Consider the following 112,722-nt stretch of genomic DNA (forward strand, 5'->3'; position numbering starts at 1 on the left):
ATCCGGCCGCGTTCGAGGCCGCTGGCCGGCGAGGGCGGGCTCGCGGTGCTGCGCGGCAACCTCTGCCCGGACGGCGCGGTCATCAAGCACATCGCCGCCGAACCGCGCCTGCTCAGGCACACCGGGCCCGCGATGGTCTTCGACGACTACCGCACCCTTCAACGCACCATCAACGACCCGGCCTTGGCCCTCACCCCGGACCATGTCCTCGTGCTGCGCAACGCGGGCCCCAAGGGCGGCCCGGGGATGCCCGAGTACGGCATGCTGCCCATCCCCGACCACCTCCTCAAGCAGGGGGTACGCGACATGGTGCGGATCTCCGACGCCCGGATGAGCGGCACCTCGTACGGCGCGTGCGTGCTGCACATCGCACCGGAGTCGTACGTCGGCGGCCCCCTCGCGCTCGTCCGCACCGGAGACTCCATCACCCTCGACGTCGAGTCCCGCAGCCTTCAACTGAACGTGCCCGACGGCGAGTTGGAGCGAAGGCGCACCTCCTGGACGGCTCCGCCCGTACGGTACGAGCGTGGTTACGGCGCCCTGTACGGTGAGCAGATCACCCAGGCCGACACCGGGTGCGACTTCGCGTTCCTGACCGGGACGGGCAAGGTCGCGAACCCGTACGCGGGTTGAGCCGCCCCTCCGGACGCCCCTCGCGCAATCTTGTCCGAAACTCGCACCATTACAGAACGTCACAGAGGTGAGTTCCTCAGATCATCGGGGCATGAGGACTACCAGGGGCTTTACGATTCGGCTCCGCTTCGCGCCCCGCCGATGGGTCACGGAGAGTGAAATAATCCAGGTGTCGGCGCGGTATTCGGCACCTGGCACACAAGAGACGGGCAGGCGCGACGTGGGCGCTGACGAACTCGCCTTCTGGCTGCGGACTCGCACCGTGGGCGGCACCATCATCATCGAACTGCACGGCGAGCTGGACATGCTGGCCCATCATGAACTCGGCCCGCGCATCCATGCGTTGGTCTGCCGGGCCGACGCCGATGTGGTCCTGGATCTGCGTGCGGTGACGTTCCTGGACGCGGGCGGCATCCGGCTGCTCCTGGCGGTACGCGAACACGTGGCTCGCCGGGGCGGTGTACTGCGCCTGATACGCGGCACCCCTCGCATATCCCACATATTGCGGATCGTCCGCCTCGACGGCTCCTTCACCGTGCTCGACACACTTCCCCGCGCCCTGGCCGAGGGTGCCACCACCGACGAAGGCAGACGAGCCTCCATGTGATGCCGTGCGCCTACTTGTTCCGAATTGCGTTCACCAGCCCGGCGACCAGGTTCGCCCGCCCGGCCATGGCGTCGACCACCAGATACTCGTGGTCGGCGTGGGCACCGCCTCCGACCGCTCCGAGGCCGTCAAGGGTCGGCACCCCCATGGCGGCCGTGAAGTTGCCGTCGCTTCCGCCGCCGACCGCCTTGCCCACGATGCCGGGAACCAGCCGCTCGGCCACCGCGAAGAGCTCGGCCGACGCCGACTCGGGCATCGGGGGCCGGCCGACCCCGCCGTCGACCGTGATCGTCGCCTCGTCGAGATGCGGAGTGAGCGCGGCGAAGGCGGCTTCGATCCGCTCCTTCTCCTCGGCCGTCTCGACCCGTACGTCGACGACGACGGTCGCCTCGGCCGGTACGACGTTGTCGAGGGTGCCCGCCGCCGCGACGGTCGGGGTGACGGTCGTGCCGGTCTCGGGGCGCCCGAACGCCGCGATGTCCAGGACCTGATGGGCCGCCTCGATCAGGGCGTTCACCCCGGCCGCCGGTTCAAGGCCCGCGTGCGAGGCGCGGCCCGCGACGGAAACCTGGAACGTGCCGCAGCCCTTGCGGCCGGTCTTGAGGCCGCCCCCGTCGGCGGCACCCTCGAAGACGAGCACCGCCCCGCAGGCCAGGGCCCGCTCCTCGATGAGCGCGCGGGAGGAACGCGAGCCGACCTCTTCGTCGGCGGTCACCAGGATCTCGACACCGGAGCGGTCCTCAAGCGCCGCCAGACCGTGAATGGCCTGCACCAGACCGCCCAGCATGTCGAAGACCCCGGGGCCCGTCGCATGCCCGTCCTCGACCTTGAAGGGGCGGCGGGCCAGGGTGCCGAGCGGGAACACCGTGTCGTGGTGGCCGAGGATCAGCACCTTGGGTTCGCCGCCGCCCGACCAGTGCACATGCGGCCCGGCCTCGCTCTCCACGAGTACGGCGTGCCCGCCCAGGCGGCTCTCGATGACGGCGGCGACCGTCTTGGCCGATGCCGCCAGGGCGTCGAGGTCTCGCGACGGGGACTCGACCTCGACCAGCGTCCTGAGGTCCTCGATCATCGCGTCAACGCTCACCGTGTGCATCGTCATGCCGCCAGGGTAGTAGGTGCCTGAGCAGCCCCTACGCCGGAGCGCTCGCCGCTTTCACCACCGTCGGCTCCCCCGCCGGCGACGCCCCGGCCCAGTGACGGACGTACACCAAAGGGACATGCCGAGATCGCCGCTGTCTGGGTACCCGCTCCTACAGACCCCACAGCGACGACCGGCATGCAGAGGTGAGTGATGTGACCGCACCCGAAGACGGGTTCACACCCGAGAACTGGGCCGCGCGCGACAGCAGTACGCCACTGATCGGCGTCCGGCCCCGCGCCGACGTCGACCTGGCGCTCAAGTACCTGACGGTGCGGTCCGAGGCGCCCGCGCAGTTCGCCCTCGGCGCGGCCGCCGCCTACCGCTGGGCCATGGGCCGCGCAGCCCGCGCACCGGTCACGGGCACGGACGCCCGCCGCGTACCGGATCTGCGCCTGCTGACCGCCGAGATGGACGCGGCGGTCGTCCAGTTGGAGGACCCCACCACCGAGGCGGGCGTCCGGGACTTCACGCGCGGCGTGCACGACGCCCTGGCGTGGGTGTGCGGATACAGCGACGGCCGGATCTGAGTCTGCGTCAGCGACTCAGGACGCGTCGGTCCGGGAGAAGACGTGCTCGTCCAGGATCAGGCCGATGGCGACGGCGGCCGGGATCGCGACCAGGGCTCCGACGATGCCGAGCAGCGCGCCGCCGAGCAGCACGCCGACGACCGTCACCAGGGGATGGACATCGACGGCGAACCTCATCACGCGCGGCACGATCAGATAGTCCTCGGCGACCCGGAACGCGACGTAGAAACCCGCTGTCGCGAGCGCCACGGGCAGCGACACCGACAGCGCCACCAGGCTGACGACGAGGCCGCCGATCGTGGTGCCGACGATGGGGATGAGGTCCATCAGCGCGATGAAGACGCCGAGCGCGGCGGGGTAGGGCACGTCGGTGACCACGCACCAGACGAACGTGGCGAGCCCCGCGATCACCGAGGTGACCACGTTGCCGAGCATGTAGCGGCCCACCCGGTTCAGGATCTCGTCGGTGACGGCCTGGGCGTGCGGGCGTTTGCGGGCCGCGACGAAGCGCAGGCAGAACGCCTTCAAGGACGGCAGGAACGCCATCACGTACACCGTCACGACGATGACGACGACGGCCGAGGTCACCGCCCCGACCACCACGCGGCCGGCGCCGAGCAGGCCGCCCGCCAGGCCCGCCGCCCCGCCGTTGGAGAACTGCTCCTTGACCTTGGCGATGACGTGGTAGCGGTCCTCGAACCTGCCGAGCGCCGAGTCGTGGTCCTTGATTTGCTTCAGCCAGTCGGGCACCGCCTTGACCAGCGCGTTGACCTCGTCGGTGACCGGGGGCACGACCAGCGCGAGGAACCCGGCGAAGAACGCGAGCAGCACGATCAGGACCAGCAGGACGGCCCAGCCGCGGCGCACCCGGTGGCGGGTGAGCCAGGCGACGACGGGCTCCAGGGCGAGCGCGAGGAACATGGACAGGAGCAACAGAGTCAGGAGACTGCCGACTTCGAGGACGGTCTGTACGGTCAGCCACGCCAGCGTCGCGCCCAGGCCGACGGCGAAGCCGATGGCGAACCAGGACCTGCCGCCGACCACGATCCTCGTCCGCCGCGCTCTCCCGGTCCGCGACGCGGGCCCTACGGAGGACGTCTCGGCCGGGTCGTGGCCCCCGCCCGCATCAGACCCGGCGGACGTCATCGCGGCCCCCCTGTCCGCCCGCTGCGGGTGAGGCGCAGGCCGGCGATGACTGCATCTGCCAGTACCTCTCTCCGAGGCCGGGGCGGGGTGCGGGTACGCCGCCACACGGAGCGGCCGCCCCACGCGACACGACAGCGGCAGCTGCCGGAGCGGCCTCTCCCAGCTCCGACCCTAGCCAGGTATCCCGTCGGTGGCCCTGCATGCCGGTCCCGGCACCGCCATCCGGCTGACGGCGGGGAGCGGCGGGGGTCGCGATCGCCTTGTGCCGGCCGGGTGATTGACCGAGGAAGCGCCGGGTACTGGTTGGCCGCGCAAGCACCGGTTCTCAAGGGCGCTCCCCCAAAGCGCCGGCACAGCGCGCCGTCGGTGGCACGCCTGCCGACGGTGCTTTCATGAGCAAGCCCAAGAAATCGGGCCAAAAAGGTGACTCCGGGATTTCGGCGAACCCCCGCACCGGCACGCGGGTTCCTTCCCGGCGCTCGTCCTGCTCTTCCAGGCGGGCATGTGCGGATTCGCGCTCACCGGCGAGCTCTTCAACGCCTTCGTCTTCTTCGAGCTGATGAGCGTCGTGGCGTACGCCCTGACCGGCTACCGCGCCGAGGAGGCGAAGGCCGTCCAGGGCGCGCTCGCCTTCGGGGTGATCAACTCCCTCGGCGCGTACGCCACTTTGACGCCGGGGCGCTGACCTTCGGCCTGGCCCCGGGTCTGGCCGGCACGGTGGGCACGGCCCTGCTCGGCAGCCTCGCACTGCCGGGCGTTGTGACTGGGTGAGCAGCAGTCAACTCTCTTAGACAGAGACGTAGTTGGGCGCACGGCGGCTCCTCGTGGTAGCCGAGGGGCCGCCGCGAAGCTCGGATCACATGGGGTCGATGCCGCTACTGTCGCCCGACGCCTTGCTCTGCTCCTGAAGACGGCGGGCCTTCTCCTTCAGCCGCTCGCGCTCCGCCGGGTCGGACGCGCGCTCGGCGGCCTGCTCCAGTTGCTCCGCCTTCTGGCGCATCTGCTGGGCGCGGGCACCGAACTCGTCTGCAACGCTCATGATCACTCCTGCTATTCGGGGGGGCAGATGTCTCCAGACAAACAGCGCCCTGAGCCCCGCGCATCCCGAACAGTCACACACAGTCACCGCGTGGGGTACTGAACCCAAGCGGGCCACGCCGTCCGGGACTCCGTGCCTTGTCGGCTTCGCTCACCCGCCCGCTTTCTGCGAGTGGGCCGCCCGGGCGGAGAGGTCGTCGAGCCTGAGCGCATTGGCCGGTGGGTCCGGCAGGACGATCCGCCGCCGCGTGCTGCCGTCGGGCGTGACGTGGAGCAGCTCGCCCGGTTCCATCAGCCGCCACTCGGGATGCTCGTCCATGCGCTCGCTGGCGACGACGACCGCCGGGGTGTCGGCGAGATCCCCGGAATGGACCCGCATCCGGCCCGCGCTGCCGCTGTGGTCCAGGTGCCGGGCCCCGTGCGGGCCGCCCGCCTCGCGCTCCAGTACGTACAGCTCGTGCGTGGCCGGGTAGCGCAGGGCCCACAGTTCGTCCGGGGTGGTCAGGATGAAGTTCAGGGAGTAGAGGGGGAGTTGGGCCGCCATCCAGCGCGTGGCGTGTTCGATGCCGGTGCCGATGTCGCCCCGAGCGGCGCGGATCTCGCGGGTGATCAGCGCGAAGATCCGCTCGGAGTCCGTGTCTCCGGCGACCAGGGACAGATCCGGGCCAAGGCGGGCCTCCAGGGCTTGCAGGTCTTCGACGACACCGTTGTGCGCGAACAGCCGCCCGTCCTGCTGGAACGGGTGGGTGTTGGGGGCGGTGAGGCCGCCGGTCGAGGCGAGCCGGATGTGGGCGAGGAAGGTGGCCGAGCAGATCTGCCTGGCCTCCCGGGCGAAGTCGCGGTCCTCGTACGCGGCGTCCGGGGCCTTGCGGACCTGAGGCGTGCCGTCGGGGTCGAAGTACCCGAGGCCCGTACCGTCCGGGTCACGGTGGCTCTGCGCCGTGAGGCTGTCGGGGGCGTCGAGCAGCCAGAAGGTGGCCCGGCTGCGGCGCGGGGCACTACTCAGTCCGAACAGACGGCACATCGACGCCACCTCCACGCTCGGCACCGGACCCGGCCCCGGCCCGGGCATGCTGCCCCCGCTTGAGGGTGAACGCAACGCGGGGAACGGACCTATTTCGTGCCGTTCAGGGTGAAGGTGGCGCCGTCGGGGTCTTTGAGGCGGACCCAGGTGCCGGTGGCGGAGATGCCGTCGGCGAGGAGGGTGGCGCCGTTGGCGCGGGCCTTCTCCGCGTGGCCGTGGGGGTCCTCGACGGCGAAGTGGGTGTGCCAGTGCGGGCGCAGGCTGGGATCGGGGGCGGCTTCGACGGCGCCGGAGGTGAGGCGGGCGACGATGTGTCCGGCGTGCCGCAGGACGACTTCCTCGTGTTCGTACTGGACGTCGCAGCAGCCGGGCCGGTCACACGCCCAGTCGAGGACCTCCCCGTAGAAGATCGCGGCGTCGAACGCGTTGCGGGTGTGCAGCCGCGTCCAGGCGGGCGCGGTGTCGCGCCACGCCTCCCAGTTCGACACGAGCGGGCCCTGCCAGATCCCGAACACGGCCCCGTCCCGGTCGGCGGCCAGCGCGCCCCGCCCGGTGTGCAGAGCCACCGGGCCGACCGCGACCGTGGCGCCCCGCTCGCGGATGCGGGCCGCGGTGACATCGGCGTCCTCGACCGCGAAGTACGGCGTCCAGGCGACCGCGACCTGGAGGGACGGCGCCAGCGCCCCGATCCCGGCCACCGGAACCCCGTCCGCCAGCGCCACCCGGAACTCCTCGCCCAGCTCGGCCGGCACGAACGTCCAGCCCATCGTCGCGCCGTAGAAATCCGTGGCGGCACTCAAGTCACGGGCCATCAGGCTCACCCAGCACGGCGCCCCGAACACCGGTGCGCCGGAGCCGAGTTGGGCCGTGGAGTCTGTTGATGGGGGCGTCACGAAAACCCTCGCTTCCAGTAGTCCCCCACACCAGCCGGTCGGCCATGGTCGCTTCCACTATCCCGCCGCCGCGCGGCCGGTGCCCGCCGACGGGCCGGCGGCGGGCACCGATGCCCCCTGCCACAGATCGCGGCGCTTCGTGTTGCGGATGCGGCCGTACGGGTCATGCTGGAGAAATCCGCGCTGTGCTCAATCGGCTACTTCTGGTAGGCCTCGCGTGGCTGCGGACGCGGGAGTGGCCGGCGAGCCGCTCCTGCCGACAAGGGAGCCGCAGTGGTCACCATCGACAGTCCCCGGAAGTACACCCTGAGCCTCGCCGCGACGCCTGACCGCATTCCCCAGGTCCGCCGCATCGTCGCCGCCCACCTGCGCCACTGGCGCCTGGAAAGCGTCATCCAGCCCGTGAGCCTGGGCGTGTGCGAACTGCTCACCAACGTCCACCGCCATGCCCGGGGCGACCACGACTGCGTCCTGGAACTGCGCTGGGCCCGCGGTCGGCTCACCGCCTCCGTCGCCGACACCGACCCCCGCCTGCCGCGCCTCCGCGGACCGCGGCCCTTCGCCGAACGCGGCCGCGGGCTCGCCCTGGTCGCCCACTTCAGCGACAGCTGGGGCACGCACACCACCCCCGGCGGCAAGGTCGTCTGGTTCACCCTCACCGCCCAGCCGCAGGCGCTGCGGCCACTGCGTCCGCTGCCGCCGCTGCCCACTCTGAGCGCGGCGGCGACCCTCCCCGCTCTGCAGTGCTTCGACATCGAGCCCTACGAGCCGGCCCGGTGGGACGACACGTCGTGCCTCAGCGAGGCATGAGGTCCGGGGGCTCGCGAGCCGCACTCCGAGGTCGTCGCCTACCGCCGGCGCCAGGCCCTGACCGACGGCGGGGTTCCCGGCCCTGACCGACCTCATCACGACCGAGGCCACCACCCCTTGACGCCGACTCGGGGCCTGACACGGCGGCGCCGGCGGCTGATGGTCCCAACCCGTCCAGCGCCTTCGTTCCTTCGTACGCAAGGAACGCACTAGCGGACTACCACGGGGCGCGGAGAGGAAACCTCGCACCGGCACATGCGAAAGGCACCCTGGGTGCCAGAGTGCCTTCCGGAGCGGTCGGTGCGCGAGCGGGTCGAGAAGTGCCGCGCAGAAAGCTTTCAGGTCATCCGGCTTGCGGTGTTCATTCGCCGCGCTCCATCTGGGCGAAGATGCTGGTGTCGAGCTGGGACAGCAGTTGTGCGGTGTCCGCGTACACGGCCAGCGCGCCGGCCTCTTCGAGGTCCGCTCGGGCGATTCCTCCGCAGAGCAGCGCCACGGTGCGCACGCCCGCGGCGCGTCCCGCCTTCATGTCCCAGACGGTGTCGCCCACGAACACCGCCTGCGCGGGATCCGCCTCGGCCAGCTCCAGCGCCCGCCGAACCGGGTCGGGGGCCGGCTTGCCCTCGCTCACGTCGTCCGCGCTCGCGACGCCCGCGATGACGTCGTCGGCGTCGATGGCGCGGCGCAGCGCCTTCAGTTCCGGTCCCCCCGCGGACGTCGCCAGCACGATGCGCCAGCCCCGGGCGGCCAGCTCCCGCAGCAGGTTCCCGGCTCCGTCCAGCGGGGGCAGCCGCTCGAAGTAGGTGCCGTACAGGGCGGTGTGCGCAGCGGTGAGCTTCCCGTCCTCGTCCTGGTCGCGGTCCTCGCCGAGCAGGTGCGCGACGAGGTCGTCCGAGCCGAGCCCGATGGCGCGGTGGATGTCGTGCATCGCCGCGTCGTGTCCGGCCTGGCGCAGCGCCTCCCACCACGTGACCACGTGCAGGTGGTTGGTGTCGACGAGGGTCCCGTCGACATCGAAGAGAGCCGCACGTGCCATGTGCCCACGCCTTTCGTTCCGCCCTGCCCGGGGGCCGCCGCCCACTGCCGATCATGCCGCCATTCGCGGACCGCAACATCTCGTGGGCCCCCGGGGCCCCGGGCCGACGGGTCACGCGGCGTGTCGGCACCCCCGCCCAGCATGAACTCCTCGTACCTGGCGAGGGCGAGAACCGCGACGGGTTGCCCCGGCTCCGCACCCGAAACCTGTCGCGCGCCGGGTGAACGGCGAGGTTTCGGCCGGAGGGGTTCGGCAATGGGTGAACTCTGAGCGAACGAGACACCGAGGAGGCCACAGTGGCCATCGCAACGTACTGCCCCGTGGCCCTGGACTGCCCCTTCTGTCTCTGCCGGGACTGACGCCACGCCCCTTTCGACCTGGCCCTTCAAGCGAGCGAGAAGCACGGAGAACAGCGTGAACGACTCACCTTCCTCGGCCTCCCCGGGCGCCGGATCCGACTCCCCCGACCTGGTGCAGGTCATGCTCGGCGAGTGCTCCGTGGCCGACGCGGACGCGGTCTTCGAGGTGCTCGGCGCCCACTTCGCCTCCGACCGGGCGGGCACCGTGCCCGGCCGCCGCGAGGGGCCGCGCCCGGCCGCGTGGGCCGGAAGCTTCGTCGTCGACCACGCGCCGGCCGAGGTCGCCGGGGTGCTGCTCGCCGGGCCCGTCACGGCCGATCTGCAGGGCGGACCCGTCGCCGTGGACCGGCTGCGCCGGACGCTCGCAGCGGCCTTCGCCGTGGAGACGGCGGGCAGTGCGGCGGGCGACCAGGAGGTGGATCTGCAGGTGCGGTTGACCAACGGGTAGCGCCAGGCGCTCCGCGAGGAAGGCCGCTGGTTCGACTGCGGGGCCGTCGGGGGCAGGATCATGGTGCTCGGCTCGCCCACAATGCTCAGCACCGATTTACTCTGGATAGCAGGAGCTGGAACTCTTCCGCGAGATCGGAGGGCACCATGGTCGTCCTCGGAGTCATCCTCCTGGTCGTCGGTTTCGTGACCGGCATCTCCATCCTGTGGACCATCGGAATCATCCTGCTCGTCATCGGCGCCATCCTGTGGCTTCTGGGATCGGTCGGCCACGCGGTCGGCGGACGGAGGCACTACTGGTAGGCACGCGGCCTGACGCTCCATCAGCCCGGGATCGGCACGACGCGCGGTCCCGGGCGGAGCCACGCCTCACAGGCCAACGACGACCTCACAAGCCGATGACGATCAAGGCCGTGTCGTCGGTGGCGCCGCCGGACGGCATCAGGTCGGCCAGGATCGCGTCCGCGAGGGGTTCCGGGCCGGCGCCGTGGTGGCGGGTGAGGGATGCGGCGAGTCGGCGCAGGCCCTTGTCGATGTCCTCGTGGCGACGCTCGACCAGTCCGTCGGTATAGAGGACGAGGCTCGCCCCGGCGGCGAAGGCCGCGGTCGCCTGCGGGCGGGCCACGGGCTCGGGGCGGGCGCCGAGCGGAGGGTCGGTCGCGCCGTCCAGGAATTCCACTGTGCCGTCCTGGTGGAGCAGGGCCGCGGGGGGATGGCCCGCGCTGCTGTAGGCCAGGGTGTGATCGCTCCAGTCGATGACGGCGAGGAAGGCCGTCGTGGACTCGGCGCCCTCGACCGAGCGGGCGTACAGACCGAGCACGTCGAGGGCCCGGGCGGGGCCGTCGGCCACGCGGGAGGCCGCGCTCAGCGCGCTGCGCAGCTGACCCATGACCCCGGCGGCGGCCAGTCCGTGGCCGACCACGTCGCCGACGGCGACCGCGAGCCGGTCCCCGGGCAGCTCGGCCAGGTCGTACCAGTCGCCGCACACGTTGAGCGCGCCGACGGCGGGCCGGTAGCGCACCGCCGCGCTGCGCTCACCGAGCGGCCCCGGCGCGGGCAGCATCGCGGCCTGCAAGGACAGGGCGACCTCGTGTTCGCGGGCGTGGGCCCGGCGCAGCCGCTCGTTGAGCTCCTGGAGTTCCCGGGCCCGGGTGTACAGCTCGGCCTCAAGCACTCTGGCCCGGTCCCCGTCCGCCCCGCCGGCCCGGTCGCGGGCGCGCATGAGCTCGGTGACCTCCTCCACCCGGTGCAGGATCAGGACCACCTTGCCGTCCTCATCGAATACGGGGGTGTTGACCGGGCTCCAGTACCGCTCCTCCCACACACCGGGACGTGAGGGATCCACCACGTCGTAGCGCTGCAGCGCCATGGTGTCGCGCTCGCCGGTCTCCGCGACCCGGCGTAGCGAGGCGAACAGGTTGCGCATGCCGCTCGCGTCCGGGTCGCCGGGGTTGTCGGGGAAGACGTCGAAAATGTAGCGGCCGACGACCTGCCTCCGGGTGCGGCCCGTCATGGCGAGGAAGGAGTCGTTGACCTCGGCGTACACGAGGTCCGTGGTCAGCAGGGCCACCGGGCCGGGCAGCGCCCGGAACACCACCTCGTAGTCGATGCCGGACCCGTTCACGATGCACCTGCCCGCGCGACGCCTCTTCGATCTTGTGCTCTTCACGATAGGCGGCAACGCGGGAACGGGCCCGCCGGGCGGGCCCGGAAACGCCCGGAGGGCAACCGGATGCCGTCGCATCCGGTTGCCCTCCAGGTCAGCGGGTCCGCGCGGTCAGAGCACCGGCATCGGATAGGTCGGGTACTCGACCCCGGAGACGTGCTGGACGACCCGGATGACCTGGCACGAGTAGCCGAACTCGTTGTCGTACCAGAGGTAGAGGATCGCGTTGTCGCCGTCGACCTTGGTCGCGCCGGCGTCGACGATCGAGGAGTGGCGCGAGCCGACGAAGTCCATGGAAACGGCGTCGGGAGCGGTCGTGAAGTCGATCTGGCGCTTCAGCGGCGAGTGCAGCGACACGTCGCGGAGGTAGTCGAGGACCTCCTCGCGGGTGGTCTCGCGGCCCAGGCGCAGGCTCAGGATGGCGATCGAGACGTCCGGGACCGGCACGCGGATCGAGCTGCCGGTGATCGGCGCCTTGAGGTCGGGCAGCGCCTTGGCCACGGCCGAGGCCGCACCGGTCTCGGTGATGACCATGTTCAGCGGCGCGGAGCGGCCGCGGCGGTCGGCCTTGTGGTAGTTGTCCAGGAGGTTCTGGTCGTTGGTGAACGAGTGGACGGTCTCCACGTGGCCGCGCAGCACGCCGTACTCGTCGGCCATCGCCTTCAGCGGCGGGACGATCGCGTTGGTAGTGCAGGAGGCACAGGACAGGATCTGCTCGTCCGGCTTGATGGTGTCGTGGTTGACGCCGTGGACGATGTTGGGGACGTCGCCCTTGCCCGGGGCCGTCAGGACGACCTTGTCGATACCGGGGCGCAGGTGCTGCGAAAGACCCTCGCGGTCACGCCACTTGCCCGTGTTGTCAATGAGGATGGCGTCCTTGATGCCGTGCGCCGTGTAGTCGATCTCGGACGGATCGTTGGCGTAGATCACCTTGATGGTGTTGCCGTTGGCGATGATCGTGCTCGTCGCCTCGTCCACCGTGATGGTGCCCTGGAACTGGCCGTGGATGGAGTCGCGGCGCAGCAGCGAGGCGCGCTTGACCAGGTCCGCCTCGCCGCCGCCGCGGACGACGATGGCGCGCAGCCGCAGGCCGTTGCCCGAGCCGGCCTTCTCGATGAGCAGGCGGGCGACGAGGCGGCCGATGCGGCCGAAGCCGTACAGGACGACGTCGCGGCCCTCGCGGCACTCGATCTTGTTCTCGCCGATGGCGCCGACGACGGCCTGAGCGGTGAACTCCTCGACCGAAAGGCCGCGGTCGTCCGCCTTGTACGTCGCGGCGAGCATGCCGATGTCGATCTGGGAGGGGCCGAGATCGAGGGTGGTCAGAGCCTGCAGGAAGGGCAGCGTCTCGGTGACCGAGAGCTCCTCGCCGGCTATCTGGCGGGCGAATCGGTGGGTCTTCAGAAGGCTGACCACCGACTTGTTCACCAAGGAGCGGCTGTGCAGCAGGACCGTGACGTCCCGCTCGCGGTGCAGCTTCCCGATGATGGGGATCATCGACTCCGCGATCTCCTCGCGGTTCTTCCAGTTGGTGAACGAGTCGTCATTGACAGTCACAGGTTCATCTTTCGAGCTAGGCGGCGCTCATATGCTAACCCCCCGCTGATTTTGATCGTTCAAGTGGTGCCCTTCCGGTGGGCGCCCGGCGCCGCTGTGTCCAGCGGGCGGCCCGGTCGTCGATCCCCTCCTGCGGCGACGACCGGGCCGCGCGCACTCAGCCGATCGACCAGTGCTGGAGCGCCGAGCCGGTGTCCGGCTGCTGGGTGACCAGTGCTCCGTCGGTCGTGGCGGCCGTGGTGAGCAGCAGTCCGCTGGACTTGGATTTCACCGTGTATCCGCCACCGGCCAGGGCGGTGACGGCCCAGTGCTGGTTGGCGCCGCCCGTGCAGGCCCACTGGATCACCTTCGCCCCGGCCGCACTGGAGCTGTCGCTGACATCGACGCACAGCTTCGACTCGCCGCCCGCGATCTGGTAGCTCCCGTCGGACTGCCGGATGAAGACCCAGTTCTGGTTGGCCCCCGCGTTGGGGCTCCAGGTGATGAGCTGGGTGCCCTGGGTCGTCGAGTGGCCCGGGTCGTCGAGCGCCTTGCCCGAGGCCACCAGGGTGTGGGTGCCGTCCAGGGACCCGCCGGTCGCGGAGCCGGTGGGGGTGAGAGTGAGGGTCTGCTCGGCCGCGCTGCGGGCGCCGCCGACCGCGCTGCCCGTGGTGTCGGTCCAGCTGCGGGTCGGTGTGGTCTCGGCGAGCCGGCCGGCCTGCGCGGACAGGCCGAGTACGAGACCGCTGTACCGGTTGACCAGGCGATAGGACCCGGTGGAGGCCACGGGGACGATGAACCACTGCTGTCCCACCGTGGGGCCGCCCGACCCTGCGGCGGCGACGGTCGGCTTGGCTCCCCAGGCACGTCCGGCCTTGGTGGTGGCGGGGACGCCCAGGAGCTGGCCGGTGGAGGAGTTGGCGATGCGGTACGAGCCGTCGCCGTCTGCCGTGAACACCCAGGACTCCAGGGCGGATCCGGTGGCCGACGCGCCCGAGGTCGTCGACGAGCCGCCCAGGACCTGGGCCAGGACCCGGCCGTCTCCGCTGCCGATCCGGTACGACTTCGTGACGTCGACCGGAGGCGCGGCGGGCGCCGAGGAGCCCACCGTGACGTCCACGTACTCGCCGCCGGCACCGCCCTGGCAGTCGATGGAGCAGTACGACCTGAAGGTCTTGCCGACGATGGTGGAGTTGGTGCGGTTCGCGCCGTCGAGAAACCACCGGTACCAGGAGTTGTTGGTGTAGCTGCCGGTGTCGCCGATCAGGTGCCACTTCTGGCTCGCGAGGTCGTCGGTCGCGTAGAAGCGCTGCGGCGCCGTCCCGTTCACCGCCTCGGGCTCGCCGATGTACAGGCCCAGGTAGGCGTTGTAGGTGATGTTCATGACGAACAGCGGTGATTTCGTGGGGAGTTGACCCGCCGCGATCTGCTGGCTCACCGTGCCCGCGTTGGCGGGGTCGTAGTCACCGGAGACCGGCGTGTACCCGGTGGAACTGGCACCGTCGACCGGCACCATGTTGCTCTCCAGACCGCCCACACCCGGCTGCGACCAGTGGCCGTCGTACCACTTCTGCCAGGAGCCCCGGGCCATCTTCGAGGAGATCGGCGCCCGGGCGACATGCGCGAGGCTGTCCTCCCAGTTGCCGCCCTTCGCGACGATCCGCGAGCCGTAATAGACGTAGAAGTAGCCCGACGCGGTGTCGACGAACAACCGCTGGTCACCGTCGCCGTAGGAGTACGTCTCGTGCGGGAACTGCGTGGTGTCGCCGCGCTTGGTGCTGTACGGCGAGGTGATCGCGTGGTCCTTGATGGTCCAGGTGCGGCCCTGGTCCTTCGACACCGCGTAGTCGATCGCGTCGAAGTGGATGCCGTCGTTGAACGGCGCCGGGGTGAACTCGTTGTGCACAAGCCCGTACCAGTCGCCGGTGTCCGGGTCGACCCACATCCCCGACAGGTCGCAGTAGTTCTTCTGCGAATAGCCCGCGTTGCCGACCGCGTACGTCGCCTCCAGGCCGGTCGGGCTGTTGTTGCAGCGATAGGTGGTGTCGTTGTTCTTGTCGTTGGCGTTGGCCGGGTTCACCGCGTCGCTGATCGCGCTCGACCGCGAGGCACTGTCCATGTCGGTGCCCGTGAAGAAGTCCCAGTACCGGGGGTCCTTCGCGCCGTACAGGGTGGCGGACTGCTGGAAGTAGAACGTGCCGTCCTTGTCGACATAGGTCGAGGCGGGGGTGTCCGTCGGGTGCGCGTACGGCACGGGGGATCCGACGGTGATCGTGTACGTGGCGTCCGGGGACGCGGCCGCCGCGGGCGGCGCCACCGCGGCGGCCAGCGCCAGAACCGCGGCGCCGACGGCGGCGACTGCTCTGAAGGTGGGGGAGGACACGGGCACTCCTTCTGATGTGGGAGCGGTGAACGGTGCTCGCCGGCGGCGTGGCCGACCGCGTGGTGGGCAGTCTGTGCACCATGCGGCACACCGTCCACGGACATCCGTCGGCCGGACTTGGACTTTTGTCGGCCACGGCGGCGGGCGCCGCGCTCCGACGCGGGCCGTAGCACGGAGGCGACACCCGCGTCCCCGAATATGCCGAATACATACCCGCCCGCGACAGCGACGGGAATGCGCCACCGGAAACTGACTCAAAGCCAATGGATATGCGCTCCTGAACCCGACCTGCGACCCGTCCCTAAAGTGCACGGAACGAGATATTCCGGGCGGCTAGTTTCGATACTCCTAAAGGATGAGTAAGGTGTGGATCGCTGTCGGTGAACCTGCGCAAGAGCTCGGACTCCGGCGTAATTCCGCATGGCTGGAATTCGTAGGACGCAGGGTGTCGTCTGCGGGGACGGGGAGAGGATCGTGGCTGCCGGCTCGTTCGAGGGACACTACGTGTGGCATCCGGCGGCCGACGATCGCGAGCTGGCACGCGCGTGCACGGACGTGCGGGCGGGGCGCTACCTCGGCGCCCACAACGTGCTCGAAGAGGCGCGCGGCGACTACGAGTTGAGGGCCCACCGGTCCCTGGTCCTGGCCTCGGAAGCGGCCGACTCGGACCTCGCGGAACGCTGGATGGCCGAGGAACCCGGCCCGGAAGCGGCCCTGTTGGGCGCGCGCGTGGCGATGATCCGCGCACTGCGCATGGCGGATGCCGGGGACGCCCGGGCCGATGCCCTGCTGCGCATAGCGCAGGCGGCCTGTATGCGGGCGGCGCGGCTGCTGCCCCAGGACCCGACCCCGTGGGTGGCCCAACTGGCCCTGGCCCGCATCGACGGACCCCGCGATCCCGCCCCGAGGGGGCTGCTCACCGCGCCGCCCGGCCCCTGGCAGATGTTCGCCCATGTGCTGCGGCTCGACCCCTGGCACCGCGAGGCCCATCACCGCTTCCTGGCCTGCTTCTTCACCCGTCACGGCGGCTCGGCGAGCGCCCGGTGGGACGTCGCCTCGTTCCTCAGCCACCGGGCGCCCGCCACCTCCGCGCTGCGGCTCCTGCCCCTGGTCGCCCTCGTCGAGGACTACGACCCGAACGTCCTCCTCGCGGACCACACCTGGCAACAGCCGCAATGGGCCGCGACCATCCTCGGCATTTACCACAACTGGTTTCCGCAGGCGGCCAGTTACCGTTTCACGCCGGTCCTCGATCTGGCTTATCTGGCGCACGCCCTGTTCATGGCGAAGCGCGAATTCGAGGCACGGGAAGTCCTCACGGCCATGGGCCCGTACGCCTCGCGCATGCCCTGGAGCGCGTTCGGCGACCCCGGAGAACAGCTGACCAGGGCCAGGAGGTCCTGCGGACTCCCGACCCCCGCACCGGCCTGATCACCACCGGCGCCGCAGACCCGCCCGCGAGACCTACGCGTCTTTTCACCCCCGAGGAAAGGTTGCCACTGTGTCCGAGCGCACGTCCCACACCCGCTCGTCGAGCCGAGACCGGGAATCATCCGTGGCATTCGACGACGATGCCACGCTGCACGCGATGGGATATCCCCGGAAACTCACCCGGAGATTTCACGCCTTCGACAATTTCGCCATATCCTTCACCATCATCAACATAATCTCCGGAATTTTCTCCGCATTCGGTTTCGGAATGGGAGCGGGCGGCCCCCGCATTCTCGTCTTCGGCTGGATCGGCGTCTCGGTCATGGTGCTGTTCGTGGGCGCCGCGATGGGCGAAATCGCGTCCGCCTACCCCACCAGCGGCGCCCTGTACTTCTCCGCGGGCAAGCTCGCCAAGCGCCATCGTGGCGCCTGGTCCTGGTACACGGGGTGGCTGAACTTCGTCGGCCAGGTGGGCGGCACCGCCGCGACCAACTACGCCGCCGCCACCTTCATCCAGGCGTTCATCGGGATGCAGTGGCCTTCGTACGAGCCCACGCAACAGCAGACGGTCGCCATCGCGACGGCGATCCTGCTGGTCCAGGCGCTCGCCAACACCTACACCGTGCAGCTGGTCGCCCTGGTGAACCGGATCTCCGTGTGGTGGCTCCTGGTCGGCATGGTGGTGATCGTCGTCGCCCTGACCGTGAAGCCCTCCTCGCACCAGCCGGCCTCGTTCGCGACGCACTTCGTCAACAGCACCGGGTTCAGCAACGGTCTGTACGCCGCGATGCTGGGCCTCCTCGTGACGAGCTGGACGTTCACCGGCTTCGACGGCAGCTTCCACATGTCCGAGGAGACGGTGAGGGCCACCGTCAACACGCCCAAGGGCATCATGCGCGCGATCATCTACTCGGCGCTCGCCGGACTCGTCCTCATGCTGGCCCTCGTGTACGCGATCCGCGACTACGCGGCCGAGATCACCTCGGCGGCCCCGCCCGTGCAGATCCTCGTCGACGCGCTCGGCGCGGGCACCGCCAAGCTGCTCCTGCTGATCGTGATCGGGGCCATGCTGTTCTGCGGCCTGGCCAACATGACCAGCAACACCCGGCAGATCTTCGCCTTTTCGCGGGACGGGGCGATGCCGGGGTCGCGCTGGTGGCATTCGGTGTCGCTGCGCACCCGCACCCCCGTGAAGGCGGTGTGGCTCGCCGCGGCCTGTGCGCTGGTGCTGATCATTCCGGCCTTGTGGTCGCACACCGCCTTCACCGCCATCGTGAGCGTCAACGTGGTCGGCCTGTACCTGGCGTACGGGGTGCCCATCTTCCTGCGGCTGCGGCTGGACGACTTCGCGCCCGGCCCGTGGAACCTGGGGCGCTGGGGCAGGCCGGTGGCGGCGGTCGCCGTGATCTGGATCGTGCTCAGCAGCGTGCTGTTCATGCTGCCCCAGGCCTCCCCGATCACCGTCGACAACTTCAACTACGCGCCGATCGCGCTCGGCGCGGTGCTGCTCATCGCCACCGTCTGGTGGTTCGCCACCGCCCGTCGGCGCTTCCAGGGGCCGGTCAGCTACGGCAGCCCCGACGAGGTGGCGGCGATGGACCTCATCTGACACGGAGTCACCTCAGGCGTCGGGTACCCAACTGCCGTGGAAACCAAGGGGTATCCGGCCCGGCAGGTGGATGCGGGCGACCGGCTCTCCGGTGAAGTCCTGGGCGGCCAGGATCACCAGGTCGCTCGCGCCCCGCTCCGGATCGTGGACGTAGGCGAGCGCGTAGCCGTCGTCCTCGGCCGCCTTGTGGCCGTGCGCGTCGCGCGGCACGAACACGGCTTCGCCCGCGGCCGCCGCCTTCGGCAGCCGGTGCACCTGTGAGGTGCCGCGCAGCAGGTCCTGCTTGATCAGGGCGCTGCTGAACGCCTTGTCGGGCGGGACCCCATCGACCGTCTCGTACGCGGCGAAGAACTCGGCGGCGGCCGCGGAGTAGCCGTACCGGTGGCGCCTGGACACCGTCGCCTCGTTCACGCGCGGGAACTCCTGGGGCCGGTCGTCGATCCGCCGCTGGTGGACGCGGCCGTGCTCCAGGTCGATCGTCCAGCGGTCGAGCGCGGGCGTCCCCGTCGCGGCCGGGCCACCCGAGCCGCGCCCGGCGACGAAGAACGGCGCCGGGTAGGTGGTGAGATCCATGACCACGGTCGCTCCCTCGTCGTACGCGTTGAGCGTGTGCGAGTAGAAGACGGGGTCCACCTCGAACCAGCGGACCGGGCCGCCCCCGCGCGGCATGACTCCGACCCGTGCCGCATGGTGGTCGTCCCACGCGTACGGCACGGGAGCGCCGCTACGGGCCGCCTCCGGATCGAAGGTGACCGGGATGTCGATGACGACGACGTGCCGCTCGGTGAGCCCGAAGTCGTGCACCATCGAGCCCGCCGGCATGGGGATCCGAGTCGTCCTGGTCACCTTCCCGGTGCGGTCCACGACGATGTGGCGGACGTGGTCCCAGGTCGGGTAGTACGCGATGGCGTGCAACTCGTCCGCGTGGGCGTCGTACTTGGTGTGTGCGGCGAAGGACCCGCTCAGCGTGGCGCGGAAGTCGTACGGGCGCAGCGTGTTGAGCTCGCCGTCGAGCTCGTACGGCAGCGGCCCGCTCTCCTGCATCGCGAGAATGCGGCCCTTGTACGGGATCACATGCGTGTTGCAGGCGAAGTCGTTCTCGGGCACCGGCCCCGGGTACTTCTCCCCCAGTTCCCCGGCGACGGCGGCCGAGCGGACCCAGCGATTGCGGTACCACTCGGCGCGGCCGTTCCTGAGGCGCACGCCGTGCACCATGCCGGGGCCGATCATCCAGTGGTGGGCCCGCGGGTCCTCGATACCGAAGGCGTTGGGGCCGTTGCGCAGATAGCGGCCGTTCAGCTCGTGCGGGATGCGGCCGGTGACGGGCAGCGAGAACGCTGTCAGCTCTTCCGTCACCGGCGCGAAGACGCCTTCGAGGAAGGGGCTTTGGCCCGGGGGCGCGGAGGCGGCGGGAGCCATGGGCGCGGGTGGGCCGCCGCGCAGCGCCGTCGTGCCTCCCGCCAGCGCGATCGCCGCCGTGCCCCGCAGCACGTTCCGCCGAGTGTGACCGGTCATCGCCGAGCCCCCTGCCTTCTGTTCTCGCCGTACGGATCTGTCGCTCACGATCCTGTGGCAGGACCCGGGCCCGGGTCAGGAGGCTTGGGGCCCGGAAGGGGGTGGTGCCAGGCCCCCGGACGCCAGGTGGTTGCAACCCGCTTGCAACCACCCGCATGGTGAGGTGTGGCTACCGGATCCGCACGCCATGGCCCGCAGGGGGCTGTTGCGCGGGCCGGAGGAGCGAGGGAGAGATGACGCCCGCGGAACATCCGGGAACACCCCCGGCAACCGACGCCCCACCCGTTGAACTCACGTCTGCGGCACGCGAGTTGATCCGCACACTGCGATCGAAGCACGGCCCGCTGATGTTCCATCAGTCGGGCGGTTGCTGTGACGGCAGCGCGCCCATGTGCTACCCGGAGGGAGAGTTCCGTACCGGCGGCTCGGACGTCCTGCTCGCCTCCCTCGCGGTGGAGGGAGTGGCTGAGCGCGTCCCGTTCTGGATGCCGAAGAGCCAGTACGAACTGTGGCGGCACACCCGGCTGATCGTCGACGTGGTGGAGGGCCGGGGCAGCGGGTTCTCGCTCGAAGCGCCGGAAGGCGTGCGGTTCCTCATCCGGTCGCGGCTGATCTGAACCGCCGCCCCCTGGGGCCTCAGTCCCGGTCGTGCACGGCCACGATGCCGTTGAAGACGCCGACGTACGCGGTGCCGTCCGGGCCGATGGTGATCGGCGCCCAGTTGTTGTCGTACCCGGGGCCGGTTCCGGTGAGCTTCTTCCAGCGGACGGCGCCGGTGCGGAAGTCGACCGCGGTCAGGTACCAGGCGTCGATGCCGAGCGCGTTGGGCTCCTTCTCTTGAAGTGTTCTCCTCCGTGAACGGAGGAGATTCCTGCCTACCTTGCGGTGGCGGGCTTGACGCGGCGAGCGCGCCTGGCGACTGCCCTCCCGGCAGCCGGGATGAGCGCGAGGCCCATCCGGTACAGGTGCAAGATGTTCCGGCCTGCATTGTGGTCGGCGTTGCCTGACCAGCCGCAGTCGGGGTTCTTGCACACGAACACGGCCTGAGACTCCCGGCTGCCGGGAGTGGTGAACCCGCACATCGAGCAGCGCTGGGAGGTTCCAGGGGCGGGAACCTTGTGGACTGTGCCCCCATGACGTGCGGTCTTGTACGTCAGCATGGTGACGGTGCGGCCCCATGCCTCTTGGCTGATGGAGCGGTTGAGGCCGGATTTCTGGGCAACGTTCTTCCCAGGTTCCTCATCGGTGCCCTTGGCGGACTTGACCATGTTCGTGATGTTGAGGTCTTCTACCACGATCACGCTGTACTTCGCCGCGATCTCGCTGGTGGTCTTGTGCTGCCAGTCGAGGGCTCGGCGCTTGGCTTTCGCACGGAGCTCGGCGATCTGGTCGTAGGTGCGGTGAAGCCGGTTCGAAGTATGTTCGCCGGGTTTGCGGTACTGCTTGCGCCGGGCGGCTCGCTGTTCCAGGCGCAGCAGCTTGGCCTTCTCGTTGGGGTTCAGCCACTTGTCGCGGTCGGCCGTGCCGTCCGCCGTCTTCGCTGGGAGGCAGTGGTCCTGGTGGTTGCCGTCGGACAGGGCCAGCGGGATGTTCACTCCAGCGTCGATGCCGACCTCGGGCCCCGTGTGGGGCCCAGGCGTGGCTTCAAGGGTCTGGACGCGGAAGGCGATGTGCCAGCCGAGAGCGTCTTTGACCAGCCGCGCGCCGGTGATCCGGTTCTCGGCGTTGGCGTGTTTGCCGACCGGCAGGTTTTTGGTCCAGTGGAAGCGGACTCGGCCGATCTTGGGGATGTTGACCATGCCCCAGCGGCGATGCACGCGAGTGATGTTCAGGTCACGGCCCTGCGGGATGTCAACGGACATCACCGTTCGGAGTCGGCCTTTGAAGTTCGGTGCGTCGGCGCGGCCGTCCCAGCAGTTCTTCCATGCCTGGGCGTACGTCTTCAGAACCGCCTGGGCGGCCTGCGCGGGAAGTGCGGCGAGGAAGTCGATGTCCTTGCGGGCCTGCCGGATGGCGGCGTCCGCGTTCGCCAGGGTCCGCTTGTCCTTCGGCATCATCTGCCACCATGCGTGCAGCAGATTCCACATCGTCCGGGCCGCATGCGCCTGATCATCCGCCTTGAGTACGAGCGCAGGAGACAGCGCCAGCCGGGCTGAATGCCCGTGCCGCTTTTCATAGACGAGTTCCGCACTCACGCCATCACCGTAGCAATTTCACTGATGTCACCACAGAGGAACCCAAACCCTGGTGTACGCATGGGCTGTCATGTCGTCCACCACGTGCACGTTCGCTTGGTATTCGTCACCAAGTACCAGCACGGGGCCTTCACAGACGAGACACCGACCCGCTGGGCGGCCCAGCGGCCCGGACACCGGCCGGCCCCACCAGGGTGCCCGCGGTGACGGCGAGCGTCAGGGCCAGTGCGCGGGCGAACACTCTGCGGGACATGCGGCTCCTCGGTATGCGTACGTACGAAAGTCGTCGCGCCGCCACCGGACGTTAGAGGTGCCTGCTTGAAGTGTCCATGGAAGCTGAGGGGGTTTCATGTTCACGTCATGAGGGTGCAACACGAGCTCTGAGCCCACCTGGTTGCGGCTCGGGCCCCGTATGGGGCGCGGGGAACGGCGCGAGCAACCACGGACGGCCCGCGCCCGAAGGCGGGTTTCAGGGGCGCGAGGAACTGCGCAACCAACCCGACCGGCCCCGCCGGGCCCGCACCCGAAAGCCGCACCCCGCCAGGGGTTACTGAGCGAGCCGCCGCTCCAATGGCGTGCGGAAGCTCGGCTTGATGCGCACATCGCCGAAGAACGCGGCAAGCCGATCCGCCTCGACATCGATCACCGCCCGCGCGTCCCGCCCCACCCCCGCCCCCGCGAGGACCTCCGTAACGATCGAGCCGTCGGCCCGCTGAGCCCACCCACCCACGACCCGCCCGTTCCACCAGACGCTCGGCCCGATGTTCCCGTTCGTGTCGAAGAGTTCGGCCGTGTGACCGGCATCGAGGTACCAGTCACGATGCCGCCAGCCCATCGGGGTGGGGTCGAGGGCGGGAAGCAGCGCAGCCCAGGGCTCGGGCTCGGCAGGGGGTTCGAGGTGGGCGGGCAGCGCATGGCCCGGACCGGCGTCGAGGTCGACCTCGACCGCGTCGGTGCGGGCCAGCGCCTTGCGGGTGTCGGTGAGCGTCCACCCCGTCCACCACTTGACGTCCTCCGTGGTGGCGGGCCCGAACGCCGCCAGGTACCGCCCGGCGAGCTCCGCCTTGGCCTCGTCGACGGGCAGGTCGGGGTGCGGTTCGGCGGGGATCCAGCGGTACTGGCTGGAGGCCCAGGTGCCGAGCGGCCGGCCGCGCCGGATGCGGCTCTCGGCGGCCATCACGCCGAGGAAGCGGCTGGTGATGCGGGGCCGGGCCTCGTACGGCTTGCCCTCGGCCTGGACGATCTGCGACTTCAAGTCGGGTACTTCGTCGGCGAGTTGGGCAGCGGTGGCCTCGCCGCGCCGCTGGAGGGCGGCCAGGACCGCGGCCTCGGTCGCGGCGAACCAGCGCTCGTCGAAGCCGAGTTGTTCCTGGATGACCTTGGCGAGGTTCTTGCGTTCGCGGGCCGCCACGGCGCGGGCGGTCGACGCGTCCACGACGGGGGCGAGCTCGCGCGGCACCACGAACATGGTGCGCCGCATGCAGAGCATCCGCACCAGCGTGTGGTCCTCGTACAGCGCGCGCTCCAGGTCCGCCACGGCGGGGTCCTTCAGCCGGGCGGCGACGCTGAGGTACACGGACGCGGGGTCCGTGGCGTGCAGGCCGAGCACCGCCTCGGCGACCGCCTCCGGGGCGTTGGCGCGGGCGGCGGGGGTGAGCAGGTGGCGGGCGCCGAGGCGGGCGCGCCGTTCCTCGGCGGTGATCTTCCGGCGGGCCTTGGTCATGGCTTGAGGCTACCGACCACACCTGCCGTCGCGTTGAGGCCGTCCTGGATGGTGGTCGCCATGCTCGTCCCGGCCAGGAAGAAGCCGAGCAGGGCGCAGACGATCGCGTGCGAGGGCTTGAGCCCACCGCTCCGCAGGAAGATCACCGCGAGCACCACCAGCAGCAGGACCACCGAGATCGAAACAGCCATGACGAGCCTCCTCCGCCGCGCCGGATTCGCGGCATTCGGGCGTCAGTGTGGCGGAGGAGGCGCTGCTCACCGGCTCAAGACATGTCCGCCGTACGGGTGTTGACTGCGTGTGATCCCGCTACTCGCCGTGGGCACGGAGGAAGGTTTCGAGTCCGGCGAGGTCGTCGGTGTTGAACCAGTCGATCCCGGCGGCGTAGAGCTCGCGCCACAGGACGTCGCGTTCGGGCCCGGCGGAGTCGGGGGTCGCCCAGAACCTCAGCCGCTGGCGGCCCGCGTGGCTGCGGGCCACCAGGTCGCGCAGCTCGGCGCGTTCGGCGGCGGGGAAGGGCCCGGTGCCGGTCCAGGTGAAGTGGTCGGTCCAGGCCTCGCTGATCAGCGGGATGAAGGAGGCGGTGGCGGCCGTCCCGAGGTCGTCGAGCCGCCCGTCGTAGAAGGCGTACCGCACCCGCTGCGCCTCCATGGGCGTACGGGCGCCGCGGTCGCCGGAGATGACCGCGGTGACGGCGCCGGTCCGCACCCGGCCGTGCGCGCATGAGCTGAGGAGGTGCCGGTAGGGGACGAGGTGCCGGTCGAGTTCGAGGTAGGTGGCCGCGCCCTCGGTCTTGATGTCGATGAGCAGCTGGAGCGGGTGGTGGTAACCCCGGTACACCGAGCCGTGGTTGGCGCGGATCAGCTTGCGCAGCGGGTCGAGATAGAGGGATTCGAGGGTGCGGCTCGGGTCGAGCTCGGCGGGGTCGTGGCCGACCAGGAGCCGGCCGTCGACGAGGAAGATGTCGGCCTCGACGCTGGTGAAGCCGTGCGCGAGGGCGTCGAAGAGGGGGTGGATGTGCTCGTAGTCGTTGTGCGCGTGGGTTCTGCGCAGGGGCCTGGGACGGGAGGGATGGGCGGCCGCGCGGGCGGTGCCGGCCAGGGCGGGCACGGCGACGGCCGCGGCGAGGGTGGCGACGGCACTGCGGCGGGTGAGGTGGGCCATGGGTGCGCTCCCGGGGAACGAGGGACGGACGCGACCGAGTATGCGTCGCGTTGCGCACAACTGACGTGTGGCTACCATGAGTTGGCCGGTCCTTCGTCCCCGTTTCACCCGCCGGTCAGGCCTGCGGCGGGGCCTCCCAGCTGACTGTGCGGTCGCACCAGCGGTCGAGGAGTACCTGGTCGTGGCCGACGGCCAGCAGGGACGCCTTCGTCTCGCGGCGGTAGTTCTCGACCGCCGCGACCAGCGCGGCCGTCGTCGACGCGTCGAGCATCGCGGTCATCTCGTCGCAGATCAGCAGGCGTGGACGGAGCACCAACGCTCGTGCCAGGCAGGCGCGTTGGAGCTGGCCGTCGCTGACTTCGTGGGCGCTGCGGGTCAGGAGGTCGCCGCCGAGGCCGACCGCGTGGGCCAGCGCGTCCACGCGCTCGCGGATCTCGATCCGCCGGCCGGTCGCCTTCAGGGGCTCGGCGATCAGGTCGCGCAGCCGCAGCCGCGGGTCGGCGGAGAGGCGGGGCGACTGGAAGACGACGCCCACGGTGGTGCGCAGGGCGCGCGGGGCGCGGTGGCGGTAGTCGGTGACGGTGGTGCCGTCCAGGACGACTGTTCCGGCGTCGGGTCGGTGCAGCAGGGCCGCGACTCTGGCCAGGGTGGACTTGCCGCAGCCGCTGGGGCCGAGCAGGCCGACCGCCTCGCCGTGGGACACGGCGAGGCTGACGTCGCGCACCACGGGCCTGCCCCGCTCGTAACCGGCTGTGATGTTGCTGAGCTCAAGCACGGCTGGGCTCCTCCGCGTGGGCGTGGTGGCAGGCGGCCCGGCCGTCGAACCGCGGCTGGGTGCCGCAGAGCGCGTCGGCCAGGTCGCAGCGGGGTGCGAACGCACACCCCGCCGGGAGGTCTCCCAGCTCCGGCGGCATGCCGGGGATGGGCTGGAAGGATCGTTCCGGCAGGGCATCGAGCAGACCACGAGCGTACGGGTGCCGGGGACCCGGCTCGCCGAAGAACCTGGTGGCGTCGGCGAGTTCGACGATGCGGCCCGCGTACATCACGGCGACCCGGTCCGCGATCCGGGCGGCGGCCGCCAGGTCGTGCGTGATCATCAGCAGGGCGCGGCCCTCGTCGACGGTGCGGCGCAGTTCGTCGGCCGTGCGCTCGACCAGGGCGCGGTCGAGCCCCGTCGTCGGTTCGTCCGCGAGCAGCAGAGGTGCGTCACCGACGAGGGCGAGCGCGGTCGCGGCACGCTGGGCGAGCCCGCCGGACAGTTCGTGCGGGTAGCGGTCGAGGTGGTCCGCAGGGAAGGCCGCCCGCCCGGCCACGTCCCGCGCCGCCGCACGCAGCGCCTTGCGCGGGGCGGGGGTCAACTCTCTTATGGTTTCCTCCAGTTGACTGCGCACCGTGCGTACGGGGGTGAGGTGGGCGGCCGGGCTCTGCGGTACGAGGCCGATGCGCCGGCCCCGTACCGTGCGGGCGAGGAGCCGCTCGTCGGCGGTGATCAGGTCCGTGCCGTCGTCGAGCAGCGCGACGCCCTCGGATTCGGCGTTGGCGGGCAGCAGGCCGAGCAGCGCGGAGGCGAGGACCGACTTTCCGCAGCCGCTCTCGCCGACGAGCGCGAGGCACTCCCCCGCCGCGAGGTCGAAGGAGGCATCGGTGACGGCGGCGATGTGTCCGCCGCCCCGCATCCGGAAGCGTACGGAGAGGTTCCGTACGGAGAGCGCGTTCGGGGCCCCAGACGTCACCGAGGTCACAGCGGTCACAACATCAGCTCCGATCGGCGGCGCGGGCTGAGCCGTTCCCGCCAGGCTCCGGCCAGGCCCGCGATGGCGAGGGTCGGCACGATCAGGAGGAGGCCGGGGAACAGGGTCGGCCACCAGTCGCCCGCGAGCAGCGTGCCGCGTGCGCTCTGGACGAGGTTGCCGAGGCTGGCCTGGTGGGCGGGCAGGCCGAGGCCGAGGAAGGACAGGGCGGACTCGTGCCACATGGCGTGCGGCACCATGAGAACCGCGGCAAGACCGGCTTGCGGCCACACAGCGGGCAGCAGATGACGGACCGTCACCCGCCACCGCGAGGCGCCGCCCGAGATCGCCGCGTCGATGTAGGGGCGCGAGCGCAGGGACAGGATTTCGGAGCGGACGATGCGGGCCGTCGAGAGCCAGTGCGTCAGCGCGACCGACACCACGACCGGCCACACTCCTGGGCGGAACATCGCCACGACGAAGATGCCGAGCAGCAGGTGCGGTACGGACGAGCAGGTGTCGACGAGCCGCATGACGACCCGGTCGGTCCAGCCCCCGAAGGCTCCGGCGACGGCGCCGACCGCGGTGCCGATGAGGGTCGCGGCGAGCGCGGCGACGGCGCCCACCAGCAGGGAGACCCGCAGTCCGTACACGCAGCGGAGCAGCAGGTCGCGGCCCACGTCGTCGGTGCCGAACGGGTGGGCCCAGGACGGGGGTTGGAGCTTCCTGGCAAGGTCCACGGCCTGTTGGTCGAGCTGGACCAGGGGCGGCACCAGGACGACGGCGAGCACGACGACGGCCAGGATGACGGCCGAGGTGCGCACCCGCACGGTGCGGGTGGATCTGCCGAGGCGTACGTCAGCCATCGAATCCCACCCTCGGGTCGGCGAGTCCGTACAGGAGGTCGGAGAGCAGGTTGCCGAGGAGCACGGCGGCGGTCGCGAGCACCGTGAGGGCGGCGAGCAGCGGGAAGTCGACGGAGGTCGCGGCCTGCACGGTGGCGGCGGCGATGCCGGGCCAGCTGAAGACCGTCTCGACGAGCAGCGCGCCGGTGATCAGCTCGGGCACGCGGGAGCCGATCAGGGTCAGCATGGGGAGCATGCCGGAGCGCAGGGCGTGGCCGGTCAGGACGGTGCGTTCGGCGAGGCCGCGCGCCCGCGCCCCGCGCACCGGGTCCTCGGCCAGCGCGTCGCCGACGCCTTGGCGTACGTACAGGAAGAACCAGGGCAGTTGGGACAGGCCGAGCACGCCTGCCGGGAGCATGAGGTGGCTGATGACCTGGCCGGGGGTGACCGTGTCGCTCGCGGTGTCGGTGAGGCCCCCGGCCGGCAGCGCACCCAGTTTCAGCGCGAAGAACCAGATGGCGAGCAGGCCGAGCCAGAAGGCGGGGGCGGCTTCGAGGGTGTAGGCGGCGGAGCTGACCGAGCGGTCGAGCCAGCCGCCGCGGCGGCGCGCGGCGAGCACGCCGAGCGCGATGCCGAGCAGGATCGCGACGGCGAAGGCGGCGATGGCGAGCAGCGCCGACCAGCCGATGCGTTCGGCGATGACGTCGGCGACGGGCTGGCGCAGCACGCTGGAGTCGCCGGGGTCGCCGCCGAGGGCCGAGGTCAGCCAGTCCCACCAGCGCTGCACGAACGGCTGGTCCACGCCGAGGTTGGCGCGCAGTTGATCCAACTCGGCCTGGGACGCGGTGAGTCCGGCGGTGCCCGCGTACGCCTTGACGGGGTCGAAGGGGGACGCGGCGGCGACCGCGAAGACGCCGAAGGTGACGGCGAGCAGGACGGGGACGGCGGACAGGATCCGCCGGCCGGCCATGCGGCCCATCGCCTCCCACGGAAGGCGGCGGCTCACTTCTTCGGGGTCCACTTCTCGACGTCCCACCAGGGGCCGGACGCGAGCCCGTGGTCGTGCGGTTCGACCTGGGTGGAAGGGCCGTCCCACTTGTCGTTGACGACGTACAGGTGGTCGATGTGGGTGAGGAAGGTGTAGCCCGGGTTCTTCACGAGCTCGCGCTGAACGGTGTCGTACGCGGTCTTGCGGACGGCCTGGTCGCCGCTCTTGCGGGCGTCGTCGAGGGCCTTGTCGACGGTGTCGTTGGCGTACGAGGCCATGTTGTTGAAGCCGTCGCCGGCGAGCGAGGACTTGAGCAGGTTGTACTGGTCGAAGTCGGGGTCGCCGGGCGAGCCGCCGCCGGCGAGGACCGCGTCCTGCTTCATGCGGGGCTCGATGACCTCCCAGGTGCCGGACTGGGTGGTGACGGCGATGCCCGCCTTCTTGGCGTCGGAGGCGAACGCCAGGGCGTGGTCCTGGCGGAGCTTGTCGCCGGAGAGGTACCAGAGCGGGAAGGCGGCTTTGACGCCGTCCTTCTCGCGGATGCCGTCGGCGCCCGGCTTCCAGCCCGCGTCGTCGAGGATCTTCCGCGCCTTGCCGAGGTCGTGGGCGCGCTCGGTGCCGGCGGCGAACCACGGGCTGCCGGTCGGCACCGGGCCGTAGGCCGGCTTGCCCGCGCCTTCCAGGATGCGGTCGACCATGGCCTCGCGGTCGACGGCGAGGTCGAGGGCCTGGCGCACGGCGGTGTCACCGGCGACCTTGTTGCCGGTGGGCAGGGTGACGTTGCGGTAGTCGTACGTCTTCGCCACGTACGTCTTCTTGCCTTTCTCACCCTTGAACGTCTTGGCGAGGTTGGGCGGCAGGATCGCGCCGTCGAGGTCGCCGGCCCGCAGCCGGGTCGCGCGCACGTCGTCGTCCTTGATGATCGCCATCGTGAACTTCTTCACGGCGGGCGCGCCGCCCCAGTAGGAGGGGTTCGCCGAGAAGGTGATCTTCTCGCCCTTCGACCACTTGGTGAGCGTGTACGGGCCGGTGCCGACGGGCGCGCTGGAGAAGGCGCCCGAGTTGACGTCCTGCGGGGCCGCGACGTGTTCGGGGACGACGGGCAGCACGGTCCGCTCGGCGAACGGGGCGTAGGGGTACTTGAGGGTGAAGACCACCGAGTCGTCGCCCTGGGCCTCGACGGACTTCACCGCGTCGAGCTCGCCCTTGGAGGGGTTGTTGGTCTTCGGGTCGAGGATCTTCGTGTAGGTGAACACGACGTCCTTGGCCGTAAACGGCTTGCCGTCGCTGAACTTCACGCCCTGGCGCAGCTTGTACGTGTACGTCAGCCGGTCCGCGCTCACCTCGGGCAGCGCGGTGGCGAGCGCGGGCCGCAGCTTCATGTCCGCGTCGAAGGTGAGGAGCCCGTCGAAGAGCTTGGAGTTGCCGTCCTTGCCGTAGCCGAGGAGCGGGCTGAGCGTCTCGGGCTCGTAGGCGATGCCCACGACCGCGGAGTCCTTCTTGCCGCTTCCGGCCGCCCCACCGCCCGGGTTGGAGCAGGCGGCCGTGCCGACGGCGAGAGCCCCGGCCAGTACGGCGGCGGCCGTGGCACGTATGGAACGGGCGGTCATGCGGCCCACACCCCTTGCTGAAGATCCACTGCTATTGCGAACAAATCGCAATTAAACCCGCCAGTAAAGGAGGGGTCAAAAACGGCACGGCCCCGGTCCGTGCGGGTGGCGCGGACCGGGGCCGCGGGAGGCGGGGGCGAGGGCGCTACTCGCCCGTCGTGCCGTCGATGGCCTCGCGGAGCAGATCGGCGTGGCCGTTGTGGCGGGCGTACTCCTCGATCATGTGCGTGAGGATGTAGCGCAGCGAGATGGTCTCCTCGCGGAACTCCACTGTTTCGTCAAGGGAGTTGAAGGCGTCGGCCGCGGAGCGGGAGTCCTCGCACGCGGCCCGCCAGGCGGCGAACGCCTCGTCCACGTCGGCGTCCGCGACATGGAACTCGCCGAACCCCCCGTCGGCCGTGCGAGGCCAGTAGGACGTGAGCCGCTCGCCGTTCAGGACGAGCCGGAACCAGCTCCGCTCGACCTCGACGGCGTGCCGGACCAGGCCGAGCAGGGTGAGCCGCGAGGTCGGCACGGCCTTCTGCTTGAGCTGTTCCGCGCTCAGGCCCGCGCACTTCCAGGCGAGGGTCTCGCGCTGGTGGTCGAGGAACGCGGTCAGCGACGTGCGGTCGTCGGCCGTCTTGGCGGGCTCGGTGCGCCGGTGATCACTCATCGGCCGATGATGCCAAGGCGCGAGGGAGCCAGGTGCTCGCCGTCCGCAGGGTGGACTGCCGGGTGCTCCCCCGTCCGCAGGAGGACGGGGCAACACCCGGTCCTCCCTCAGGATGCCCGCAGGTCGACCAGTTCGGCGATCGCCGTCCGGTGTTCTCCGGCCGAACCGAGTGCGATCTGGGCCGACTTGGCCCGCTTCAGGTACAGGTGGGCCGGATGTTCCCAGGTCATGCCGATGCCGCCGTGGAGCTGCACGCACTCCTCGGCGGCGCGCACGGCGACCCGGGCGCAGTACGCCTGGGCGACCGCCACCGCGAGCGGCGCCTCGGGGCTGGCGGTGGCGAGCGCGTCGGCGGCGTTGCGGGCGGCGGCCCGCGCGGAGACGACCTCCAGCCAGAGCTGCGCCATCCTGTGCTTGAGCGCCTGGAACGAGCCGACCGGCCGGTTGAACTGCTTGCGCTCGCGGGTGTACGTCACCGTCTCGGTCAGGCACCACTCGGCGACGCCCAGTTGCTCGGAGGCGAGCAGCCCGGCCCCGGCCAGCAGGCCCCGGCGCACGGCGGCGAGCGCCGTGTCCGCGTCGGCCAGCGGCGTGCCGCTGACGCCGTCGAGGGTGACGGCGGCCAGCGGGCGGGTCAGGTCGAGCGGCGTGAGCGGGGTGACCGCGACATCCGTGGCGTCGACGGCGTACAGGCCCTCGCCGGTCGGCACGAGGAGCACGTCGGCGGTGGCCGCGTCGGCGACCGCGCTGACGGTCCCGGCGAGCGTCCCGGGCAGCCGCACCGAGTGCGGGCCCGCCGAGAACGGCACGACGAGGGCCGCGGTCCGGCGCCCTGACGCCAACTCCCTTAGCAGGGAGGCGACTTCATCGATCTCTGGATCCAGCGCCAGGAGCACTTCGGTTGCTACGACGGCGCTGGTGAGGTACGGGACCGGCGCCACCGCGCGGCCGATCTCCTCCAGAACGACCGCGGCCTCACGGTGCGAGGCGCCCTGTCCGCCGAGCTTCTCGGGGACGAGCAGCCCCGCGAGGTCCATCCCGGCGCCGAGCGAGCGCCACAGCTCCGGGTCGTACGGCGTGTCCGACTCGGCGCGGGCGAGCGCGGACGGGGTGTCGGTGCGGTCGGCGAGCAGGGAGCGCACGGCCGCCCTGAGGTCGTCCTCGGCCTCCGAGTACAGCAGGTCGGGGGTGGCTTCCGCGTCGGTCTGCGCTGTCTGCGCTTTCATCGGGTCAGGTCCTTCCAGGCGACGTCCTTGTCGTTGCGCGGCTCGGCGGGCAGGCCGAGGACGCGTTCGGCGACGATGTTCAGGAGCACTTCGCTCGTGCCGCCCTCGATGGAGTTGCCCTTCGAGCGCAGATAGCGGTATCCGGCGTCGCGGCCGGTGAAGTCGACGAGTTCGGGCCGACGCATGGTCCAGTCGGAGTACAACAGGCCGTCCTGGCCCAGGAGTTCGACCTCCAGGCCGCTGATCTCCTGGTTGAGCCGGGCGAAGGCGAGCTTCATTCCGGAGCCCTCGGGGCCGGGCTGGCCCGCGACGAGCTGCTGGCGAAGGCGCTCGCCGGTGAGCCTGGCGACCTCGGCCTCCACCCACAGGGTGAGCAGCCGCTGGTGCAGGTCGTGGGTGCGCAGCTCGGGCCGGTCGCGCCAGGCGCGGGCGACCGGGCCGATCATGCCGCCCTCGCGCGGGATGCGCATGCCGCCGATGGAGACCCGCTCGTTCATGAGGGTGGTCTGGGCGACCTTCCAGCCCTCGCCGATCTCGCCGAGCCGGTGGGCGTCGGGGATGCGCACACCGGTGAGGAACACCTCGTTGAACTCGGCCTCGCCGGTGATCTGGCGCAGCGGCCGCACCTCGACACCGGGGTCGGTCATGTCGCAGATGAAGTAGCTGATGCCCTGGTGCTTGGGCAGGCCGGGGTCGGTGCGGGCGATCAGGATGGCCCAGCGGGCCAGGTGCGCGCTGGACGTCCACACCTTCTGCCCGTCGACCACCCAGCCGTCCCCGTCGCGTACGGCACGGGTGCCGAGCGCCGCGAGGTCGGAGCCAGCGCCGGGCTCGCTGAACAGCTGGCACCAGACCTCTTCGCCCACCCACAGCGGGCGCAGGAAGCGCCGCTTCTGCTCCTCGGTGCCGTACTTGAGGACGGTCGGCGCGGCCATGCCGAGGCCGATGCCGATCCGGCGGGGGTCGTTGTCGGGCGCCCCGGCGGCGGCGAGTTCGGCGTCGACGACGGCCTGGAGCGAGCGCGGCACGCCGAGGCCGCCGAGGCCGACCGGGTAGTGCACCCAGGCGAGCCCGGCGTCGAAGCGGGCCTTGAGGAAGTCGAGGGGCTCGGTGCCGGCGGGCGGGTGCTGAGCGAGCAACTCCCGCGTACGGGCGCGGAGTTCGGCGGCGTCGGTCATCGGGCTGCTCCGTCCGGGAGGACGACCACGCGGCCGGTGGTCGTGCCGTCGGCGACGCGCTGCACGGCGGCCGCGGCGTCCTTCAGCGGGACCCGCTCGCTGATGAGCGGCTTGATCGCGCCCTCGGCGGCGAGCTTGGTCAGCTGCTCGTGGCAGCGGACGATCGAGGCCGGGTCCTTCTGCGCGTACAGCCCCCAGTGCAGCCCGACGATCGAGTAGTTCTTCACCAGGGCGTGGTTGAGTGCGGGCGCCGGAACGGAACCGCTCGCGAAGCCGACGATCACGATCCGGCCCTCGAAGGCGACGCACTTCGCGGACTTGGCGTACGCGTCACCGCCGACCGGGTCGAAGATGACATCGGCGCCCCGCCCACCGGTGGCCTCCTTCACGGCGGCCACGATGTCGTCGGTGCGCCGGTCGATGACCAGATCGCACCCCAACTCCCGTGCCACAGCTGCCTTTTCGGGCCCACCGACGACGCCGATGACGCGCGCCCCGGCCGCCTTGCCGAGCTGTACGGCCGCGCTGCCCACTCCCCCGGCGGCGGCGTGCACGAGCAGCGTCTCGCCCTCCTGGAGGTGGGCCCGGCGGTGCAGTCCGAACACGCCGGTCTGGTAGCCGATGTGCAGGGCCGCGGCCTCGGCGTCGTCCAGGGCCTCGGGCGCGGGCAGCAGGGCCGCCTCGTCGGCGACGACGTACTCGGCGAGCCCGCCGTACGGCAGCGCGGGGTTGGCGATCACCCGGCGGCCGTCCTCGGTCTCGCCGCAGATCTCCACGCCCGGCGTGAACGGCAGCGGCGGGCGGATCTGGTACTGGCCCCGGCAGAGCAGCGCGTCGGGGAAGTTGATGTTCGCGGCGCGCACCCTCAGCAGCACCTGGCCCGGGCCCGGCACGGGCCGGTCCACCTCTTCGAGCCGCATCACCTGGCCCGGCTCGCCGTTCTCGTGCACTCGCCATGCCTGCATTCGGGGCCTCCACACGCTGGGCGCGATACGGCTGCGTACCGCTGAGTACGTTCCACTGCTCGCGGGCATACTAAGCGGTCGCTTGCGCGAAGGGAAACAGCTTGGCTGATCGGGCCCGCGTCCGGTGTACGGACCTGCGGCGGAACCGCGCCGGCCCGACGAGGAGACCATGCACCGTCAGGTCGCGGCGGAGCTCGGGCCCCGCACGGCCATGGCGGTTTGGCGCGGCAGCCGGTAAGGATGCGCCATGACGGACGACGCCGCACCGCCTCCGCGTCCCACCCACCCCGGGCTGCCCGCGCCTCCCCCGCTCGGGGCGTGCGCGCTGCCGCCCGGGACGTACGACGGCAGCGTGGTCCTGGTGACCGGGGGCGGGTCGGGGCTCGGCAAGGCGATGGCCGCCGAGTTCGCGCGGCTCGGCGCCGATCTCATGATCGTGGGCCGCTCGGCGGACCGGCTCAAGGCCGCCGAGCAAGAGCTGGCCGGGTTCGGCGGGCGGGTGGCGGCCGCGGTGTGCGACATCAGGGAGCCGGAGCGGATCGTCGAGGTCTTCGACGCGGCCGAGGCTGTGCTCGGCGTCCCGACCGTCCTGGTGAACAACGCCGCCGCCAACTTCCCTTCTCCGGCCGAGGACTTGTCGCCGAACGCCTGGCGGGCGGTCCTGGACATCACGCTGACCGGAACGTGGTTCATGACCCGCGAGTTCGCCCGCCGCCACCTCGCGGCCGGCACCCCCGGCTCGGTGATCAGCATCGGCGCCTCGTACGCCTGGACGGGCGGCCCGGGGCACGCCCATTCGGCGGCGGCGAAGGCGGGGGTGCGCAATCTCGTCGAGACGCTGGCCGTGGAGTGGGGGCCGTACGGCATCCAGGTCAACGGTCTGGTGCCCGGCCTGATGCCGCACCCCGATCTGCCGGAGGCGATCCGCGCCGGGCTCGACCGGGCCGCCGATGAGGGTGAACTGGCCCTGCGCCAGCCCGCGTTGCGGGTCGGGCTGCCGCGCGAGCTCGGCTGGGCGGCCACCTTCCTCGCCTCTCCGTACGCCAGGTTCATCAGCGGTCACACGCTGGTGGTGGACGGTGCGAACTGGCAGCGGCGCGCTCTGGTGACGCCGCCGGTGAGCAGCGTGCGGGAGCAGCTGGGGCGCGGGCCGTTCGGGGAGTAGCCCCGGTTCGGAAGGGCTCTCACTTCCCGTCGAAGGCCGGCGGGCGCCGGTCGGCCTTGGCGGCGTAGCCCTCGCGGGCGTCCTCGGAGGTGAGGGTGAGGGCGGCGGTCAGAGCCGTACGGTCGAGGGCCGCGGCGAGACCCGCGTCGGCGAAGGCGTCGATGTTGCGCTTGACGGACCGGACGGCCAGGGGCGCGTTGGCCGCGATCTCGGCCGCGAGATCGCTGCCGATGGAGTCCAACTCGCCCTGGGGGACGACGTGTTGTATCAGTCCGATGCGTTCGGCGGTGGGGGCGTCGATGCGGCGGCCGGTGAGCGCGAGCAGTTTGGCCCAGCCGGCGCCCGCGTCGCGCGCGATCCGCAGATCGCCGCCCGCGTCGACGGCCACGCCGATCCCGGTCTCGGGCAGCGCGAAGACGGCGTCGGCGGCGGCGATCCTGATGTCGGCCATCAGGGCCAGCTCGAAGCCGAAGCCGAGGCAGTAGCCCTGGGCGGCGGCGATGACGGGCTGCGGCAGTCCGGCGAAGGCGGCGAAGCGCTCGTGGACCCAGCGGATGCCTTCGTAGTAGTGGTGGGTGCGTTCGGCCGGGGAGCGTCCGGTGATGGCGCCGCCGGGGGCGGTGACGTCGATGCCGGCGCAGAAGGCGCGGCCCTCGGCCCGCAGCAGCACGACCCTGACCGACTCGTCGAAGCGGATGCGGTCGGCGAGCAGTCCCAGTTGGCGGCTGGACTCCCAGCTCCACCCGTTGAGCCTGTCCGGCCGGCACAGGCTGAGGACGCCGACGCCGGAGCCGGTGACATCGAGCCGAATCCGTTCCTCGCCCTCGGCGACCCGCCGGTCCAGGATGTCGATCATCACCTCACCCTTTCCTTATGCTGACTATCCGTCAGGTTCGTCGAGACTAAGGGACTTCCGTGCATGGCGCACCCCTGCGGGAGGGGTCGCCGCCGGGCCGGGTGAGGCTCCGGCCCGGGCTTTGGCAAGCCCTTGCTCTTCGTTGGGCGCGAGTTCACCGGTTCCCTCCACCGCCCCACACCCAACAACGCCACACTGACTGGCAGGTCCACGTCACTGGTCTCAACCGACAGCTCTGGAAGGGGCGTTCATGGCCGAGTTGACACGACGCAGACTGCTGGGATCGGCCGGAGCCATCGGCGGCGCGGCGGCACTGTCCCTGCTGCCGCCCAGTGTGCAAAAGGCCGTCGCCGCCGGACCACCGCGCAACGGCTCGCTGCGCGACGTCGAGCACGTCGTCATGCTGATGCAGGAGAACCGGTCGTTCGACCACTACTTCGGCACCCTCTCGGGCGTGCGCGGGTTCAGCGACCCGGGCGCCCTGAAGCTGCCCAACGGGCGTTCGGTGTTCTACCAGCCCGACGCGGTGAACCCGCGGGGCTACCTGCTGCCGTTCCACCTGGACACGCACAGCACCAGCGCGCAGGCCATCCCGTCCACGAGCCACGCCTGGGCCGTGCAGCACCAGGCGTGGAACGGCGGCAAGATGGACCAGTGGCTGCCCGCACACCGCAAGGCGGACGGCGTCAACGGGCCCTATGTGATGGGCTATTACACGCGCGAGGACATCCCGTTCCAGTTCGCGCTCGCGGAGACCTTCACCATCTGCGACAACTACTTCTGCTCCGTCTTCGGCCCGACCTGGCCGAACCGCCTGTACTGGATGACGGCCAGCATCGACCCGGGCGGCACCAAGGGCGGCCCGGTCACCAGCAACTCCGCGCCCACGCCGTACCGCTGGACGACGTACGCCGAGCGGCTCCAGGCCGCCGGGGTCAGCTGGAAGGTCTACCAGCAGGACGACGACTACGGCTGCAACCTGCTGGAGCAGTTCCAGGCCTTCCGCGACGCGAAGCCGGGCTCACCGCTGTACGAGCGCGGGGTGCGCCCGCAGCCCGAGGGCACCTTCGAGGACGACGCCCGCAACGACCGGCTCCCGGCGGTCTCCTGGATCATGCCGACGAGCTACCAGTCCGAGCACCCGGACTATCTGCCGGCCGCGGGGGCCGACTTCGTGTCCCAGAAGATCGAGGCCATCGCGTCCAACCCGAAGGTGTGGGCGAAGACCGCGTTCATCCTCAACTACGACGAGAACGACGGCCTGTTCGACCACGTGGCGCCGCCGACCCCGAAGGCGGGCACCGCGGACGAGTTCGTCGGCGGGCTGCCCATCGGCGGCGGCTTCCGGGTGCCCGCCATCATCATCTCGCCCTGGACCGTGGGTGGTTGGGTGGCGAGCGAAGCCTTCGACCACACCTCGGCGCTGCGCTTCCTGGAGCACTTCACGGGGGTCAAGGAGCCGAACATCAGCCAGTGGCGCCGCCGCACCTTCGGCGACCTGACCTCCGCCTTCCGCTTCAGCAGCACTTCGCCCCGGCCGCCGAAGCTGCCGGACGACACGGCGAAGCAGCTGGAGGAGGCCAAGCGCGAGGTGGCCACGCTGCCGAAGCCGACCCTGCCCGGCGCGACCCAGCACTTCCCCAAGCAGGAGCCGGGGCACCGGCCGCACGTGTAGGTCCCACCACCCTGCCCACAAGGCGCCTCCTCCGTCCGGGCTGCTCCCAGCCGGACGGAGGAGGTCCGCTCGCCTCAGGCCGTCGGGGTTGCCGAAGGGCTCGGCGCGCCCGAGTGGCGCTGCGGCAGCAGTGCCTTGCAGACCGCGAAGGCCTGCGCGGACTTGGGGTCGGAGGTGTTCAGGCCGCGCATGCCGCCCCCGGCGCCCGGGGAGGCCGAGGGAAGCACGACCCCGTGGTCCTTGAGGCAACTGGTGAAGGCCTTCATCGCGGTGCTGTCACCGCCACCACCCCGGCCGTTGAACTGCGGGCGCTGGCTCGCACAGGCCTGGGCGGCCTGTCGCTGGGCCGGATCCGCGGAGGCTCCGCCCCCGAAGCCGCCGAACCCGCCGCCTGCGCCCCCGGGCCGCCGGGCCGCGCCGCTCGGCCTTCCGGCGCCCTTCGGCCGGCCGCTGCCGCTCGGCCGGGGCGCCATCGTGACCCCGTGCTGCGCCAGGCACTGGCGGTAGGCGTCCATGCCCTTGGCCCCGGCGGAGCTGGAGGCGGCGGGCTTCGCCTGAGTGCTGGGGGCGGCGGCCGAGGACGAGCAGGCCGCGAGCAGCAGGCCGCAGGCGGCGACCGCGGTGGCGGAGACGGCGGCCCGCACGGCGATCGCGGTGCGCGCGGTGGCGGGCCGGCGCTTGGTCCAGGTCATGTCCGGTGTCTCCTCGGTGCGTCGGTCTGACGACGGCCTCGCTGGAGTGGTACGCCGTCGGCGACCCATGACTGAACCGCACCCGGGTGGGCGCCTCCGGGGGAAGGGCTGGGAGTTCCCTGGGCGTCCGGGCCCGTACGGGGCTCCAGGGGCACCCGTGGTGATCCGATACGTAACCCGACGCCCGCAATGCGAAGTTTCGCCCGTGTCGGCGCTCCCAGGGAACTCCCAGAAAGCTCCCAGGGGTTCCAAAGTGCGGGCGGCCAGGATCCGCCGTCATGAAGGTGCTCCCACGACGGCGCAAAGCCGTCCTGATCAACTCGGTGCTCGGTGTGGCCGTCCTGGCGGGTGCCGGCGGCGCCTACGCGGCAGTGACCAGCCACAGCGACACCCCCGCGCGGACCGGCTCGAAGACCGTCGCGGTCACCAAGGGCACGGTCCTCGCCACCGTGTCCGGCTCCGGCGCGCTGGCCTCGCCGAGCGACGCCGGGGTGAACTTCACCACCGGCGGCAAGCTCACCGAGGTCGACGTCAAGCCGGGCGACAAGGTGTCCCGGGGCCAGGTCCTCGGCAAGGTGGACGCCACCGCCGCCAAGGAGACCCTCGCCCAGGACGAGGCGTCGCTGACGGCGGCCCAGGCCAACCTCACCAAGGTGCAGGAGGGCCAGCCGAGTTCGAGCACGGCCTCCGGTTCGGGCGGCGGCTCCTCGACGCGGGGCTCCGCCAACACCGCGCCCGCCCCGGCCGCCTCGCCGACGGTCGACCCCGCGCAGCTCGCGCAGGCCGAGGCGCAGCTCACCCAGGCTCAGAACGCGGTGGACGCGGCGCAGCGCGCGGTGGACGGGACCACGCTCACGGCCCCGGTCGCCGGGACCGTGGCGTCCGTGTCGGCGAAGACGGGCGACACGGTCACCGGAACCGGCGGCAATGGCACGAGCGGGGGCAGCGGCGGCTCGGGCGGCGGATCCAACTCCGGCTCCAGCAACGCCAGTTCGGCGTCCTCCTCGGCCCTGTCCGGCTTCGTGGTCCTCACCAATCCGTCCGGCATGCAGGTCACCGCGAACTTCTCGGAGGCCGACGCGCTCAAGGTGAAGCCCGGCCAGGCGGCCACGGTCACGCTGAACGCGGAGTCGGGCACGGTCCTCAACGCCAAGGTTCTGTCGGTCAGTTCACTGCCCGTCAGCTCCGGATCGGGCTCCGGCGGGGGCGGCGGCAGCAACAGTTCGGGGAGCGCCGTGCAGTACGCGGCCACCCTCACCATCACCAGCCCCACCACCAACCTGCGCACCGGGCTCAGCGCGAGCATCCAGGTCGTCACGGGCGAGGCGTCCGGCGCCCTGTCGGTGCCGACGGCCGCGGTGACCGGCACCGGCGCCGACCGTACGGTGACCGTGGTCAAGGCCGACGGCACCACCGAGCGCACTCCGGTCACGGTGGGCCTGGAGGGCGACAGCTCCGACCAGATCCTCAGCGGTCTGAGCGAGGGCGAGAAGGTACAGCTGGCCAGCGTGTCCGCGACGGGCAACGGCGGCTTCCCGAGCGGCGCCTTCCCCGGCGGCCTCGGCGGCGGCGGTGGCGCGCGCACCCGTGGGGGCGGCGGCACCGGCGGCGGTGGCGGCGGCTTCCGTGCCGGTGGTGGCGGGGGTGGCCGCGGATGACGCCGCCCCTGTGGCCGCGCACAACCGCGGCGCTGCCCGAGGCAGCGTCCGGCGACGGGCCCTGGGCCCCGGCGCCGGTGATCGAGGTGCGCTCCCTGATCAAGACGTACGGACACGGCGACGCGGCCGTCCACGCGCTCAGCGGACCCATCGACCCGGTGAGCGGCCGGGCCCTCGGCGTCGAACTCGTCGTACAGCAGGGCGACTTCGTGGCCGTGATGGGAAGTTCGGGCTCGGGCAAGTCGACCCTGATGAACATCCTGGGCTGCCTCGACGTGCCGACCTCCGGCCGGTACCTGCTCGACGGCATCCATGTCGGCGGCCTGGACGAGCGCCAGTTGTCGCTGGTGCGCAACCGCAAGATCGGCTTCGTCTTCCAGTCGTTCAACCTGGTGCCGCGCACCCCCGCGCTCGCCCAGGTCGAGCTGCCGCTGGCGTACGCGGGTGTGAAGCCCGCCGAGCGGCGCCGGCGGGCCGAGGCGGCGCTCACCCTGGTCGGGCTCGCCGACCGGATGGACCACCGCCCCAACGAGCTCTCCGGCGGCCAGCAACAGCGCGTGGCCGTCGCCCGGGCGCTGGTCACCGCGCCCGCGATGCTGCTCGCGGACGAGCCCACCGGAAACCTCGACAGCCACAGCACCGAGGAGGTGCTCGCCGTCGTCGACCGGCTCAACGCGGCGGGACGCACCGTCGTGCTGATCACGCATGAGGACGAGGTGGCCCGGCACGCCAAGCGGGTCATCCGGCTCGTCGACGGAAGGATCGTCGAGGATGTGCGGCAGGCTCCCGTCGACGGTCCGCCGCCCGCCCTGCGCGAGGACGACTCCCTGGTCGGAGGCGGCCGGTGAACCCGTTCGAGACGCTGCGCTTCGCCTTCGGCGGGCTCGCGGCGAACAAGGTGCGCTCCGCGCTGACGATGCTCGGGGTGCTGATCGGTGTGGCCGCGGTCATCGTGCTGCTCGCGGTCGGCAACGGCTCCTCGCAGGCCGTGAAGAACTCGATCGAGAAGCTCGGCACCAACGCGCTCACGGTGTCCTCGGGCGGCGGCTTCGGCGGCTCGCGCTCGTCCGGCGCCACCGTCACCAAGCCGCTGACCGTGGACGACGCTCGGGCGCTCGCCGACCCCGCGTCCGCTCCGCACATCGAGTCGGTCGCCCCGGAGACCACCACCTCCCAGACCGCGCTGTACGAGGGCACGTCGCACTCGGTGAGTCAGGTCGTGGGCACCTACCCGGCGTACTTCAAGGCGTCCAACAGCAAGGTGACCAAGGGCGACTACTTCAGCTCCGACGACGTGCTCGGCTCGCGCAAGGTGGCCGTGATCGGCTCGACCACGGCGACCGACGTGTTCGGCACGGACGACCCGGTCGGCAAGAAGATGACGCTGGGCGGCACGCCGTTCACGGTGGTCGGCGTCCTCGCCACCAAGGGCGGCACCGGGTTCCAGGACCCGGACGACGTGGTGATCGCGCCGCTGCCGACCGTGCAGAACGCCTTCACCGGGTTCGGGTCGATCGGCCAGATCCTCGTCGAGGCGAAGTCCGCCGACGCGACGACCCAGGCGCAGAACGAGATCACGACCGTCCTGATGGGCCGGCACGGCATCAAGGACCCGAACGCGCTGGACTTCCGGGTCAGCAGCCAGGCTTCCCTGCTCACCACGCAGGCCGACACCAACAAGACGTTCACGGTGCTGCTCGGCGCGGTGGCAGCGATCTCCCTGCTCGTCGGCGGGATCGGCATCACCAACATCATGCTGGTCACGGTCACCGAGCGGACCCGGGAGATCGGCATCCGCAAGGCGATCGGGGCGCCGCGCGGCGTGATCCTCGGGCAGTTCCTCGCCGAGTCGACACTGCTCTCGCTGATCGGCGGCGGGCTCGGCGTCGCGGCGGGTCTGATCGGCTCGCACTTCACGATCGTCGGCATCAAGCCGGTGATCATCCCCGAATCGGTCGTCGGCGCCTTCGCGATCGCCGTGGCCATCGGGCTGTTCTTCGGCGGCTACCCGGCCAACCGGGCCGCGGGTCTGCGGCCCATCGAAGCCCTGCGGCACGAGTGAACCCCATGTACGGACAGGGAGAGGACATGTTCGGCAACGCCGAGATTTTGGAGAGCGTCGGCCCCACGGAGACCGGCGATCCGGAGGACATCCTCGCCGAGCCACCGGACACCCGGGACATTTCGGCCGAGCTCAGCGCACCGCCGCGGCAGCAGCTGCCCTGGCTGACGCTGCTGCTCGCGGGCGGTGTGGTGGCGGGGCTCGCCTTCGCCGGCGGCGCCCTCGTGGAGAAGAACCAGAGCCAGGGCAGCACGCCGTCCGCGGCCGCCCGCGGCGGCGCCGCGCAGAGCGGTCAGGGCGGCCAGCGCCAGGGGTTCGGTGCCGGGCAGGGCGGCCAGAGCGGCCAGCGGCAGGGCGGCGGCATCCCGGGCGCGGCGGGCGGGCTGACCATCGGTACGGTGAAGCTCGTCGACGGCAGCACGATTTACGTCACCGACACCCAGGGCAACGTCGTCAAGGTCACCACGGCCGGCAGCACCCAGGTCACCGAGTCCAAGAGCGGCAAGGTGTCCGATCTGCAGCCCGGCCAGACGGTGACGGTCCGCGGCAGTCAGAATGCCTCCGGGGACGTCGCGGCGACCACCGTCACCCAGGGCGGCGCGAGCGGTTTCGGCGGTGGCCGGGGCTGACCGCGCACCCACCGCCCACGCCGCCACGAGGAGGAACCCGATGGAAACGGCCACGCCCGAGGCGAGCCTGCTGGTCGTCGACGACGAGCCCAACATCCGGGAACTGCTGTCGGCCTCGCTGCGCTTCGTCGGCTTCAAGGTCGTCTCGGCGGCCACCGGGGCCGACGCGCTGGCCGCCGTCGCCAAGGAGCGCCCGGATCTGGTGGTGCTCGATGTGATGCTGCCCGACATGACGGGTTTCGCCGTCGTGCGCAGGCTGCGCGAGGAGCCCGGCGGCGGCCCGGGCCCCGACCATCTGCCGGTGCTCTTCCTCACCGCCAAGGACGGCGTCGACGACAAGATCAGCGGCCTCACTGCGGGCGGCGACGACTACGTCACCAAGCCGTTCAGCCTGGAGGAGCTGATCGCCCGGATCCGCGCGATCCTGCGCCGCACCGGCGGCCCGAGCGGCGAGGGCCGCCTGGTGGCGGGCGACCTCGAACTCGACCCGGTGGGCCACCAGGTCCTGCGGGCGGGGCGGCCGGTCTCCCTCTCCCCGACCGAGTTCAAACTGCTCGCCTACCTGATGACCAACGCCGACCGCGTCGTGTCCAAGCCGCAGATCCTCGACCATGTGTGGGCGTACGACTTCGGCGGCGACCTCAGCATCGTCGAGTCGTACATCTCGTACGTGCGCCGCAAGGTGGACTCCGGGGCCGACGGCGCGCCCAAGCTCATCCACACCGTGCGCGGCATCGGCTATGTGCTGCGTCGGCCGCAGTCCTGAGGTGCCCGCCCGATGCTGAGATACCTCCGGGCGAGGCTCGGGTGGCTGCCGCGCCGCTTCGCCGCCCTTTCGCTGCGCTCGCGGCTCGTGCTGCTCGCCATGGCGCTGGTCGCGCTCGGGCTCACGGTGAGCGACACCGTCGTCCTGAGCTCGGTGCGCGGCCAGTTGGTGCAGCGGGTGGACCAGCAGCTGAACCGGTTCGGGGATTCGGTGGCGCACCGGGTCGGCGTCGAGGGCACCCCGGCGCCGCGTGCGGGCCGGTCCGGCCGGGCCTGGCTGCCCAGCCAGTACGTGATCGCCTTCGCGGCCGACGACGGCAAGGTCACCGAGCAGTTCCGCCAGCCCGTCGCGGCGGGCGACCCCCGGCCGCTGTGGCCGGTGATGGACGCGGACGAGCTGCGGGCCCACCTGGGCAAGCCCTTCGAGGTGCCCAGCGATCACGGCGGCGGCACTTGGCGGATGCTGATCGTGCCGGTCGCCGGCGGCGACCCGGCGCTGCCCGCCGGCGTCGTCGTGGCCGCGCCCCTGGAAGAGGTCTCCTCCACGGTCGACCACCTCGCCACGGCCTTCCAGCTCATCGGCGTCGTCGTGGCCCTGCTGCTCGGGGTGGCGGGCTGGTTCGCGGTACGGGCGGGGCTACGTCCGCTGCGCCGCATCGAAGCCACGGCGGCGGAGATCGCGGCCGGACGCCCGCTCTCGCACCGCATGCCGGATGCCTCACCGCGTACCGAAGCGGGCCGGCTGACCAGTGCGCTCAACGGGATGCTGGCGCAGCTGGAGTCCGCGTTCGCGGCGCGCGCCGAGTCGGAGGAGCAGATGCGGCGCTTCGTCGCGGACGCCTCCCATGAGCTGCGCACGCCGCTGGCCGGCATCCGGGGCTTCGCCGAGCTGTACCGGATGGGCGCGCTCCCCGACGACGCCGATGTGAAGCGCACGATGGCCCGCATCGAGAGCGAGGCGGTGCGCCTGGGCGGCCTGGTCGAGGACCTGCTCACCCTGGTCCGCATGGACGAGCAGCGCCCGCTCCAGCTCGCCCCGATGGATCTGCGCACCCTGGCGGTGGACGCCCTGCACGACACGCGGGCCCTCGACCCGACCCGCGAGGTGACGCTGACCGGGCCGGGCGGCGAGGGCGCGCCCGGGCCCGCCCCGGTACTCGGCGACGAGGCACGGCTGCGTCAGGTGGTCGCGAACCTCGTCGGCAACGCGGTCGCGCACACGCCGTCGGGTTCCCCGGTACGCATCGGGGTGGGCGCCGTCGACGGCCACGGCATCATCGAGGTCGCCGACTCGGGCCCGGGCCTCGTCCCCGAACAGGCGGCCCGCGTCTTCGAGCGGTTCTACCGCGTGGACGCCTCGCGCAGTCGGCAGACCGGGGGCGGGGCAGGTCTTGGCCTGGCGATCGCCTCGGCGCTCGTCCAGGCCCACAAGGGGCAGGTCGAGCTGGAGACCGCTCCGGGCGAGGGCGCGCTCTTCCGCGTGCTGCTCCCCGCGGCACCCTGACCGGCTCCCACTCCCCCGGACCGGCCCGAGTGCGGACGGGACCGAGGGCTCCTAGCGTGGCTTCATGATCCGGTTCGAGCAGGTCAGCAAGGTCTACCCGGACGGTACCCGTGCCGTCGACGACCTGTCCTTCGAGGTCGCGGAGGGCGAACTGGTCACGCTCGTCGGCCCGTCCGGCTGCGGCAAGACGACCACGATGATGATGGTGAACCGGCTCATCGAGCCCACCTCCGGCCGCATCCTCGTCGACGGCGAGGACATCGCCACCCTCGACCCGGTCAAGCTGCGCCGCAGGATCGGTTACGTCATCCAGCAGGTCGGGCTCTTCCCGCACCGTACGGTCCTCGACAACACGGCGACCGTCCCGGCGCTGGTCGGCTGGAAGCGGGCGAAGGCCCGGGCGCGGGCGGCCGAACTGCTCGACCTCGTCGGCCTCGACCCGGCCACGTACGGCCCGCGCTACCCGGCCCAGCTCTCGGGCGGCCAGCGCCAACGGGTGGGCGTGGCCAGGGCGTTGGCAGCGGACCCTCCCGTCCTCCTCATGGACGAACCGTTCGGAGCGGTCGACCCGGTCGTCCGCGAACGCCTCCAGAACGAGTTCCTCAGCCTCCAGGCGACCGTGCGCAAGACGGTCCTCCTGGTCACCCATGACATCGAGGAGGCCGTACGGATGGGCGACCGCATGGCGGTGTACGGGGCCGGGCGCATCGAGCAGTTCGACACCCCGGCGTCGGTCCTGGGGGCGCCGTCCACCTCGTACGTGGCCCAATTCGTGGGCGCGGACCGGGGGTTGAAGCGCCTCTCGGTCACCACGGTCGAACCGGACGACCTGGAACAGCCGCCGATCGTACGGCTCGACGAACCCGCGGAGGCGGCCGCGGCCCGGCTGCGCGGCGAGGAGGCGCGCTGGGCCGTGGTGCTCAACGAGGAGGGCGAGCTGCACGGCTGGGTCGCGGCGGACGAGCTCTCCCTCGCGGGGGCCGGCTCGGTCGCCGACCTGGCCCGGCGCATGGAGGCGTGGGTGCCGGTCGGGGCCCCGCTCAAGCAGGCGTTCAGCGAGATGCTCCAGTACGACGCGGGCTGGGTCGCCGTGGTGGACGGCGCCCGCTTCCTCGGCGTCCTGACCCCGGCGAAGCTGCACGAGGCCCTACGGAGGTCGGTGGACGCGGACGCGCTGGGGGTGGCGCGGGGGGAGGTGGACTTCGACTCTGTCGCGGATGCGTGAGGGGTGGCTGCGGTGAGGGTGCCTGCCCACCCTCCCACCCGTTCCGCGGGGTTGAACAGGCTCGGCCCCAAAGCCCCCTGGAGGCTCCGCCCCCAGACCCACATCCCCTTGGTCCGCAGCTTGGTGGTCCGTTCTGCCCACCCTCCCCCAAGCTCTTATGGAGCAGAGGGGACCCCCATCGCCCTGCGGAACGACTGCCCACAACGGACGACGGGCTCCTATGCGCCGCGAATGCAAGCCCCCACCACCGCCCCGTCTGGCGATCAAGAACGTCGAGCCACCCCGGGCCGGGAGGCACGCACGGACGGCACCCGCCCCTGGCCGGGCGGGCATACACGGACACCAGCCCACTCCTCAGCCCGTCCGGCGTTTGAGGACGAGCGCCCTTAAGGCGCGAACGGGGGTCCGGGGGCGGAGCCCCCGAAGCAGGGGTGCAGGGGACGAAGTCCCCGCAGGGGGTCTGGGGCGCAGCCCCCGCCGGGGTCCGAGGGGCGGAGCCCCTCGGGGGGTCTGGGGCGCAGCCCCAGGTCTCAGCCCTCCCCACCCCCGTCACGGGCGGGCAGGTGGGCAAACCCCCGGGGGCGCAGGGGGCGGAGCCCCCGCAAGGGGTCTGGGGCGCAGCCCCAGGGCTCAGCTCATCCAACCCTGAGCAACGGGCGGGCAGGTGGGCAAACGCCCCGGGGTCTGGGGCGGAGCCCCAGGAGGGCGGACCTGGCCGGGTGGAAACCCGGGCCCGCATGACCCTTACGTTCCGCGGAGCGCGTGGCTACCATCCGGTAGCCCTCGTAACGGGCCCCCACAACACCCCCCGCTGGAGCCGCCATGCGCCTCGCCACCGCCGCCACCGCGCTCGCCCTGCTCACCGGCACGCTCACACTCGCCCCCGCCGCGCAGGCGGTCCCCGCCCCCACCCCCGTACCCGTCGTGTTCGTGCACGGCCGCAACGCCGACCCCGGGGTGTGGGGCACCATGAAGGACCGCTTCAGGCAGGCCGGTTACCCCGACGGCGACCTCTTCGCCTGGGGGTACGACTCCAGCCAGTCGACCAATGAGGTGCTGGCCGGCCAGTTCGCCGCGTACGTCGACTCCGTGCGCGCCCAGACCGGCGCCGCGCAGGTGGACATCGTCGCGCACAGCCAGGGCAGCCTCCCCACCCGCTGGTATGTGAAGTTCGGCGGCGGCACGCAGGTGGTGCGGCACTGGGTCTCGCTCGGCGGGCCCAACCACGGGACGAGTCTGGCGTGGGCGTGTTCGATCTGGGACCAGGGGTGCCGGGACATGACGCCGAACTCGTACGTGGAGAGCCATCTGGCGAGCGGCAACGAGACGCCGGGCCCCACCCAGTACGCCACGTTCTGGTCGGACTGCGACGGCTTCATCCTGCCCAACAGCAGCGTGCCGCTGTCCGGCGCGGTCAACACCGACGTCGGCTGCCTCGCCCACAACGACTTGCTGACCGACGCCCCCACCGCTGAGGGAGTCCTCAACTTCCTTGAACAATAAGGATATTGACGCCACATCAGGCCTGATCAGATCAGGTGCTTCGACTTGAGATAGTTCCTCGCCACGTCCTGCGGCAGTCGGCGCCAGCTGTCGACCTGTTCGTTCAGGGAGGCGAGGTCGGCCGTGGTGAGCACCGTGTTGAGCTTGTCCAGCGCGCCGGTCACCCCCGTGCTGCCGGCGCGTGAGCGGTTCACCACCGGCACGATGTAGTCCGCGTTCTGGAGGTGCTTGTCGTCGGCGAGCAGCACCAGGCCGAACGCGGAGAGCGTGGCGTCCGTCGTAGTGGTCAGGACCATCTGGTCCTGACCACTCTGGACGGCCTGCTTTGCCTGTGTCGTGCCGACCCCCTTGGGGTCGACGGCCGTGACATCGATGCCGTACGTCTTCTTCAACCCCGGTTCGCAGTAAGGACGTTGGACACATTCGTCGCCCGCCGCGAGCCGTACCGGAAGCTTCGCCGCACCGAGGTCGCTCAGCGTCTTGAGGTGGTGCTCGCGTGCGTACGACTCCGCGACGGCGAACGCGTTCTGGTCGACCGCCCTGCCCGGGTCGAGGACCGTGAGGCCGCGCGGGGTGGCCAACGCCCGCAGTGCGGTCATCGTCCGGTTCAGGTCGGGTGAGCCGACCGGCTTCGCGTCGGGCCCGTGGGCCTTGGCGTTGAGCCAGTCGGCGAAGGTGGCCGCGTACTCGGGCACCACGTCGATCTGCCCGCTCTCCAGAGCGGGTTCATAGATCTCCCGGTTGGTCACGGAGAGGATCTTCGTGCTGTAGCCCGCCTCGCCGAGGAGCAGCGCGTACATCTGGGCGAGGACGTCGCTCTCGGTGAACCCGGCGGTGCCGATCGTCAGGTGCTTGCTGTCGCCGGGCGGTGCGGTGACCGAGCCCTGCTTCTCCAGGCTCGGCCCGGTGGTGCAGGCGGCGACCGTCGTCAGGGTGAGGCCGGCCATCAACAGGCGCGACCTCAACAGCCGCTGCCTCATCCGAAGCCGCCCCTCGCCCACTGCGGCGCGAACCGCTGGACCACCTCGAAGATGCCCTCCACCACCAGCGCGAAGACCGCCACGAGTACGGCGCCCGCCACCACTTGGGGCGTCGAGGCGAGGTTGAACCCGGCCGTGATGATCCGGCCGAGCCCACCGCCTCCCGCGAGGGCTGCCAGCGTGGCGGTCGCGACGAGCTGGACGGCGGCGATCCGCACGCCGGTGAGGATCAGCGGCAGGGCGAGGGGAAGTTCGACGCGGAGCAGGAGTTGGCGTCCGGTCATCCCCATGCCCCGAGCCGCCCGCACCACGTCGCGGTCGACCTCGCGCATGCCGACGTAGGCGTTGGTGAGCAGCGGCGGCACGGCGAAGAGGATCAGCGCGACGATGGTCGGCCACTCGCCGTAGTTGCCGAGCGGGGTCAGCAGGAGCAGCACGAGAACGGCGAAGGTGGGCACGGCCCGGCCCACGTTCGAGATGTTGACGGCGAGCGTCCCGCCCTTGCCGAGGTGGCCGAGCACGAGCGCCACGGGCAGCGCGATGAGGCAGCTCAGGACGAGGCACAGCGCGGTGAGCCAGAGGTGTTCGCCGAGCCGGTGCCAGATGCCGTTCTCGCCGGACCAGTGGGCGGCGGAGGTGAGCCACGACCAGGCGTCGGAGAGCGTGTTCATGCGGGTTCCGCCCTCGTCCAGGGCGTAAGGAGCCGCTGGATGCCGAGCAGCACCAGATCGGCGGCGACGGCGATCACCACGCACAGCACGGAGGCGGTGAGCACCTGTGCCTTGAAGTAGGTGTTCATCCCGGAGTAGATCAGGTTGCCGAGCCCGCCGTAACCGACGATGGCGCCGACCGTCACCAGGGAAACCGCGGACACGGTGGCGATGCGGAGACCGGCCATGGCGGCGGGCACGGCGAGCGGGAGTTCCACGGCCAGGAGCAGCCGTACCGGCCCGTAACCCATGCCCCGGGCCGCCTGCCGGGTGTCCTCGGGGACGGCGCGCAGCCCGGCCAGGATGTTCCGGACGAGCAGCGTCAGCGAGTACAGGACCAGGCCCGCGATGACGATGGACGCCGAGAGCCCGTACACCGGGAGCAGCAGCGAGAACATGGCGAGGGACGGGATGGTGTAGAGCACCGTCGTGATGCCCAGGACCGGACCCGCGGCCCAGCGCCAGCGGCGGGCCGCGACGGCCAGCGGCACGGCGATGACCAGGCCGAGCAGCACCGACACGGCCGTGAGGTGGAGGTGCTGGAGCACCGCGTCCCAGAGGATCTGCCGGCGGCTCGACAGGTAGGCGCCGCAGATCCATTCGTTGCGCGCGAGGCAGTCGTCGGGAGGCGCGGTCACCCGTCCATTGGAGCCCCCGGCCCGGGCCGGCCGCGCGTCCTGCTGGGCTGTCCGGGGCATACGTTGTGATACCTGGCCAAAAGGGGGACGCTCGGGGTAAGTGCGGCCGGGAGCCACCGGAGCGTCGAGGCCACCCGCCCGGTCGGGGATGGGGTGCGTTTCGCGAGGACCTGGAGAAGGGGGCTCGCCGTCCTTGGCTGACCACCGCCCGGCCTCCTGAGGCCGGACCACAGGGGTGGCCCGGCCCCGACGGACTAGAACCCCGCGTCGCAGCAGCCGTCGCGGCGCATCAGTCGGCCCACCCCCAGCCAGTCCTCGGCCTTCGCCGCCGCATGCCGCTCGTGCGGCTCGTAGGCGGAGACCAGATCGGCGGTCGTGTACGGCACCCCTCCCCTGAGCACGCCGGTGGTGCGCACCAGTGAGCCGAAGTCCGTGAACGGGTCGCCGTCGACCAGCGTGAGGTCGGCGAGCTTGCCGCGTTCGACCGTGCCGAGGTCCTTGTCGAGCCCGAACAGCCGGGCCGGCAGTACGGTGGCGGTGCGCAACGTCGCGGCTGGGGAGAGGCCGCCCAAGTGGAGGGCGCGCAGGCTCAGATGAAGGGAGAGCCCGACCGGGACGAGCGGCTGGTCGGTGCCCAGCGCCACGAGGCCGCCCCCTTCGAGCACCCGACGGTAGACGTCGGTCTCCGTGCGCAGGGTGGCCAGTTGGGCGGGGCTCGGCGGCGTGCCCGCCGACTGCTTCACGGCCGCCGAGTCCCACGGCGGCATCACGGTGGTGACCCGCGGATCGTCGGCGAGACCGGGGTCCGCGCCGAGCAGCGGCGCGGAGGTGAACGGTGTGACGATGAGCGCGAAGTTGATGCCACGGGCCGTGTAGATCCCGACGACGTCCTCGTAGGCCTTGCCCGTCGCGGAGGTGGCGTGGCCGAACTCGGCGCGCTGGGTGGCCAGCAGATGGGTCGTCAGATCCTGGCCGACCTCGACGCCCGGGGACACCAGGTGGCTGCCCGAGCGCACGCCGAGCCGCTCGTGGGCGAACCGGGCGGCCTCCTGCATGACCCAACTGGGCGCCCGCACATAGGTTTTGACGAAGTCCCAGTCGAGTGCGGCGCCACGTTCCAGCGATCGCTGGAGTCCGGCCTCGGTGCGGTGGGCGCGGCCCATGCTGTAGGCGACCCGGGATCCGTCGAGCAGCTCCCCGGTGGTCAGCAGCCGCGGCCCGGCGAGCTGTCCGGTGGCCACGGCCTCGCGGATGCGGGCCTGCTCGTAGGCGAACCCCCCGAGTGACACGGCGGTGGTGATCCCGTAACTGAGCTGGCCGACGGTCTGACGGCCGCCGTACGTGCTCTGCCACGGGTGGGTGTGGGTGTCCCAGAGCCCGGGGAGGACCGTGCGGTCGGACGCGTCGACGGTGCGCAGGGCGCCGCGCTTGCGGTGGGGTTCGACGGAGGCGATGCGTCCCGCGCGGACGACGATGTCGACGTCGTCCCGCACCGATTCGCCCGTGCCGTCCCAGAGCCGTCCGGCGTGCACCACGGTGTCGGCGGGTGCGGGCCTGCGCTGGTCGAGCGCCACGCGCACGGTGCGGGCGGCGCCGCCGTCGACGCCGATGAGCCGCAGCTTGGCGCCGGACAGGTACAGGAGCGTCTTGGAGTCGCCGGACCAGGAGGGGTGGTCGGCGGGTTCGGTGGTGAGGGTGCGCGGCGGACCTTGCGGGGTGCCGTCGGGGGCTACTGGCAGCAGGCACAGCGCGGATTCGACGACGACCGCCATCCAGCGGCCGTCGGGGGACCAGACGGGCCCCGAGTCGTAGCGATCGGCGATGGAGACGTGCGGGGCCACGGCGTGCAGCCGGTCGGCGCCGGTGGTGGTGTCGACGACGCGGATGACGTTGTAGCCCTCGCGGAAACGCAGGTTGAGCCGGTTGCGGTCGCACAGCGCGACGTAGCGCCCGTCGGGCGACCAGGTCGGGCGGCCGGGCAGCCCGCCCGCGCCGAGCGCGGTCACCAGGACGCGTTCGGCGCCGCTCGCCAGGTCGCGGACGACGAGCCGCCCCGACATGTCGATGGCGGCGAGGCGCTTCCCGTCGGGCGAGGGCGCCGGGTGCACCCGGCCGCCCGTCGCGAGCGCGCTCTCCTCGCCGGTGGCGAGCTCCCGCCGGTAGACGCCGAGCAGCCCGTCGCGGTCGTCGGCGTACAGGAGCGAGCGGCCGTCGCGGGCCCAGACCGGTCCGAGCAGATAGCGGGTCGCGGGCGACTGGCGCAGTCGCTCCGGCGGCCGCGAGCCCGAAGTGTCGGCGATCCAGAGCGAGTTGAGGGCGGCGAAGGCGATGCGCCTGCCGTCGGGGGACAGTGCGGGCAGGTGGATGCCGCGCACCGGGCGCACCCGCTCCTCGCCGAGGTCGTACGACTTGACCTGGTAGCGCGGCCGGTCGACGGGCAGCTCGCCCGTGAAGGGGATCGCCTTGGGCTCCGCCGGGCTCTCGGGGCGTACGAGGGTGAACTGGCCGTCCAGGGTGAGGAGCAGCTCGCCGTCGGCGGTCCAGCGCGGGGGCATCGGGGCGATGTCCCCGGCGACCGGGACGGGCTTGCCGTCGACGACGAGTGTGCAGGAGGCGTTCGGTGCGGCGGTGGTGCGCAGGTAGGCGAGGCGGTGGCCGTCGGGTGCGAGGGCCGGCGTCATGACCTGGGCGTTCTCGGCTTCAGTGTGCTCGACGGTGACCGCGCCGGCGCCCTCGGCAGGGATGGCGGCGACGGTTCTGGCGTCGACGCCGAGTCCGAACGGCGTGGTGACGGCCTTGGCGCGGACGAACAGGATGCGCTTGCCGTCGGGCGACCAGGTGGGGTCGAAGTCCTCCCACGGGCCGTCCTGGAGCGGGCCGTCCTGCCCGGGAAGCCCCGTCAGCTTGGTCAACTGACCGGTGCGCAGGTCGAGTTGATGGATGCGGTACGGGCTGCCGGCCACCGGGTCGCCGCCGCGTTCGGAGGCGAAGACGATGCGGGTGCCGTCGGGCGACCAGGCGGGGCCGCGGTCGTCCCAGGGGCCTTCGGTGCGCTGGCGCACGTCGGTTCCGTCGGGCCTCATGGTCCAGATGTGGTAGCCGCCGCCCTTGTACGCGCAGAACGCGACGAGTTCGCCGTCGGGTGCGTACACGGGCCGGGTGGGTTCGAGTCCGGCCGGGGTGAGCGGCTCGGCCTTGCCGCCGGCGCGGGGCAGCGACCACAGGACGTCCTGGATCTCGGCGATCAGCTGGTCTCCCCCGGGCGAGAGGCTCGCCGCGCCGTTGGTGGAGGCCGTGAAGGAGAGCGAGAGTCCGGTACGTGGCGCGGCGAGGGCGGGGGCGGGCACGGCGCCGACGGCGGTGACGGCCCCGGCGGCGCCCGCGGCGGCGAGGAGTTGACGGCGGGAGAGGGAGAGGGGGGTGGCGGTGTTGTCACGGTCCATGACACAGCACGCTCGCGCACCGTACGGCGCAGGGGCAACACCGCCATTCCCGCCAAATCGGTACGACTGCCTGTCAAACCCCTTCAGAATCAGCTCACTTGGGCCGACGGTCAGGCGGTGTGCACCTCCAGGACCGTGACCGAGTACGGCGCGAAAGTCGCAGTGAAGGTGGGTGCCACTCCGTTGACGGTGCGGCCGCGCGGGACGACCGCGAGCGGGTCGGTGAGCGTGTTGGTTGCCTGCGGATTCGCCCCCGCGAGCACGGTGACGGCGGCCGAGGCATCGGTGCGGGCGACGCCTTGCAGCGTGACGGTGGTCTTGCGGGCCGTGCCGCCCGTGTTGACCACCGCGAGGTAGACGCGGCGGGCGCCCGGGTCGTGGGTGGTGACGGCGATGAGACCCGGCAGGGCGCGCACCGCGGTGGGCAGGACGACGGTGCCGCGCCGCGTGAGCAGGAGCTGCTGTGCGTAGTAGCTCGGCGAGTTGTAGCTGGTCAGCGCGTCGTAGGCGATGAGGTTGGTGGCCCAGGTGTTGTCCCGTACGTGGCTGAACAGCGGGGCGTACGACTCCATCAGGACCTGGTCGGAGTTGCGGATGATCCCGGCGAGCCAGGAGGCGTCGCCCAGCGCGGCGTTGAGGTCGGGGGTGGGCCGGCCCTCCTGCGAAGCCCACTCCCCCACGAACACCTTCGGGCTGTTCCGGTCGCGCTGGTCGTACTTGTGGGAGCCGGCCTGGAAGGCGGACGGCGACTGGTAGTAGTGCTCGTCGATCAGGTCGTACGGGCGGGATGCCACCGGCGTCGTGGCGATCAGTTTCAGCGCGGGGAAGCGAGCCTTGATCGCGTCGTGGAACGCGGCGTAACGCTCCTCGTAGGAGCCGGACTTGTCGAACCAGTCCTCGTTGCCGATCTCGACGTACTTGAGGGGGAACGGCTTGGGGTGGCCGTCGGCGGCGCGGCGGGCGCCCCAGGTGGAGGTGGTGGGGCCGGTGATGTACTCGATCTGGTCGACGGCGTCCTGCACGAAAGGTTTGAGCGCGTCGCCGGTGACGTGGGAGCCCTGGAGCGAGTATCCGGCGTACACGCACAGCAGCGGCATGCAGCCCAGGTCCTGCGTCATCTGGAGGTATTCGGGCAGGCCGAGGCCGTCCGTGGACCAGTAGCCCCAGGCCGAGTTGTGATGGCCCGGGCGCTGTTCGACGGGGCCGATCGTCTTCTTCCAGTCGAAGCGGTCGGCGATGACGTTGCCTTCGAGGTAGTTGCCGCCGGGGAAGCGTAGGAACTTCGGTTCCAGGGCGGCGAGTTTCTCCATCAGGTCGACGCGCAGCCCGTTCTCGCGGCCCTTGTAGGTGGGAGGGAAGAGCGAGACCTGGCTCAGCCACAGCGTGCCGGGTGCGGAGGTGGTGACGACGAGACGGGCGTTCGCGGTGGTGGGGGCGCCGGCGGCGGTGCGCAGGGTGAGGTCGTACTTGCGCCACGATCCGGTGAGGGGCCCGGTGGTGCCGGTGGCGTGGGCCTTGCCGTCGGTGCCGGTGATGGCGACAGTCAACTTCCCTGTGACATCTGCCGACTTGGCGTAGAGAGAGGCGCGGTACGTGGTGGACGGGCGGACCGGGATGCCCCAGTAACCCTCGTTGGCGACGCCGTCGCCCGCCGCCTTCGCGGTCACGCGCAGGGATTGGGTGAGGGCGGAGTTGAGCGGCTGAGCGGTGTCGATGGCCAGGGATGCGGCGCCGCTGGCGCTCCAGTGGAGCGGGGTGGCCGCGGCCATGAAGCTGCGGTTGTTGACGAGTTCGGCGTAGAGGCCGCCCTCGCCGCTGTGGTTGATGTCCTCGAAGAAGATCCCGCCGAGTTCGCTGCTGACCTGCGGGCCGGGGTGGGTGGTGTCGACGGTCAGGAGGGGCTGGGTGGAGTCGACGGGTACGCCAGCGAGAGCTGCTGCATCGGCCGCGGTGAGGGCGGCGTCGAAGACCTGGACGTCGTCGATCAGGGCGTGGGCCTGGTCGACCCCGACCCCGCCGAACAGGCCCCGTCCGACCGCGGTCGCGCCAGTGGCGCGCCAGCCTCCGGCGTAGGGCACTTCGCCTTCGAGCACGCCGTTGACGTAAAGGCGTATGACCCCGGCAGCCGTGTCGTCGACGCCGAGCAGGTGGTACCAGACGCCGGTCACGGGCGCGGCGGCCGCCCCGGCGACACCCGCCCCGCCGTTGGCCGAGTTCGAGTCGGCCGGCAGCCGGGTGAACGCGAACGCCCCTGTGTCGTTGCGGAGTTGGAGATAGAACCCGCTCACCGCGAACCCGTCGACCGACACGAAGGTCTGGTAGCCGGCGGTGCCGGTGAGCCGCACCCACGCGGCCACACTGAAGCTCTTCGACGTGTCCACCACCGGACCGACCGCCGACGCGTTGCCTCCCGCCGAGATGTCGAGGGCGGCGACGCCGGACTTCGCGGCGCCCCACTTCGCGCCGTCCACGAGGGTGAGCGTGCGACCATGCCCTGAGCTGTCGGCGGCAGTCGTCCCCGTGCCTTCATCGAAGGCCCAGTGGGCAACGGGCGCGGGGAGCGCCGACTCGGCGGCTCGCGCGGGAGCCCCCGCGAGGGCGGGGCCGATCGCGCCGGCCAGCGGCAGCGCGCCGAGCGCGGTCACGATCGCTCTGCGACTGGGCCAGGAGGCCGGGGCTGGGGTGGGCTGTGTCATGCGGGTGCTCCTCAACTCTCGCCGTGCGTTCGAGATTTCGGACGACGTTCTGCATTTCGACGCCGGGAGCATTCCGCCTCCCCCGCCCCCGCGTCAATGCCCCTGGACCAGCTTGGAACGGTTCCTGTCCGACCCATTGACACCTTCGGCCGCACGTCATTACCGTCACGCCAGAATTTCGAACGCGTGACGAAATTTCGAACAACACGGACAGCAGCCCCGGGAGCAACTGCCTTGCGAATCACGGGAATCAGCACCCACGTCGTCGGGACCCCCTGGCGAAACCTCACCTACGTCCAGGTCCACACCGACGAGGGCCTCACCGGCGTCGGCGAGACCAGGATGCTCGGCCGCACCGACGCGCTGATCGGCTATCTCCGCGAGGCCGAAGCCAACCACATCGCGGGATCCGACCCGTTCGCGATCGAGGACCTCGTGCTGCGGATGAAGTACGGCGACTACGGGCGGGCCGGCGAGATCGTGATGTCCGGCATCGCCGTGGTGGAGATGGCCTGTTGGGACATCAAGGGCAAGGCCCTCGGCGTCCCGGTGTGGCAGCTCCTCGGCGGGAAGGTGACCGACCGGGTCAAGGCGTACGCCAACGGCTGGTACACCACCGAGCGCACCCCGGGGGCCTACCACAAGGCGGCGCAGGCGGTCGTCGAGCGCGGATACCGGGCACTCAAGATCGACCCGTTCGGCACCGGCCACTTCGAGCTGGACCGTCAACAGTCCCTGTACGCCGTCTCGTTGATCGAGGCGGTGCGGGACGCGATCGGCCCGGACACCGAGCTGATGCTGGAGATGCACGGCCGGTTCTCGCCGGCCACCGCCGTGCGCCTGGCCCACGAGCTCGCGCCGTTCGACCCGGCGTGGCTGGAGGAGCCGGTGCCGCCGGAGAACCTCAAGGCGCTGGCGAAGGTCGCGGGCAAGGTCGACATCCCGATCGCGACCGGCGAGCGCATCCACGACCGCATCGAGTTCCGCGAGCTCTTCGAGTCGCAGGCCGCCGACATCATCCAGCCGGACGTCGGCCACGTCGGCGGCATCCTGGAGACCAGGAAGCTCGCCGCGACGGCCGAGACCCACTACACGCTGGTCGCGCCGCACAACGTGGGCGGCCCGGTGCTCACGGCGGCCAGCCTCCAAGTGGCGGGATGCACACCGAACTTCAAGATCCTGGAGCACTTCAACGACTTCGCAGACGCCGAGATCAAGAGAGTCGTCAAGGGCGCCCCACAGGTGGTCGACGGCTACTTCGAGCTGCCGGACGCGCCGGGTCTCGGCGTCGAGCTGGATGTGGACGCGGCGGCCGAATTCCCGCAGCAGCAGGCCCGGTTCGACCTGTGGGCCGAGGGCTGGGAGAAGCGCGACCCGTCCGGGGCGCGGGGATGAGCAGCCGCGCGATCGTCGTAGACGCGCCGGGCCGCCACCGCCTGGTCGCGGGCGAGCGCCCCGAGCCGGGCCCGGGTGAGGTCGTGGTGCGGGTCGCCGCCGCGGGGATCTGCATGAGCGACCGCGAGGTGTACGACGGCCACCGCGACCCGGGCTATGTGCGCTATCCGCTCACGCCCGGACACGAGTGGGCCGGGACCGTCGAGGCGGCCGGGCCGGGCGTGGACCCCGGGCTCGTCGGGCGCAGGACGGTCGCCGAGGGCTTCCGCACCTGTGGCACCTGCGAGCGGTGCCGGCGGGGCGAGACCTCGCTGTGCACGGCCCCGTACGCCGAGACGGGGTTCACCCACCCCGGCGGCTTCGCCGACCATGTGGTGGTACCGGCGCGGCTGCTGCACCCGCTGCCCGACGACGCGGACCTGAGCGCCGCCGCCCTCCTGGAACCGGCCGCCGTTGTCGCCGCCGCCGTACGGGCCGGCGCGCCCGAGCCGGGCGAGCGGATCGCGGTGCTGGGCGCGGGCACCCTGGGCCTGCTCGCCGTGCAGCTCCTCTCCAGCTACTCCCCCGGCGAGCTCGCGGTGATCGACCCCCGCTACGACCGGGCCGAGCTGGCCTGCCACATGGGGGCGACCGAGGCCCGTACGCCGGAACTGTCCCACGACGTGCGCGGCCACTTCGACCTCGTGGTCGAGACGGCGGGCGCACCGTCCACCGCCGCCGACGCGACGCTGCTCGCCCGGCGCGGCGGCCGGGTCGTCCTCACCGGAATGTTCGCGCCGGGTGCCACCGGGATCGACCCCGTGCACCTCTCCCTGAGTCAGCTCACGGTACGCAGCGTCTTCGGCGCCTCGTCCGCGGCGTGGTCCTTCGCCGTGCGGGCGTACGTCACCGGGCAGCTCGATCCGGCGGCACTGATCACCCACGAGTTCCCGCTCGACCGGTACGCGGACGCGCTCGCTCTGGTGGGCGGAGGCGACCCCAAGACCGGAAAGGTCCTGCTGCGCCCGTAGCGACTGGCTTCCTCCTGCCCCCATCACGTCATACCCAATGACCCGAACCACGTTCGAGATACCGAACATCGCGAAGGCCCGCTCACTCAAGGAATCCCGCCTGTGACCGACACTTCAGCCCCCTTCCTCACACCCGCGGGACCCCGCCGCCCCGGCGAGCGTGCCCTCACCGCGCTCGGCCTGGCCGCGCCCGCCGACAACCCCGCCGACTCCTCCCCGCACGTCTTCCCCGACGGCGGCTCCTGGCGCACCGAGATCCCCTCCGTCGAGGGCCCCGAAGCGCTCGCGATCGTCCTCAAGGAGTCCTTGCGGCTCGACGTGCCGGTGCACCGGGTCAGCCAGGGCAGCGGCGTGTGGATGCTCTCCGACGCCGAGATCACCGAGATGGCCGAGGCCTGCGCGGACCGCGGCATCGAACTCTGCCTCTTCACCGGACCCCGCGGCACCTGGGACATCGGCGCCTCGTCCCGTACCGCCTCGGGCGGCGCGGGACTGCGCGCCCGGGGGCACGACGCGCTCGCCGGATGCGTCGAAGACGCCCTGCGCGCAGCCGAGTTGGGTGTCCAGTGCCTGCTCGTCGCCGACGAGGGGGTGCTGTGGACCCTGCACCGGCTGCGCGAGCGCGGCCTGCTGCCCTCGGACACCACTCTCAAGGTCTCGGCGCTGATCGGCCCGGTCAATCCGGCGTCGGTCTCGGTGTACGAGCGGCTCGGCGCGGACTCCGTGAACGTGCCATCCGATCTGACGGCCGCTCACTTCACCGAGATCCGACGGGTGTCGGGTGTCCCGCTCGACCTGTACATCGAGGCGCCGGACGACCTCGGCGGCTATGTGCGGATGTACGAGGCGGCCGAGCTGATCCGCCGAGCCGCCCCGCTCTACCTCAAGTTCGGCCTGTCCAAGGCGCCCGGCATCTATCCGTACGGCGCGCATCTGCGGGACGCCGCCCTGGACACGGCCCGCGAGCGCGTGCGCCGCGGCCGGCTCGTGCTCGACCTGCTTGCCCGGCACGGCGCCGACGGCGGCATGTCCTCGCTCGGCTCCCGCCTCCCCGGCCCCCTCAACCGCTTCTCCCCCAAGGACTGATGACCATGCGCCGCATCCGCAGAGCAGCACTCGCCCTCGTCGCCGGATCCCTCGCCCTCGTGCTCGCCGCCTGCGGGCAGAGCAGCGAGGGCGGCAGCAAGGACACCAAGAAGGGCGGCAAGGGCTCCACCATCGGCATCGCCATGCCGACCAAGTCGTCCGAGCGGTGGATCAACGACGGCAACAACATGGTCAAGCAGTTCCAGGACCTCGGCTACAAGACCGAGCTCCAGTACGGCGAGGACAACGTCGACCAGCAGGTCGCCCAGATCGAGAACATGATCACCAAGGGTGTGGACGTCCTGGTGATCGCCGCGATCGACGGCCGCGCCCTGAGCGACGTCCTGAAGCAGGCCGCCGAACAGAACATCAAGGTGATCTCCTACGACCGGCTCATCCTCGGCTCGCCCAACGTCGACTACTACGCCTCCTTCGACAACGAGAAGGTCGGCGTGCTCCAAGCGACGTACATCATCGAGAAGTTGGGGCTGAAGGACGGCAGCAGGAAAGGCCCGTTCAACATCGAGCTGTTCGCCGGATCGCCGGACGACAACAACACGCGCTACTTCTTCCAGGGCGCCCTCAAGACGCTCCAGCCCTACCTCGACAAGAAGCAGCTCGTGGTGCAGAGCGGGCAGACGAACCTCAACCAGGTGACAACGCTTCGCTGGGACGGTGCGACAGCACAGAAGCGCATGGACGACCTGCTGACCAAGGCGTACTCCTCGGTCCGCGTCGACGCCGTGCTCTCGCCGTACGACGGGATCTCCATCGGCATCCTGTCCGCGCTGCGCTCCGGCGGATACGGGACCGCCGCCAAGCCCTACCCCGTGGTGACCGGTCAGGACGCCGAGGTGGCGTCGGTGAAGTCGATCATCGCGGGCGACCAGACGCAAACCGTCTACAAGGACACCCGGGCGCTCGCCAAGCAGGCCGTGCAGATGGCCGACGCCGTGCTGAACAACAAGACGCCCGAGGTCAACGACACCAAGACGTACAACAACGAGAAGAAGATCGTGCCGTCGTTCCTGCTCAATCCGGTGAGCGTCGACAAGTCCAACTACCGTGCGGAGCTGGTGGATTCCGGCTACATCAAGGCGAGTGACCTGAAGTGACCGCACCCGCACACGAGCCGCCCGCTGTCCTTGAGATGCGTTCCATCGTCAAGACGTTCCCCGGCGTTCGAGCCTTGTCCGACGTGTCGCTGACCGTCGCCCCGGGCGAGGTCCACGCGATCTGCGGGGAGAACGGCGCAGGAAAGTCGACCCTGATGAAGGTGCTCAGCGGGGTTCATCCGCACGGGAGTTACGAGGGCGACATCCTCTTCCAGGGCGAGCCCTGCGCCTTCAAGGACATCCGGGCCAGCGAGGCGCGCGGGATCGTCATCATCCACCAGGAACTCACACTCGTTCCCTATCTGTCGATCGCCGAGAACATCTTCCTCGGCAATGAGCACGCCACACGGGGCGTCATCAGCTGGCACGAGACCCTGAAGCACGCGTCCCGGCTCCTGAAGCGGGTGGGCCTGAGCGAGCATCCGGGGACCCGGGTCGCGGACATCGGCGTCGGCAAGCAGCAGCTGGTGGAAATCGCGAAGGCCCTGTCCAAGGAGGTGAAGCTGCTCATCCTCGACGAGCCGACGGCAGCGCTCAACGACGCCGACAGCACCCATCTCCTCGATCTGATAACGGAGTTGAAGGAACAGGGCATCACATCGATCGTCATCTCGCACAAGCTCAACGAGATCGCCGCGGTCGCCGACTCCGTCACCGTCATCCGCGACGGCCGCACCATCGAGACCCTCGATGTGAAGGACCCGGCGACGACCGAGGACCGGATCATCCGGGCCATGGTCGGCCGCGACCTCGACCACCGCTTCCCCGACCGCACCCCGTACGACGGCGACCCGGGCGCGCACCCCGCTCTGGAAGTGCGCGGCTGGACCGTGCACCACCCCATCGACCAGCAGCGCAAGGTGGTCGACGACGTCTCCGTGCAGGTGCGGCGGGGCGAGATCGTCGGCATCGCGGGCCTGATGGGCGCCGGCCGCACCGAGCTCGCGATGAGTCTTTTCGGCCGCTCCTACGGGCGCAACATCAGCGGCTCGGTGTGGAAGGACGGCCGCGAGATCCGGACGCGAACGGTGCCGGAGGCGGTGGGCCACGGCATCGCGTACGTCACCGAGGACCGCAAGCAGTACGGCCTCAACCTCATCGACAGCATCGCCCGCAACATCACCACGGCCGCGCTCGGCCGGGTGTCCCGGCGCGGAGTGGTCGACGAGCACGAGGAGCGGCGGGTCGCCGAGTCGTACCGCACGTCCATGAACATCAAGGCGCCCACCGTCTTCGAGCAGGTCGGACGGCTGTCCGGCGGCAACCAGCAGAAGGTCGTACTCAGCAAGTGGATCTTCGCGGGTCCCGATGTGCTGATCCTCGACGAGCCGACCCGCGGCATCGACGTGGGTGCCAAGTACGAGATCTACACCGTCATCGACCAGCTCGCGGCCCAGGGCAAGGCCGTCGTCTTCATCTCCTCGGAACTGCCCGAACTGCTCGGCATGTGCGACCGCATCTACACGATGGCCGCAGGCCGGCTCACCGGTGAGGTCCCGCGGGCCGAGGCAACGCAGGAAGTGCTGATGCGCCACATGACCACGAACAACATGACCACGGACAAGAGGTAGTCGCCATGGGTCCGGTCACCACCGACACCCCCCGGAGCGCCCCGCCGACGCCCGGTTCCCCGCATCCGGCGCCCGCCGCGCTGCTCCTTGACGCGGCCCGCCGCAACATGCGCCAGTACGGGATGCTCGTCGCGCTCGGCCTGATCATCGTGCTGTTCCAGATCTGGACCGGCGGGGTGCTGCTCAAGCCGAACAACGTCACCAACCTGGTGCTCCAGAACAGCTACATCCTGGTCCTCGCGATCGGCATGATGATCGTCATCATCGCGGGCCACATCGACCTGTCCGTCGGCTCGTTGGCGGCCTTCGTGTCGGCCGCGTGCGCCGTGATGATGGTCGAGCACCATGTGCCCTGGGTGCTCGCCCTGGTCGTGGCCCTGATCATCGGGGCGGTCGCGGGCGCCTGGCAGGGGTTCTGGATCGCGTACGTCGGGATACCGTCGTTCATCGTCACCCTCGCCGGGATGCTGCTGTTCCGCGGCGGCACCCAGATCCTGCTCGGCTCGCGCTCGCTCGGCCCGTTCCCCGACGGCTTCCAGAAGATCTCCACGGGCTACCTGCCGACGGTCGGCCCGAACACCAACTACCACAACCTGACACTGCTGTTGGGGCTCGCCCTGACAGCCGTCGTGCTGGTCCAGGAGGTGCGCTCCCGGCGGCGCCAGCAGGCGTACGAACTCGATGTGCTGCCCCAGGGCCTGTTCATCACCAAGTGCGTGGCGATGGTGGCCGCCGTCCTCGCCTTCACGATGACGCTGGCCAGCTACCGGGGTGTCCCGGTGGTGCTGCTCCTGCTCGCGGCGCTGCTCATCGGACTCGGTTTCGTGATGCGCAACGCGGTCGTGGGGCGTCATGTGTACGCGCTCGGCGGCAACCAGGCGGCGGCGAAGCTGTCCGGCGTCAAGGACAAGCGGGTCACGTTCTGGGTGTTCGTCAACATGGGGGTGCTCGCGGCGCTGGCCGGCGTCGTCTTCGCGGCCCGCCTGAACGCGGGTACCCCCAACGCGGGCGTCAACTTCGAACTGGAGGCCATCGCGGCCTCCTTCATCGGCGGCGCATCGATGAGCGGTGGCGTGGGCACGGTGTTCGGCGCCGTCATCGGCGGCCTCGTGCTCGGTGTGCTCAACAACGGCATGTCCCTGGTGGGCATCGGCACGGACTACCAGCAGGTCATCAAGGGGTTCGTGCTGCTCGCCGCGGTCGGCTTCGACGTCTACAACAAGCGCAAGGTCGGTTCATGAGTCCCTCGGATGTCCCCCCTCCCCGAACTCCCTCAAGGAGTCGCTCCATGAAGACCAGCAGACGTACGGTACTGGCGGCAGGCGCCGCCGGTCTCGCCGCGACGACGGCGCTCGGCGCCGGGACTGCCCAGGCCGGGCCGCGCCGCTCCCCCGCCAAGAAGCATTTCGGCACCCTGGCCGACGGCACCGCGGTGGACCTCTGGACCGTGGCCAACGGCGCCACCCGGCTCCAGGTCCTGTCCTGGGGCGGGGTGGTCCACTCGCTCGAAGTCCCGGACCGCCGCGGCCACTTGGCGAACATCGCGCTCGGCTTCGACAACCTCGCCGACTATGTCGCGAAGAGCCCGTACTTCGGCGGCCTGATCGGCAGGTACGGCAACCGCATCGCGGCGGGACGGTTCACGCTGGACGGCCACATCTACCAACTCCCCCTGAACGACGGGGCGAACAGTCTGCACGGCGGCACCCAGGGCTTCGACAAACAGATGTGGCAGGTGGAGCCGTTCACCCACGGCTCGGAGACCGGGCTCGTCCTGACCCGGGTCTCCCCCGACGGCGAGATGGGCTACCCCGGCGCACTGAAGGTCCGCGTCACGTACACCCTCACCGCTCGCGGCGACTGGCGGATCGACTACGAGGCGACCACCGACCGGCCGACCGTCGTGAACCTGACCAACCACACCTACTTCAACCTGACGGGCGAGGGCAGCGGCTCCGTCTACGACCACACCCTGGAGCTGGCCGCCGCGCGCTACACCCCCACCGACGCGGGCCTCATCCCGACCGGCGAACTCGCCCGAGTGGCGGGCACGCCCTTCGATTTCAGGCGTACGAAGCCGATCGGCCGGGACATCCGCGACGGCGGCGAGCAGCTGGTCCACGCCAAGGGATTCGACCACAACTGGTCGCTGGACAAAGGCATTTCGACCTCGCCCGCCCACATCCTCACGCTCACCGACCCGTCGTCGGGCCGGGTGATGCGGATGTACACGACCGAGCCGGGCCTGCAGTTCTACACCGGCAACTTCCTCGACGGCACCCTGGAGGGCACCTCGGGCCGCACCTACCGCCAGGGTGACGCCCTCTGCCTGGAGACCCAGCACTTCCCGGACTCACCCAACCACCCGTCGTTCCCGTCGACGGTGCTGCGCCCGGGCACGACGTACCGCACGTCGACGGTGCATTCGTTCTCGACTCGCTGAGGCTCGACGCGTGCGTGTGCCTCAGAGGAATCCCTCTGGGGCACACGGCCTTTGACGGCCCATCACCCAGCGAAGGGCGTGGCGGGCAGGCCACGCCCCGCCCCTGGAAGTACGAGCACCGAACCGGCCAGGGGGTGTGGTGCGGCCTGTCCCGCGCGGGCGGTGGTGATGTACAGATCGGTGAGGTCCGGGCCGCCGAAGGCACAGGCGGTGGGGCGCGGCACGGGCAGCTCGACGACCTGGTCGAGACTGCCGTCGGCCGCGTACCGCCGGATGGCACCGCCGTCCCACAGCGCTACCCAGACGCCGCCCTCCGCGTCCACCGCGAGCCCGTCGGGGTCCCCGGCAGCGGCCTCGACCGAGACGAACTCCCTTCTATTGTGGGCGAGTTGGCCGTCGAGGTCGAACACATCGATGGTCCGGGTCGAGGTGTCGATGTAGTACATGAGCCGCCCGTCCGGGCTCCAACCGGTGCCGTTGCTGACGGCGACGTCACCGAGGATCTCGGCCGCGGTGCCGTCCGGGGCGATCCTCGTCAGGGTGCCGCCGCCGGGCGCCTCGTCGTAGCGCATGGTCCCGGCCCACAGCGCCCCGTCGGGAGCGACCGCCGCGTCATTGGCACGCCGACCGTCCACGGGGTCGTGGAGGAGCCAGCGGAACCCGCCGTCGGGGCCGTACAGACCGACGCCGTCCCGGAGGTTGACGACAAGGCCGCCCCCTACGCGCGGCTTGGCCGCACCTACGTGCTGCTCGGTGGCCATGACCGTACGGCGGCCGTCGGCCGGATCGTAGGTGTGGATCCGCGAGGAGAGGATGTCGACCCAGATCAGCCGTCCCGTCGCCGGGTCCCACGTCGGCCCCTCGCCGAGCTCGGCCCACTCCCGTACCGCGAGCTCGTACCTCACCGCACACCTCGGTGGCCGAGCCGCACGGAGAGGTCGCCCGCGCCCTTCTGAGCGAGTTCGGCGAGCTCGGCCTCGCGGTCGCCGCTCCACCTGATCATGGGAACGGAGATGGAGAGCGCGGCGACGACCCGGCCCGTACTGTCCCTGACCGGCGCCGCCACGCAGCTGACGTCGGCATTGGACTCGCGGTGCTCGACGGCGGTCCCGCGGGCACGGATCTCAGCGAGGGCGGTGCGCAGGGCGGCGGGGTCGGTGATGCTGTCCGGTGTCATGGCGACGAGTTCGCGCCCTTCGAGGCGGGCGTCGAGCTCGGCCTCGGGCAGCACGGCGAGCAGCATCTTGCCGACGGAGGTGCAGTGCGCGGGCAGCCTGCGGCCGGCGGCGGAGACCATGCGGACGGCGTGGGTGGAGTCGACCTTGGCGATGTAGATGACGTCGGTGTCCTCCAGGATCGCGACGTGCACGGTCTCGTCACAGGTCTCCGCCACCTCGCGGGCCACCTGCTGCCCCTCGGCCGCGAGGTCGAGCTGCTCGGCGTACCGGCTGCCGAGCTGGTAGGTGCGTACGCCGAGCCGGTAGCGGCCGGGCTGCTCGGGCACCGGCGCCAGGTAGGAGCGGGCGGCCAGAGTGGTGAGCAGCTCGTGGACCGTGGTGCGGGGCAGCCCGAGCCGGCGCGTGACATCGGGCGCGGAGAGGCTCCCCTCGCTCTCCAGGAAGAGTTCGAGGACGTCCAGCGCCCTGGTCACCGCGGGAACCAGTCGGCCCATGCTCGGCCACCCACCCTTCTTGTTCGAAACTCCGGCCACCGCCCGGAATGACGAACACAGGCTAACCACAGGGGTGTTCACCGGGCAATGGGCCTGCGGTTACGGCCACGTCTGCAGCCCCAGGCGGACAGGCAGCTCCCTGAGGGCGTGCGAGCGGAAGGAGGTGCGCCAGGCGAGGTCGCCGGACGGGACGGCGAGAGCCAGCTCGGGGAATCGGCGTATCAGGGTGCTGAAAGCGCTGTGGAGCTGAATGCGGGCGAGTGCGGCCCCGAGGCAGTAGTGGATGCCATGGCCCAGCGCGAGGTGGGTGGTGTCCTCGCGGTGGATGTCGAAGCGGTCGGGGTCGGCATGGCGTTCCGGGTCACGGTGGGCGGCGGCGAGGCAGAGCAGGACGGTGTCGCCGGACGGGACGGTGACCCCGCCGATCTCCACCGGCTCGGTGGGAAAACGGCGGATCGCCATCTGGTTGGGGTTCACGTACCGGAGCAGTTCCTCGACGGCCCGCGGCATGAGGCCCGGGTCGGCGCGCAGCACGGCCAGCTGGTCGGGGTGGTCGAGCAGGACGAGGAGTCCGCCGCTGATGACGTGCTGGGTGTTCTCGCTGCCCGCCATGAGGATGAGGAAGGCGAGCGAGACGAGCTCGTCCTCGCTGAGCCGGTCGCCTTCGTCACGTGCTGCGATGAGTTCGGACAGGAGGTCGTCGCCGGGCTCCGCGCGGCGGTCCGCCACCAGGTCGAGCAGAAAGCGGTGGATGCGCCCGATCGCCGCGACAAGCTCCCCTGAACTCCCCGGATCCAGCATGGTGGTGACCCATCCGGCGAAGGCGTGCCGGTCGGCCTCGGGCACGGCGAGCAGGTCACCGATCAGCGCCACGGGAAGGAGATTGGCGAACGCGGTGATCAGGTCGACGGCGCCGTCGGCCTTCAGCCGCTCGGCGAACGCGTCCGCGAGCTGCTCGGAGGCGCCCTCGATCTGCTGCCGCATCCCTTCCACATAGCGCGGCGTGAAGGCCTTGGAGACGAGCCGGCGAAGGCGCATGTGGTCGTCGGGGTCGATGTTGAGCAGGTTGGCGTCCAGGGCGGGCGGCAGCGAGAACCCCTTGTAGCCGTTGCCCGCGTGGGCCTTGTTGACCGAGAGCCGGGGGTCGGCGAGCCCCGCGCGGACGTCCGACTCCCTGAGCACCAGCCAGACCTCGGATCCGTCCGGCAGCCGTACGTGGTGGACGGGCGCCTCTTCGCGCAACCGCTCGTAGGTCGCGTACGGATCGGCGAAGTGGGCGGCATCGAAGGGCTGCGGGAGGTCTGGGTTCTGTGTCACGCGGGGTCCTTGCGCTGGTCGGGGCGGGCATCCACACCGATCTTCCCCCGAGGCGCACACCTCGCATCAAGCGCGGGTGACCTCCACCGGAAGCCGCTTGATCCCGTTCACGAAGTTGGAGCGCACGCGGGGCACCTCCCCCGTCAGGCGGATGTCGGCGATGCGGGGGATCAACTCCTCGAACATGATGCGCACTTCGGTACGGGCGAGGAGGTTGCCCAGGCACAGGTGCGGGCTGCCCTTGCCGAAGGTGACGTGGTCGTTGTCGGTGCGTGTGACGTCGAAGGCGTACGGGTCGGCGAAGACCCGCTCGTCACGGTTGCCCGAGGCGTACCACATGACGACCTTGTCGCCCTCCCTGATCCGCTTGCCACCGAGTTCGACGTCGCGGGTCGCGGTGCGGCGGAAGTGGTAGACGGGCGAGGCCCAGCGCAGGAACTCCTCCACGGCGGCCGGGATGAGGGCTGGGTCGCGGCGGAGCCGGTCGAGCTGTTCGGGGTGCTCGATCAGAGCCAGCATGGTGTGCGAGATGGCGTGCCGGGTCGTCTCGTTCCCCGCGACGACGAGCAGGAGGAAGTAGTTGTCGAAGTCCTGGGCACTGAGCGGGACTTGATCGCGCGGGGTCTCGTTGACGAGCCGCGAGACGAGGTCGGTTCCGTGGCCACCGCGGCGCTGCCGGGCGAGTTCGCGGCCGTACTCGAAGACCTCGACGGAAGCGGGCGAGCGGAACGGCAGGTCCCGGTACTGCTCACTCTCCGCGCTGTCGAGGAGCACATCCGCGTAGTCGGGGTCGGTGTGGCCGATGATGCGGTTTCCCCAGTCGATGAGCCGCCGGTTGTCCTCGGGCGGCACGCCCAGGAGCCGGGCGAGGACGTTGATGGGGAAGTCGGCGGACACGTGCTCCACGAAGTCGAAGGCCGGCTTGGCCAGGGCCGCGTCCAGGGTCCTGGCGGTCAGGCCGCGCAGGAAGTCGGCGTAGCCGTTGATCACGTTCTGCCCGAACTGGCGCTGGAGCAGGCCGCGCAGCGCACGGTGGCGCGCCCCGTCCAGTTCGAGGATGGAGGCCCGCTTCTTGATCTGGTCGTCGTCGAGCTCTTCGAGGTTGACGAATCTGGTGGAGGTGAACGTGTCGGCGTCCCGGTCGACGCGGACGATGTCCTCGTGGCGGGTGACCGCCCAGAACCCGGAGTTGGGGGCCGGCTCGGGCTGCCAGTGGACGGGGTCCCGGTGGCGCAGGGTGTGGAACATGCGCCACGGGGTGATGCCGTCGGTGAACCGGTCGAGGTCGGCGAGGTCGACGTCGTCGAGGGGGATCGGGTCGTACGCGGCGGGGCTGGCCTCGGCCATCGGCGCTCCTTGAGCTGAGCTGCGACGGGGGACGCGGGCGGGCGGCGCGCCCGCGCGGGTCACAGGTGGTACGCGTACTCCGTGAACTCCCAGTCCGTCACGTGCTGTTGGAAGCGCTCGACCTCGTTGCGCTTGTAGGCGAGGTAGGCCGCGGTGAAGTCCTTGCCGAGGATTCCCGTGAGCGCGGTGTCCCCTTCGAGGGCGTCGAGCGCGCTCGGTAGGCAGTCCGGAAGGAGGGCGGACCTGGCGGTGTCGTAGCCGTACCCCTCCAGCGGCGCGGGCGGCTCCTCGGCGGCCTGGATGCCGAGCAGCGCCGCGGCGATGGTCGCGGCGATGAGTACGTACGGGTTGGCACTGGCATCACCGAGCCGCAGTTCGAGCCGGGCGCCAAAACCGCGCTCGGGCGGGATGCGGACCATCGCGCTGCGGTTGTCCAGACCCCAGTCGACGAGCCAGGGGGCCACCGTGTCCGGCCCGAAGCGCTTGTACGAGTTGATCGTCGGGTTGACCAGGGCGGCCAGCGCCGGGGCATGCGCGAGCAGACCGGCGACGGCGTGCCGGGCGGTGTCGGAGAGGCCGTAGGGGCCGGTGGGGTCGTCGAAAACGTTCCGCGTCTCCCCCACGTCACCGGCGGCCGCGCCCGTCTCACCCTCGGCTCCCGCCTCGCAGGACAGGTGCAGATGGAACCCCGAGCCGCCCGCGTCGTTGAAGGGCTTGGCCATGAACGTGGCGAGCCTGCCCTCCTTGCGGGCGAGCTCCTTGACGGCGGCCTTCAGCCGGAAGGCACGGTCGGCGGCGCCCAGCGCCTCGGAGTGCACGAGGTTGATCTCGAACTGCGCGCCGTCGAACTCGTGGTTTCCGTGGGTGATCCCGATTTCGAGATCGCGCAGCATCCGCAGGGTCCGCAGGAGGTGGTTGTCGGGGTCGGCGCGCAGTCCCGCGGTGTAGACGGCGCCCGCGACCGCGCTGTACCGCCGCCAGCCGCCGGGCGCGCCGGGGTCCGGATCGCACAGGAAGTATTCGAGCTCGGGGCCCGCAATCGGGCGCAGTCCGTGTTCCGCGCAGCGGGCGAGCACCGCGCGCAGCAGGGCACGCGGCGATTCGGGGACGGGCGCGCCGGTCGCCGGGTCGGTGACATCGCCCAGGCAGGAGGCGACGCCGGGTTCCCAGGGCAGCGCGAGGAGCGTGTCGAGGTCGGGGCGCACGACGATGTCGGGGAGCCCCGCGTCCAGGCCGCCCGCGATCGGGACGACATCGCCCTGCGGGCTCGTGTGGTAGACCGCGCGGCAGAACGAGAGGCCGTGCGAGCAGGCCGCGGGCAGCTGGTCGACGAGCACGTCCCGGGCGCGGTCGGTGCCCATGAGGTCGGGGTAGGTCACCCGGACCACATCGATGCCCTCGACGGACAGCCGCTCCGTTAACTGCTTTGCATCTGAAGGTACTTGAGCACTCACCGACGTCTCCTCGGGCTGAGCGCACGCTATTGGTTTGGCTTCAAACGGTATGGACGCGAGGCGGCTTCCCGCAAGGGTCCGGTCATGAACTCCCCATCGCGGCAGGGGCATTGACCCCTCGGCGACACCTCTCTATGTTGTTTGGTATCAAACGAGTTCGGTCGAGCCGAGCGGCGCCGGTCGAGCGGTTTGGTCATACGGCTCGGTTACGCAGGTCGGTCACAGGGAGTCGGCCCATGAAGGTCGCCGTCGACATGAACAAGTGCCAGGACCACGGGCAGTGCGTGTTCGCCGCCCCGGATGTCTTCCGCCTCGACGACAGCGGACGCCTCGCGTACCTCGGCGATCCCGGTGAAGCGTTCCGCGCCGACGTGGAGGAAGCCGCCGACGTCTGCCCGATGCAGGCCATCCGGATCGAGGCCTGAGCGCCGTGACCGCGCGCGTGGTCGTGGCCGGGGCGTCGCTGGGCGGCCTGCGCGCCGCCGAGCAGTTGCGCGCCGTCGGCTGGACCGGCCCGATCACGGTGGTCGGCGACGAACCCCACATGCCCTACAACCGGCCCCCGCTCTCCAAGCGGGTCCTCGCGGGGACGGCGCCGTTCACCTCGCTGCCCCTCACCCCACGGGCCAACACCGCCGATGTGGAATGGCGGTTGGGGACGCGGGTGGCGGGCGCCCGGCTGCGGGACCGCGTCGTCGTCCTTGAGGGCGGCGAAGAGCTCGGCTTCGACGCCCTGGTCGTCGCGACCGGCCTGCGCTCTCGGCGGCTGCGCTGCCCCGGGCCCTCCGGACCGGGCAGCGGCCGCCATACGGTCCGTACGCTCGCCGATGTGCGCGCGCTGCGGGCCGAACTGGGCCTGCCCGGCGTGCGGTTGGTGGTGATCGGGGCCGGGTTCATCGGCTGCGAGGTGGCCGCCACCGCAGTCGGTCTGGGTGTCGCCGAGGTGACCGTCGTCGATGTAGAGCCCCTGCCGATGCTGCGCCCCCTCGGCGGGCTCCTCGCCGGGGCGCTGCTGCGCCGGCACGAGGAACGCGGAGTGCGCTTCGCGCTGGGCACGGGGGTCGCCGGGTTCGAGGGCGGAGACCGCGTGACCGGGGTCGCCCTGAGCGACGGGCGGGTCCTGCCGGCCGATGTGGTCGTGGAGTCGGTCGGCTCGGTCGCCAACACCGAGTGGCTGGCGGGGAACGGCCTCGACCTGTCCGACGGCGTACTCACCGACGAGCACCTGCGGGTGCGGCGCGTCGGCGACGGTGCGGGCGGCACGGAGGCCGCTGCGGCGGGACTGCCGTACGTGGTCGCCGTCGGTGACGTCGCCCGCTTCCCCAACGCCCGCTACGACGGGGTGCCGCGCCGGGTCGAGCACTGGTCGATCCCCGGCGACACGGCCAAGCACGCCGCGCGGGCGCTCGCAACCCAACTCCTCTCACACACAAGCGACTTGACGCCCTTCGCCCCCCTCCCCTCCTTCTGGAGCGACCAGTACGACTTCCGGCTCCAGTCCTTCGGCTCGCCCGAGCTCGGGCACGACGACGTCCGGCTGCTCGACGGCGAGGCGGACGGCGACATGCTGGTCGGCTACCACCGCGACGGGCGCCTCGTCGGCGTGATGGGGCTCGGCGGGCCGGCCGTCGGCGCGGCCGCCGCCCGGCACCGGCCGCTCCTCCTCGAAAGCCCCGCCCTCAGCCCGCGAGGAGTCGCCCCGTGAGCAGCGTCCGCGGCTACTTCCATCCCAAGACGGCGACCGGCGAATCGTCCATCGCCCCCGCGCCTCCATGGCTGTACTCGGGCGACGTCCTCACGGTCGAATACCGCACGGATCCGGAGCGCGTACGCGAACTCCTGCCCCACCCGCTGGAGTTGGCGCCCGAGGACCCGGGGGCGGTCGCGCTCGTCTGGGCGGACTGGCAGTCCTGTTCGGCGTCGAAGCGGGAGCTCCTCGACCCGGTGCGGGCCCAGTACAAGGAGGCGTTCGCGGTCGTGCGCTGCTCGTACCGGGGGCAGGTCTACTCGCGCTGCGTCTACATCTGGGTCGACAAGGACTTCGCGGTCGTACGCGGCTTCCATCAGGGTTATCCGAAGAAGCTCGGTTCGATCCATCAGACCCGGCCGCACCCGTTCGGGCCGGCGCCCCGGATCGAGGCCGGGGCCCGCTTCGGGGCCACCCTGGCGGCGGCCGACCGCCGGCTCGCCCAGGCCGTGGTGACACTGCGTCAGCCCTCGCCGACGGGAGGCTTCGTGAACGGGCACCCGATGGCGCACCACCGCTGGCTGCCCTCCATCGAGAAGGGCAAGGGCCTCGCCCTCGACGAGCTCATCGAGTCCGGCGCCGCCTCCTCGGAGGCCGGGCAGGCGTGGCTGGGGGACGCGGACCTCGAACTCTTCGCATCCCCCACCGAAGAACTGGCCCGCCTCGCGGTGCGGGAGCCGATCGCGGCGTACTACCGACAGGTCGGCGTCGTATGGGACGGAGGCCGGCTCCTCGAATCCAACACCTCGGGAGCCGAGTAACTCCCTTGCCACGTCAACCAGTTGGAGGCTCCTGTGCCGATCGGTCGGAGGACGGACATGACGAGTGAGCACATCGCCTCAGTCGCCGGGGTCGCCGTCGACACCCGGCACTGGATCGGCGGGGCACGCGTAGGCTCCCCCACGACCTTCGCCGATGTTTCCCCGATCGACGGCCGCGCGCTCGCGGGGGTGGCGCGCGGCTCCTCCTTCGAGGCCGGCGCGGCGGTGGCCGCCGCGAAGGCCGCCTTCCCCGGCTGGGCTGCGACGCCCCGCGCCGAGCGGGCCCGCATCCTGCACGCCATCGCGGACGGCGTACAGAAGCGGTCCGAGGGCCTCGCCCAGGTCGAGACCCTCGACAACGGCGCGCTGCTCCGCTCCCACCGGCGCGGGGTGATGCCGAGGGTGGCGCACAACTTCCGCTTCTTCGCCGATCGGCTGCTCACCCTGGGCCTCGACGACTTCACGACCCCGGCCGGCGCCGTCAACCACGTCTCCTGGGACCCGGCGGGGCCGTGCGTGCTGATCACGCCGTGGAACGCGCCGCTGATGCTGGCCACCTGGAAGGTCGCCCCGGCGCTCGCCGCAGGCAACACGGTGGTCCTCAAGCCCGCCGAGTGGTCGCCGCTCACCGCCTCGCTGCTCGCCGACATCGCGGCTGACGCCGGACTCCCGCCCGGGGTCCTCAACGTCGTCCAGGGCTACGGTGGCGAAGCGGGCAGCGCGCTGGTCTCCCACCCGGACGTGCGCCGCATCAGCTTCACCGGTTCGGTGCCCACCGCCCGCCGCATCGCGGCCTCGGCGGCCGAACGCCTCACCCCGCTGAGCCTCGAACTGGGCGGAAAATCACCGCTGTTGGTGTTCGCGGACGCCGATCTCGACCTGGCCGTGGAGCTGGCCGTGGAGCAGTACGACAACGCGGGGCAGGTGTGTCTGGCCGCCACCCGGCTGCTCGTCGAGGAGTCCGTCGCGACGGAGTTCACCGCCCGGTTCGTGGCGAAGGCCACCCGGCTCCGGCAGGGCGACCCGCGCGACGAGGCGACCGGCGTCGGGCCGCTGATCCATCCCGCCCAGTTGGAGAAGGTCGACGGATTCGTGCGGCGCGCGATCGCGTCCGGCGCACGAGCCGTGATCGGCGGCACGCCCAACGCCGAGCTCGGCGGCACCTACTACCGCCCCACCCTGCTCACGGATGTGGCACAGGGCAGCGAGATCGTCCAGGAGGAGGTGTTCGGCCCGGTCCTCACGCTCCAGACCTTCGCGGACGAGGACGAGGCCCTGGAGCTCGCCAACGGCACCCGTTTCGGGCTCGCCGCGACCGTCGTCACCTCCGATGCCGGGCGGGCCCGGCGGGTGACCGAGCGGCTCGTGGCGGGCACGGTCTGGGTGAACTGCTTCTTCGTACGCGACCTGCGGGCCCCCTTCGGCGGCTCGCGCGCGTCCGGCACCGGCCGCGAGGGCGGCACGTGGAGCTTCGACTTCTTCTGCGACGTCAAGAACACCGTTACGGCACCGGGGAGTTGAGGGACCATGGGCGAGATCGTCGGGGCGGGCCTGCTCGCGCACGTGCCCACCATCGTGCTGCCCGAGCCGGTGCGGCGCGAGCTCAACGAGGGCGAGGAGATCAGCCTCGTCACCGGACTGCGGCAGCTGCGCGCGGACGTCTTCGAGAGCGACCGCTACGACACGGTGGTGGTCCTCGACTCGCACTGGGCGACCACGGTCGAGTTCGTCGTCACCGCGCAGAGCCGGCGCGCGGGCCTGTTCACCTCGGACGAGCTCCCCCGGGGCATGTGCCGGATGCGGTACGACTTCCCCGGCGACCCCGAACTCGCCCACCATATAGCCGAGTTCGCCCCTCGCCACGGCACCTGGATCACCGCCGTCGACGATCCGTACCTTCCGGTGCACTACGCCACCGTGAACCTGTGGAAGTTCCTCGGCGAGGGGTTGCCCGACAAACGGTGGCTGTCCATCGGGGTGTGCCAGACCGGTGACATGGAGGACCATCTGCGGCTCGGCCGGGCGCTCGCCGACGGCATCGCCGCCACACCCGGCCGCAGGGTCCTCCTCATCGCGTCCGGCGCCCTGTCGCACACCTTCTGGCCGCTGCGCGAACTGCGCGACCACGAGGCGAGCGACCCCGCCCACATCCGTACGCCCGAGGCCCGCGCGGCCGACCTCGAACGCATCGCCTGGTTCAAGGAGGGCCGCCACGCCAAGGTGCTCCACACCATGCCGGAATTCCGGGAGTTCAGGCCCGAGGCGCGCTTCGCGCACTACCTGATGATGGCGGGCGCGCTCGGCGGCGACGCGTGCACCGCGCCCGGCCGCCAGTACGGCGCGTACGAGAACTCCATCGGCACCGGACAGGCCCACCTGTGGTTCGACCGCCCCGCCGACGGCTGGACCGGCACGGGTCCACCCGCGTCCGCCGCCCCGCGCCACCCGCACCGACGCGACCGGGAGGCCTGACATGAGCGAGTACCGCCGCATTCTGCTCGACGGGTCCGCTGTCCAGGTCGTGCGCGAAGGGGAAGAGCTCGTCGCCGGGGACGGCCGCCGGGTGAAGGCCGAGGAGGCCGCGCATCTGCCACCCGTCATGCCGTCGAAGGTGGTCGCGGTCCACCTCAACCACCGCAGCCGAGTGGCGGAGTTCGGCGCCCAACTCCCGTCCGCACCGACCTACTTCCACAAACCGGTCTCGGCCCTCAACTCCCACCGGGGCGCGGTCGTGCGCCCGGCGGGCTGCAAGTGGCTCAACTACGAGGGCGAGGTGGCCATCGTCATCGGCAGGACCGCCCGCAACATCGCCCCCGACGAGGCGGCCGCGTACATCGCGGGTTACACCGTGGGCAACGACTTCGGGCTGCACGACTTCCGCGACACCGATGCCGGTTCGATGCTGCGCGTCAAGGGCTCCGACACGCTGTGCCCGCTGGGCCCCGGCCTCGTCACCGACTGGGACTTCCGCCACAAGTACCTGCGCACCTACGTCAACGGCAGGGTGGCGCAGGACGGTTCGACCGACGAGATGCGGTGGGACATGCACTACCTGGTGGCCGACATCGCCCGCACCATCACGCTGCTGCCCGGCGATGTGCTCCTGTCGGGGACCCCGGCCAACTCCCGTCCCGTACAGCCCGGAGACGTCGTCGAGGTCGAGGTCGAAGGGCTCGGGCGGCTCACCAACCACATCGTCGCGGGTCCGACACCCATCCGCTCCGACGTCGGCGCACAGCCCACCGAGTCCGAGGAAGTGCTGTCCACGGCGCTCGGCGGGGACTGGGAGTTCCGCGGCCTCCGGGCACCGCGCCGATAGGGCGCGCCCATACGGGCACCGCACCGGGCATGCCACGGGGACGCCCGGCGCGGTGCTGCACCACCTCGGAGCCCGTGTCCGAACCCCGCCCGGGCCTGCGACGCCCGACGGAGTTCGGACACCGGCTCTCCCTCACCCGCAGACCGAGCCCCTGACAGGTGATCCTCGTGGACGGCAGGACGGCCGCAAGACAACCCATCGAGCAGGACTCCCCCGCCGCCGGACGGCTCAAGCCGAACGCGCTCGGTGTCCTCGGCATCCTCTTCCTGGTCCTGTCGGCGCAGGCACCTCTGACCGGCATCGCGGGTGCGGTACCGCTCTCCGTCGGTCTGGGCGACGGGCCCGGCGTGCCCGCCGCCTACGTGGCCGCGGGCGCGGTGATCCTGCTGTTCTCCGTCGGCTTCGTCGCCATGAGCCGCCACGTGGTCGACGCGGGGGCCTTCTACACGTACATCGGCCGGGGCCTCGGCCGCACCTGCGGTGCGGGCAGCGCGGCGGTCGCGCTGTTCGCCTACTGCACGGTCCAGGCCGCGATGTACGGCCTGTACGGAGCGACCGTGAGCGGCATCGTGCAGCAGCACACCGGGGCTGAAGTGCCGTGGTGGATATGGGCGTTGGCCACCATGGCCGTCGTGCAGGTGCTCGGCGCGACCGGCATCGAAATGGGGGCCAAGGTCCTCGCGGTGTTCGTCCTCGCGGAGATGAGCGTGCTGCTCGCCTTCGGCCTGGTGACGCTGTTCCGGGGCGGCGGCCCGGAGGGGCTCGGCTTCGCGCACAGCTTTTCGCCGGGCGCGGCACTCAAGGGCGCTCCGGGGGTGGCGCTGATGTTCGCGGTGGCGTCAATGTTCGGCTTCGAGGCGACCGCGATCTACGGCGAGGAGGCGCGCGAACCACACCGCACCGTGCCGCGGGCCACCTACCTGTCGATCCTCGTGGTCACCGCCTTCTTCGCCTTCACTTCATGGATGGTGGTCTCCTCGTACGGTGCCTCCGGCGCCACCGGGGCCGTGAGCAAGGCGCTTGCGGGCGGGGACGGATCGGCGTTCGTGTTCGCGCCGATCGCCGGGCGGTTCGGCGGCTGGGCGAACGACGTCCTGCCGGTACTGCTCGCCACCTCGCTGTTCGCGGGCATGCTCGCCTTCCACAACTCGGCCAACCGCTACCTGTTCTCGCTCAGCAGGGAAGGCCTCCTCCCGCGCGGCCTTCGCACCCTGAACCGGCGGCACTCCCCCTGGGTCGCGGGCAGTGTGCAGACGGCGGTCGCCGTGCTGCTCGTCGTGCCGTTCGCGCCGGCCGGCAAGGACCCGGTGCTCACCCTGTTCTCCTGGTTCAGCGGGGTGGCGGTGCTCGCGATGATGCTGCTGTACTTCCTGACCTCGGTCTCGGTGATCGTCTTCTTCCGCCGCGAGCGGCTCGACACCCGGCCCTGGAACACGCTGATCGCCCCGGCGCTGGGCGCGCTCGGCCTGGCGGGCGCCATCTGGCTGATCCTGGCCAACCTGACGACCCTCATCGGCGGCGACCGGACGACGGCCACCTGGCTCGCGCTCGCCGTCCCGGTGGTCCTGGCGCTGGGCGCGGGGGCGGCGCGGCTCGTCCGTGGCAGAGCTCGGTGAGTTCCTCCGGGCGGCCGCTGATCGCGATCCCGGGCCGACCGATCCGGGGCGGAACGCCGTGAGCTTCGCCGCGCGCCCGCTGATCGCGATCCCGGCCCGCTTCGCGGCCTCCACGTCGGCACTGCGGTACGCGGCCGAGGTCAACGCCCGTGCGCTGATCGAGGCGGTGTGGCGGGCGGGCGGCGAGCCGGTCACCCTGCATCCCCATGCGCCGGGCGGCCGGGCGGATCCGGCGGAGGTGGGCGCCCGGCTCGCCCGGTTCGACGGCGTCCTGCTGCCCGGGGGCGGTGACGTCGCCCCGGGCCGGTACTCCGCCGAACCCCATCCGAGCGCGTACGACGTCGATGCCGAGCAGGACGGCTTCGACCTCGAAGTGGCGCACCAGGCACTGGAGTTGGGGCTTCCCCTCCTCGCGGTCTGCCGCGGCATGCAAGTCGTCAACGTGGCTCTGGGCGGCACCCTGCACCAGGACATGGGCGGCCCCGAGCGCTCACACCGGCGCTACGTGCACCGGGTGGCCGTCCGGCCCGGGACGCTTCTCGCGCGGGCCACGGGTGCGACGAAGGTGACCGCGTCCTGCTATCACCACCAGCGGATCGACCGCGTCGGCGTGGGCCTGACGGTCACGGCCCGTGCGGCCGACGCCACGGTGGAGGGGCTCGAACTCCCCTGCCACCGGGGTTGGTTCGTCGCGGTGCAGTGGCATCCGGAGGACACGGCGTGCGGTGATGCTGCGCAGCGGGGGGTGTTCGGGGCGCTCGTACGGGCGGCAGCCCGCACCGGGGGTTGAGAGATCCTGGGGGTTTGCCCCAGACCCCGGCGGGTTCGCCCACCCGCCCGCCCGTAGGCGCAGGGTTGGACGGCGCAGCCCCTGGGGCTGCGCCCCAGACCCCCTGCGGATTTGCCCACCCGCCCGCCCGTGACGGAGGTTGGATGAGCTGAGCCCTGGGGCTGCGCCCCAGACCCCCGGGGGCGGGCTGCCCACCCGCCCGCCCATGACGGGGTTCAATGGGCTGGGCCCTGGGGCTGCGCCCCAGACCCCCGGCGGGGACTTCGTCCCCTGCCCCCCTCCCGGGGGGCTCCGCCCCCGGACCCCCATATCGCGCCTGAACGGCGCTCGTCCTCAAACGCCGGACGGGCTGGGGGTGCCTGTATGGGCGCTACTCAAGGCGCCGGGCGGGCTGGGGGCTGTAGGCACCACGCGAAGAGCCGGGTGGGCTGGGGGTACCTGCATGGAAGCCACCCGAGGAGGCGAACAGTGGGGTACCCGCATGGGCCGGCACCAAGTGTGGAGGGTCGCGGTGGGGGGGTGCCTGCGTGGCCCGCTCGAAATCTGGGACAGGCCGGGTATGCCTGCACCACACCCTGCCAGGGGCGCGGGGAACTGCGCGACCAGCCCCCACTGGCCCGCAGCCGAACAATCACAGACCCCAGCACAACAGCTCCCCCCAGCGCATCTCATCCCGCAAGGGGCGCGGGGAACTGCGCGATCAGCCACCCACCGGCCCGCAGCCGACCGGCAACACACCCAGCGGAGCTCCCAGCACCCCCAACCCCCGGAGGCCACGCGGCGGAGCCGCAGAGTGTCACAGCGGGAAGGGGTGGGGTGGGGCCGAATCGCGGGGTCTGGGGCGAAGCCCCAGCAACACCGGGCCCCCCGACAGGCCGAGCCACTCAACCCTTCGGCCGGCGCCCACTACGCCGCGGCGCCGGATCCGCCCCGCCCAGCAGCTCGCGCCGCCGCTCCTCCCCCCGCTCCTCCACCTGCAGCACCACCCGCCGCAACCCGTCCGCCACGCTCCGGCACTCCGCGTCACCCAACTGCCCGGTCACGAATGCCTCTTCCTCGTTGAAGCGCGGGAAGAGGCCCTGCATCAACGCCTCCCCCTCGTCGGTGAGGCTCAGCAGTACGAGCCTGCCGTCGGTCGGATGACCGGCCCGTTTCACCAGGCCCCTCGCCTCCAGCGTGCGGGCGACGCCGGTCAGCGTGCCCTTGGAGATGCCCGCCTCCTCGGCGACATGGCGGGTCTCCGACTCCCCCCAGATCCACACCACCCACAGCACGACGAACGCGGTCCACGTCAGATCGCAGCCGCGCAGCACGGAGTTCTCCAGGTGCTGGCGGACCGCGGAGGCCGCCCGGTAGATGTTGGCCACCACGGCCATCTGATCATGGCGGATCGGCGCACCGCCGAGCTTCGCCTGCGCCAGCTGCTCTGCTTCGGTGATGGATCGCCGGCCGGGCACGGGCCACACCCCTTCGACGCCGCGGGGGCGGCATGGTTCGAGGACATCGTTCGGACTCAAATTGTACGAACGACGTAACGACGTCCGGAAGCCGTCTCGCCCCCCCGAGGGCGACAACTCGCCCTCTTGCGGGACGACTTCCTCACCGCCCGACCCCGACGACTTCCGCCCCCCTACCGCGCGGGACGGTTTCCCCACCCCCTCGCCTGGGCCCGCAGTCAGCCGAATCGCACGCTCAGCGGCAGCCGTACGCCGAAGCTCAGGGTCTGTCCCGGTTGTGCCGCATCGAGGAATTGATTCGGGTCGCAGTCCGCGTCCTCGTACAGAATGGCGGTGCTGTTCGTTCCGTTGTGGACACTCAGTGCCTCACCGCTGAGGATGAAACAGAAATGGTCGGGCGGATTGTCGATCGTGGTGATTCCCCCGGTGTCCGCGCGTTGATAGCTGAAGCTGCCCGTAGCTGCCTGGGCATCGGTGCAGAGCCCGGCCATCGCGGTGAAAAGCGAAAGCGCCGCGCCGGCGACCAGAACCGACCTGGTCACCCTTTTGCCCGTGAGTTCCCGCCCGAGTGCACGCATGAGTACACGCATCTGCGACCTCTCCCTGTCTGTGCCCAACTCTCCCTGTAGCTGGGCTATTTGAGCGTGCTGCACCGGCGTGGGAGCGGAAAGCGACTCGCCCCCGTCGTCACTCGGACGGCGCAGCGCGCACCTCGACGCACGGGCGCGGGCGGGCGCCCGGCAGGTGGGTACGCGCCCATTCGAGCGGTTGCCAGCGGCATTTTTCCTGCGGAACCATCGAGGGACCCAGAGGGGGGTGCCTATGCACAGGCGACTTACGCCACGAAAAACTCTGCGGAAAGCCACGCGCAAAGTGACGTCCGGAAAGCGCGCGGCTCCCATTCGGCGGCTGGGAACGGTGGTTGGCGGGGCTCTTCTCCTGATCGCCCTGCTGCCGTCCAGCGCACAGGCGGCCGATGGAAGGTTCCCGTACATCCGGTTCGACACCGGAACATTCGACGAGCTCGACAATCCGCCGAACGGCCTGTGCCTGCCACTTACCGGCGGTGCGGCTCACGCGGGCAACGACACCGACGCCACCGCGTTCGTCTACGCGGACACCGGCTGCCGGCAACTTCTCGCGATCGTGGGCGTGGGAGGGACGTGGGACGAGACCGGCCCGCCGCCGCTGCCCGCCCGCAGCGTGGGCTTCGGCTCGGGCTAGCACCTGCCCCGTCCAACCACCCCAAGTCACCTCAATTGCAAGGGAGTTGATTCATGAACGTACTCCGGCGGGCGAGCAGGGTCCTCGTGACCGCGGCCGCCATCGGAGCCACCGTCCTCGTCCTCAATCCCGCGACGGCCTCGGCCGACTCCCACGGGAGCTCCGTTCGTTCGGGCGTCGCGGCCGACTACAAGTGGTTCACCTGGGACGACCTGAGCGTCGGTGACTGCCATCAGACGGGCGGCCACCTGCAGCTCTACTCCGACGGCAAGCTCACGTTCAACGCCACGACCTGGACGACCCGCACCATCAGCGGGGACATCTGGCACTCGCGGTTCAAGCTGAACAACGGGGCGGGCCAGACGATGTACACCACCGGGACCTACGACAGCCCGACCATGTGGCCGAGCAAGCACCACACCTACACGGTGCAGGGCACCTTCGAACCCAGCGTCTACAACGCCATCGCGAGGGTCGTCCAGCACTCCGAGTGCTGAGAGCCCGTACCCACGAGCGGCGGCGCCGTGCTCTGCGAAGCACGGCGCCGCCGCCTCTTCATGTGCCGCTCGGGATGCGCGGGTGCCGCTCACTGGGGCTTGAAGGAGCGGATCTGGTAGTTGCCCTGGAGGTTGCCGCCCTTGCCCGCCTCAGTGGATCCGACGCGCGCGTGGTAGTTGGTCTGCGTGTAGTACTGGACGCGGTGCCCCGTCTTGTTCCACACGGAGAGCACGTTCTGGCCCTTCTGGATGAAGGAGCAGTTGCCCGCCGTGTTGGCGAGGCTGGACTGCGACCACTGGCAACGGGTTCCCGAACCGTTCCAGCCGCTGTAGATGCAGAAGTATCCGGGTGAGCAGTTGTAGGCCGCCGCCCGGGCGGGCGCCGCGGGGGCCGCGGTCGCGGTGGGTACGACGCCCAGCGCGGCGGCCAGGGCCACGGAGGCGACGGCGAACGAGTGGATACGACGCATAAGGAGCAACTCCTCTTTCTCGTCGGCGGTCCGGGCCGGCCACACCTCGTGGGCCGGCCGCACAGGACCGCATGGGCGCGGGGAAGCCGGGCCGAACGGTGGCACCGATGGACCCGCCCCGCGAAAACACCGCCCAGTATTTCGTCGCCCCCAGTGCACCAGCAGGGCATTTCTCGCCGACCGGGCAAGGCTGGAAGCACGGCGGCGCACGCTCCGGTCGTGCGCCGGGGGCCGCCCCACGCGCCCCGCGGCCTGTCGCGTTGGGGCGGACGGGTGATATTCGGCGGGCCTCTCGGCGGGGCGCCGTCGCGGCACCGCGCAGGCATGAAAGGGAGTCGGACAGAGCTCCGTGTTGTATGACAATCATCCGAACCAGAGGACTGTGCATGCCTGCCCCAGCACTCCACGCCTTCACGAGCCCGCGCACGCGGGTCGCCGCCGTCGCGGCACTCACCCTCGCGGGAACCGCCCTGGCCGGCACACCGGCCGCTTTCGCCGCCCCCGGCGACAACGGCGACGTGAAGATCCACGCGATGGGAACGCTCTTCACCGACCAGAGCAACAACCCGAAGGTCTGCGGCTTCTACCTCGACGCCTTCAACTTCGACACCGTCCAGGGCGTCACCTGGAACATCAGCCCCCAACCCGCCAGGGCCGGCGGCGCCACCCTCACCGGCGCCGTGCGGCTCACGGCCGGCACCGGATACACCGCCCCGCTGACGCTGCCCGACGGGGAGTACAAGCTCGTCTGGAACATCGCCGGCGGCAACGGTGCGGGCAAGCAGAAGGTCTTCAAGGTCGACTGCGCGCCGGCCTCCACGCCCAGGGCCGCCACGCCGGTCGGCGGGGTGCCCGCGGGCGGCGGCGGCCTCGCTCAGACTCCGGGCGTCACGCAGGCCGGAGCCGCGGCGGGCGTGGGACTGGTCTCGGTCGCCGGGGTGCTCTACATCCGCCGACTCCGACGCCGCACCGATGGCGCAGCGTAAACACGCCCCCATCGCCCGGCACCGGACGCGCGCCTACCGCCTGACGAGGACGGCGGCCCTGGCCCTGTCCCTGGTGGTGGGCGGCGTCTGGTGGGCCCAGGACGACGGGCCCTCACCGGCTGGCGCCGACGGGCCCCGGTTCAGCAAGGTGGCGGCCGCCCCGGTCGGCGACAGCCGGGGCCCGGCGTCTCCGCGTCCGGCGTCCCCACGTCCGGTGGCGCCGCGTCCGCTGCCCCCGTCCCCGGCGGTCTCGCTCGCGATCCCGTACCTCGGCGTCACGGCGCCGCTCATCCCCCTGGGCCTCGACGCGCAACGGCACCTCGCCACGCCGCCCGTGGACAACCCCAAGGTGGTGGGCTGGTATCAAGGCGGGGCGGCTCCGGGCGAGTTGGGCACGGCCGTCGCCGTCGGGCATCTCGACACCAGGACCGGGGCGGCCGTCTTCGCGGGCCTCAAAATGCTGCGCCCCGGCCGTCTGATCGAGGCCCGCCGCGCCGACGGCAAGGTCGCCGTGTACACCGTGGACAAGATCAAGACGTACGACAAGAAGCGCTTCCCCGACCAGGCGGTGTACGGCCCGACAGGTCGCCCCGAGCTCCGGCTCATCACGTGCGCGGGCCGGTTCAACGCGAAGACGGGGTACGAGAGCAACCTCGTCGTCTTCGCCCACCTCACCCAGGTCCGCACGACCTCGGCTCACCGGGGCCACAGGGCCTAGCGCACCGTTCGCCTCAACTCGCGGCCGGAAAACGCCCCTTGGGGTTCCGGTGACGTTCCGTGGCTATTGACACTCCTGTCAATGACATGGACATTACTAATCGCTCATCCGGCTCCCCCGCCGCCCCACCCGCGCGGCCGGGAGCCGTGCTCCACCCCCCACCCTCGTCACATCCATGACGCACGGTCCTGGAGGAGCCACCATGAAACGACGCAGAACCGCCCTGGCCGCAGCCCTGCTCACCGCCACCGCCGGTCTCGCCTCGATGCAGAGCGCCCAGCCCGCCACCGCCCACCACGCCACCACGCCCTCCCCGGACGCACCCCACCGCGGCACGGTCGCCGGGGCCCGCACGCCGGACCACAACCCGGCGAGGGACCGCGCCGTAGCGGCGCTCAAGAAGGGCCGCAGCACCACGTTCCGCAAGAACCAGGCCGACCCCACGCACAACTGGTGGGGCGTGTTCCCCCAGCCGGGCACCCACGACGGCATCACCGCGACCCACACCGTCGATCCGTCCTACCGGGTCAGCGACGCCGACAACTTCACCTACGCTCCCACCACCAAGGCGCAGAACTCCTGCATGGAGGTGGTCACCGCCTACTGGAACAGCGGCAACGAGATATAGGCCTGGGACTGGTGCGGGGCGGGCGGTCCGGCCAAGACGGTCGCCGTCGACGCGGACTTCAAGGCGAAGTACACCCAGCCCTCCGGAGACGAACTCGCCTACAGCGTCCAGCTGGTGCGCGACAGCGGGTCCGGCAACAGCTGGTCGTCGTACCTCTACAACTACCAGTCGGCGCAATGGGAGTTGCTGTACCGACAGGCCGGTCAGGACCAGAGCGGGCTCGACCACGGCTGGGACATGTTCGAGATATACGCGAGCGTGAACCCCTCGACCGGCACGGGCTACTACTGCACCGAGGCGCACGACACCGTCTTCGACAGCAGCGCCATAGAGCTCCGCCACAACGGCACGTGGAAGCCCGCGAGCCCGTCCGACTCGCCGTGGACCGAGGAGAATCCGTCCGGACAGGACTTCCTGTGCCCGCAGTTGAACTTCATCCGGGCGGGAGCCGACGACCACTGGACCGTACGCCAGTAGGCGCAGGGCCTGCCTCGCACAAGGCGCGCACCTTTTTCCGGGCACGGCACTAGGAACCTCAGGGCCGTCTCGCTACCCTCCGCGCATGATTTCCACGGTTGTCTGGGGTACCGGCAATGTCGGCCGTGCGGCGATACGTGCCGTCGAGGCCCATCCGGCGCTGGAGCTCGCGGCCGTCCTGGTCCACGACCCGGCGAAGGTCGGCCGCGATGCCGGTGAACTCGCCGGTGTCGAAGGCCAGTTGGGCGTCGCGGCGAGCGACGACATCGAGGCCGTGCTCGCCGAGCACCCCCGGGCCGTGGTGTACGCGGCGTCCGGTGGCATCCGGCCCGACGAGGCCCTCGCCGATGTCACCCGCGCGATGCGGGCGGGCGCCGTGGTGGTCACCCCCGCGCTGTATCCGCTCTACGACCACCGCGGCGCCCCGCCGGAGTTCCGGGACCCGGTGCTCGCCGCCGTCGCGGCGGGCGGCGGGTCCCTGTTCGTGTCCGGTGTCGACCCGGGCTGGGGCAACGACGTGCTGCCCCTGCTGATCAGCGGGCTCGGCAGCACCGTGGACGCGATCCGCTGCCAGGAGATCTTCGACTACTCCACGTACGAGCAGGAGGAGTCGGTGCGCCATCTGATCGGCATGGGGCATCCGATGGACTACGAGCCCCTGATGCTCGCCCCGTCCGTCCCGACCATGGTGTGGGGCGGCCAACTCAGGCTGATGGCAAGGGCGTTGGGCGTCGAGCTCGACGACATCCGCGAGACCTTGGAGCGGCGCGCGCTGGATGCGACGGTGAGCACCCGCACGATGGGCACCTTCGAGGCGGGCACGCAGGGCGCGGTGCGCTTCGAGGTGCAGGGCATCGTCGAGGGCGAGCCGCGCATCGTCATCGAGCACGTCACCCGCATCCACCCCTCCTGCGCCCCGGACTGGCCGGTGCCGCCCGACGGCGGCGACGGGGCGCACCGGGTCGTCATCGAGGGGCGCCCGCGCATCGAGGTCACCGTCGAGGCGAGCGACGAGGGCGAGAACCGGTCCGCGGGCGGCAACGCCACCGCGGTCGGCCGCCTGGTGAACGCGATCGACTGGCTGGTGGCCGCGGAACCCGGCCTCTACGACGCGCTCGACGTCCCGCTGCGCCCGGCAGTCGGCAGACTCGGAAGGAAGCAACGATGAGGATCGACATCCCCGAGGGCCAGGAGCCGATCGGGTACGTGTGGGGCGACATGGTCCCCGGCATCGGCATGGCCGCCGCGAACTTCTCCCTGTCGGTGTACGCCCACACGACCCTGGGACTAAGGGAGTTCGAGGCCGCGCGGCTGCGGATCGCGCAGATCAACGGCTGCCAGTTCTGCCTGGACTGGCGGACCGACCGGGACGGCGAGAAGGTCGAGGAGACGTTCGCCGACGCGGTCACCGAGTGGCGCACCACCGACGCCTTCGACGACCGCACCCGGCTCGCCGCCGAGTACGCCGAGCGCTACGCCCTTGACCACCACGGTCTCGACGAGGAGTTCTGGGCGCGGATGACCGCGCACTACAGCCAGGTCGAGATCGTGGAGCTGAGCATGAGCATCGGCTCGTGGCTGGCGTTCGGCCGGCTCAACCACGTGCTCGGCCTCGACTCGGTGTGCGTACTGCCGACGCACTGAAAAGACGCACACTGAAAGGGCCGTCCGGCGTCCCGGGCGGCCCCGCGTTCGCGCCGTCACGTGAGATCGGCGGCGATGATCTTCTCGATGTTCCGTTCGGCGAGCGCCGTGATGGTGACGAACGGATTGACGCTGGTGTTGCCTGGGATCAGCGAGCCGTCGATGACGTACAGGCCCGGATAGCCGTACAGGCGCCCGTAGTTGTCGGTGGCCTTGTTCAGGACCGCGCCGCCCAGCGGGTGGTAGGTGAGCGTGTCGTTCCAGATCTTGTACACGCCGAACAGGTCGGTGCGGTAGATCGTCCCCTCCGTCGCGTTGATCTTGTCGAAGATCGTCTTGGCCATGTCGATGGACGCCTGTTTCCAGGCGGTCTGCCAGTCCAGGTCGACCCGGCCCGCGACGGGGTTCCAGGAGAACGTGCCGCGGTTGGGGTTCTTGGTGATCGACAGGTAGAACGAGGCGTACGTCTCGATGCCGGTCGGCAGCGGCGCGACCTCGGCGAACGCGCCTCCGGCGGTCCAGTTGTCGATGCCGCCGCACGGGATGGACGCCTGGACCTTGCCGGTGGGGTCCCACATGTAGTTGGCCCGGCCGCACATCACGTTGCCGTTGTCGCCCCAGCCCCGGCCGATCTCGCCGTTGAGGTTGGGCAGGGCGCCGGTCGCCTTCAGTTTGACGAGGAGCTTGCTGGTGCCGACGCTGCCGGCCGCGAAGAACACCTTGTCCGAGGTGACGGTCTTGGTGGTGGTGACATCGCCGTTGGTGTTGAGCTGCTCGATGACGACGGTGTAGCCGCCGGAGCCCGGGGAGACCGAAGTGACCCTGTGCAGCGGGGAGATGGTGACCCTGCCGGTCGACTTGGCCTGCGCCAGGTAGGTCTTCTGCAGCGACTTCTTGCCGTAGTTGTTGCCGTACAGGATCTCGCCCGCGACGGCCGACTTGGGGACGGTGCCGGCCGACTCCTGCTTCATGTAGTCCCAGTCGTACACGTCGGGCACGAACACGAACGGGAAGCCGGAGCGTCCCGCCTGCTTGCGGCCGACGCGGGCGAACTGGTAGCAGTCCACGGTGTCGAACCAGGCCGGGTCGATGAGTCCGGACCCGAGTCCCGCGTTGGCGCGCGGGTAGTAGGTGTTGTACATCTCGTCGGGGTTGACGGACGGGAGGATGGCGCCGAAGTTCTCGCGCTTGGGCGTGACCGCCATGCCGCCGTTGACCAGCGAACCGCCGCCGACGCCGCGGCCCTGGTAGACGGTGATGCCGCTGAAGTCCTCGGCATCCAGGATCCCGGTGTAGCGGGGGATGTCCTTGTCGATCGGGATGCCGAAGAAATTGCTCAGGGGCTGCTTGGTCTTGGTGCGCAGCCAGTACGAGCGGTAGTCCGGCGCGGTGGTGTTGCAGAAGATCTTGCCGTCCGAGCCGGGCGTGTCCCAGGCCATGCCCATCTCGATCATCTGCACGTCGACGCCCGCCTGGGCGAGCCGCAGTGCGGCGACCGAGCCGCCGTATCCGGTGCCTATGACGAGCGCCGGGACATGGGCGCCGTCTCCGATCGGGGCTGCCTGGGCTCCGGTCGCCGCATGCGCAACGGTGCCGTGACCGACGAGCGCCGCGGCGCCAAGAATAGAACCCGTTCCAGCGATGAATCTTCGCCGCGAAACACCCTGGGAACCTGAAGTTTGCATGGTAGTGTCACTCATGTGACATTCCTCACTCTCGATGGAGTGAGAACAGGTTCTACTGGCGGTTGCGTGATAAGTCACTACATACCTAGAGGTAACTTGTGGCTCATTACGCGCTCTTGAACGGGGGCGCGGGCGCCGGTTTGCGGTTGATCGGGGTCACGGGGGTGCGGATGGCGACCGGGGTGCGGCGCGGCCCGGACCACGGCGCGGGTACGGCGTCGATGTCACGCGCGATGCGCATGGCCAGCGCCTCGTAGTTGACCCGCCACCCCCGGAAGTGCGGCCACGCCTCCTCGGGGGCGCGCTCGGCGGGATAGCCCTGCTCCTGCATCCGTGCCACCCCGGCCAGGAAGTCCTCGTAGGTGAGCTCAAGCGGACCGTCCGGGTGCGGATCGGGGTCGTACGGGATGCCCTGGAGGTCGGCGATGTCGCGGAGGCAGACGAATCCGGCGCGCAGCGCCATCCGTACGTCGGACTGCGGTTGGGAGGGATTGAAGGCGAGTTGCAGCGCGGCCGCGTCCATCACCGCAAGGAGTGCGATCAGCCAGTTGCGGGTCGCCTTCGGGGAGCGGAAGTGGATGAGGACCGGGTAGGTGGTGTGGCTCTCGCCCACCTCGGCGCTCCACCGCTCCCAGCCGACGAACAGTTCGCCGACGCTGCTCACCAGGTCGACCTGGGCGTACCGGGCGAGGATCTCCGGGCCCCAGGGCGGGCTGCCGGCGCGCGCCTGGAGCAGGGTGACCTCGGTTTCGCGGCGCTGGTAGGCGGCGTACAGGGTGGGCAGATAGCCGATCTGAAGGCCGATCACGATGGGCCCGGTGGCCGCCGCGCAGAAGTCGATCGCGTTCAGGCTGGCCCGGTTGCCGGCGGCGAAGCCGAGGGTGAAGAGCGAGGAGCCCGACTCGGTCATCGACTCCCGCAGACCGAGCCCGCTCACCGCCGCTTCGAGCAGCCCGTAGCCGATCATGAAGAAGAGCAGCCAGCCCATCAGGGTGACCACGATGGACAGCGGCGCGACCGGCGCGAGCACCCGGTCCTTGGCCTCGGCCCCGTGCAACAGGTCGGCCACCCGTTGGAAGGGCCAGCGCACCGCTTGCTGGACGATCCGGGTGAAGCTGGATCGGGTCGGCCGGGGAATCACCAGGGTGCGCAGCACCGAGGAGAAGATCCCGAGCACGAGGACGGCGCCGAGCACGCCGAACACTGCTCTCACCTGGACGTTGTTCCTTTCCGGTACGCCGGGCGGCGGCTGCCCCCGCCCGGCCACAGGAAGGTTACGTCGCCCCGGAGTCAGGGCGCGGAAGGCGCCCTCCGGCGCTCTCCTCCTCGGGCGGGCGCAGCCGCCTGCCAGCCTTGTTCGAGAAGCGCGAAGGCGCCTCGCACCGCCTCGCGCGAATCGCTCGCCGCCCTCGCCAGGCTCAGGGTCTCCAGGGCGAAGCGCGCCAGGGCCGCGCACACGGGGTCGTCCTTCGCGGCGCCGATGTCCTCGGCGATGGCCCGGGCCAGGGCCACCTCGTGGCGCAGCCACATGCGGTGCGCGTAGTCGCGCAGTGCCGGGGTGCCGTCCACGAGCGCGATGAACCGGGCGAATTCCGAGTCCCCGGCACCGGCGTCGATCTTGTTCTTCAGGATGTGCTCGCGCAGGGCCGCGGGGATGGAGCGGCCCTGCGGGCGCTCGCGCACCGCGGCCACGAGGGCCGCCTCCTGCCCGGCGTCGTCGTCGAAGACCAGCGCCTCCTTGCCGGAGAAGTGCTTGAACAGCGTCGTCGTCGACACATCGGCGGCGTCCGCGATGTCCTTGATGCCGACCTGGTCGTAGCCGCGCTCCAGGAAGAGCTTCAGCGCCGCGTCGGCCAGCGCCTGCCGGGTGGCCGCCTTCTTGCGCTCCCGGCGCCCCATCGTCTCGGTCATGACGGCCAGCCTACCTCTGGGTTGTCACGATAGGAAAGTTCACTCATTGCACTTTTTTATTGAGTGTGGTTTTTTGGAGTGGCCGGGCACGGCGCTCCGCCCCCTTCCGCCCGGCTCACCCGCACCCCTCGTGGAAGGAGTGATCAGCCATGTCCGCATCCGTACCCGAACAGGCCGCCGCGCCCCGGAACGTCCGCTGGGCGCTGCTCGGCGTCATGCTCGCGATGCTCCTGTCGATGCTCGACAACATGGTCGTCGGCACCGCGATGCCCACGATCGTCGGCGACCTCGGCGGTCTGGAGCACATCGCCTGGGTCGTCACCGCTTACACCCTGGCCACGGCCGCCTCGACTCCCGTGTGGGGGAAGTTCGGCGATCTGTACGGCCGCAAGCACATGTATCTGGCCTCGGTCGCCGTGTTCGTGGTGGGCTCCGCGCTGTCCGGGGCCGCCCAGTCGATGACCCAGCTGATCGCCTTCCGGGCGCTCCAGGGTCTGGGCGCCGGCGGCATCGGCGCCGGCGCCTTCGCCCTCATCGCCTCCCTCGTGGCGCCGCGCGAGCGCGGCCGCTACCAGGGCATGACGGCTTCCGTGATGGCGATCGGCACGGTCGGCGGCCCGCTGATCGGCGGCTTCGTCACCGGGCACCTCGGCTGGCGCTGGGCGTTCTACCTCAACCTGCCGCTCGGCGCGGTCGCCTTCGTCTGGTGCCTGCTGATGCTGCACCTGCCGGCGCGCCGCACCCCGGCCCGCGTCGACTGGCGGGGCATCACCTTGATGACGGCCACCATCTGCGCTCTCGTCCTGGCCGCGACCTGGGCCGGATCGACGTACGCCTGGGCCTCCTGGCAGATCCTGGGCCTGTTCGCGCTGGCCGCCCTGGGCACGGCCGCTTTCATCGCCGCGCAGAGGCGCGCCCCCGAACCGGTGCTGCCACCAAGGGTGTTCACCGGTCACCGCAACTTCCCGCTGGCCTCCGCGCTGATCCTGGTGGTCGGGGTCGTCATGTTCGGCTGCGCCCTGTACCTGCCGTTGTTCCAGCAGACCGTCCAGGGGGCCTCGGCGGCCGACTCGGGGCTGCTGCTCCTGCCGATGATGATCCCGGTGGTGTTCGTCTCGCAGCTCGGCGGCAGGTACATGTCGGCCACCGGCAAGTACAAGATCTTCCCCGTGGTGGGCGCGGCTTTCATGGCGGCCGGGCTGTTCCTCCTGTCCACGATGGACGTCAACACCTCGCGCACGGTGACCGGTTGCTACATGGCCCTGGTGGGCATCGGGCTCGGCGCTCAGATGCAGATGGTGATGACGATGGCGCAGAACAGCGTCGAGATGCGCGACATGGGTGCCGCCTCGGCCTCGATGAACCTGTTCCGCACCATCGGCGGATCACTGGGCGTCGCGGTCTTCGGCTCCCTGTTCACCGGCGCCGTCACGGCCCACCTTCCGGGTACGGGGTCGGGCGGCCGTCCGGATGCCGGCACGCTCGCGCACCTGCCCGCCGCGGCCAAGGACGCCTACCTGCATGCGGTGACCCGGGGGACCCATCAGATCTTCCTCACTGCGGCCGTGCTGTGCGCGGCCGCCTTCGTCGCCGCGCTGTGCGTCAAGGAGGTCCCGCTCCGGGGCAAGCCGCAGCCCGCTCGGCCGGACGCGCCGAGCAAGGCCGCCGTGTAGGGGCTACGGGCGGCGCCGGGGCTTGCCGCGCTTGGCCGCGCCCTTCGCTGCGCCGGAGCCGCCGCGCGGGTTCTTGGCGCCGGGCTTGCCCGCCTTGCCGCCCGCCTTGCCCTCAGCGGGCTTGCGCTGGGCGCCGCCCGTGTCGGACCGCTTCTGCTTCGGCTGGGGCGGCGTCGGCGTACGGCCCCGGGAGCTGTTCACCGTACGACCGCGGACGATCCCGATGAACTCCTCGACCAGGTCGGGGGTGGTCTCCTCCTCCGGCCACGACAGCGCGACGCGGGACTCGGGGACACCCGTGATCGTCCGGTACGTCAGGTCCTTGCGGTGGTAGAGCCGGGCGAGCGACTGCGGCACGACAAGGAGGCCCACTCCGGCCGCCACCAGCTCGATGGCGTCCTCCGTCGTCGCGGGGCGCTCCAGGGCCGGCCGGCCCGGCGGGCGCTCCCAGTCCAGGGTGTCGTCCAGGGGGTGCAGCACGATCTCGTCGGCCAGCTCCTCGGCGGACACCTCCTCGACCGCCGCGACGAGGTGGTCCTTGGGGACCACGACGACCGTCGTCTCGGTGTAGAGGGGGATCGCGCTGAGATCCGTACGGTCGATCGGCAGCCGCACGAATCCCGCGTCCGCGCCACGGCCGCGCAGCACGTCGGGCGCCTCGGCGGCGGTCACCGTGCTGAGGGTCAGGGGGACGTCGGGCAGCCGCTCGTTCCAGATCCGCACCCACTTGCTCGGCGTCACACCCGGAACGTAGGCGAGCCGGAACGATGGGGGGTCTTCCGAGCCTGTCACCCCGCCAGGTTACCGGTCGTGGTCAGCGGTATCGCACACGCTCGCTACTCTTGACACATGACGTCGCACCAGACCACCCAGACGATGAAGCCCGCGACCGCGGCGAAGAAGCTGGGTGTGTACCTAGAGGCCACCCCCGCCGAGTTCCAGGAGGGTGTCGTCTCGCGTACCGAACTGAACGCCCTGCAGGCCGACCCGCCCCAGTGGCTGCAGGACCTGCGACGCACCGGCCCGCACCCCCGGCCGGTGGTCGCGGCCAAGCTCGGCATCTCCATCGCGGGTCTCGCGCGCGGCGGGGTCACCGAGGCCCTCACCACCGAGCAGATCGACGCGCTGAAGCAGGACAACCCCGAGTGGCTGCAGAAGGAGCGCGCCACCCAGGCCGAGGTCCGCAAGGAAACGGTCCGCATCAAGGAGAAGCACGAGAAGGACAAGGCGAAGAGCGCGCAGCAGGCCGACGAGTCCGGCGGCCCCCGCTCCTGACCCACCCCGGCGTCCACAGACGCCAAGCGGTTGCACGAGAGTGCCGCTGACCGGTTGCCAAGCACCTGGTCAGCGGCACTTTTGCGTGGGCATGACCCCGGGCCGAGCGCCAACTCCCTTAACCACGCGGCGAATTGCCATTCCTGACGCAGCGTCACCGTCGGCACGCCCGGCCATCGGATCGGGGTTGCGCAAGACGGGGGTCGGGCGGTGGCGGTTGGGGCATGATGCCGCCATGGCTGAGATCAGCGGAGAACTGTGGAACGGGGACGTCACCGAGTCCCACTACCGCGCGGAGAAGGCGACCTACCGTGCGGCCGTGTTCGAGCAGTACAAGCTGTGTGTCGAGATGGCCGACCGGGTCAGCGCCCGCCGCAACCTGGCCAACACGTTCTTCCTGACGCTCCACAGCGGCCTGGTCGCCTTCCTCGGCGCCTGGCTGTCCCAGTCGCAGCACGGCAGGCTCTCGGTCCTGCTGCTCCTCGCGGGCCTCCTGGTGCTGCTCGCCCTGTGTGCCACGTGGTGGTTCACGCTGCGCTCCTACCGGCAGCTGAACGAGGGGAAGTTCCTGGTGATAGGCGCCCTGGAGGAGCGCCTTCCGGCCCGTGCCTTCCACCGGGCCGAATGGGAGGCGCTCGGCAAGGGCCAGGACTGGCGCGCGTACCTGCCACTCACCCACGTCGAGCGCTGGATCCCCGTCATCTTCGCCGTCACCTACGTCCTCGGATTCATCGGCCTCGCGGTGTGACGCGTACCGGGCCGCGCCCCCAACGTGACCATCAACCACCCCGGCCCGGAAGGAAGTTGTCACGTGACCACGATCGCCGTCACCGGCCACATGGACCTGGCCCCGGGGGCGGCCGGGCCCGTGCGGGCCGAACTCCACAAGCTGCTCGGGGAGTTCGAGGGCGACGACCTGGTGGGGCGCTCGTGCATCGCCCGGGGCGCCGACACCCTCTTCGCCCAGGAAGTACTGGCCCTCGGCGGCCGGCTGTCCGCGATCATCCCGTCCCGGGACTACCGGGAGGCAGAGGTGCCCGAGGAGGATCTCGCGCGCTTCGACGCCCTGCTCGACGCCGCCGAGGAAGTGCTGGTCATGCCGTACGAGCACGCGGGCCGCGACGCCTACGAGGCGGCGAACCGCCGCCTGCTCCAGGGGGCGGACCGGCTGCTGGCCGTATGGGACGGCAGCCCGCCCTCGGGCCTCGGCGGAGGAACCGCGGACGTCGTGGCCTCGGCGCGGGCGGCCGGGGTACGGGTCGACGTGGTGTGGCCGCCTGAGGCCGTGCGGACCAGCACCCAGGCCTGAGCGGGCCTGCGCATCTGTTCAGTCAAAACTGGACAGTCTTGACTGAAGAACTTACGGTGGGGACATGGACGACACCCCGCAAGGCATCTCCGCGTCCGCCGTCCGAGCGGCGCGCGACCTGCGGGTGGTGTTCAGCAGGCTGCGGCGCCGGCTCCGGGAGGTCGCGGACACGCAGGACCTCACCCCCTCACAGGTGTCCGCGCTCACCCTCATCGACAAGGGCGGGGCCGCCTCGGCCAGCGCGCTCGCCGCCGTCGAGGGCGTGCGCCCGCAGTCGATGGCCGCCACCCTCGCCGCGCTCGACCAGCAGGGTCTGATCCAGCGCAGCCCCGACCCCGAGGACGGCCGCCGCCAGCTGGTCACCCTGACCGGGGCCGGCCGCGAGCGCGCCGAGGGCAATCGGCAGGCCCGCGCGGAATGGCTCACCCAGGCCTTCCAGGACCGCTACACCGAGGAAGAGCGCGCCACCATCACCGAGGCGATGGCCCTGCTCGAACGCCTCGCCCAGCCCTGATGCGCACAGCGGCCGCCCACCCGGCCCGTACGACGCACGCCGAGACCACCTCAACCCCCTGAACAGCGCGCAAGAAAGGCACCACCATGGCTCTCACCACGCTCGACCCGAACACGGCACTCGTCGTCATCGACCTCCAGCGGGGCATCGTCGCCGCGCCCACCCAGCCCCACACCACCGCCGACGTCGTGGCCCGCACGGCCGAACTCGCCGACGCCTTCCGCTCGCACGGGCTGCCCGTCGTCCTGGTCCGCGTCTCGTTCGCCGCCGACGGAGCGGACGCCACCCCGGGGCGCACGGAGGCCGGTCACGGGGGTGGCGGCCAGCGCCCCGAGGGCTGGGACGTCATCGTCGACGAGCTGTCCGGGCACCCCGAGGACATCCGGGTCACCAAGCGCAACTGGGGCGCGTTCCACGGCACCGACCTCGACGTCCAGCTCCGCCGCCGCGGCATCACCCAGATCGTGCTGACCGGGGTGGCCACCAGCATCGGCGTCGAGTCGACCGCCCGTGCCGCGCACGAGCACGGCTACCACGTCACGCTGGCCACCGACGCGATGACCGACCTGACCCCGGAGGCCCACCTCAACAGCGTCGAGCGGATCTTCCCCCGCCTCGGCGAGACCGGCACCACGGCGGAGATCGGCGAGCTGCTGGCCAAGACCCGCACCAGCTGATACCCGCTCTTCAGCCGACCCACGTTCCGGTGAGGGCCTGCACGGCCGAGCCGTCGAGGTCGGCGAGCTTGGTGCCGGTGAAGTCGCGGGCCCAGTCCGAGGTCTGGATCCGGAAGGGCGGCCGGTCGGCGGTGAGCGCGGCGACGATCGGAGCCGCGGCTTCGTCCGGAGTCTGGGCGCTGGTGAAGGTCTTGGTCGCGCGCTCGATGTAGGCCCGGAGCGCCGGGGCGTACGGACCCGCGGCCTCCAACAGGGCCGGTACATCCAGCTCTTGGCTGGCGACGAACTCGCTGGCCACGGCGCCCGGCTCGACGACGGTGACGTGCACTCCGAGGGTGGCGGCGACGGGCGCGAGCGACTCCATGAAGCCCTCGACGGCGAACTTGGCCGCGCAGTAGGCCTCGTTGAAGGGCTGCCCGACCACACCGCCGACGCTGGTGACGGTGATGACGCGGCCCTGCGAGGCGCGCAGATGGGGCAGGGCGGCGCGGGTCGCCTCGACGACGCCGAAGAAGTTCACCTCCATCGTGGCGCGCACCGGGTCCATGCCGTCCTGCTCGACGGTGCCGACGTACCCGGCGCCCGCGTTGTTCACCAGCGCGTCGAGCCGCCCGTACTCGTCGATCACCTCGCCCAGGCAGGCGACGACGGATCCGGCGTCGACGACGTCGAGGCGCTTCACGGCGATACGGTCGGCGACCCGCGCCTGAGCCGCGGCCTCCCTCAGCGGGCCCTCCTTCCCCGTGTCGCGCATGGTGGCGACGACCCGCAGGCCGGCCCGGGCCGCGCCGACCGCGGCGGCCAGGCCGATGCCCGAGGACGTTCCGGTGATCAGGACAGTGCGTTCGGCGGTCATGCGGTTCTCCTCGGTTTTTCGGCGAGCGTACGCGTCCTCATGCGCCCGGCACCGGATGACCGGCCTCGATGCCCTCGCTGTCGCTCAGCCGGAACGGCTGCCAGTCGGACGGGCGCGGGGCCGGGGCCGCGGCCTCCTGCGGGCTGAGCAGAAACCCGACGTGGTCCCCGCCGTCCATACACCGCTCGACGCGCCCCACGAACCAGTCCGGGACCTCGTCGAGGAGGACCGTGCCCGCCGGGCCCTCGCGCCAGGCGACACCGGCGAACTTGTCGACCTCGTCGCCGGTCCGGCCACCGAAGTGCGCGGCCAGGCCGTACTGGGCGCGGCCCAGCAGGTGCACGGCGAGAAAATCGGCCGAACGGGCCACGCGATACGTCCTGTTGGCCGTGGACAGCCACACCATGAACCGCACCGGCACCATCGAGCACTGCGAGGCGAACCCCACCAGACATCCGGAGCGCTCCGCACCGGCCGCCGCCGTCACGACGTACATCGGGTAGTCGAGGCGGTCGAGGAACTGCTGCACGGCACTCACGCTGCTCAATCCCTCACCTCGTCGTCCGCGGGCTGCAACCAGCCGACCACAGGAACCGGCCCACGGCACGCCCCGGGTCGGCCGATCGGCCGAAAGCTGCGGCCCGGCCCGCCGGGCGGAGTGTGGGAGCGGAGGCCGGGGGAACCCGGGCGGAGCGCGGACCCGCGGTGCCGTGCACCTACGGCGCTCGCCGTCCGCACCCCGCACCCACCGTCCGTACGAAGGGATTCCTTCACCATGGAGAACATCTGGGCCTACCCCCAGGCAGCCGCGTACCAGCCGGGTACCGACCTGACCGGGTTCAAGGTCGAGGCGACCGACGGAAGCATCGGCAAGGTCGACAAGTACTCCGAGGAGGTCAGCTCCTCGTACATCGTCGTCGACACCGGCCTCTGGATCTTCGGCAAGCACGTCCTGCTGCCAGCCGGGGTCCTGACCCGCATCGACGCGGTCGAGAAGAAGATCTACGTCGCCTGCACCAAGGAACAGATCAAGGACTCCCCCGAGTTCGACAAGGAGAAGCACCTCGGGGACCCGACCTACCACGAGCAGATCGGCGGCTACTACGGACGCCCGCACATGTGAGGCACCCGTTCTCGCGATGCCCGGCCGTCAACTCGGGCCGGGCATCAGCCAGTTGAGACCCCCGACGATCGCTGGGTCACCGTGCCGCGAGCCACTCTTCGAGCACGGCCTCCCGGCCGCGCGAGCGCAGGACACCCGGCTCCGCCGAACTCCACCAGTCGCTCAGGACGGCGGGCGAGCACGCGCCCTCGACGAAGCGGGCGAGCAGCGCCTGGGACAGGTCGACCTCGCGTCGGCTGTACGCGGTCGCGGCGCCGGACAGCACGGTCGTCTCGATGCGCCCGCCCCCCGCGCTCACCGCCACCGTCATCTCCTCGGGGCTGCCCGGGTTCCACACGTCCAGGGCGACCGCGGCGACCGATGCCGCGCGGCCGGCCCACCGTCCGCCGGTCGACCGGACCGGCACCCCGATCACCTCCACAGAGGCCACATCGGACCAGATCCATTCCTTCGGCTCGGGTCCGACGACCCGCAGCGAGTCAGGTGTAAGCAGCACGTCCGACGCCGTCATGGCGCTGGGGGTGCCCAGGTGGACGTTGTCCGCGTCGATCCAGAAGAGGCCGACCATGCAGCCCTGCTTCTGCGCACCGGGAGACGCACCGGGGGACGTGGGTGTCGATTCCAAAGCGAACTCCATGGTGTGCGCATGGGTGTTGTCCATGGTTTTCCGCTCGACCCTAGATCACCTGTGAACGGCCTTCGAACGGCACCGACGAGTTTCGGGCAGCGTCAGGTCGATGCGGGCCGCGACGAGCGTCGAGTCGAGGCCGAGGCCTCTCAGACCACTCGGCCGGTGACCATGTGCAGAGCCATGCCCGCCCCCGCGAGCAGGAAGACCTCGTTCATGCTGTCGGCCAGCGAGTGCGCCGCCCCGGAGAGCAGCGCGGGCGACCCGGCCAGGGCTCCGGCGCGCCCGCCTTGGCGGCGGCGATGAGCAGGTTGGCCCCGAGCGCCACCAGGACGGTCAGCCGGGTCTTGCGGTCCTTCTTGCCTACGGTCACTTCCCATGTCCTTGCGACGGCCTGCCATTTGACGGTTTATCAGGCCGCGCTCATTCGGGCGATGGCGCGCGTGGCCGGTCAGCGGCGGCCGTTGCTCCGGGAGCCCGCGTAGGCGCGGCGCTTGCGCACGGACGAGGCCTCCTCTGGGTCCTCTTCCTCCTCTGCCCGGTCCGCGTCGTCCTCGTAGCCCGCGTCGTCCTCCTCGTAGCCGCCCTCGCCCTCGCCCTCGGCATCACCTTCGCCTTCGGCTTCGTCCTCGTACTCGTACTCCTCGTCGGGTTCGGCCTCCGGTTCCTCTTCCTGCTCGGGCTCGGACTCGCCCGTGTCCTGGTCCTCGGCCTGGTCCTCCTGGTGCCCGGCCTGCTGTTCGGGCTCCCGTTGCTCTTCCTCCTCGGCGATCGCGTCCTCGTGGCTGACGACGACCTCGCCGTCCCTGATCTCACCGCGCCAGCCGCCCTCGGCCTCGCCGCGCAGCGCGATGTGACGCGCGAAATTCTTGAGGTCGAGCCGGGCGCGACGGCCCTGGGAGCGCCATATGTTGCCGGTCTTCTCGAACAGGCCCTTGGGGTAGTACTCCATGACCAGCAGGACGCGGGTGATGTTCTCGCCGAGCGGGTGGAAGGTGACGACGCCCTTGGCCGTGCCCTTGGCGCCCTCGGAGGTCCAGGCGATGCGCGCGTCCGGCACCTGTTCGGTGGTGTGCGCCTTCCAACTGCGGCTGGACCAGAAGACCTTGACCTTCCAGTCCGATGTGGTGTCGTCGGCGACGGTCGCGCTCTTCACGCCCTTGGCGAAGGTGGCGAACGACTGGAACTGGGTCCACTGGTCGTAGGCCTCGCGCACCGGGACGCCCACGTCCACGGACTCCATGATGACGGTCGGCCTGCGCCCCGCCCCACCCTTCTTGCGCTTGCCACCGAGCCCCTTGAGCAGCTCTTTCGCGTTGTCCTTGAGATGCGAGGCGCCCATTTCCACCGCGGCACGGACCGGCCCCTTGCCCTCGGCGACCTTGCGGCCGCCTTCGAGCGCCAGCTTGGCGAAGCCGGGGCTGCGGCCCTCGGCGATGTCGTTGAGCTTGACCGTGGTTTCGCCGAGCTTGTGGCCCATGCCCATCAGGAGGCGCTCCCCCTGCGCGAGCAGATACCCCTGGAGTTCCTGCTTCAGGCGGTCGACCGCGGGGCTCTGCGTCAGTGGATTCTTCGTCTCAGCCACGGCGGTCACCACCCTGACCGCTCCGCCGGCTCGCCGTCTTCTTCGTCGGCGCCCGCTTGGCCGTACGCTGCACGGACTTGGCGGTCTTCTTGGCCGAACTCGCCCTGGGTGACGTGGACTTGGCGGCTGCCAGCCCGGTCGGTCGGGACTTCGCGGAAGACGTCCCTTCCCTGGTCGGTCGAGATCGCGAAGACGACTTGGCCGAGGCCCTGCCCTCGCCGTCCGCCTGATCTTCGTCCTCGTACTCCGCCGCACCCGGAACATCGGGCACCACGCCCGAGATCCGGTCCTGGACATCCAGCGTGCGGTCGTGCAGCCGGTCGGCGATGCCCTCGATCTGCCGGTTGAGGAGGGCGCCCGTCGCGGCCTTGCCGACGCCGCGCAAGTCCTCCCGCAGCTGGTCGCCGATCTCCTTGAACTGCGGGTTGTCGGCCAGTTGGGCCGCCGCGAAGTCCGCGATCGCCCGCGGGCTCAGCTGCAGCCGCTTGCCCATGACCAGTGTCCCGATGCCGAAGGCGAGCTTCGCCTTCTTCGTCCGCCCGAGCAGATAGCCCGCGCCCACCGCGAGCCCCAATCCCAGCCGATTGTTCATGCCTTGACCCGTCCTCTAGTCGTCCCGTCTCGCGAAGGGGAGCCCGTGGAGGCTTCATCACGCCGGGTAGCCAACATGGCCAGAGCCAAACCCCGGCCGTGGGGTGCCTCCGGGGTGGGTCTTCGTCGCCGTACCGTCCCAGGGCCCGGACTCCGCGCAGGTCACGGCGGGGGCATCGTCCCAGCGTCCCAGATCCGCCGGAGCGGCTTGTGCGGCGGGCGGGATCCCGCGGATGCTGCCGATGCACCCACAACACCTCGTAGCCGAAGGGGAGTTGGGCCTGGCATCGGAGCTAGCACAGTCATGGCCAACCGATGGGGGAACGGGCGGAGCCGGGTCGAGCCGGTCGCTCTGGGAGTGGTGGCGCTGTTCGCCGCCGCGGCCCGGTTCGCGCCCTCCGCGCACGCGGGGTCCTCGTGTACGGGCGCGGGCTGTTCCAGGACGGCGAACGACAGCTCGTACCATGCGGTCGCCTACCGCAACTGGTGCCGAGGGGGCGACATCACGGGCTCGTGGACGGCCACTCGTCCGACCTGTACGTCCGGCAAGGTGAAGGAGCAGACCTACTACCTCGCGCCGCACAGGCACACCCCGTGGACCGTGGACTGGGACGCCTTCCAAGTCGATCCCGGCTGGTGCGTCAAGGATGGTGGCGACCGCGCGGGCCGCCTCGGTGAGGGCCCGCCGGCGGCCTGAAGCACCAACGGCACCTTGGTGCCGCCCCAGTTGTAGAAGTACGTGCGGGCATAGCGCACGTACATGCCGATCAGATAGAAGCGGACGGCGTAGGCGATGGACCGCGCGGCGTCCAGCGGCCGGTCGGTGGCGGCGCGGTAGGCGCTGCCCGTGTTCCACAGCACCGGGTGCACACCGGCACCGTGGAAGGTGCGGTCGATCAGGCCGGCGAGGGCGACCAGGCTCTCGGGGGTGTCCCCGTCGTGCTGGGGGGGTAGAGCTTGATGCCGGCCGCGTCGCAGTCCTGGTAGCCGCCGGCCGCGGCCAAGTCGAGCAGGAAGCGCTGGGACGCCGGGGTCCACAGGTGAGCCCGGTGGCGCCGGGCGGGAATCCGGCGCGGGCGGCACCACAAGGACCCGGCCCCGGGCTCCTACGGCTACATGGCCGGGGACTACCACCTGGAGACCGGCCCGTACCAGACCTGCCCGGCCGTCTCGCTGGCCAAGTCCGGTACGAAGGTCTGGTACCACTGCTACGTGACCAACGCCCACGGCAACAAGTGGACGTACGTCCGCGTCGAGGGCTCCAGCACCGCGGGCTGGATGTCGAACGACAACATCACCCGCCAGCACGGCGCTTCGACCCCCTGTTAGCCCATCGGCTTCTTCGAAGGTGAGGGCTCAGCCCCTGCGGCGCAGGACCGCCGACAGGTGGTGTTGCAGGGGCTGGCCGACCGCCGCGAGGTCATGGGTGAACGTCAGCGTGTCGTCGTCGGTCAGCTCGTAGCGGCGGCGGGTCGCATTGACCTCCTTCGCGGTGGGCGTGAGGGCCACGTCGTTGGTGGAGAGGTCGACCGTCTTGCCGTCAGCGGCGCCGACCGCGATCTCCGCGATGCCGGTGGGCTGGGTGATCAGGGCCTCCACCCGCCCGTCGGCCTGGAGCCGCCACCAGCCGCTCTCGCGCGCCGAGGGACGCAGGGGCGCGCCGTCCTCGTCGAGCAGCCAGGCCCGGGCCTCGTACCGCAGGAAGGGCCGGCCGTCGTGGCTGAAGGTGACCTCCTGCGCGTACGCGAAGTCCCCGGTGATCGTCGGATATCCGCCCTCGCCCCGGCCGAACCAGGTGCCCAGCAGGCCGGTCACGGGCGCGAGCAGGGCGTGCGGGGCAGGCGCCTCGTCGGGCCGGTGGCCGTCGGGGTAGGGGTAGTCCGGTGCGGGGTCGAACACGATGTGCGCTCCTGAGGTCGGGGCCGATGCCAGACGGAAGCCTAGGGGGTCGATCCTCCGCAGGTCCCGCTCCACCGCCCGTCGCTCCTGCTCAGGTAGGGCCTGGTCGGCCCGTGTGGTGGATGTCGGGCCAAGGGCCCGGCGCTATCGTCGAGTGCGGTCGGCGAGCGACGGGGAAGGGCTCACATGGTGCGCGTACGGACGGTCGCCCGAGCGGCGGCGATCGGGATGGCTCTGGCATTGACCGTCGGCGCGGCCGGGGCGGCGCCCGCCGCCGGGCCGGGGGCCCTCGACGGGGTGTGGCGCATGGACGGCTACGGCACTGTGGTGACGATCGCGAGCGGGAAGCTCACGACGTACGACACCACCCGCGTCAGCTGCCTGCCGGGTGCCGTCACGGCCGAGCAGGTCGGCAGTCCGGGCCCGGGCGGAGCGACCCGCTTCGGCGAGGGCTCGGTCGGTTCGATGACCCTCACGCCGGAGGGGCGGGGGCACGCGGTCCTCGCGCCGGACGACGCGGCCGGCGTACGTCATCTGGAACGGCTGCCCGCGCTGCCGCAACCGTGCGGGAAGCCCGCCGAGGAGGGGCCGCTCGCCGTGTTCGACCGGTTCTGGGCCACCTTCGCGGAGAACTACCCCTTCTTCGCCGCCAAGGGCATCGACTGGCGGGCAGCCAGGGACCGATACCGCCCGCTCGTCACACCGACCACCACCGACGCGCGCCTCCAGCAGATCCTCACCGACATGATCCGCCCGCTGAACGACGCCCACACGGGCCTCGTCCACGGGGGCAGGACCGTCTACTTCGGTCTGCGGCCCGGCACCAGGGTGCCGACGCCGAACCTGCGAGCGCGCGCGGCAGACGCCGTCACCCACCAACTCGTCGCCCCGGCACGGACGTTCGCCCAGGGCAAGCTCGTGGTGGGTCAACTGCCGCACCACATTGGCTACTTGAGGATCGATTCCTTCGACGGGTACGTCGACGGGGACGACTTCCAGCGACAAGTCGCCGAACTCGACCGCGCTCTGGACGCGTTGCTCACGCCCGGTGCCGCCGCAGGATCCGATCCACTGGGCGGCCTCGTGATCGACGTTCGGCTCAACGGAGGCGGCTCCGACGCGCTCGGCCTGCGGATCGCCTCGCGGCTCACCGACCGCGCGTACACGGCGTACCGCAAGGTGGCCCGCAACGACCCCGACGACCCGGTCCGCTTCACCCGCCCCCAGCCGATCGTGGTGCACCCCGCCACGGCCCCGCGCTGGACCGGGCCGGTCGCCCTGCTCACGAGCGGCAGTTCCGTCAGCGCGGCGGAGACGTTCACGCAGGCACTGATGGGCCGTGACCCCGAGGTGACGCGGATCGGCGAGAACACCCAGGGCGTCTTCTCGGACGTCATGTTCCGCCCCCTGTCGAAGGACTGGGCGGTCATCCTGCCCAACGAGAAGTACCTCGATCAGGACGGCCGCTCCTTCGACGGCCCGGGCATCCCGCCCCGGTTGCGCACCCCCGTCTTCACCGAGGACGACCTCAGCCACGGGCGGGACTCGGCACTGACGCTGGCCCGCCGGGTGCTCTCCCGCGGCAATTGAAGCCCTCCCCGTTGCCGTGGTGGGGCGCCGCGTGCCGCAGCTCACCGTCCGGTATACGGAAACGTGGTTTCCGGGTCGCCGGTCGAGCGCATAGGGTGCGAACGCAGCTGGTTCGCCCCGTCCGCCAGGCGGGATGCGTCGTAAGAGGGAACCCGGTGGGAATCCGGGACTGCCCCGCAGCGGTGAGCGGGAACGACCGCCGTCATACGCACTGGGCCCGGCCGGGCCTGGGAAGCGACGGCCAGTAGATGCCTCAAAGAGCACGAGGCGTGCCCGCGAGTCCGAAGACCTGCCACTGCCCGTGTGCGACCGTTCGCGCACGGAGATCCCGGTGACCTCGTGGGCGGGTCGGCGTACGCACCAGCGGCAGCGGCACACACCGCGGCCCCGGTCCGTCGTCCCTTCGCGCCTTCGTCCCGTTCCGGGGTCCGCTCCACCGAAGAGCTCGCGAAGGAGAGTCTCGTGACGACCAAGCCCGCAACCGCGGCAGCACACGCCACCGTGTACGGCTACCCCCGCCAAGGCCCCAACCGGGAACTCAAGAAGGCGATCGAGGGCTACTGGAAGGGCCGTGTCGGCGCGCCCGAACTCCGGCGCACCGCCGCCGAACTGCGGGCGGCCACCTGGCGGCAGCTCGCCGAGGCGGGCGTCCACGAGGTGCCGACCGGTGACTTCTCGTACTACGACCACGTCCTGGACACCAGCGTCATGGTGGGGGCCGTCCCCGACCGCCACCGCGAGGCCGTCGCGGCCGACGCCCTGGACGGCTACTTCGCCATGGCGCGCGGCACCCAGGACGTGGCGCCGCTGGAAATGACCAAGTGGTTCGACACCAACTACCATTATTTGGTACCGGAGTTGGGGCCGGACACCGTCTTCGGCGCCGACTCCTCCAAGCAGGTCGGTGAGCTGACTGAGGCCCTCGCGCTCGGGCTCGCCGCGCGTCCCGTGCTCGTGGGACCGGTGACCTACCTGCTGCTCGCCAAGCCCGCGCCCGGCGTGGCCGCCGACTTCGAACCGCTGACCCTGCTCGACCGACTGCTCCCGGTGTACGCGCGGGTGCTGGCCGATCTGCGGGCGGCCGGAGCCCAGTGGGTGCAGCTGGACGAGCCCGCGCTCGTCCAGGACCGCACTCCCGCCGAACTGAACGCCGTCGCCCGCGCCTACCGCGAGCTCGGCTCACTCACCGACCGCCCGAAGCTCCTGGTCGCCTCCTACTTCGACCGGCTCGGCGAGGCCCTGCCGGTCCTCGCCAAGGCGCCGGTCGACGGGCTCGCCCTGGACTTCACCGGTCCCGCGGCCGCCAACCTCGACGAGCTCGCCGCGGTCGGCGGCCTGCCCGGCAAGCGGCTCGTCGCCGGGGTCGTGGACGGGCGCAACGTGTGGATCAACGACCTGGAGAAGTCGCTCACCACGCTGGCCACGCTGCTCGGTCTCGCCGATCGTGTGGACGTGGCCGCCTCCTGCTCGCTGCTGCACGTCCCGCTGGACGCGGCCGCCGAACGCGGCATCGAGCCGCAGATCGCGCGCTGGCTCGCCTTCGCCCGCCAGAAGACGGCCGAGGTCGTGACACTGGCCCGCGGCCTGTCCGGCGGCACCGGCGCGATCACGGCCGAACTGGCCGCGAACCGGGCCGACTTGGCCTCCCGCGCCGGTTCGGCCATCACCCGCGATCCGGCCGTACGCGCCCGGACCTCCGCCGTCACCGAGGCAGACGCCCGGCGTACCCAGCCGTACTCCGAACGGTCCGCCGCCCAGCGCGCCCACCTGCGCCTGCCGCCGCTGCCCACGACGACGATCGGCTCGTTCCCGCAGACCGGCGAACTCCGCACCGCCCGCGCCGACTTGCGGGCCGGGCGGATCGGCACGGCCGCGTACGAGGAGCGCATCGAGGCCGAGATCCGCGAGGTGGTCTCCTTCCAGGAGAAGACCGGCATCGACGTCCTGGTGCACGGCGAGCCCGAACGCAACGACATGGTCCAGTACTTCGCCGAGCAGCTCACCGGGTACCTCGCCACCCAGCACGGCTGGGTCCAGTCGTACGGCACCCGCTATGTGCGCCCGCCGGTCCTGGCCGGCGACATCTCCCGCCCCGAGCCGATGACGGTCCGCTGGACGACGTACGCCCAGTCGCTCACCGACCGCCCGGTCAAGGGCATGCTCACCGGGCCCGTCACCATGCTCGCCTGGTCCTTCGTGCGCGACGACCAGCCGCTCGCCGACACCGCCCGCCAGGTCGCCCTCGCTCTGCGTGACGAGGTCAACGACCTTGAGACATACGGCAGTTCGGTCATTCAGGTCGACGAGCCGGCGCTGCGCGAGACCCTGCCGCTGCGAGCTGCCGACCATCGTGCGTACCTGGCCTGGGCCACGGAGGCGTTCCGGCTGACGACCAGCGGGGTGCGGCCGGACACCCAGATCCACACCCACATGTGCTACGCCGAGTTCGGGGAGATCCTCGCCGCCATCGACGATCTGGACGCGGATGTGATCAGCCTGGAGGCGGCCCGCTCCCACATGCAGGTCGCGGACGAGCTGGCCGCGGCGGGCTATCCGCGCGAGGTCGGTCCGGGGGTCTACGACATCCACTCCCCCCGCGTCCCGTCCCAGGACGAGACCGCACACCTCATCACCCGGGCCCTGCGCTCCGTACCGGCCGAACGGCTGTGGATCAACCCCGACTGCGGCCTGAAGACCCGCGGTTGGGCCGAGGTCCGCCCGGCCCTTGAACGCATGACGGCTGCCGCGCGCGAGGCCCGGCGGCAGTTGCCCGACGCGCACTGAGGAAGGGGCGGGGGCACCGGATCGTCGGTGCCCCCGCCACCGTCTCAGTAGCACACGTGGCTCGGGGCGTCGGGGCCACAGTAGTTGGTGCCCGCGGTGGCGATGCTGTCGGTGCCGGGGTTCAGTGTCATGGTGAGCGGTCCGGGCTTGAGCCAGCCGAGATCGTTGGATTCGGCGACGCTCCCGGTGGCCGCGGTTCCGTCGACGCCGGTGAGCCGCCCTGTGGCGTGCCCCCCGTCGGTGATCTGGCCATTGACCACTGTGTCGCACGGCGGGGCGGCCTGATCGCAGGTGACGTACAGGCGCTTGCCGATCTCGAACGAACCGTCGGCATTCACCTGGAGCCAGTTGCCGTGGCCGATCCAGTGGCCGACGAACGAGGACACGTCGACCGGCTTCGCCGGGGGCGCTGTAGTGGCGGACGGCCGGGTGGGAGCCGGATCGGCCGAGGCGTGGGGGTGTCCGCTGCTGCCCGAGCAGGCGGTCGTCAGGACGAACGCCGTCACCGCCCCAAGGATGAGGCCGAAGCGTCGGGACAGGGCGGAGTTGCGGGGCGGAAGCGGGACCACGGGGGACTCCTTCGCGGGTGGGGGTGTGAGCGCGCCGGGAGGCGCTATCGCGGTGGGCGGCACGGCGCGGCGTAGTCGGTCTCCTGCACGTACTGCTGCCACTGGGAGCTGCTGATCGGATCGCCCGTGGCGGAACAGAGCCGTTGGACGAGGCGTTCGGGGTCGGTGTCCCGGATCGCGATCGCCCCCGGGGCCCCCTCGCTGAGGACGAGTCGGCCGCCGCCAGGGAGCGGGTCGGTGAGGGCGAGTCTGTTCCCGAGGTCGTTCGTCATCGGGGCGAAGTCGGCGGTCGCCGCGGGACGGCCGGAGGCGGATACGTCCCAGAGGTGGATCCCGCCGGTGTCGTCAAGGCCGGCCAGGGCCGTCCCGTCCGGGCTGAAGCGCAGGGCCCGCAGCGGGCCGGCGGTGGGGGGTGCGGTGCCCAGCGGCTTCGGTGCGCCGAGCTGTCCGACGTCCCACACGGTGAGGACGCCGTCGATGCCGGACGTGGCGAGCAGGGCCCGGCGAGGTGACAGCGCGGTCGCGGTGACCGAGCCGATGCGGGTCATCGCCGGGGTCGCGGGCTTCGGGTGGGCCGGATCGCTGAGATCCCAGAGCGCGCTACGGAAGTCGCTGGTGTCCAGGGTGGCGCCTTCGCTGCCGGACAGCACCCTGCCGTCCGGCCCGAAGCTCCAGCTCACGACGCCCCGGCCGTTGCTGGGCAGGGTGGCCAGCAGGGACGGGTGGGCCCGATCAGCCACGCCGAGGAGGCGCAGCCGGCCGTCGGAAGCGAAGTCGGCGGTGAGCATCCGGCCGTCGGGGCTGAAGTCCAGGGTGGTCGGCTCGTTGGAGTCGTCCTGCCTCAGCTGGACCGAGCCGAGTTCGGTCGGCCGCCGGGGGTCGGTGAGGTCCCAGAGCGACACGCCGCCGCTCGCGCCGACCGCGAGCACCCGGCCGCTGATCGCCACGCCGGCTCCCCCACCCGTCAGGTGGGCGGTGAGCCGTGGCTCCTGAGGGGTGCTGAGGTCCCAGATCTCGACCCGGTCCGCCGAACTCGTGGCGAGCAGCCGACCGTCCGGAGCCAGTGCGATGCCCGGCGTCCCGATGGACCGGGCGGGTTCGGGGACGGTGGCCAGGGCCGGGCGCGCCTGTCCGCCGCGCACGTCCCAGAGTTCGACCTCGTCGCCGGGTGCCCGAATGGCGTGATGTGCCTGGTCCAACGTGGCCAGAGTTCGCCCGTCGGCGGTGAAGGCCAGGGCGGCGCTGCCGCCGTTCAGGGCGGGCCGCGCCACCGGGTGCGCCGGGTCGGAGACGTCCCACAGCAGGGTGCCGGCCGGTTCGGGGGCAGGCACCGTGGCCGCGAGTGTCTTCCCGTCCGGGCTGAACGCCACCGCGGTCAGGGGGCCTCGTTCTCCGGGAAGAACAACCGGCGAGGGCGGGCTGTGCGGGTCGGTGATGTCCCACAGGTGTACGGCGCCGTCGTCGCCGGTGGCCGAGAGGGCGTGCCCGGCCGGGGCGAACGCGACCGCGCGTGCCGGTGCCGACAGGGTCAACCGCGTGAGGAGTCGCGGGTGTTCGGGGTCCTTGAGATCCCACAGCCGCACACCGTGATCCAGGCCCGCCCCGGCCACCTCAAGCCCGTCGGAGCTGACGGCCAGGCCCGCGACCTGTGCGGTGCTGCCGTCGAGCGGCGGGAGGTTCCGCGGGTGCGCGGGGTCGGTGAGCTGCCAGCTCCGGACGCTCCGGTCCCGGCCCGCCGCGGCCAGCACCTGGCCGCCCAGGGCCAGGGCACGGACCGGACCTTGCCCAGCGACGAGGTCGGCGAGCCGCCGGGGGTGGGCCGGTTGCGCCGTGTCCCACAGCTGTACGGTCCCGTTGCCCGAGCCGATCGCGAGGAGACGCCCGTCGGCGGCGAGCGCGACGGCCGTGGCGGCACCGTCCACCGTCAGGGCGGCCTCGTCGGCATGACCGGCGAGGCTCCACAGCCGAACCGTCCTGCCCTGGGCAAGGGCGAGCAGTCCCCCGCCCGAGCTCACGGCGGTGACGCCGGGCGCGGTGATGGTGCCGGGCAGCGGCAGGCCTGCCGACAGGGCGTCGATGGTGTCCCGGGTCGGCGCCAACTGGTATGCGGCGATGCGCAGTTGCTTGGCGAGGCCTGGTTGGGAGGCATCCAGCACGGCAGCCTCGGTGTCGAGCCGGTGCGAGAGGTTGGTGCGCCGGTTGGCGGCGCTGTCGCGGTGCTGCTGTACCGCGACGACAGCGGCGAGCGAGGCGGCGATCAGCGCCAGGCAGAGAGCCACGTACCGGATGGTGCGCCGCCGCCGGTCGCGGGCGCGCAGGTGTTGGCTGTGCTGTACGAACTCCGCTTCCTCGGCGGGGATTTCCGGTGCCCGGGTGCCGAGCCACCGCTGTGCCTCGTCGATCCGGCGCTGGTCGAGGGTGAGTTCGGACGGGCGGCCCTGCTCCTGCCAGGTCCGCAGAGTGCGTCGGAGCTCCTCCTGCCAGCGGCGGAAGTCACGGTTGTGCTCGATCCAGTCACGGAGCCGAGGCCAGCTCTCCACCAGGGCCTGGTGGGCGAGTTCGGCGGTGTCGAGGCCCGTCGGGCGGCGGGTCACGACGACGAGCCGGGTGCTGGCCAGGCGGTGGATCAGCGACCAGTCGCGTTCGGAGAACTGGTCTCGGTCGGCGACCCTGCGCAGGTCGGGGCCGCGTTCCCCGGCGTCCAACCGCTCACCAGGGCGGACCAGTTGAATGAAGATGCGTTCCAGTGCCTCGTGCTCGGTGTCGTCCGCCCACTCCCACAGGGTGCGCTCCGCGTTGCCGACCAGTGCGCCTTGCACCCCGCCGAGCTCCTGGTAGGCCCTGGTGGTGAGGAACCCACGCTCCTGCCGCGCCCACAGCTGGCTGAGGGTGTACTCCAGCATCGGCAGCGCGGCCGCACCGCTCGGGGTGTCGCGTACCAGCTGCTCGACCAGACCGTCGGCGAACCGGATGCCGGGGTGCCCCTCCAGCGGGCGCGCGATGGTCTCGCGCAGCTGCTCGCGCGTCATCGGCGGCACCACGACATGGGTCGTCTCCCAAGCCGCCCGCAGCACGGGGAGCCGCTCGACGTGCGGCAGGAAATCGATGCGGGTGACGACCACCGCCTGGGCCGGCCGGCTGCCGTCGGCGCGGCGCGAGGTCAGGGCGCCCATCATCGTGTCGAGCCGACGAGCCGTTTCCGGCGCGTCCACCAGCAGCGTCTCGAACTGGTCGGCCACCAGCAGGAGTCTGCGCCTCCCGCCGTGGCGGGCCAGGGTCTGTTCGAGCGCGGTGCGCAGCCCGCCCTCGTCCCGGAGCTGACGGGACAGGGCGGACCACCGGTCGTGCCAGTCCGCCTTGCGCGTGTCCTCGTCACCGGCGGACGCCAGTGCCCAGGCCAGCAGTTCCTCGGCGGTCAGCCGCAACCCGTGCGGCACCCGGGCGACGAGGTAGGTGCCGGGGTCGGCCCGGGCCAGCAGACCGGCACCGATCAGCGAGGACTTGCCGACACCGGAGGCACCGAACACCGGCAGTACCGGAACCTGTTGCTCGGCGACCAGTTCGAGCAGCCGGCGCGTCTCGTTGGCGCGCCCGTGGAACACCGCACCGTCCTGCTCGGTGAACGGCCACAGTTCGCGGAACGGACTGCCGCTGATCAACCGCGAGCGCAGTTGCGGCCACTCCCGCGCGAGCGACTCCACGGTCAGCGCATAGCCGGTACGGCGCCGCTGGTCTCCCTCCACCGCGACGACGACCCCGATGACGCCCTGGTACTCCTCGTCCCACACCGGCGCCCCGCTGAAGCCGCCGGCCAGCGGGAAGCCCACCCCCTCGTCGAACGTCAGCTGCCACCAGCCGGTCCCTTCGCGGCCCTCGACGGTGCCACGGGTCCAGATCCCGGCGTCCTTGCTTCCGTTCGACCCCGGGTATGTCGGGAACCCGAACGCCCGCCAGCGGTGCCCGGCCAGGTCGTCCGCCTCCAGGATGCGCATCGCCACGGCGTCCGCCGGGGGCGGGCCGGCCAGCCTCAGCACGGCCACGTCACCGCTGTTGTCGGCGGCCACCGGCACGCTGAAGTGCACCGTGGCCGACACTTTCGGGCGCCCTGCCAGGAGGGGAAAGTCGACGGTCACCTCGAAGCGCGCGGGCAGCGGCTGGTCGTCCGGGAGGCCGGCGATGGCCGAGACGACATGGGCGCAGGTGAGCAGCAGCCGGCCGGGGATGAGGAACGCGGCGCCGACCGGGAGCCCGTCGTGCAGGACCCGCGCCGTCCCCCGCTCCCAGGCCTGGGTGCTCGGCGCTCCTGGCGACGTCATTCGTCGCCCTGGTGGCGACTCCACTCCAGTTCCAGTGTGATGTGCGCGTCCCCGGACCCCTTGGCCACGACGAGCCCCGCCTCGGCCGTGACCTTGATCCCGAACTCCGCGCGGATGCGGTCGGGGCTCCTGGGCAGGTCCGTCAGGCGGTTCACCACCGCCTCGGCGACGTGCCGGATGCGCGTCAGGCCCGCCTCGAAGGTGTCCACGGAAGACGCGATCAGGCCCTCGCCGCGGCTCGCCCGCACGACTCCGGAACCCTGGTCGTCGGACAGTTCGACGACGACCGACTCGCCATTCTCGAAGGGCACACTCAGATACACGCGACGACCTCTCTGGTGGCTGACGTTTCGTCAAACTCGGCACATCAGAGCCTAGTTGAGAAGATCTGTCGCTGTACTGTCAACCGGTCGGCCCGCCTCGGCGTGTCGGCCGTGCGAGCGTGAACGCAGGGGGTGGCCCCTCCGGCCGAGCCGGGCGGGGAAGCCACCCCCTGCGCGCGGCGCCCCTATGCGTCCGCGACCGAGGTGTAGTGCGAGGCGTCCCCCGCGATCGAGTAGCTCTCCTTGCCCTCGATGCCGACCGGTAGGTCACCGGCGACGGTCACGCGGTGCAGGCGGCGCGGCAGGCCGTTGTAGTTGTCGATGGCGTAGTGCTGGGTGATCCGGTTGTCGAACAGGACGAGCTGGTTCGGGGACCAGCGCCACCGCAG

The 112,722-nt window shown here is 71.2% G+C and carries 106 protein-coding genes, 3 pseudogenes and 1 riboswitch (2 of these 110 only partly in view); of the genes and pseudogenes, 53 read left to right on the forward strand and 56 right to left on the reverse strand.

Annotated features, from left to right (window positions below):
- Positions 1-633: the end of an L-arabinonate dehydratase gene (gene araD / locus OHA17_RS02990; protein ID WP_406503769.1), read on the forward strand. The gene continues 1,089 nt to the left of window position 1, outside the view; the window shows 633 of its 1,722 coding nt (coding positions 1,090-1,722); the start codon falls outside the window, past its left edge; it ends in the stop codon at positions 631-633.
- 220 nt (positions 634-853) lie between these two features.
- Positions 854-1,240, forward strand: coding sequence for an STAS domain-containing protein (locus tag OHA17_RS02995; RefSeq protein ID WP_406503770.1), 387 nt, complete (start codon positions 854-856; stop codon positions 1,238-1,240).
- 10 nt (positions 1,241-1,250) lie between these two features.
- On the opposite strand, the gene OHA17_RS03000 is transcribed toward OHA17_RS02995, so the two are convergent.
- The gene (locus OHA17_RS03000; protein WP_406503772.1) at positions 1,251-2,342 is read right to left on the reverse strand and encodes a M20 family metallopeptidase; all 1,092 of its coding nucleotides are present in this window, start codon (positions 2,340-2,342) and stop codon (positions 1,251-1,253) included.
- A 194-nt stretch (positions 2,343-2,536) separates the two neighbouring features.
- Between OHA17_RS03000 and OHA17_RS03005 the strand changes: the two genes are divergently transcribed.
- The gene (locus tag OHA17_RS03005; protein WP_406503774.1) at positions 2,537-2,911 is read left to right on the forward strand and encodes a hypothetical protein; all 375 of its coding nucleotides are present in this window, start codon (positions 2,537-2,539) and stop codon (positions 2,909-2,911) included.
- Between the two features lie 15 nt (positions 2,912-2,926).
- Here OHA17_RS03005 and OHA17_RS03010 read toward each other — a convergent pair whose 3' ends face one another.
- On the reverse strand, positions 2,927-4,057 hold the full coding sequence (locus OHA17_RS03010; protein WP_406503776.1) for an AI-2E family transporter: 1,131 nt from the start codon (positions 4,055-4,057) through the stop codon (positions 2,927-2,929).
- Between the two features lie 430 nt (positions 4,058-4,487).
- On the opposite strand from OHA17_RS03010, the pseudogene OHA17_RS03015 reads away from it, so the two are divergent.
- A pseudogene (locus OHA17_RS03015) lies at positions 4,488-4,727 on the forward strand (NADH-quinone oxidoreductase subunit D); the annotation flags it as partial.
- A 186-nt stretch (positions 4,728-4,913) separates the two neighbouring features.
- Here OHA17_RS03015 and OHA17_RS03020 read toward each other — a convergent pair.
- The 3 genes from OHA17_RS03020 to OHA17_RS03030 all read right to left on the reverse strand — a co-directional run bounded on the left by OHA17_RS03020 (position 4,914) and on the right by OHA17_RS03030 (position 7,012).
- Positions 4,914-5,096: a DUF6381 family protein gene (locus OHA17_RS03020; RefSeq protein ID WP_398873639.1), complete on the reverse strand. Its 183-nt coding sequence runs from the start codon at positions 5,094-5,096 to the stop codon at positions 4,914-4,916.
- Between the two features lie 150 nt (positions 5,097-5,246).
- Positions 5,247-6,119: a class II glutamine amidotransferase gene (locus tag OHA17_RS03025; protein WP_406503778.1), complete on the reverse strand. Its 873-nt coding sequence runs from the start codon at positions 6,117-6,119 to the stop codon at positions 5,247-5,249.
- Positions 6,120-6,208: 89 nt separating this feature from the next.
- Positions 6,209-7,012, reverse strand: a complete 804-nt coding sequence (locus tag OHA17_RS03030) for a VOC family protein (RefSeq protein ID WP_406503780.1) — start codon at positions 7,010-7,012, stop codon at positions 6,209-6,211.
- A gap of 273 nt (positions 7,013-7,285) precedes the next feature.
- Between OHA17_RS03030 and OHA17_RS03035 the strand changes: the two genes are divergently transcribed.
- Positions 7,286-7,822, forward strand: coding sequence for an ATP-binding protein (locus OHA17_RS03035; RefSeq protein WP_406503782.1), 537 nt, complete (start codon positions 7,286-7,288; stop codon positions 7,820-7,822).
- A 361-nt stretch (positions 7,823-8,183) separates the two neighbouring features.
- On the opposite strand, the gene OHA17_RS03040 is transcribed toward OHA17_RS03035, so the two are convergent.
- Complete coding sequence (locus tag OHA17_RS03040; RefSeq protein WP_406503784.1) at positions 8,184-8,858, reverse strand: HAD family hydrolase; 675 nt, start codon at positions 8,856-8,858, stop codon at positions 8,184-8,186.
- 414 nt (positions 8,859-9,272) lie between these two features.
- Between OHA17_RS03040 and OHA17_RS03045 the strand changes: the two genes are divergently transcribed.
- Both OHA17_RS03045 and OHA17_RS03050 read left to right on the forward strand, forming a co-directional pair.
- Positions 9,273-9,665, forward strand: a complete 393-nt coding sequence (locus OHA17_RS03045; RefSeq protein WP_406503786.1) for a hypothetical protein — start codon at positions 9,273-9,275, stop codon at positions 9,663-9,665.
- Between the two features lie 146 nt (positions 9,666-9,811).
- Entirely contained in the window at positions 9,812-9,967 is a 156-nt protein-coding gene (locus tag OHA17_RS03050; protein ID WP_199827121.1) for a DUF6131 family protein, read from the forward strand.
- Positions 9,968-10,052: 85 nt separating this feature from the next.
- On the opposite strand, the gene OHA17_RS03055 is transcribed toward OHA17_RS03050, so the two are convergent.
- The 3 genes from OHA17_RS03055 to OHA17_RS03065 form a co-directional block, all read right to left on the reverse strand.
- Complete coding sequence (locus OHA17_RS03055) at positions 10,053-11,288, reverse strand: PP2C family protein-serine/threonine phosphatase (protein ID WP_406503788.1); 1,236 nt, start codon at positions 11,286-11,288, stop codon at positions 10,053-10,055.
- Between the two features lie 153 nt (positions 11,289-11,441).
- Entirely contained in the window at positions 11,442-12,887 is a 1,446-nt protein-coding gene (locus OHA17_RS03060; RefSeq protein ID WP_406503790.1) for a glyceraldehyde-3-phosphate dehydrogenase, read from the reverse strand.
- 157 nt (positions 12,888-13,044) lie between these two features.
- Positions 13,045-15,249 (reverse strand): RICIN domain-containing protein, encoded by a 2,205-nt coding sequence (locus tag OHA17_RS03065; RefSeq protein WP_406503792.1) that lies wholly within the window; start codon positions 15,247-15,249, stop codon positions 13,045-13,047.
- Between the two features lie 474 nt (positions 15,250-15,723).
- Here OHA17_RS03065 and OHA17_RS03070 point away from each other — a divergent pair, with 474 nt between their 5' ends.
- Both OHA17_RS03070 and OHA17_RS03075 read left to right on the forward strand, forming a co-directional pair.
- Entirely contained in the window at positions 15,724-16,680 is a 957-nt protein-coding gene (locus OHA17_RS03070; protein ID WP_406503793.1) for a hypothetical protein, read from the forward strand.
- 157 nt (positions 16,681-16,837) lie between these two features.
- A complete protein-coding gene (locus tag OHA17_RS03075; RefSeq protein WP_398873963.1) occupies positions 16,838-18,289 on the forward strand; it encodes an amino acid permease in 1,452 nt (483 codons plus the stop codon).
- Positions 18,290-18,301: 12 nt separating this feature from the next.
- Here the strand turns inward: OHA17_RS03075 and OHA17_RS03080 are convergent, their stop codons facing one another.
- A complete protein-coding gene (locus OHA17_RS03080) occupies positions 18,302-19,804 on the reverse strand; it encodes a carotenoid oxygenase family protein (RefSeq protein WP_406503795.1) in 1,503 nt (500 codons plus the stop codon).
- A 233-nt stretch (positions 19,805-20,037) separates the two neighbouring features.
- Between OHA17_RS03080 and OHA17_RS03085 the strand changes: the two genes are divergently transcribed.
- Entirely contained in the window at positions 20,038-20,421 is a 384-nt protein-coding gene (locus OHA17_RS03085) for a DUF779 domain-containing protein (protein ID WP_406503797.1), read from the forward strand.
- A 19-nt stretch (positions 20,422-20,440) separates the two neighbouring features.
- Here OHA17_RS03085 and OHA17_RS03090 read toward each other — a convergent pair.
- The 15 genes and pseudogenes from OHA17_RS03090 to OHA17_RS03160 all read right to left on the reverse strand — a co-directional run.
- Positions 20,441-20,641 (reverse strand): annotated as a pseudogene (locus OHA17_RS03090) (hypothetical protein); the annotation flags it as partial.
- 38 nt (positions 20,642-20,679) lie between these two features.
- Positions 20,680-21,999 carry an RNA-guided endonuclease InsQ/TnpB family protein gene (locus tag OHA17_RS03095; protein WP_406503799.1) on the reverse strand — a complete coding sequence of 440 codons (1,320 nt, stop codon included), beginning with the start codon at positions 21,997-21,999 and terminating at the stop codon, positions 20,680-20,682.
- Positions 22,000-22,129: 130 nt separating this feature from the next.
- Positions 22,130-22,252: a hypothetical protein gene (locus tag OHA17_RS03100; protein WP_406503801.1), complete on the reverse strand. Its 123-nt coding sequence runs from the start codon at positions 22,250-22,252 to the stop codon at positions 22,130-22,132.
- A 294-nt stretch (positions 22,253-22,546) separates the two neighbouring features.
- Complete coding sequence (locus OHA17_RS03105; RefSeq protein WP_406503803.1) at positions 22,547-23,722, reverse strand: winged helix DNA-binding domain-containing protein; 1,176 nt, start codon at positions 23,720-23,722, stop codon at positions 22,547-22,549.
- Positions 23,719-23,913 (reverse strand): hypothetical protein, encoded by a 195-nt coding sequence (locus tag OHA17_RS03110; RefSeq protein WP_398873611.1) that lies wholly within the window; start codon positions 23,911-23,913, stop codon positions 23,719-23,721. Before OHA17_RS03110 ends, OHA17_RS03105 begins: the two co-directional genes overlap by 4 nt.
- A gap of 118 nt (positions 23,914-24,031) precedes the next feature.
- A complete protein-coding gene (locus OHA17_RS03115; RefSeq protein WP_406503805.1) occupies positions 24,032-24,886 on the reverse strand; it encodes a phosphatidylinositol-specific phospholipase C/glycerophosphodiester phosphodiesterase family protein in 855 nt (284 codons plus the stop codon).
- Positions 24,887-25,001: 115 nt separating this feature from the next.
- Positions 25,002-25,661 (reverse strand): ABC transporter ATP-binding protein, encoded by a 660-nt coding sequence (locus tag OHA17_RS03120; RefSeq protein ID WP_053730215.1) that lies wholly within the window; start codon positions 25,659-25,661, stop codon positions 25,002-25,004.
- Entirely contained in the window at positions 25,654-26,562 is a 909-nt protein-coding gene (locus OHA17_RS03125) for an ABC transporter ATP-binding protein (RefSeq protein ID WP_406510619.1), read from the reverse strand. The genes OHA17_RS03120 and OHA17_RS03125 overlap by 8 nt, the downstream gene beginning before the upstream one ends.
- A 71-nt stretch (positions 26,563-26,633) precedes the next feature.
- Entirely contained in the window at positions 26,634-27,482 is an 849-nt protein-coding gene (locus tag OHA17_RS03130) for an ABC transporter permease (protein WP_406503807.1), read from the reverse strand.
- Positions 27,475-28,440 (reverse strand): ABC transporter permease, encoded by a 966-nt coding sequence (locus OHA17_RS03135; protein ID WP_406510620.1) that lies wholly within the window; start codon positions 28,438-28,440, stop codon positions 27,475-27,477. The genes OHA17_RS03130 and OHA17_RS03135 overlap by 8 nt, the downstream gene beginning before the upstream one ends.
- A gap of 23 nt (positions 28,441-28,463) precedes the next feature.
- Positions 28,464-30,059, reverse strand: coding sequence for an ABC transporter substrate-binding protein (locus OHA17_RS03140; RefSeq protein WP_406503809.1), 1,596 nt, complete (start codon positions 30,057-30,059; stop codon positions 28,464-28,466).
- A 145-nt stretch (positions 30,060-30,204) separates the two neighbouring features.
- A complete protein-coding gene (locus tag OHA17_RS03145; RefSeq protein WP_406503811.1) occupies positions 30,205-30,711 on the reverse strand; it encodes a DinB family protein in 507 nt (168 codons plus the stop codon).
- 107 nt (positions 30,712-30,818) lie between these two features.
- Complete coding sequence (locus OHA17_RS03150) at positions 30,819-31,937, reverse strand: acyl-CoA dehydrogenase family protein (protein ID WP_406503812.1); 1,119 nt, start codon at positions 31,935-31,937, stop codon at positions 30,819-30,821.
- Positions 31,934-33,115, reverse strand: coding sequence for an acyl-CoA dehydrogenase family protein (locus tag OHA17_RS03155; RefSeq protein WP_406503814.1), 1,182 nt, complete (start codon positions 33,113-33,115; stop codon positions 31,934-31,936). Before OHA17_RS03155 ends, OHA17_RS03150 begins: the two co-directional genes overlap by 4 nt.
- Positions 33,112-34,080 (reverse strand): NADPH:quinone oxidoreductase family protein, encoded by a 969-nt coding sequence (locus OHA17_RS03160; protein ID WP_406503816.1) that lies wholly within the window; start codon positions 34,078-34,080, stop codon positions 33,112-33,114. Before OHA17_RS03160 ends, OHA17_RS03155 begins: the two co-directional genes overlap by 4 nt.
- A 247-nt stretch (positions 34,081-34,327) precedes the next feature.
- On the opposite strand from OHA17_RS03160, the gene OHA17_RS03165 reads away from it, so the two are divergent.
- Positions 34,328-35,245, forward strand: a complete 918-nt coding sequence (locus OHA17_RS03165) for an SDR family oxidoreductase (protein WP_406503818.1) — start codon at positions 34,328-34,330, stop codon at positions 35,243-35,245.
- A gap of 19 nt (positions 35,246-35,264) precedes the next feature.
- Here OHA17_RS03165 and OHA17_RS03170 read toward each other — a convergent pair whose 3' ends face one another.
- Positions 35,265-36,101, reverse strand: coding sequence for an enoyl-CoA hydratase/isomerase family protein (locus OHA17_RS03170; protein WP_406503820.1), 837 nt, complete (start codon positions 36,099-36,101; stop codon positions 35,265-35,267).
- A gap of 250 nt (positions 36,102-36,351) precedes the next feature.
- Between OHA17_RS03170 and OHA17_RS03175 the strand changes: the two genes are divergently transcribed.
- On the forward strand, positions 36,352-37,776 hold the full coding sequence (locus OHA17_RS03175) for an alkaline phosphatase family protein (RefSeq protein ID WP_406503822.1): 1,425 nt from the start codon (positions 36,352-36,354) through the stop codon (positions 37,774-37,776).
- Positions 37,777-37,850: 74 nt separating this feature from the next.
- Here the strand turns inward: OHA17_RS03175 and OHA17_RS03180 are convergent, their stop codons facing one another.
- Complete coding sequence (locus OHA17_RS03180) at positions 37,851-38,468, reverse strand: hypothetical protein (protein WP_406503824.1); 618 nt, start codon at positions 38,466-38,468, stop codon at positions 37,851-37,853.
- A gap of 278 nt (positions 38,469-38,746) precedes the next feature.
- On the opposite strand from OHA17_RS03180, the gene OHA17_RS03185 reads away from it, so the two are divergent.
- The 8 genes from OHA17_RS03185 to OHA17_RS03220 all read left to right on the forward strand — a co-directional run bounded on the left by OHA17_RS03185 (position 38,747) and on the right by OHA17_RS03220 (position 47,814).
- Positions 38,747-40,126 carry an efflux RND transporter periplasmic adaptor subunit gene (locus OHA17_RS03185; RefSeq protein ID WP_406503826.1) on the forward strand — a complete coding sequence of 460 codons (1,380 nt, stop codon included), beginning with the start codon at positions 38,747-38,749 and terminating at the stop codon, positions 40,124-40,126.
- On the forward strand, positions 40,123-40,974 hold the full coding sequence (locus OHA17_RS03190) for an ABC transporter ATP-binding protein (protein WP_406503828.1): 852 nt from the start codon (positions 40,123-40,125) through the stop codon (positions 40,972-40,974). The genes OHA17_RS03185 and OHA17_RS03190 overlap by 4 nt, the downstream gene beginning before the upstream one ends.
- Positions 40,971-42,188, forward strand: coding sequence for an ABC transporter permease (locus tag OHA17_RS03195; RefSeq protein WP_406503830.1), 1,218 nt, complete (start codon positions 40,971-40,973; stop codon positions 42,186-42,188). Before OHA17_RS03190 ends, OHA17_RS03195 begins: the two co-directional genes overlap by 4 nt.
- A gap of 26 nt (positions 42,189-42,214) precedes the next feature.
- Positions 42,215-42,817 carry a DUF5666 domain-containing protein gene (locus tag OHA17_RS03200; protein ID WP_406503832.1) on the forward strand — a complete coding sequence of 201 codons (603 nt, stop codon included), beginning with the start codon at positions 42,215-42,217 and terminating at the stop codon, positions 42,815-42,817.
- Positions 42,818-42,857: 40 nt separating this feature from the next.
- Positions 42,858-43,583, forward strand: coding sequence for a response regulator transcription factor (locus OHA17_RS03205; protein ID WP_053730201.1), 726 nt, complete (start codon positions 42,858-42,860; stop codon positions 43,581-43,583).
- 12 nt (positions 43,584-43,595) lie between these two features.
- Positions 43,596-45,086, forward strand: coding sequence for a sensor histidine kinase (locus OHA17_RS03210; RefSeq protein ID WP_406503834.1), 1,491 nt, complete (start codon positions 43,596-43,598; stop codon positions 45,084-45,086).
- Positions 45,087-45,150: 64 nt separating this feature from the next.
- Complete coding sequence (locus tag OHA17_RS03215; RefSeq protein ID WP_406503836.1) at positions 45,151-46,311, forward strand: betaine/proline/choline family ABC transporter ATP-binding protein; 1,161 nt, start codon at positions 45,151-45,153, stop codon at positions 46,309-46,311.
- Between the two features lie 822 nt (positions 46,312-47,133).
- On the forward strand, positions 47,134-47,814 hold the full coding sequence (locus OHA17_RS03220) for a triacylglycerol lipase (RefSeq protein ID WP_406503838.1): 681 nt from the start codon (positions 47,134-47,136) through the stop codon (positions 47,812-47,814).
- Positions 47,815-47,840: 26 nt separating this feature from the next.
- Here the strand turns inward: OHA17_RS03220 and OHA17_RS03225 are convergent, their stop codons facing one another.
- The 5 genes from OHA17_RS03225 to OHA17_RS03245 all read right to left on the reverse strand — a co-directional run bounded on the left by OHA17_RS03225 (position 47,841) and on the right by OHA17_RS03245 (position 56,281).
- Positions 47,841-48,761, reverse strand: a complete 921-nt coding sequence (locus tag OHA17_RS03225) for an ABC transporter substrate-binding protein (RefSeq protein ID WP_406510621.1) — start codon at positions 48,759-48,761, stop codon at positions 47,841-47,843.
- A gap of 29 nt (positions 48,762-48,790) precedes the next feature.
- Positions 48,791-49,465 carry an ABC transporter permease gene (locus OHA17_RS03230; RefSeq protein ID WP_398873571.1) on the reverse strand — a complete coding sequence of 225 codons (675 nt, stop codon included), beginning with the start codon at positions 49,463-49,465 and terminating at the stop codon, positions 48,791-48,793.
- Positions 49,462-50,142 (reverse strand): ABC transporter permease, encoded by a 681-nt coding sequence (locus tag OHA17_RS03235; protein WP_053728444.1) that lies wholly within the window; start codon positions 50,140-50,142, stop codon positions 49,462-49,464. The genes OHA17_RS03230 and OHA17_RS03235 overlap by 4 nt, the downstream gene beginning before the upstream one ends.
- A 254-nt stretch (positions 50,143-50,396) precedes the next feature.
- A complete protein-coding gene (locus tag OHA17_RS03240) occupies positions 50,397-53,585 on the reverse strand; it encodes an amidohydrolase family protein (RefSeq protein ID WP_406503841.1) in 3,189 nt (1,062 codons plus the stop codon).
- Between the two features lie 110 nt (positions 53,586-53,695).
- Entirely contained in the window at positions 53,696-56,281 is a 2,586-nt protein-coding gene (locus OHA17_RS03245; protein WP_406503843.1) for an alpha-L-arabinofuranosidase C-terminal domain-containing protein, read from the reverse strand.
- Between the two features lie 234 nt (positions 56,282-56,515).
- Between OHA17_RS03245 and OHA17_RS03250 the strand changes: the two genes are divergently transcribed.
- The 7 genes from OHA17_RS03250 to OHA17_RS03280 all read left to right on the forward strand — a co-directional run bounded on the left by OHA17_RS03250 (position 56,516) and on the right by OHA17_RS03280 (position 64,901).
- Positions 56,516-57,676, forward strand: coding sequence for a mandelate racemase/muconate lactonizing enzyme family protein (locus OHA17_RS03250; protein ID WP_406503844.1), 1,161 nt, complete (start codon positions 56,516-56,518; stop codon positions 57,674-57,676).
- Positions 57,673-58,686 carry a zinc-binding dehydrogenase gene (locus OHA17_RS03255; RefSeq protein WP_406503846.1) on the forward strand — a complete coding sequence of 338 codons (1,014 nt, stop codon included), beginning with the start codon at positions 57,673-57,675 and terminating at the stop codon, positions 58,684-58,686. Before OHA17_RS03250 ends, OHA17_RS03255 begins: the two co-directional genes overlap by 4 nt.
- Before the next feature lie 102 nt (positions 58,687-58,788).
- The gene (locus OHA17_RS03260; RefSeq protein WP_406503848.1) at positions 58,789-59,772 is read left to right on the forward strand and encodes a hypothetical protein; all 984 of its coding nucleotides are present in this window, start codon (positions 58,789-58,791) and stop codon (positions 59,770-59,772) included.
- The gene (chvE, locus tag OHA17_RS03265; protein ID WP_406503849.1) at positions 59,772-60,887 is read left to right on the forward strand and encodes a multiple monosaccharide ABC transporter substrate-binding protein; all 1,116 of its coding nucleotides are present in this window, start codon (positions 59,772-59,774) and stop codon (positions 60,885-60,887) included. Before OHA17_RS03260 ends, chvE begins: the two co-directional genes overlap by 1 nt.
- Positions 60,888-60,922: 35 nt before the next feature.
- Positions 60,923-62,458: a multiple monosaccharide ABC transporter ATP-binding protein gene (gene mmsA / locus OHA17_RS03270; protein ID WP_406510622.1), complete on the forward strand. Its 1,536-nt coding sequence runs from the start codon at positions 60,923-60,925 to the stop codon at positions 62,456-62,458.
- 5 nt (positions 62,459-62,463) lie between these two features.
- A complete protein-coding gene (gene mmsB, locus OHA17_RS03275; RefSeq protein WP_406503851.1) occupies positions 62,464-63,699 on the forward strand; it encodes a multiple monosaccharide ABC transporter permease in 1,236 nt (411 codons plus the stop codon).
- 47 nt (positions 63,700-63,746) lie between these two features.
- Positions 63,747-64,901, forward strand: a complete 1,155-nt coding sequence (locus tag OHA17_RS03280) for an aldose epimerase family protein (protein ID WP_406503853.1) — start codon at positions 63,747-63,749, stop codon at positions 64,899-64,901.
- A gap of 62 nt (positions 64,902-64,963) precedes the next feature.
- Here the strand turns inward: OHA17_RS03280 and OHA17_RS03285 are convergent, their stop codons facing one another.
- The 5 genes from OHA17_RS03285 to OHA17_RS03305 form a co-directional block, all read right to left on the reverse strand.
- Positions 64,964-65,806 (reverse strand): SMP-30/gluconolactonase/LRE family protein, encoded by an 843-nt coding sequence (locus OHA17_RS03285; RefSeq protein ID WP_406503855.1) that lies wholly within the window; start codon positions 65,804-65,806, stop codon positions 64,964-64,966.
- A complete protein-coding gene (locus OHA17_RS03290; RefSeq protein ID WP_406503857.1) occupies positions 65,803-66,573 on the reverse strand; it encodes an IclR family transcriptional regulator in 771 nt (256 codons plus the stop codon). Before OHA17_RS03290 ends, OHA17_RS03285 begins: the two co-directional genes overlap by 4 nt.
- Before the next feature lie 99 nt (positions 66,574-66,672).
- The gene (locus tag OHA17_RS03295) at positions 66,673-67,890 is read right to left on the reverse strand and encodes a cytochrome P450 (RefSeq protein ID WP_406503859.1); all 1,218 of its coding nucleotides are present in this window, start codon (positions 67,888-67,890) and stop codon (positions 66,673-66,675) included.
- Positions 67,891-67,956: 66 nt separating this feature from the next.
- Positions 67,957-69,237, reverse strand: a complete 1,281-nt coding sequence (locus tag OHA17_RS03300) for a cytochrome P450 (protein ID WP_406503861.1) — start codon at positions 69,235-69,237, stop codon at positions 67,957-67,959.
- Positions 69,238-69,296: 59 nt separating this feature from the next.
- A complete protein-coding gene (locus OHA17_RS03305) occupies positions 69,297-70,598 on the reverse strand; it encodes a glutamine synthetase family protein (protein WP_406510623.1) in 1,302 nt (433 codons plus the stop codon).
- A 329-nt stretch (positions 70,599-70,927) separates the two neighbouring features.
- On the opposite strand from OHA17_RS03305, the gene OHA17_RS03310 reads away from it, so the two are divergent.
- The 8 genes from OHA17_RS03310 (at position 70,928) to OHA17_RS03345 (ending at position 78,924) form a co-directional block, all read left to right on the forward strand.
- The gene (locus OHA17_RS03310) at positions 70,928-71,116 is read left to right on the forward strand and encodes a ferredoxin (protein ID WP_398873546.1); all 189 of its coding nucleotides are present in this window, start codon (positions 70,928-70,930) and stop codon (positions 71,114-71,116) included.
- Between the two features lie 5 nt (positions 71,117-71,121).
- Positions 71,122-72,396: an NAD(P)/FAD-dependent oxidoreductase gene (locus OHA17_RS03315; RefSeq protein WP_406503863.1), complete on the forward strand. Its 1,275-nt coding sequence runs from the start codon at positions 71,122-71,124 to the stop codon at positions 72,394-72,396.
- Entirely contained in the window at positions 72,393-73,199 is an 807-nt protein-coding gene (locus OHA17_RS03320; RefSeq protein ID WP_406503865.1) for an acetoacetate decarboxylase family protein, read from the forward strand. The genes OHA17_RS03315 and OHA17_RS03320 overlap by 4 nt, the downstream gene beginning before the upstream one ends.
- A gap of 57 nt (positions 73,200-73,256) precedes the next feature.
- Positions 73,257-74,720: an aldehyde dehydrogenase gene (locus tag OHA17_RS03325; protein ID WP_406503867.1), complete on the forward strand. Its 1,464-nt coding sequence runs from the start codon at positions 73,257-73,259 to the stop codon at positions 74,718-74,720.
- 6 nt (positions 74,721-74,726) lie between these two features.
- Entirely contained in the window at positions 74,727-75,671 is a 945-nt protein-coding gene (locus tag OHA17_RS03330) for a 3,4-dihydroxyphenylacetate 2,3-dioxygenase (protein ID WP_406503869.1), read from the forward strand.
- A gap of 1 nt (position 75,672) precedes the next feature.
- Complete coding sequence (locus OHA17_RS03335) at positions 75,673-76,518, forward strand: fumarylacetoacetate hydrolase family protein (protein ID WP_406503871.1); 846 nt, start codon at positions 75,673-75,675, stop codon at positions 76,516-76,518.
- A 167-nt stretch (positions 76,519-76,685) separates the two neighbouring features.
- Positions 76,686-78,134, forward strand: coding sequence for an APC family permease (locus OHA17_RS03340; protein ID WP_406503873.1), 1,449 nt, complete (start codon positions 76,686-76,688; stop codon positions 78,132-78,134).
- 58 nt (positions 78,135-78,192) lie between these two features.
- Complete coding sequence (locus OHA17_RS03345; RefSeq protein WP_406503875.1) at positions 78,193-78,924, forward strand: gamma-glutamyl-gamma-aminobutyrate hydrolase family protein; 732 nt, start codon at positions 78,193-78,195, stop codon at positions 78,922-78,924.
- 884 nt (positions 78,925-79,808) lie between these two features.
- Here the strand turns inward: OHA17_RS03345 and OHA17_RS03350 are convergent.
- Together OHA17_RS03350 and OHA17_RS03355 are read right to left on the reverse strand one after the other, a co-directional pair.
- Complete coding sequence (locus OHA17_RS03350; protein WP_053728415.1) at positions 79,809-80,381, reverse strand: MarR family winged helix-turn-helix transcriptional regulator; 573 nt, start codon at positions 80,379-80,381, stop codon at positions 79,809-79,811.
- Between the two features lie 218 nt (positions 80,382-80,599).
- Positions 80,600-80,971 (reverse strand): hypothetical protein, encoded by a 372-nt coding sequence (locus OHA17_RS03355; RefSeq protein WP_398873528.1) that lies wholly within the window; start codon positions 80,969-80,971, stop codon positions 80,600-80,602.
- Between the two features lie 328 nt (positions 80,972-81,299).
- Here OHA17_RS03355 and OHA17_RS03360 point away from each other — a divergent pair, with 328 nt between their 5' ends.
- Positions 81,300-81,605, forward strand: a complete 306-nt coding sequence (locus tag OHA17_RS03360) for a hypothetical protein (protein ID WP_406503878.1) — start codon at positions 81,300-81,302, stop codon at positions 81,603-81,605.
- Between the two features lie 53 nt (positions 81,606-81,658).
- Complete coding sequence (locus OHA17_RS03365) at positions 81,659-82,102, forward strand: DUF6294 family protein (protein ID WP_406503879.1); 444 nt, start codon at positions 81,659-81,661, stop codon at positions 82,100-82,102.
- Positions 82,103-82,191: 89 nt separating this feature from the next.
- Here the strand turns inward: OHA17_RS03365 and OHA17_RS03370 are convergent, their stop codons facing one another.
- Positions 82,192-82,572 carry a peptidase inhibitor family I36 protein gene (locus tag OHA17_RS03370; RefSeq protein WP_406503881.1) on the reverse strand — a complete coding sequence of 127 codons (381 nt, stop codon included), beginning with the start codon at positions 82,570-82,572 and terminating at the stop codon, positions 82,192-82,194.
- Positions 82,573-82,958: 386 nt separating this feature from the next.
- Here OHA17_RS03370 and OHA17_RS03375 point away from each other — a divergent pair, with 386 nt between their 5' ends.
- From OHA17_RS03375 to OHA17_RS03400, 6 genes are all read left to right on the forward strand, one after another.
- A complete protein-coding gene (locus OHA17_RS03375; RefSeq protein ID WP_406503883.1) occupies positions 82,959-83,558 on the forward strand; it encodes a hypothetical protein in 600 nt (199 codons plus the stop codon).
- On the forward strand, positions 83,545-84,276 hold the full coding sequence (locus OHA17_RS03380) for a class F sortase (protein ID WP_406503885.1): 732 nt from the start codon (positions 83,545-83,547) through the stop codon (positions 84,274-84,276). Before OHA17_RS03375 ends, OHA17_RS03380 begins: the two co-directional genes overlap by 14 nt.
- A 202-nt stretch (positions 84,277-84,478) precedes the next feature.
- Entirely contained in the window at positions 84,479-84,904 is a 426-nt protein-coding gene (locus OHA17_RS03385; protein WP_406503887.1) for a hypothetical protein, read from the forward strand.
- A gap of 114 nt (positions 84,905-85,018) precedes the next feature.
- Entirely contained in the window at positions 85,019-85,381 is a 363-nt protein-coding gene (locus OHA17_RS03390; protein WP_406503888.1) for a hypothetical protein, read from the forward strand.
- A gap of 85 nt (positions 85,382-85,466) precedes the next feature.
- On the forward strand, positions 85,467-86,549 hold the full coding sequence (locus OHA17_RS03395) for a dihydrodipicolinate reductase (protein WP_406503890.1): 1,083 nt from the start codon (positions 85,467-85,469) through the stop codon (positions 86,547-86,549).
- Positions 86,546-87,025 (forward strand): carboxymuconolactone decarboxylase family protein, encoded by a 480-nt coding sequence (locus OHA17_RS03400; protein WP_406503892.1) that lies wholly within the window; start codon positions 86,546-86,548, stop codon positions 87,023-87,025. Before OHA17_RS03395 ends, OHA17_RS03400 begins: the two co-directional genes overlap by 4 nt.
- A gap of 56 nt (positions 87,026-87,081) precedes the next feature.
- Here OHA17_RS03400 and OHA17_RS03405 read toward each other — a convergent pair whose 3' ends face one another.
- From OHA17_RS03405 to OHA17_RS03415, 3 genes are all read right to left on the reverse strand, one after another.
- A complete protein-coding gene (locus tag OHA17_RS03405) occupies positions 87,082-88,725 on the reverse strand; it encodes a GMC oxidoreductase (protein ID WP_406503894.1) in 1,644 nt (547 codons plus the stop codon).
- A 91-nt stretch (positions 88,726-88,816) separates the two neighbouring features.
- A complete protein-coding gene (locus tag OHA17_RS03410; protein WP_406503896.1) occupies positions 88,817-89,923 on the reverse strand; it encodes a hypothetical protein in 1,107 nt (368 codons plus the stop codon).
- 77 nt (positions 89,924-90,000) lie between these two features.
- Positions 90,001-90,621 carry a TetR/AcrR family transcriptional regulator gene (locus OHA17_RS03415; protein ID WP_406503898.1) on the reverse strand — a complete coding sequence of 207 codons (621 nt, stop codon included), beginning with the start codon at positions 90,619-90,621 and terminating at the stop codon, positions 90,001-90,003.
- A gap of 149 nt (positions 90,622-90,770) precedes the next feature.
- Here OHA17_RS03415 and OHA17_RS03420 point away from each other — a divergent pair, with 149 nt between their 5' ends.
- Positions 90,771-92,294, forward strand: a complete 1,524-nt coding sequence (locus tag OHA17_RS03420; protein ID WP_406503900.1) for an MDR family MFS transporter — start codon at positions 90,771-90,773, stop codon at positions 92,292-92,294.
- A gap of 3 nt (positions 92,295-92,297) precedes the next feature.
- Here the strand turns inward: OHA17_RS03420 and OHA17_RS03425 are convergent, their stop codons facing one another.
- The gene (locus OHA17_RS03425; protein WP_406503902.1) at positions 92,298-93,086 is read right to left on the reverse strand and encodes a LysR family transcriptional regulator substrate-binding protein; all 789 of its coding nucleotides are present in this window, start codon (positions 93,084-93,086) and stop codon (positions 92,298-92,300) included.
- 57 nt (positions 93,087-93,143) lie between these two features.
- On the opposite strand from OHA17_RS03425, the gene OHA17_RS03430 reads away from it, so the two are divergent.
- From OHA17_RS03430 to OHA17_RS03450, 5 genes are all read left to right on the forward strand, one after another.
- A complete protein-coding gene (locus OHA17_RS03430) occupies positions 93,144-93,569 on the forward strand; it encodes a DUF5997 family protein (protein WP_398873500.1) in 426 nt (141 codons plus the stop codon).
- 235 nt (positions 93,570-93,804) lie between these two features.
- Entirely contained in the window at positions 93,805-94,317 is a 513-nt protein-coding gene (locus tag OHA17_RS03435; protein ID WP_406503904.1) for a hypothetical protein, read from the forward strand.
- A gap of 63 nt (positions 94,318-94,380) precedes the next feature.
- Entirely contained in the window at positions 94,381-94,878 is a 498-nt protein-coding gene (locus tag OHA17_RS03440) for a hypothetical protein (RefSeq protein WP_406503906.1), read from the forward strand.
- A gap of 64 nt (positions 94,879-94,942) precedes the next feature.
- On the forward strand, positions 94,943-95,392 hold the full coding sequence (locus tag OHA17_RS03445) for a MarR family winged helix-turn-helix transcriptional regulator (protein WP_406503908.1): 450 nt from the start codon (positions 94,943-94,945) through the stop codon (positions 95,390-95,392).
- Positions 95,393-95,478: 86 nt separating this feature from the next.
- Entirely contained in the window at positions 95,479-96,069 is a 591-nt protein-coding gene (locus OHA17_RS03450) for a hydrolase (protein WP_053728434.1), read from the forward strand.
- 10 nt (positions 96,070-96,079) lie between these two features.
- On the opposite strand, the gene OHA17_RS03455 is transcribed toward OHA17_RS03450, so the two are convergent.
- Positions 96,080-96,925, reverse strand: a complete 846-nt coding sequence (locus OHA17_RS03455) for an SDR family NAD(P)-dependent oxidoreductase (RefSeq protein ID WP_406503910.1) — start codon at positions 96,923-96,925, stop codon at positions 96,080-96,082.
- A 37-nt stretch (positions 96,926-96,962) separates the two neighbouring features.
- Positions 96,963-97,463 carry a flavin reductase family protein gene (locus tag OHA17_RS03460; protein ID WP_406503912.1) on the reverse strand — a complete coding sequence of 167 codons (501 nt, stop codon included), beginning with the start codon at positions 97,461-97,463 and terminating at the stop codon, positions 96,963-96,965.
- Between the two features lie 237 nt (positions 97,464-97,700).
- Here OHA17_RS03460 and OHA17_RS03465 point away from each other — a divergent pair, with 237 nt between their 5' ends.
- Positions 97,701-98,048 (forward strand): PRC-barrel domain-containing protein, encoded by a 348-nt coding sequence (locus tag OHA17_RS03465; protein ID WP_398873486.1) that lies wholly within the window; start codon positions 97,701-97,703, stop codon positions 98,046-98,048.
- Between the two features lie 76 nt (positions 98,049-98,124).
- On the opposite strand, the gene OHA17_RS03470 is transcribed toward OHA17_RS03465, so the two are convergent.
- The 5 genes and pseudogenes from OHA17_RS03470 to OHA17_RS03490 form a co-directional block, all read right to left on the reverse strand.
- Positions 98,125-98,709 (reverse strand): hypothetical protein, encoded by a 585-nt coding sequence (locus OHA17_RS03470; protein ID WP_406503914.1) that lies wholly within the window; start codon positions 98,707-98,709, stop codon positions 98,125-98,127.
- 161 nt (positions 98,710-98,870) lie between these two features.
- Positions 98,871-99,049: pseudogene (locus OHA17_RS03475) on the reverse strand (cation transporter); the annotation flags it as partial.
- A gap of 78 nt (positions 99,050-99,127) precedes the next feature.
- Positions 99,128-100,261: an SRPBCC family protein gene (locus tag OHA17_RS03480; protein WP_406503916.1), complete on the reverse strand. Its 1,134-nt coding sequence runs from the start codon at positions 100,259-100,261 to the stop codon at positions 99,128-99,130.
- Positions 100,254-100,853 (reverse strand): DNA primase, encoded by a 600-nt coding sequence (locus OHA17_RS03485; RefSeq protein ID WP_406503918.1) that lies wholly within the window; start codon positions 100,851-100,853, stop codon positions 100,254-100,256. Before OHA17_RS03485 ends, OHA17_RS03480 begins: the two co-directional genes overlap by 8 nt.
- A gap of 566 nt (positions 100,854-101,419) precedes the next feature.
- Positions 101,420-101,722, reverse strand: a complete 303-nt coding sequence (locus OHA17_RS03490; RefSeq protein WP_406503920.1) for a hypothetical protein — start codon at positions 101,720-101,722, stop codon at positions 101,420-101,422.
- Positions 101,723-101,968: 246 nt separating this feature from the next.
- On the opposite strand from OHA17_RS03490, the gene OHA17_RS03495 reads away from it, so the two are divergent.
- Entirely contained in the window at positions 101,969-102,181 is a 213-nt protein-coding gene (locus tag OHA17_RS03495) for a hypothetical protein (protein ID WP_406503922.1), read from the forward strand.
- 27 nt (positions 102,182-102,208) lie between these two features.
- Here the strand turns inward: OHA17_RS03495 and OHA17_RS03500 are convergent, their stop codons facing one another.
- On the reverse strand, positions 102,209-102,751 hold the full coding sequence (locus OHA17_RS03500; protein ID WP_406503924.1) for an FABP family protein: 543 nt from the start codon (positions 102,749-102,751) through the stop codon (positions 102,209-102,211).
- Positions 102,752-102,937: 186 nt separating this feature from the next.
- On the opposite strand from OHA17_RS03500, the gene OHA17_RS03505 reads away from it, so the two are divergent.
- Positions 102,938-104,341, forward strand: a complete 1,404-nt coding sequence (locus OHA17_RS03505; protein ID WP_406503926.1) for a S41 family peptidase — start codon at positions 102,938-102,940, stop codon at positions 104,339-104,341.
- A 91-nt stretch (positions 104,342-104,432) separates the two neighbouring features.
- A riboswitch (cobalamin riboswitch) is annotated at positions 104,433-104,653 on the forward strand.
- A gap of 150 nt (positions 104,654-104,803) precedes the next feature.
- The gene (gene metE, locus OHA17_RS03510) at positions 104,804-107,125 is read left to right on the forward strand and encodes a 5-methyltetrahydropteroyltriglutamate--homocysteine S-methyltransferase (protein ID WP_406503928.1); all 2,322 of its coding nucleotides are present in this window, start codon (positions 104,804-104,806) and stop codon (positions 107,123-107,125) included.
- Positions 107,126-107,169: 44 nt separating this feature from the next.
- On the opposite strand, the gene OHA17_RS03515 is transcribed toward metE, so the two are convergent.
- The 4 genes from OHA17_RS03515 to OHA17_RS03530 form a co-directional block, all read right to left on the reverse strand.
- Complete coding sequence (locus OHA17_RS03515) at positions 107,170-107,694, reverse strand: hypothetical protein (protein ID WP_406503930.1); 525 nt, start codon at positions 107,692-107,694, stop codon at positions 107,170-107,172.
- A 44-nt stretch (positions 107,695-107,738) separates the two neighbouring features.
- Positions 107,739-112,010, reverse strand: a complete 4,272-nt coding sequence (locus OHA17_RS03520; protein WP_406503932.1) for a trypsin-like peptidase domain-containing protein — start codon at positions 112,008-112,010, stop codon at positions 107,739-107,741.
- Complete coding sequence (locus tag OHA17_RS03525; RefSeq protein WP_234392136.1) at positions 112,007-112,333, reverse strand: CU044_2847 family protein; 327 nt, start codon at positions 112,331-112,333, stop codon at positions 112,007-112,009. Before OHA17_RS03525 ends, OHA17_RS03520 begins: the two co-directional genes overlap by 4 nt.
- A 185-nt stretch (positions 112,334-112,518) precedes the next feature.
- Positions 112,519-112,722 carry the final stretch of a TauD/TfdA dioxygenase family protein gene (locus OHA17_RS03530; RefSeq protein ID WP_406503935.1) on the reverse strand. The gene runs 693 nt beyond the window's last position, so 204 of the gene's 897 nt are visible here — the last part of the coding sequence; its start codon lies beyond the right edge, outside the window; its stop codon occupies positions 112,519-112,521.

This window comes from Streptomyces sp. NBC_00212 (assembly GCF_045206365.1).
In the GTDB taxonomy this organism is placed as follows: domain Bacteria; phylum Actinomycetota; class Actinomycetes; order Streptomycetales; family Streptomycetaceae; genus Streptomyces.

Bases quoted from the DNA above. Each gene is read 5' to 3' on its own strand.
- OHA17_RS03000 (WP_406503772.1), bottom strand. From the start codon at position 2,342: ATGACGATGCACACGGTGAGCGTTGACGCGATGATCGAGGACCTCAGG.
- OHA17_RS03010 (WP_406503776.1), bottom strand. From the start codon at position 4,057: ATGACGTCCGCCGGGTCTGATGCGGGCGGGGGCCACGACCCGGCCGAG.
- OHA17_RS03020 (WP_398873639.1), bottom strand. From the start codon at position 5,096: ATGAGCGTTGCAGACGAGTTCGGTGCCCGCGCCCAGCAGATGCGCCAG.
- OHA17_RS03025 (WP_406503778.1), bottom strand. From the start codon at position 6,119: ATGTGCCGTCTGTTCGGACTGAGTAGTGCCCCGCGCCGCAGCCGGGCC.
- OHA17_RS03040 (WP_406503784.1), bottom strand. From the start codon at position 8,858: ATGGCACGTGCGGCTCTCTTCGATGTCGACGGGACCCTCGTCGACACC.
- OHA17_RS03050 (WP_199827121.1), top strand. From the start codon at position 9,812: ATGGTCGTCCTCGGAGTCATCCTCCTGGTCGTCGGTTTCGTGACCGGC.
- OHA17_RS03075 (WP_398873963.1), top strand. From the start codon at position 16,838: ATGGGATATCCCCGGAAACTCACCCGGAGATTTCACGCCTTCGACAAT.
- OHA17_RS03080 (WP_406503795.1), bottom strand. From the start codon at position 19,804: ATGACCGGTCACACTCGGCGGAACGTGCTGCGGGGCACGGCGGCGATC.
- OHA17_RS03085 (WP_406503797.1), top strand. From the start codon at position 20,038: ATGACGCCCGCGGAACATCCGGGAACACCCCCGGCAACCGACGCCCCA.
- OHA17_RS03100 (WP_406503801.1), bottom strand. From the start codon at position 22,252: ATGTCCCGCAGAGTGTTCGCCCGCGCACTGGCCCTGACGCTCGCCGTC.
- OHA17_RS03105 (WP_406503803.1), bottom strand. From the start codon at position 23,722: ATGACCAAGGCCCGCCGGAAGATCACCGCCGAGGAACGGCGCGCCCGC.
- OHA17_RS03110 (WP_398873611.1), bottom strand. From the start codon at position 23,913: ATGGCTGTTTCGATCTCGGTGGTCCTGCTGCTGGTGGTGCTCGCGGTG.
- OHA17_RS03115 (WP_406503805.1), bottom strand. From the start codon at position 24,886: ATGGCCCACCTCACCCGCCGCAGTGCCGTCGCCACCCTCGCCGCGGCC.
- OHA17_RS03125 (WP_406510619.1), bottom strand. From the start codon at position 26,562: ATGCGGGGCGGCGGACACATCGCCGCCGTCACCGATGCCTCCTTCGAC.
- OHA17_RS03130 (WP_406503807.1), bottom strand. From the start codon at position 27,482: ATGGCTGACGTACGCCTCGGCAGATCCACCCGCACCGTGCGGGTGCGC.
- OHA17_RS03135 (WP_406510620.1), bottom strand. From the start codon at position 28,440: ATGGGCCGCATGGCCGGCCGGCGGATCCTGTCCGCCGTCCCCGTCCTG.
- OHA17_RS03140 (WP_406503809.1), bottom strand. From the start codon at position 30,059: ATGACCGCCCGTTCCATACGTGCCACGGCCGCCGCCGTACTGGCCGGG.
- OHA17_RS03145 (WP_406503811.1), bottom strand. From the start codon at position 30,711: ATGAGTGATCACCGGCGCACCGAGCCCGCCAAGACGGCCGACGACCGC.
- OHA17_RS03150 (WP_406503812.1), bottom strand. From the start codon at position 31,937: ATGAAAGCGCAGACAGCGCAGACCGACGCGGAAGCCACCCCCGACCTG.
- OHA17_RS03155 (WP_406503814.1), bottom strand. From the start codon at position 33,115: ATGACCGACGCCGCCGAACTCCGCGCCCGTACGCGGGAGTTGCTCGCT.
- OHA17_RS03160 (WP_406503816.1), bottom strand. From the start codon at position 34,080: ATGCAGGCATGGCGAGTGCACGAGAACGGCGAGCCGGGCCAGGTGATG.
- OHA17_RS03165 (WP_406503818.1), top strand. From the start codon at position 34,328: ATGACGGACGACGCCGCACCGCCTCCGCGTCCCACCCACCCCGGGCTG.
- OHA17_RS03170 (WP_406503820.1), bottom strand. From the start codon at position 36,101: ATGATCGACATCCTGGACCGGCGGGTCGCCGAGGGCGAGGAACGGATT.
- OHA17_RS03175 (WP_406503822.1), top strand. From the start codon at position 36,352: ATGGCCGAGTTGACACGACGCAGACTGCTGGGATCGGCCGGAGCCATC.
- OHA17_RS03180 (WP_406503824.1), bottom strand. From the start codon at position 38,468: ATGACCTGGACCAAGCGCCGGCCCGCCACCGCGCGCACCGCGATCGCC.
- OHA17_RS03185 (WP_406503826.1), top strand. From the start codon at position 38,747: ATGAAGGTGCTCCCACGACGGCGCAAAGCCGTCCTGATCAACTCGGTG.
- OHA17_RS03190 (WP_406503828.1), top strand. From the start codon at position 40,123: ATGACGCCGCCCCTGTGGCCGCGCACAACCGCGGCGCTGCCCGAGGCA.
- OHA17_RS03200 (WP_406503832.1), top strand. From the start codon at position 42,215: ATGTTCGGCAACGCCGAGATTTTGGAGAGCGTCGGCCCCACGGAGACC.
- OHA17_RS03205 (WP_053730201.1), top strand. From the start codon at position 42,858: ATGGAAACGGCCACGCCCGAGGCGAGCCTGCTGGTCGTCGACGACGAG.
- OHA17_RS03210 (WP_406503834.1), top strand. From the start codon at position 43,596: ATGCTGAGATACCTCCGGGCGAGGCTCGGGTGGCTGCCGCGCCGCTTC.
- OHA17_RS03215 (WP_406503836.1), top strand. From the start codon at position 45,151: ATGATCCGGTTCGAGCAGGTCAGCAAGGTCTACCCGGACGGTACCCGT.
- OHA17_RS03220 (WP_406503838.1), top strand. From the start codon at position 47,134: ATGCGCCTCGCCACCGCCGCCACCGCGCTCGCCCTGCTCACCGGCACG.
- OHA17_RS03225 (WP_406510621.1), bottom strand. From the start codon at position 48,761: ATGGCCGGCCTCACCCTGACGACGGTCGCCGCCTGCACCACCGGGCCG.
- OHA17_RS03230 (WP_398873571.1), bottom strand. From the start codon at position 49,465: ATGAACACGCTCTCCGACGCCTGGTCGTGGCTCACCTCCGCCGCCCAC.
- OHA17_RS03240 (WP_406503841.1), bottom strand. From the start codon at position 53,585: ATGGACCGTGACAACACCGCCACCCCCCTCTCCCTCTCCCGCCGTCAA.
- OHA17_RS03245 (WP_406503843.1), bottom strand. From the start codon at position 56,281: ATGACACAGCCCACCCCAGCCCCGGCCTCCTGGCCCAGTCGCAGAGCG.
- OHA17_RS03255 (WP_406503846.1), top strand. From the start codon at position 57,673: ATGAGCAGCCGCGCGATCGTCGTAGACGCGCCGGGCCGCCACCGCCTG.
- chvE (WP_406503849.1), top strand. From the start codon at position 59,772: ATGACCATGCGCCGCATCCGCAGAGCAGCACTCGCCCTCGTCGCCGGA.
- mmsA (WP_406510622.1), top strand. From the start codon at position 60,923: ATGCGTTCCATCGTCAAGACGTTCCCCGGCGTTCGAGCCTTGTCCGAC.
- mmsB (WP_406503851.1), top strand. From the start codon at position 62,464: ATGGGTCCGGTCACCACCGACACCCCCCGGAGCGCCCCGCCGACGCCC.
- OHA17_RS03280 (WP_406503853.1), top strand. From the start codon at position 63,747: ATGAAGACCAGCAGACGTACGGTACTGGCGGCAGGCGCCGCCGGTCTC.
- OHA17_RS03290 (WP_406503857.1), bottom strand. From the start codon at position 66,573: ATGGGCCGACTGGTTCCCGCGGTGACCAGGGCGCTGGACGTCCTCGAA.
- OHA17_RS03300 (WP_406503861.1), bottom strand. From the start codon at position 69,237: ATGGCCGAGGCCAGCCCCGCCGCGTACGACCCGATCCCCCTCGACGAC.
- OHA17_RS03305 (WP_406510623.1), bottom strand. From the start codon at position 70,598: ATGGGCACCGACCGCGCCCGGGACGTGCTCGTCGACCAGCTGCCCGCG.
- OHA17_RS03310 (WP_398873546.1), top strand. From the start codon at position 70,928: ATGAAGGTCGCCGTCGACATGAACAAGTGCCAGGACCACGGGCAGTGC.
- OHA17_RS03325 (WP_406503867.1), top strand. From the start codon at position 73,257: ATGACGAGTGAGCACATCGCCTCAGTCGCCGGGGTCGCCGTCGACACC.
- OHA17_RS03330 (WP_406503869.1), top strand. From the start codon at position 74,727: ATGGGCGAGATCGTCGGGGCGGGCCTGCTCGCGCACGTGCCCACCATC.
- OHA17_RS03335 (WP_406503871.1), top strand. From the start codon at position 75,673: ATGAGCGAGTACCGCCGCATTCTGCTCGACGGGTCCGCTGTCCAGGTC.
- OHA17_RS03355 (WP_398873528.1), bottom strand. From the start codon at position 80,971: ATGCGTGTACTCATGCGTGCACTCGGGCGGGAACTCACGGGCAAAAGG.
- OHA17_RS03365 (WP_406503879.1), top strand. From the start codon at position 81,659: ATGAACGTACTCCGGCGGGCGAGCAGGGTCCTCGTGACCGCGGCCGCC.
- OHA17_RS03370 (WP_406503881.1), bottom strand. From the start codon at position 82,572: ATGCGTCGTATCCACTCGTTCGCCGTCGCCTCCGTGGCCCTGGCCGCC.
- OHA17_RS03375 (WP_406503883.1), top strand. From the start codon at position 82,959: ATGCCTGCCCCAGCACTCCACGCCTTCACGAGCCCGCGCACGCGGGTC.
- OHA17_RS03380 (WP_406503885.1), top strand. From the start codon at position 83,545: ATGGCGCAGCGTAAACACGCCCCCATCGCCCGGCACCGGACGCGCGCC.
- OHA17_RS03385 (WP_406503887.1), top strand. From the start codon at position 84,479: ATGAAACGACGCAGAACCGCCCTGGCCGCAGCCCTGCTCACCGCCACC.
- OHA17_RS03395 (WP_406503890.1), top strand. From the start codon at position 85,467: ATGATTTCCACGGTTGTCTGGGGTACCGGCAATGTCGGCCGTGCGGCG.
- OHA17_RS03400 (WP_406503892.1), top strand. From the start codon at position 86,546: ATGAGGATCGACATCCCCGAGGGCCAGGAGCCGATCGGGTACGTGTGG.
- OHA17_RS03405 (WP_406503894.1), bottom strand. From the start codon at position 88,725: ATGAGTGACACTACCATGCAAACTTCAGGTTCCCAGGGTGTTTCGCGG.
- OHA17_RS03415 (WP_406503898.1), bottom strand. From the start codon at position 90,621: ATGACCGAGACGATGGGGCGCCGGGAGCGCAAGAAGGCGGCCACCCGG.
- OHA17_RS03420 (WP_406503900.1), top strand. From the start codon at position 90,771: ATGTCCGCATCCGTACCCGAACAGGCCGCCGCGCCCCGGAACGTCCGC.
- OHA17_RS03430 (WP_398873500.1), top strand. From the start codon at position 93,144: ATGACGTCGCACCAGACCACCCAGACGATGAAGCCCGCGACCGCGGCG.
- OHA17_RS03435 (WP_406503904.1), top strand. From the start codon at position 93,805: ATGGCTGAGATCAGCGGAGAACTGTGGAACGGGGACGTCACCGAGTCC.
- OHA17_RS03445 (WP_406503908.1), top strand. From the start codon at position 94,943: ATGGACGACACCCCGCAAGGCATCTCCGCGTCCGCCGTCCGAGCGGCG.
- OHA17_RS03450 (WP_053728434.1), top strand. From the start codon at position 95,479: ATGGCTCTCACCACGCTCGACCCGAACACGGCACTCGTCGTCATCGAC.
- OHA17_RS03455 (WP_406503910.1), bottom strand. From the start codon at position 96,925: ATGACCGCCGAACGCACTGTCCTGATCACCGGAACGTCCTCGGGCATC.
- OHA17_RS03465 (WP_398873486.1), top strand. From the start codon at position 97,701: ATGGAGAACATCTGGGCCTACCCCCAGGCAGCCGCGTACCAGCCGGGT.
- OHA17_RS03470 (WP_406503914.1), bottom strand. From the start codon at position 98,709: ATGGACAACACCCATGCGCACACCATGGAGTTCGCTTTGGAATCGACA.
- OHA17_RS03485 (WP_406503918.1), bottom strand. From the start codon at position 100,853: ATGAACAATCGGCTGGGATTGGGGCTCGCGGTGGGCGCGGGCTATCTG.
- OHA17_RS03495 (WP_406503922.1), top strand. From the start codon at position 101,969: ATGGCCGGGGACTACCACCTGGAGACCGGCCCGTACCAGACCTGCCCG.
- OHA17_RS03505 (WP_406503926.1), top strand. From the start codon at position 102,938: ATGGTGCGCGTACGGACGGTCGCCCGAGCGGCGGCGATCGGGATGGCT.
- OHA17_RS03520 (WP_406503932.1), bottom strand. From the start codon at position 112,010: ATGACGTCGCCAGGAGCGCCGAGCACCCAGGCCTGGGAGCGGGGGACG.